We start from the raw sequence: 109,422 nt of genomic DNA, 5'->3' as shown, positions 1-109,422 counted from the left end.
CCCCAGCCCCAGGCCGCATCGTTGATCTCGTCCGGCCAGCGGACCCGTCCGAGCCGGGTACGCAGGTCGTCGACCGCCTCGTCGTTCACCGGGATTTGCCAAGGTTTCCTGGAAAGGGAAGTCGCCAATGTGATCTCACTCCATTCAATGCCGTAATGCCAGGCGGCGGACGGGCTGACGGCTGGTGCCGACACCGTACGGGTCCATGCGGTCCGATCAGTGTGGCTGCGGCGTTCGGTGCCGGGAAGTGGTCTCCGTGTCCCCATCCGCCGGTGGGCGGCTTCCCGGTGTCGAGGAGGGCGGGATGCTCTCGGGTGGCTGTTCGGAGGGCGGCTGGACGGGCGGTGTGGCGGCCGAGGGCTGCGGTGTGGCGGTCGTCGTCGGGGCGTCCGGGGACGCGGGCGTGGCCGAAGGGGTGGCGGTCGTACCGGGTGTCGGGGTGGTGTGGGTGCTGGTCGCCGATGGTGTGGTCGAGGCGGACGGTGATCGGGTGGCCGACGGGGTCGGGGTCGCCGGGTAGAGCTGCCGGTGTGTGGCGGGCTCGGTGCGCCGGGCCTTGGGGGCGTGCTGCCTGGCCGGCTCGGCCTGTCGGCCGGTCGTGCCGTTCCCCTGGTCGGCCACCGTCCGGCCGGCGAGGACCTGGTAGATCTGGATGCTGCCGAAGCTGCTCGTGAGCACCAGCGCCACGGCCGCCCCCACGCGCAGCCAGCCCATACGGGCGCGCGATGCGGCGGGCGGCTGCGTGGCGGGTGCCGCGTCCGCCGTCAGCGACGCGTCACCCGCCGGCAACGGATCCGCCGTCAGTGACGCGTCCGCCGGCGTGAAGTCGACAGGCGTGGAGTCGGCCGGCGTGGAGTCGGCCGGCGTGGAATCGGCCGGCGTGGAGTCGGCCGGGCGCCCGCGCCAGCTTGGCGCAGGGTCAGCCGGGCGCCCGCGCCAGGCCGTCGCAGGATCGGCCGGGCGCCCGCGCCGGCCCGGCGCAGGGTCGGCGGCACGCTCGCACCAGGCCGTCGCGGAGTCGGCCGGGCGTCTGCGCCGGCCGGTCGTGGTGTGCTGCTTGACCTTGTCGCCGGTACGCCGGAGGTAGTGGGTGTAGATGTCGGTGCCCACCGTGGTGGCCACGCTCATCACGGCCGCGCCGATCATCGTGCCAGCCACCCCGAGGTACGAGGCGGCTATCGCGGCGGTGAATGCGGCCAGGGCGCCGCCGACGATCTTCGCGACATTGAGCCGCGCACGGTGTGCCCTTCTGCGTTCTTCGGTGGTTGTGGTCGTGCTGCCGGTGGTGGTGGTCGGGGTCTGGTGCCTGCCGGTCATGCTTGCGCTGGCCAGCCTTCCTCATGATCGGGCGCGTGGGCGCCCCCAGGCATGTCGGTGATGCGCGCGCCAGTATCAGAGGTGATCCAGAATCGGGGCCGGACCGCGACTCCCGCACAGGGTGATGGATGGCGCGCCGCTCATGGCCGTGACGGCCACGCGGTAATTCCAGGGGCGCAGGTGAAAGCAGGGCCACGATGGCATATCGCGGCAATTGCCGTCAGCCTCGACGCGCCGTGCCTGCCTTCTCCTGGTCCAGACGTTGCCATCTCGGGAAATATCACCTCTATGAGGGACGGCGCTCGGCGAAGGCCGTGTCTCCGCCGAAGCGGGAGCGCAGGCGTACGTCGTAGTAGTCGGCGGCCTCCGCCAGCCAGTCGCAGGAGTTGGCCAGCTCGGCACTGGTCAGCGTCTGGGCGAGCAGCTCCGTGGCGGCGAACACGGTGCCGTCGCGCCAGAAGACGCGCAGGAAGCTGAGCCGCCCGTTCAGCTCGTTGAGCTCCGCCAGCAGCCCGTGCGACTGGTCGATCCCGCGCAGGAGGGGCGAGAACACGCGTACGACGGGTGGCGTGGCCTCCACGAGGCGGACGTAGACCACCGCCGTACCGGATCGGATGGCGACGGGCTCGGCGGAGATGTCGGCGGTGAGGGGTTGCCCATCGAGGTACCCGGAGATGAGCCGGTTGATCCTGGCCCGGAGGAGTGCGTGATTCGGCACGGTTCGACGCTACACCCGCCTCACCCGGGCGTGCCGGGCCGCCCGGGCGGCAGGAATCCCCGCCGCCGGGCCTCCTTGACCCACCGGTGCGCGGTGGTGATCGGGACGTCGCGGAGCTCGGCCAGCTCGGCCGCGGGACGTGCGGACACCTGGGCGAGCTCGTGATAGGTGTCGGCGATCTCCCGGTAGAAGTCGTCCGGACGGCCGCGCTTGCGGACCGGCGCCGGCCGGGGAACGGCGCGGTCGGGAGCGGTCATCTCCCAGCCCTCACCGTCGAGCGAGGGCAGCTCGGTCTGGCGGAGGCGGCTCACGGTCACCGGTGTGATCACGTCGTCGACGGCGGTGAGTTGCGCGTTGGCGGCGACCTCGATGCGCCCCACGGGGATCGACCGCAGCAGCCCGGCCGTCGGCGCGCCGTCGATGCGCAGCCCGGTGAGCACCAGGCGGCCACCGGCGGCCACGGCGATCTGGACGAGCACGGTGCTGGAAAGCGGTGGCTCCTGTCGCCACTCGTACCAGTCCTCCCCGACGGGGAAGAGCCGCCCACCTCGCATCCCGCAAGTGTAACGACGCGCTGGGAGCATCCAGATGTATTGCGCGCATCTAGACGTCTAAGTACGCTTATCTCGACCTAGGGTCCCGCCACGAAGGAGCGTCAATGATCGACATCGTCGAGCGGTACGACATCCCCGAGCAGCACTTCTGGCTGCGCGGCCCGCGATCGGGCGCGCCCGTCGAGTTCGACGCGCAAACCGGCATATGGAACGTCTACGGCTTCCCGGAACTGCAGGAGCTGCTCGGCGACCCGGCGACGTTCTCCTCCAACACCATGCGCGTCGTCCCCAAGAGCATGCTGGCGGAGATGGAGGACTTCTCGCTGGAGGGCTTCATCACCCAGATCGACCCGCCGGAGCACGGCAAGCTGCGCAAGCTGGTCACCAGCGCCTTCACCCGCAGGGTCGTCGCGGACCTGGAGCCGCGGATCGCCGCCGTCACCCACGAGCTGCTCGACGCGGCGCGCGACCGCGGCCGGTTCGAGCTGGTGACCGACCTGGCCTACCCGCTCCCCGTCATCGTCATCGCCGAGCTGCTGGGGGTCCCGGCGAGCGATCGTGCCCTGTTCAAGCGGTGGGCCGACGCGCTGTTCCAGCGCGACACCAAGATCTCGTTCAACGAGACCGCCGAGCGGCAGGACATCGACCTCCAGGCCACGCTGAAGCCGTGGAACGAGATGAGCGCCTACCTCGCCGGCCACGCCGCCGAGCGCCGGCGGCGGCCGCGCGCGGACCTGCTCACGAGGCTGGTCGAGGCCGAGGTGGACGGTGAACGCCTGCCCGCCGAGCAGGTGGTCAACTTCGCGATCGTGCTCCTGCTCGCCGGGCACGTGACCACCACCATGCTGCTCGGCAACACGGTGCTGTGCCTGGACGCCTTCCCCGCGCAGCAGGACGATCTGCGGGCCGACCGCGCCCGGATCCCGGCCGCGATCGAGGAATCGCTGCGGTTCCTCACCCCGTTCGCCGCCCTCGGCCGGGCCACCACCCGCGACGTCGATCTCGGCGGCGTGACGATCCCCGCCGACCGGGTGGTCATGGCCTGGCTCGGGGCGGCCAACAGGGATCCCCGCCAGTTCCCCGACCCAGACGTCTTCGACCCCACTCGCGACCCCAACCCGCATCTCGGCTTCGGCCGCGGCATCCACTTCTGCCTGGGCGCGCCCCTGGCCCGGCTGGAGGGACGGGTCGCGCTGAACATCCTGCTCGACCGGTTCGACCCGCTGCGCACCGATCCGGAGGACAAGGTGGAGTTCATCCCCACGCCGACCATGACCGGAGTCCGCCGCCTCCCGCTGGGCTGACCTCCGGGAGGTTGGCACTCGGGGCTATGGACAACGTGCCGCATACGTGATCTGACGGAGTAAGAGCGCCGACGATCAGGAACAGGAGCACCTGGAAATGAGCGATACGCCGCGACTTCACTCCGCCGGGACCACCCTGCTGGACCGCGCCCGCGAGCTGCGCCCGCTGATCGAGGGGGAGGCGGCCGAGGCCGAGAAGCTGGGCAGGCTCACCACCCCCGTCGTGGACGCCCTGCACGAGGCGGGACTTTTCGGCCTCTGGGTGCCCGAGGCGCTCGGCGGTGCCGAATCGTCCCCCAGGGAACTGCTCGCCGTCTTCGAACAGCTCTCGTACGCCGACCCCTCGACGGGCTGGGTGGTCATGGCCACCAACCTGGAGAACGGCACCGCCGGCGCGTACCTGGGTGACGAGGCCGTCGACCAGATGTTCAAGGGCCCCCGGATGCCGCTGATCGCGGGCCAGGGCACGCGGGCGGGCATCGCCGTACGCGAGAACGGCGGTTTCCGCCTGAGCGGGCAGTGGGGCTTCGCCTCGGGCATGTACCACTCCCAGTACGCCCACAGCCTGGGCGCCATCGAGGGCACCGACGAGGTACGGATCTTCATCACCCCTGTCGAGGACGTCAAGATGCTCGGCAACTGGGACGTCCTGGGCCTGCGGGCGACGGGCAGCATCGACTACTCGATCGACGGCGCCTTCGTACCGGAGCCGTACACGCACGTCTTCGACCTGGCCGAGCCGCTGCGCGGCGGCGCGATCTACCGGCTCGGCCTGCTCGACCAGGCGCTGATCTGCCACACCGGCTGGGCGCTCGGCGTCGGCCGGCGGCTGCTCGACGAGCTGGCCCGCTACGCGGCGGCGCGGACCGGGCGGCCGGGCCAGATCGCCGACACCGACGCCTTCCACGCCGACTTCGCCCGGGCCGAGGCGAAGTTCCGCGCGGCGAAGGCCCTGGTGCGCGAGACGTGGAAGGACACGGAACGCACCCTGGACTCGGGCGGGACGCTCGACGTACGCCAGGAGAGCATGATGCGGCTCACGCTCAACCACCTCACTGCGATGCTCGCCGAGGTGGCCAGGTTCGTGTACGCGTCGGGCGGCACCTCGGCGCTGCGCGACGGGCTGATCCAGCGGCTGTTCAGGGACGTGCACGCCGGCACCCAGCACATCCTGGCAGGACCGCAGATGCTCCAGGAGTGCGGCCGCGAGCTGGCCGGCCTGGCGCAGGGCCAGTCGTGGGCGATCACCACCCTGGAGGGTCCATGACCGATGAGTTCTCCGGGCGGCGGAGGTCCAATGTCCGACACGTGACCTCGGAGGAAGGTTGAACCCGCCATGACGACCGCCACCCACTTCCTGGAGCGTCCCGGCGTGCGGCTGCGCTACGAGGTACGCGGCTCGGGGCCGCTGCTGCTGCTGGTCGGCGCGCCGATGGCCGCGGCCCACTTCGTGCCGCTGGCCGAGGCGCTGGCGGCCGACCACACGGTCGTCACGCACGACCCCCGGGGCATCTCGGGCAGCGTCCTGGACGACCCCACGCAGGACTCCACCCCCGAGCTGCGCGCCGACGACGTCGCCGCCATCCTCGACGCGATGGGGGCGGAGTCCGCCGACCTGTTCGGCAGCAGCGGCGGCGCGGTGACGGGGCTGGCCCTGGTCGCGCGGCACCCCGGCCGGGTGCGTACGCTCGTCGCGCACGAGCCACCCTCGGTGGAGCTGCTGCCCGACGCCGCCGAGCAGCGGGCCGCGGTGGACGACATGATCGAGACCTTCCACCGAGCGGGGCTTGAGGCGGCCTTCGCGAAGTTCATGGGGAACGCGGGGTTCGGCGAGGGTGACGAGGGTGCTCCCGCCGGGCCGCCCGGAGAGCCGTCGGAGCAGGACCTGCTCGACGGCGCCCGGTTCTTCGCCCACGAGCTGCGCGGCACGACCCGCTTCGTGCCCGACATCGCCGCGCTGAAGGCCGGTCCAGCCCGGGTCGTCATCGGGGTCGGGGTGGAGTCGGGACAGCTGGTCACCCACCGGACCTCCGTGACGCTGGCCGAGCTGCTTGGCACGGTGCCGGCGGAGTTCCCCGGGGATCACGGCGGGTTCATGGGGCAGCCCGAGGAGTTCGCGGAGGTGCTGCGGAAGGTCCTCGCCGGCGGGTGAGCCCGAAGGTCGTCGGGCGACGCGAAGGCCGCCCGACGACGCCGCCCCAGTGCCGCCCCCGGGTGCCGCCTCAGTGCCGCCTCAGTGCCGCCTCAGTGCCACATCCTGGCGACCCGGGCCGCCGCGGCGCGGCCCTGGGCGTAGCCGGCCTCGGCGCTGGGCGTGCGGACCTCCGGCGCGAGCGGGTTGTCGCCGAACGCGCCCAGCGAGACCGCGTCCGGCTCGATCACCTCGACCGTGCCCTTCAGCCGCGTCCAGGACGGCTCCCCCAGCTCGGGCATGGGGGCCAGCACCAGCACGCGGTCGAACCCGGCCGCGAGGTCGGCGTTCGTGCTCGTACGCACCCCGCCGTCCATGTAGCGCGCCCCGTCGATGGTCACGCACGGCCACACGCCCGGGACCGCGCAGCTCGCCGCGACCGCGTCCACCAGCCCCACTCCCGAGCCGGGTCCGAACAGGCGTGGCTCGCCGGTGCGGGCGTCCACGGCCACGATCACCAGGTCCCGGGCGGGCCACTCGTGCACGGGCAGCCGGGCCTCGATCACCGCGCGCCGCCTGGCCTCGCTGACCGTGGACGCGGCCAGCGCCATCGCGCCGACCTCGCGCCGCTTCACGACGGGATCGAGCGGGCCCTCGTTGATCTGCAGGAGCATGGCCCACAGCTCGTCCATCGGCACCCCGCTGGGCAGCTCGGGAGTCTGCAGCGCGGGGTCGGCCTGCCGGGCCAGCAGGTCGGGCAGCGGCAGGCCGCTGGTGATCTGGGCGGCCACGGTGGAGCCCGCCGACGTGCCGATGATCCGGTCGGCGCCGGTGACGTCCACGCCACCGTCCGCGAGCGCGGCCAGCACGCCCGTCTCCCAGGCGATCCCGGCGACTCCCCCGCCGCCCAGCACCAGTGCCCGCACGCTCTCGCTCATCAGCCCTCCACGTCGCCGCGACCTCTGCTCTCACGATCCCACCGAGGACGGGCCGATGGTGCGTTGCCTGTGGGTCCCAAGTGACTTCCAAGAGATCGTTCCTAGATTTCTCGTCGCGAGTCCATGAGCGCCGCCGCACGGGCGGCCGGAAGGAATGACGAATGTCGAAGATCTTGATTGACGACCTGCCCTTCGAGGGTGCCGAACTTACGGACGCCGAGCTGGGCGCGGTGTCCGGCAGCGCCCGGAAGGAGTGGCAGGCCAGCGCCTGGACGCTCAACGACGTGCCCTACGAGTGGTGGCTGATCTAACGGGCGACCCGGCCGGGGTGAGCCGACAGGGCCCGCCCCGGCCTTTTTTTGGAGTGGGCAGTGATTCTGATCATGAGCGAGCGCGGCGACGGGGCCGCCGAGCGGGTGCTGGCCGCGCTGCGGCGGCGCGGCGCCCACCTGGTGGGCTCCGGCGACGCGGCGGGCCGGTGGCCCGTGTTGTGGTGGGACAACGGCGACTTCCCCGGGCGCAGCCGGATCACCGCCGCGTTCGCGGGGGGCGAGCGGCGGCTGCTGCTGGACACCGGCACCGAGCTGGTCGACCTGTCGCGGGTGACCGCGGTCTGGCGCAGCCGCCCCAGCGGGCCCCGCGCGGACGCGGTGGGCGACGCCACCCAGCGGGCGCACGCGGAGCTGCAGGCCGAGGTGCTGCTCGACGGCGTGTGGAGCCTGCTGGACGCCCGATGGCTGCCCGGGCGCCGCGCGGACGAGCTGCGCGCGCACAACAAGGTCTTCCACCTCGCGCGGGCGATCGAACTCGGCTTCACCGTGCCCGACACCACCTACACGAACGATCCCGAACGCCTGGCCACCGCCTTCGACGCGGCCGGGGGACGGCTGGTGGCCAAGCAGATCGCCGCCGAGCGGTTCGAGGTGGACGGGGCGCCGCACCGGGCGTACACGACCGTGATCAACCGCCGCCACCTCACCTCCCGGCACCGGCTCCGGCACGAGCCGGTCATCCTCCAGCCGTACGTGGACAAGGCCGTCGAGCTGCGGGTGATCGTCGTCGGGGAGCGGGTGCTCGCGGCGGAGATCGACGCCTCCGACTCTCCGTCGGCGCATGAGGACTGGCGGCACTACGACAACGACCGCGTCAGGTACGGGCCGCACCGGCTGCCCGCCGAGGTGGCCCGGCGCTGCGCCCGGCTGGTCGCCGCCGTCGGCCTCACCTACGCCGCCCTGGACCTCATCGTCACGCCCGGCGGCGAGTACGTGTTCCTGGAGCTGAACTCCAACGGCGCGTGGGGGTTCGTCGAACTCTGGGCCGGGCTGCCCGTCAGCGACGCGATAGCGGCCTGGCTCATGGACGGAGAAGAACGTTGACCCGATTCGCCGACGCCCTGGAGTCGGGAACCGAGCTGCTGCGCTCGCTGCCGCGCCGCCGCGCCGGCGTGCCCGACGCGCGCCGGGCCGCCGACGCGTACGCCCGGCGGTATCCGGACGTGCGGGCCCAGCTGATCGTGGATCTGCGGCCCGGCACCCAGGTCGTGGACTACGACCTGGTCCTTGAGCATCCCGGCGGCGGCACGGTGGCGCTGACGGCGCCGCCGGAGGACGGGGTGCCGTTCCTGGTCGACCACTCCACGCACTGGGCGGCCGGGCACCTGGTCAGCGTGGACGACGTGGACCTGTCGGTGTCCCAGGCGCTGACCATGCTGCGGTCGTTGTCGCGCGGGGGCGCCTCGCCGTACCAGGAGATCGTGGACCAGTGCCTGCTGGCCGCGGCGGTGGACGAGGAGGCGCCGGTGGACCCGGCGGATCTGCAGGCCACGGCGGACGAGTTCCGGCGGGGGCGGGGGTTGCACGACCGGGCCGCGACGCTGGCCTGGATGGCGGCGGCGGGCATGTCGGGGGAGCGGTTCGAGACGTACATCGCGGGGGTCGCCCGGCGGCGGCGGTTCCGGCTGGACAAGGAGGCGGAGCTGGCGGGCGCGCATCTGGCCGCCCATCGGGCGGACTTCGCCAGGGTGCGGGCGGTCTGGGCGACCGGGCCGGAGAAGGTGGACCTGGACGGGGAGCCCTCGTCGTACGGGGAGGCGGTGGTGACCGTCGGCACCCGGTGGGAGGGCGAGCTGCCCGAGGCGCTGCGCGGCGCACCGGTCGGCCGGGTGGTCGGGCCCGAGGAGTTGCCCGGGGGCGGGTTCCTGACCGGGCGCGTGCTGTCCAGGAGCCCGGCCGAGGCGGACGCGGAGACGCTGGCCGCCGCGGGGCGGGCGGCGTTCGCCGGCTGGCTGGCCGGACGCCGCGCCGCGGCCCGGGTCGAGTGGCACTGGTCATGACCGGGCGCAGGCGGATCTACCGGGAGGAGGCGCTGCGCGGGCGGGAGCGGGCGCGTACCGGGGCGCGGATGCCGCTGGTGATCAGCGGGCCGTCGTTCCTCGCGCTGTGGATCGCGGTGGCGATCGTGCTCGCGGCCGGGATCGCGGTGGTCGTGCCGGCGCTGGGGGCGCTGCGATGATGCGCCGCGTCCCGGTCCTGCTGCAGAACACCGACACCGAGTGCGGCGCGGCCTGCCTGGCCATGGTGCTGTGCCACCACGGCCACCGCACCACCCTGCACCAGGTCTCCGACCGGCTCCAGGTCGGCCGGGACGGGCTGACGGCGAAGGCCGTCGTGGACGGCGCCCGCGAGCACGGGCTCAAGGCGCGGGCCTTCTCCCTGGCGCCGGAGGACCTGGCGCGCGTGCCGCTGCCGGCGGTCGCGCACTGGGAGTTCGGCCACTTCCTGGTCGTCGAGCGCTGGTCGCCCGACCGGGTGGACGTCGTGGACCCGGCGCAGGGGCGGCGCCGGCTCACCGCCGAGGAGTTCGGCGCGGGCTTCACCGGCGTGCTGCTGGTGTTCGAGCCCGGTGAGGGGTTCCAGCGCGGGTCGTCGTCGATGGCGAGCGCGTGGCGGCGGGAGTTCGTCCGGACGTTGTTCCGGCGGCGCAGGGGGCTGCTGGCGCAGATCGTGGCCGCCTCGCTGCTGTTGCAGCTGCTCGGGCTGGCGCTGCCGCTGTTCTCCGGGCTGCTCGTGGACACGATCGTCCCGTCGCGCGGGGCCGAGGTGCTGTCGCTGCTGGGCATCGCGGTGCTGCTGGCGGGGGCGGCCCAGTTCGTGATCGGGTATCTGCGGGCGGCGCTGCTGGTCGCGGTGCGGGCCAGGGCCGACCAGGAGCTCACCGAGGGGGTGGTCGGTCATCTGGTGGCGCTGCCGTACCGGTATTTCACCCGGCGCGGCAAGGGCGACCTGATGACGCGGGCCGCCAGCGTGTCCCTGCTCGGCGACATCCTCACCGGGCAGGTCGTCGCGGCGCTGCTGGACGGGCCGCTCGCCGTGGGCTACCTCGTGCTGGTTTACCTCTGGGACCCCGTCTTCGGGCTGGCGCTGACCGGGGTGGCCGCGGTGCAGACGGTCCTGCTGCTGGGCACCACGCGCCGGATCGCCTCGCTCACCCAGCAGGAGCTGACCGCGCTGTCCGCCTCGCAGAGCAGCCTCATCCAGACGATCAGCGGGATCGAGACGCTGAAGGCGTCGGGGGCCGAGCGGCGGGCCGTGGAGCAGTGGTCGGCGCACTTCACCAGGCAGCTCAACGCCGACGTGCGGAGCGGGCTCACCAGGGGGCTGCTGGAGGCGGCGCTGTCGGCGATCCGGGTGATGGCGCCGCTCGGGCTGCTGTGGCTGGGCGCCTGGCGGGTGCTGGACGGGCAGCTCACGCTGGGCACGCTGATCGCGCTCAACGCCGTCGCGCTCGGCGCGCTGACCCCGCTGGGCTCGCTGATGACGGGACTGCAGAGCCTGCAGCAGGCGGGCGCGCACTTCGACCGCCTGTCGGACATCCTGGCCTCCGAACCGGAGCCGAGCGACGGCATCGAGGTGCTGCGGCTGCGCGGCGCGGTCGAGTTGCGCGACGTGAGCTTCCGCCACGACCCCCGGGGGCCGTGGACGGTGCGGAACGTCTCGGTCGCCATCCGGCCGGGGCAGAAGGTCGCGCTGGTGGGGGCGTCCGGCTCGGGCAAGAGCACGCTCGCCCGCCTGCTGCTCGCGCTGCACACCCCCGTCGAGGGCGAGATCAGGTACGACGGCGTCCCGGCTGCCGAGCTGAACCTGCGTACGCTGCGCCGCCAGTTCGGCGTGGTCACCCAGGACCCCTCGCTGTTCAACGGCTCGATCAGGGACAACATCGCGCTGAACGACCCCGGCGCCTCCCTGGACCGGGTGGTCTTCGCGGCCCGGCTGGCGGCCCTGCACGAGGAGATCATGGCGATGCCCATGGGGTACGAGACGATGCTCACCGACGGCGGCGGCCTGTCCGGCGGCCAGCGGCAGCGCCTCGCCCTGGCCCGCGCGGTGCTGTCGCGGCCCAAGGTCCTGCTGCTGGACGAGGCCACCAGCAACCTCGACAGCGCCACCGAGGCGGTCATCGAGGCCAACCTCGGCGCGCTCGTGCAGACCAGGATCGTGATCGCCCACCGGCTGAGCACGGTCAGGGACGCCGACCTGATCCTGGTGGTGGACTCGGGCCGGATCGTGCAGCGCGGCACCCATGACGAGCTGATGGCCGGAGGCGGCGCGTACGCCGAGCTCGTCGCCGCCCAGACCGTGCTCAGAGCGGGCTGATCAGAGGCCGAGCCGCACGGTGACCGTCACCGAGGCGCCCTCCAGACCGGCCGTCCGCCCGAACCTGAGCGTGCCGCCGGCCAGGAGGGCGTCGCCGTCCAGCACCTCCGCCACCGGCCGGGCCCAGGTCACGGCCAGCTCGTCGAGGTCGCACCGGGGGTCGGCGACGGTCAGCGTGGCGGTCCCGCCGGGCCGCTCGCGGACCAGGACCGCGCACGGGGCGGAGGCGGTCAGGTCGCCGGCCGTCCCCGCGGTCCAGAAGCAGGCCGCCGTGAGTCCCAGCGCGGGCACGTGGACGGCCTGCAGGCGTGCGGTGTTGGCCAGCACCCGCACCCGGCCGGGATCGGCGGCGCGGGCCCGCGTCTCCTCGCGGCTCGCGCCGGGCAGCAGGACGTAGGAGTAGCCCGCCGAGCGCGGATCGACCCCGTGCTCCAGCCAGAGCGTCACGTAGTCGCGGGTCACCCCGCCGCCGGTCCGGCTCTCCCTGAGCGTGCGCAGGGCCTGCCCGCCGGGCACCAGGTAGCCGCCGTGGCCCTCGACGTGCGCCCAGCCCGCCCCCACGGTGAGCTCCGCCCCGGTCCTGCGGTTGTCCACGACCGTCTCGACGGCCGCGCCGTCCCCGCCGGTGATGCCCGCGCCCAGGCAGACCACCGCGTCGTCCAGGAAGAACCACGACTTGAACGCCTCCATCGTGCTCTCCAGGCCGCTCAGGTGCTGGCCGACGGCCGCGTACGTGCCGTCGGTCGCGCCGCCCACCCAGCGCCACGGCGTGCGGGTGTCGCCCCAGGCCGCGCCCGCCCCGTCGGGCAGCCGCCGGGTCGAGACCGTCGTGCCCGGCAGCCGGTAGGGGTCCACGGTCGGCCAGAAGGAGTCGGAGTAGTGGTCGCCGTGGCCCTCGGCCCACCAGTAGAGCATTCCCGAGCCGGTGTGCCAGCCGCGCAGGTTCTCGCCGTTGCCGTGCTCGTAGTGGCCGATCCGGTGCGAGGCCATGCTGAGCGCCGCGCACCAGCCCGGACCGCGGTGCACGGCCCTGGCGCTCATCGGCAGCAGCCGGTGCCCGAGCGGCTCGGCCGCCGCGGGCACGGCGTCGTCGTCCATGATCGCCGCCAGGCGGGTGTGGAAGGCGGGCCCCGCCTGCGCCGGCATCGACCGGTACGTGCCGCGCGCCGCCCACCCCTTGACCATGGCGTGCCAGCGCGCCCGCTGGACCGGCGGGGCGCTCTCCCCCAGCAGCAGCACCGCGGCGGCGATCTCCCGCCCGCGCTCGTGGTCGCCGAAGGGCCGCCGGCCGATCCCCCTGCCGCGTACGAGGTCCATGCAGGCCCCGTCGCGGACGAAGGGCGCGAACGACCGCTCGACCAGGTCGAAGACGCTCCGGTCCGCGATCTCCCACGGCGAACCGCGCAGCACCGCGTACAGCGTGGCCAGCCCCGACAGCAGCGTCACCCCGTAGGCCCCCTGGTAGGGCACGTAGGAGTGCTGGATGAACGACCCGTCCCGGTAGAAACCGTCGCCCTCGGAGACCGTCGGGAACACCGGCGACAGCGCCGACACCGCCAGCGCGGCCTTGCCGTGGTCGTCGTCGAGCATGGCCCGCAGCAGCGTCACCACGCACAGGTCCACGCGGTTGGCGGCGGTGCTGTTGCCGCCGTAGCGGCCGAGACGGTTCTCCGGCACGAAGTGGTCGACGGCCTCCGCCAGGGCCGCGCTCCGGCTCCCGCCGAGGTCCGTCAGCACGGCGGCGTCGAGCAGCGCCTTCGGCACGCCGATCTCCCAGTGCCACCAGTTGCCCGGCGCGCCGGCGCCGGCCGGGTAGACGTGCCGCCGGTAGTGGTCCACGCCCTCGGCGACGGCCTCGGCGAGACCCGCGTCGCCGGTCACCCCGGTCCCCTCCAGCGCGTATGCCTGTGCCATGGTGCGTAACCGCCGCGGCGTGGCCACGAACGACGGGAACGCCTGGTCGGGCCAGAGCGAGGCGGGCCGGGGCGCCATGGTGTCGCGGTAGCGGGCGGCGGCCCGGCCCAGCGCGAGGTGCGGCGCCGCCGCGGGGCCGGGCGCGGGCCCCGCCGTCACTTCCCGCCAGCGGCGGCGCAGCAGCACGAAGGTGTCGTCGGGCGTGTACGCCGCCCGCGCGGGGGCCAGCGCCCCGACGGTCCCGGCCGCGGCCACGCCGCCGAGCCGGAGGAACGATCGCCTGGATGGCCGGCGCACGCCTCGATTATCACGTACGCCCGTCACCCACGGCGCAGGCCCGTGAACCAGTCGAGCACCTGTGGCAGCGAGCGGGACGCCGAGGTCATGTGATCGACGTCGCCGACATCGGTGAGCGACGCCTTGACCCCGCTCACCCGCAGGTCGCGCAGGCAGAGTCGGGAGTTGGCGATCGCCACGTCCTTGTCGCCGCGCCCGGCGAACAGCCGTACCGGCACGCCGGCCCGCCAGCCCGCGCAGGTGGCGTCGTTGGCCTCCGTCGCCCGCAGCACCGCCCCGGACGGCTTGGCGATCCGCTCCAGGTACGCGGCGGTGACCAGGTCGCGCGGCGTGGCGGGCAGCCCGGCCGCGATCTGGTCGAAGCTGTGGTGGCCGTCGAACAACTTCTCCACCCCCGGGTCGCGGAACACCTCCGACGGAGAGTCGTAGAAGTGGTGCAGCCGGTTCATCGAGACCGTCCAGTAGGCCAGGTAGAACGTCGCGCTGTGCGGGTCGAGGCGGCCGGCGAGCAACGCGGGGAGCTCGGCCCTGCGCACGTGGTACGGCCCCGCGATCGGCGCCGCCGCCCGCAGCCGGTACTCCGGGTCGTCACGCAGCGACTTGCCCAGTGCCATGGCCGCGTGCCCGCCCTGGGAGAAGCCGGTGACCAGCACGTCGCCGCTCAGCGTCCGTCCCTGCCGCCGGGCCAGCTCCCCCGCGGCCCGCAGCAGGTCGGCGGAGGCCGACGCCTCGGTGGCCGCGTCCATGTACGGGTGGAAGCCGGGCCCCGTGCCCAGACCGAGGTAGTCGGGCGCCACCCCGGCGAACCCCGCGGCGGCGAACATCAGCGGCACCGCCCGCCCGTCCCCGTCCGCCACCGACCCGGCGCCCGCCTTGGTGGGCAGCGTGCCGTGCCCGTAGCTGACCGTCCACAGCCCCTTCCTGGACCTGGCGGGCAGCGCGACGACGCCGCTGGCCGTGGTCGGCGTCCCGTCCACCCCGATGGTGCGGTAGACGACGGCGTACAGGTCGGCGCCCTGCGGCCGGGCGGGCACGGGGAACTTCGCGCCGGTCAGGTAGGCGGTGACCTGCTCGGCCGATAACCGGGCCAGCAGGTTCGCCGAGACGATCGAGCCCCTGTCGTCGATCGTCACGGTGTGCGCGGCGGGAGCGCCGGTCGCCGCCAGCGCCGCCGGGGCGGTCGCGGTGGCCAGCACGAGCCCGGCGCAGGCCAGGGCGAGCAGCCGGGTCTTCATGGAAGTCTTCATGGCTCGAAACGCTACGAATTCCGGCGCTCGGCCCCCAGCCTGTGCTCCGCCCAACCGCCGGTAGTGCCTGCCCCACCGTCAGACGGGCAGCACGGCCCCCGCCCGCTTGATGGTCCTGATGATCGGCCCGGTCTCGATGTGCCGGATCGCGGGCAGCGCGCCCAGGCTGTCGGTCAGGTAGCGGTAGAGCTCCGCGTCGTCACGGCACACGATGCTGGCCGTCAGGTTGGTCGGCCCGGTCGTCGCGCCGGCGAACGCCACCTCCGGATGCCCGGCCAGCGCCCGCCCGGTCGCGTCGAGCTCGGCCGGCGGCACCGACATCCACAGCTGTGCCTCCACCCGGTAACCGAGCAGCGTGGGCAGCACGTCCATGTCGAAGAAGAGCGCGCCCGCGGAGCAGAGCTGCTCCATGCGCCGCTTGACCGTCGACTCCGACCAGCCCGTCACCGCCGCCAGGTCCGCGTAGCCGGTCCGGCCGTCCACCGAGAGCGCGTCCAGCAGCGCCTGGTCGCCGGAGCCGAGCACGACCCGCTCGCCCTCGCCCCGCCGCCGGTAGAGCCGCGCGCCCGCCAGGTGCGCCACCTGGTCCGGTGAGAGCGCGGCCAGGCCCGCCCAGCCGATCCGCCCGCCCACGAACAGGTGCAGGGTCCGGTGCGCCGACACCGACAGCACCCGGTTGGTCCGGGCCAGCTTGTGCAGCAGCAACGACTCGCGCTCCCGCGGCGTGCGCTGCAGCGTGCCGCAGGAGATCTCCGTGCCGCCGGACAGCAGGTGCACCCAGAACGTGTCGGGCCGCCTCCCGAGGGCCTCGGCGATCGCCGGCGCGGCGTCGGGGGTGCAGCGCAGCCTGATCGCCCACGACTCGTAGCCGAGCCGCCGCCCGTCCACGACGCCGACCACCCGCATCATGCCGCTGGAGCGCAGCCGCCGGTAGCGGCGGGCCACTCGCTGGTCGGACACCCCGAGCACCTCGCCGATACGGCTGAACGGGGCCCGCCCGTCCACCTGCAGCGCGTGCAGCAGTCCCCGATCCACCTCGTCCAGCTCGATGTTTTCCACCACCACAGGCTATGCCGTACGGAAATCCACCAGAATCCGGGCTTCGACTGGTGAATATCCGCCGTCAGGCCCGACCGTGGTCGCCATGACTCGAACGTACGCACCCGAGACCGGGACCGTCCCCTGGTCACCCCTGGTGGCCGCCTGCCTGGGCGCGTTCATGCTCCTCGTGGACGTGACCATCGTCATGGTCGCCCTGCCCGGCATCACCACCGACCTGGGCATGTCCTTCACCGGCGGGCAGTGGCTGCTGGACGGCTACGCGCTGGCCCTGGCCGCCCTGCTGCTGGCCGCCGGGTCGTTCGCCGACCACACGGGCCGGCGCAAGGTGTACCTGGCGGCGCTGGCGGTCTTCGCGCTGGCCTCGCTCGCCTGCGGCCTGGCGCCCAACGGCGGCCTGCTGCTGGCCGCCCGCGTGCTGCAGGGCGCCGCCGCCGCGGCCATGATGGCCACGACCCTCGCCCTCATCAGCGCCACCTACCACGGCAGGCAGCGCGGCATCGCGTTCGGCGTGTGGGGCGGCGTGAACGGGGCCGCCGCGGCCGTCGCTCCCGTGCTCGGCGGCCTGCTCACCGAGCACCTGCACTGGCGGGCCATCTTCCTGGTGAACCTGCCCCTCAGCCTGGTCGCCGCCTGGCTGACCCTGCGCGGTGTCGAGGAGTCGCGCCTGCCCGGCGGGGCCCGGCTCGACCGGGCCGGGATGGTCACGTTCACGGTGGCGGCGGGCGCGCTCACGTACGGGCTCATCGAGGCCGGCCAGCACGGCTGGGCGGCGGGTCAGACGCTGGTGCCGCTGGCCGTGGCGGCGGTGGCGCTCGCGGCCTTCCTCGTCGCGGAGACGCGCGGCGCGAACCCCATGCTGGACCTGAGGTTGTTCGCCGGGCGGTCGTTCAGCGGCATCATGGCGGGGGCCGCGCTGCTCATGCCGGCCGCGTTCGCCTGCCTGGCCTTCACCTCGATCTGGCTGCAGCAGGATCTGCGGCTCGGCCCCGTGATGGCCGGGCTGGCGCTGTCGCCGATGGCCGCCTCCTCCCTCGTGGTCTCCGTGGCCTCGGCCCGCCTGCTCCCCCGGCTGTCCCCGCGCGGCGCCGTCGGCGGCGGGCTGCTGCTGATCGGCGCGGGCGCGTTCCTGCAGGGCCTGCTCGGGGCGCACTCCGCCTGGACCGCGCTGGTGCCCGGCCTGGTCGTCACCGGCGTGGGCGTCGGCCTGGCCGTCCCGGCGCTCAGCTCGGCCGCCATGGCGTACGCGCCGCCCCAGCGCGCGGGCATGGCCGCGGGCACCGTCAACACGGTCAGGCAACTCGGGTACGCGCTCGGCATCGCCGGGCTCGGCATCCTGTACCAGGACGGCCCTGAGCAGGGCATGGCCGCGTACGCCGCGCTCAACGACGTCTACCGGGCCAGTGCGGTCACCGGGATCGTGGCGGGCCTGCTGGTCCTGGTGGCCGTCACCCCGAGGGGACGCCCGGCGGCGCCGCGCGCGTGACCTGGCGGGGCAGCTCGACCACCACGCCGTGGTGCCGGTCGGAGACGCCGACCACGCCGTCGCGGATGTCGAGCCAGGAGATGGAGGACAGCGGCGACAAACCTAGACGCCGGCTCTGATCGGCACCACGTTGCCGGGCGTGCCCTGGCGCGGCAGCGCGAACCACGTGGCCTTCCCGACCAGGTCGGGCTGGGTGACGTAGCGCTGGGGGTGGCAGCCGTAGAAGCCGTCGGAGAGCCTGGCTATGATGCGCAGCCCGCGCCCGTGCTCGGCCGCCAGGTCGGGAGGCGCCGGGGCGGGCAGCAGCGGGCTGCTGTCGACCACCACGCACATGATCTCTTTCGCGTCCACGTGAAGACCGAGTTCGTACGGGCTGTCACCGTACATGAGGGCATTGGTGATCAATTCGCTCACCATGAGGACGGCGTCGTCCACGAGTTCGGAAGAAAGGGCGAGTTCCGACAATTCCGCGCGAATGATGGCTCGTGCGTGACGGACTGTCCGTGCGTCCTCGCGCAGCGGCCACGCGTACTGCTTCCGGCTCCGGTGAGTCGATCGCAGCCTGCTCATGGCTTCTCTCTCCTGGGCTGAGGGGCAGCGAATGCGCATTTCGCTCAACAAGAGGACCTACCTATGGGTTGACGTACACCGCTGTCGAAACGTGTACGTACGGGAAGGCGTTTTGGGTCGATTTTTCGGCGAGAAATCATCATTCTTTTGCCAGCCGCTCGAAACGGCAGCACCGGGCCGGGTACGGACACCCGCATGAGCAGTCCTGACGAGAACGCACCCAAGACCGACTCCAAGCCCCGCCAAGACGCCGCCCGCAGACCGGCCGAGCGCGGCCCGCGGCCCGCACCGCCCAAGCCCGCCGGGCGCATGGCGCTGGAGCAGGCGCTGTCGGAGGCGGGCAAGGACCTCGAAGACCTCACCAGGGGGTCAACATGAAGCTGCACGACACGCGTCCCGTCGCCGACGCGCTGAACAGTCTCGACTTCCCGGCCGACAAGGAGAGCATCGTGGCGCACGCCCGCTCCCACGGGGCCGTCGAGGTCGCGGAGCGGGCCCTGCGGTCACTGCCGCTCGGCGACTACGCGAGCATGGCGGAGGTGCTGCGCTCGGTGCCCGTCGACCCGGCGCCGGACCGTACCGTGAACGAGCGCGTCCAGCAGCACCGCCGGCAGGGCCGCAGGGCGGGGCTGGCCGAGAGCATGCGCCCGTCCCGGCCCAAGCCCATAGACGAGGTGTGACCTCCTGGGCCGTCCGAGCGACGACGGCCTGGGAGGTCGGAAGAGCGGGCGGCCGGTCAGGGCCGCCCCCATCAGCGCCACCGGTTCAGGGCCGCCCCGTCAGGGCGGGCGGTGGGGCCGCCCCCATCAGCGCCGCCGGTCAGGAGCAGTCGATCATCAGCGCCGCCGGTCAGGGACGGCCGATGCCGGCGCCGATCTCCTCGATCAGCGCGTCCACCCTCCTGGCCAGCGCCACGTCCAGCGCCGTGACCGCCCCGACCGACACCGTGCGCACCAGGATGGCCAGCCCGTCGGCGGTGTCGTGGAGCTGCGGCTGCCGGCCGTAGGTGACCTTGAGCCGGTCGAGCGCGCGCCGGACCGCGCGCAGGTTCTCCCGCGGCAGCGCGATGACCCGGCGCAGCCCGGACCGGTCGCCGCTCCACATCGGCAGCGAGCGCAGCGCCGAGTCGATCTCGGACGAAGTCAGCGGGGCGCTGTGCCCCTTGGGGCCGGTGATGCCGCCACCGCTCTCGGGCGGCGCGAAGAGCCCTCGTACCTGCTCGGGGATGTGCAGCCGGGCCACGAGCTCGGGGTCCTGCTCGGCCAGCGCCGCGAGCACGGCCTGCGCCCTGATCCTGGCCTGCTCGGGCGGGCGGCGGCCGAGCAGGGCGGCCTGCCGGACGAAGCCCTCCTCCGTGCCGTCGTTGCCCGGGCGGTCCATGGGGAAGTCGTTGGTCAGCTCGGGCGGCAGCGCGTCGATGAGCTCACGCCGGTCCTCCTCGTCCAGCGTGCGGGCCAGCGTGGTCAGCGTGGCCTCGGCGGCCGCCCTGGCCGGTCCGGACCCCAGACCCGTCATGCGGCCGATCGAAGCCAGCAGCTCCTGGTATTCCATGGTGTCCCCCGATCCGGCGTTCAGGCTCCTCGTTCCCAGGTCAGGGCCCTCGACACCTGGACCCGCGGCTACAGCAGGGACCACACGACGGCCGGGGTCAGGGGCACGTCGGTGACCCTGCCGGCGGCCTCCGGGAGGGCGGCGGCGACCGCGTTGGCGATGGCCGCGGGCGGGCCGATCGTGCCGGACTCCCCGACGCCCTTCATGCCGCCCGGCGTGACCGGCGAGGGCGTCTCCATCAGCACGACCTCGATGTCGGGCACCTCCCGCGTGGTCGGCGGGTAGTAGTCGATGATCGGCTGGCCGTCGTCGGTGTAGACGATCTCCTCGGTCAGCGCCTCGCCGATCCCCTGGGCCACGCCGCCGCGGATCTGCCCCTCCACCACGGCCGGGTTGACCAGCACGCCGGAGTCGTTGACCACCCAGTAGCCCTCCACCTCGACGGCCCCGGTATCGGGATCGACGGCCACGGCCGCCGCGTGCGCCCCGTACGCGAACGTGTAGCCCGGCGGGTCGTAGCTCACCCGCTCCTCCAGGCCCGGGGCGACGCCCTCGGGCAGGTCCCAGCCGCGCCACGCGGACGTGGCCAGCTCCCGCAGCGTCACCGAGGCCCGCGGGTCGCCCTTCACCCGCACGGCCCCGTCGGCGATCTCCAGGTCGCCGGCCGCCGCCTCCAGCCGGTGCGCGGCGATGGCCAGCAGCTTGTCGCGCAGCCGCCCGGCGGCCCGGACGAGCGCCCCGCCGCCGAGCGGCAGCGAGCGGCTCGCGATCGACCCGACCGACGAGTACGGCGTCGCCGCCGTGTCGCCCAGCACCACCCGCACCCGCTCGATGGGCACCCCCACCCGGTCGGCCGCGAGCTGGGCCAGCGTCGTCTCGATGCCCTGCCCGATCGCGACCACCCCCGAGGACACGACCACCGACGCGTCCTGGTCCATGCGCAGGACCGCCGTCTCGTAGCCGCCCGCCGCCATGCCGATGGCCTTCATGTCCATCGAGGGCCCCATGCCGGTCGACTCGACGTGGCAGGCGTAGCCCACGCCGCGCCGGCGCCCGTCGTCCTTGGTGACCGGCCGCACCAGGTCGCGCAGGGTGAGCAGGGCACGGGGGTAGTCGCCGGAGTCGTACGTCTGGTACACCCGCGTCGTGTACGGCAGCTCGTCCGGCCGCAACATGTTGCGCAGCCGCAGCTCGACCCGGTCGATCCCGAGCCTGCGCGCCGCCTCGTCGATCAGCCGCTCCCTGGTCAGGGTGCCCTCCGGCTGGCCGAAGCCGCGGTAGGAGCCGGTCGGGGTGGTCGTGGTGACGACACCGCGCACGCGCACCGCGAAGCGGTCGAACCGGTAGGGACCCGGCAGCAGCGTGGCCGTGACCGCGAACGTCGAGCCGCCGGAGTTCGAGGGGTGGGCGCCGAGATCGCCGAGCACGTCCACGTACATCGCCACGAACCGCCCGTCGCCGTCCAGCGCCAGCCGCGCCCGGTGCACCGCCTGCCGCGCCGGCAGCGTGGCGACCAGCCGGTCGCCCGGCGACTCCGTCCAGCTCACCGGGCGGCCAGAGCGCATCGCGGCCAGGCAGACGAGCGCCTCGTCGGGGTAGACGTGCTCCTTGGCGCCGAACCCGCCGCCGGTGTCGCGGCTGATCACGCGTACCCGGTCGTGGGTGAGCCCGAGCGCGTCCGCCAGGTGCTCGCGCACGTGGTGCGGGGCCTGAGAGGAGATGTGCACGGTCAGCTCCTCGTCGGCGTAGGCCGCCACCACCCCGCGCGGCTCCAGCGGGTACGGCGAGACCCGGCCCGTCCTGAACGTCATCTCGACGACGTGCTCGGCCCCCTCCACGGCGGCCAGGCAGTCGTCGTCCCCCATCGTGTAGTCGGAGATCAGGTTGCTGCCCAGGTCGGGGTAGAGCAGGGGGGCGTCGCCGGCCAGCGCCCGCTCGGCGCCGACGGTCGCGGGCAGCTCGTCCAGCTCCAGGTCGAGCACGTCGGCGGCGTCCCTGGCGGCCTGCGGCGTGCGGGCGACGACGAGGACGAGCGGCTGGCCGACGTACCTGATCGCCTCGTCCAGCACCGGGTAGGAGGTGAGGCTCTGGCCGGGCATCACGTTGACGCACGGCAGGCGGAGGCCGGCGGCCTCAGCGGGGGTGATGACGTCGAGCACCCCGTCGACGGCCCAGGCCGCCTTGGCGTCGCAGCCGATCAGCCGGCCGTGCGCGATAGGGCTGCGTACGACGTACGCGTTGGCCATGTCCGGCAGCCGGACCCCTCCGACGTACCTGCCCTTACCGATCAGCAGTCTGGCGTCTTCCCGTCGCGGCGTCCGCGCGCCGACATACGCGTCTCCCATGGCCTGATTGTGAGCGCCACCTGCCGGGCGGTCTATACGATCCGCGAGAAGGAGCACGTCAGCGGGGGTACTGATGCAGACTTTCCTGCCATATCCGGACTTTGCGGCCACAGCTGCGGTCCTCGACCCGCTGCGGCTGGGCAAGCAGCGGGTCGAGACCCTGCAGATCCTGCGCGCCCTCACCGTCCCCGGGTACGGCTGGCGCCACCATCCCGTCGTCAAGATGTGGGCTGGTTACGAGGAGGCGCTCGTACGCTACGGCCTGGAGATGTGCGGCCACTGGTGCTCCCTGGGCCGGGCCGACACCTGCGCCGCCACGATGACGGCGGACCTGGCCGCGCACCGGGGCACGGCCGGCGTGCGCCCGCAGGCCGAGCTGGCGGCGGCCGGCGAGCTGCCGCCCTGGCTGGGCGACGAGAAGCTGCACCTCAGCCACCGCTCGGCGCTCCTGCGCAAGGACCCGGGCTTCTACCGGCCGATCTTCGGCGACGAGCCGGACGACCTGGACTACGTCTGGCCGCGCTCCGACCGCCTCCCCGGCTGACCGCTCCCACCGCCTCCCCGGCTGACCGCGCCGACCGGCTGACCGGCCGGCCGCTCTGACCGGCTGACCGGCTGACCGCTCACACCACCTCGAAGGCGGCCATCATGGCCATGTCCTCGTGTTCGAGGTTGTGGCAGTGCAGGACGTACCGGCCCCGGTAGTCGGTGAAGCGGGTGACGATCTCGACGGTCTGCGCGTCGCGCAGCTCGACGGTGTCCTTCCACTCGGGTGGCCCCTGCGGGCGCTCGCCGTTGACCGACAGCACCTGGAAGGCGTCGAGGTGCAGGTGCACCGGGTGCGCGACGTCGCTGGTCAGCCGCCAGACCTCGATGTCGCCGAGCTTGGGCCTGGCCTCCATCCGCTTGGCGTCGAACGGCCTGCCGTTGATCAGCCAGCCGGTCCCCCCGTGCATGCTGCCGCTGCTGAAATCGAAGTCCCGCGTCACCGTCGCCTTCGCCGGGTCGAGCGCCTCGACGGTGGACAGCCGCCCCGGCACGGCCGAGTCGTCGGCCTCGTCGCGGTCCACCGCGAACCGCATCACCCTGGCCTGCGCGCCCTCCCCCGCCAGGTTCCGCAGCTCGACCTGCTGGCCCACCTTGTACGCGGAGAAGTCCACGACCACGTCGGCCCGCTCGCCCGGCGCCAGCCTGAGCTGCCGCACGGTGCGCGGCGCGGCCAGCAGCCCGCCGTCGCTGCCGATCCGCACCATCGCCCCGCCGGTGGACAGCTCGTACGCCCGCGCGTTGGAGGCGTTGCACAGTCGCAGCCGGTAACGCGCCCTGGCCACCCGCAGCTCCGGCCACGGCGCCCCGTTGACCAGGATCACGTCGCCGAGCACGCCCCCCATGTACGCCTCCCGCACCCCCGGCCGCCCCTCCTGCGCCGGGTACACCATGGTGCCGTCGGCCGCGAACGACCGGTCGCAGATCAGCAGGGGCAGGTCGCGCTCCCCGGCGGGCAGCGGCAGCGCCGCCTCCTCCGCGTCGCCGATCAGGAACATCCCCGCCAGCCCCCGCCAGACCTGCGGGCCGGTGTAGTCCATGCGGTGGTCGTGGTACCAGAGCGTGGCCGCCCGCTGCTCCAGCGGGAACACGTATTCCCGGTAGGCTCCCGGCGCCACCAGGTCCGTGGGGTAGCCGTCGGACTCGGGCGGGGTGTGACCGCCGTGCAGGTGCAGGACGGTCGGCTCGCCGAGCTGGTTGATCAGCTTCACGACCGTGCGCCGCCCGCTGCGGGCCTGGATGGTGGGGCCGGGGAACGTGCCGCCGTACCCCCAGATCGGCGTCCGCAGCCCCGGCAGCAGCTCCGCCTCGGCCGCCCGCTCGGTCAGCTCGTAGAAGTCCACCCCGCCCGAGCTGCGGACGGGCTTGGCGACCTCGGGGACCGGCAGCGGCACCGCGTACGGCTTGGGCAGCGGCGCCGCGCTGGTCAGGAGCTGCGGCTGCGGGGTGCCGGCGATCAGCGAGCACCCCTGGGCCGCGGTCGCCGTCAGGGCGCCGAGCCCGAGCAGCCGTAGCATGTCGCGCCTGGTGGGGGTCATGCCGTTCCCGGCCGGGCCATGACCCGGAAGAGCTGGGCCACGCCGCCGCCGAACAGCAGCACCCCGAGAGGCAGGTGAACGGTCTTCACATGCATCTCGCCGAGGATCGCCGCCACCACCGTGAACAGCAGCAGCAGCGCGGCCGGCGCGATGAACCTGCCGGACCCGCGGCCCGGGCGCCAGACCAGGATGGCGGCCACCAGGTGGAGCACTCCGATGACGGCCAGGGCCATGCCCGAGGCGGCGTGCAGCGCGCGCCCGCCGGGCGTGGACAGGAGCATGCCCGCCGTCACGGCCTGGAACAGCAGGGCGACGACGTGCAGGACCACCACGGCCTTGAGCGTCTGTACGGTCCAGGACGTCGGTGCGGGCCGGGCGGCGAAGGTGTGTTGCGCGGTCATGATCGGTCTCCCAACGGTGCTTCGGTGCTTGCGGTAAGGCGGGGCTCCGCGTGCGTGGTGGCCGTGATGGCGCCGAACGCGCAGAGCCGTACGAGGTCCTCGTCCGGGCGGGTGCCAGGCCAGGCGGCCACGTCCTCGTCCGGGCGGGCGCCGCGCCAGGCGGCCACGTCGGCGTCCGTCACCCGGTACGGGGCGAGCGCGGCGAGCAGGGCGAGCCTGGCCCCTGCCCGGCCCCCGTCGGGCAGGGCGGCCAGCGGCCCGTCCAGCCAGGCGTTCCCCATCGGCGGATGCTCCCCGTCCCAGTCCGCCACCGTCTCCCGCACGAGAGCCCGCGCGGCGTCGGTGAGCAGCTCGCCGCCGGACTCCGCGACGGCCCGGAGGGCGGCGTAGGCGGTCCCGGCCGGAGCACCCGCGGCCCAGGCCGGCTCGGGCCCGGCGGGCAGGCCCGAGATCAGCGGCAGGCTCGCGCCCGGAGGCAGCCGCCTGCGCACCAAGCGGGCCATCGCCCGGCCGCCCACGCTCCTGACCAGGCGTGACTTCTGCAGGTTGGCGGGCAGCAGGTTCTCGGTGAGCAGCGCCGAGGCGATGCGGTTGATGAAGTGGAAGGCCAGCGCGGTGCCGACGTACTCGGGCGCGAGCTCGGCGGGGAACGGCGGCGCCCCGCCGCCCCGAGCCCAGGCCAGCAGCGCGGCGTGTACCGGGTCCTCCGGCGTGTCGCCCCGGGCGATGCTCTCCCCCAGCCGGTGCTCGCCGGTCGCGTGCAGCAGCGTCGTGTGCGCGGCCACGCAGTACGGGCACCGGTTCGCCATCGAGACGCCCAGCGCCACGACCTCCTTGCCGGTCCTGGGCGCCCGCCCGGCCAGCAGCGACTCGCGCAGCAGGGCCCACGTCGCGGCCAGCACCTCCTCCGCCGGCGACAGGGTGAGGAACACCGGCATGCGTGCCAGGCCGAAGTCGTTCGCGAGCTGCGCGTACACCCCGGCGATCCGGCCGGTCGCGGCCTGCGGCGCAACCGGGGTGACGTAACGGAAGGAGCCGGCCATCATCGGCCCCCGAGGTGGATCGTGTCCATAAGCGCACATCGTGCTGCCGGCACCCGCCGCCGGTCGTCGTGCGCGAGGCGTCTTCTGCCCTACCGCCCGGGGCGCAGGATCGGCGCGGGTACATCCCCGGGAGTAGTGCCGAAATCCGCCCGGGCGCCGAGGGACGTTTCCCCGTACAGGCTCTAATGTGCAGGAATGAGCTTTGTGCGCGGATGGCGCCCTCTCGCCACGGACGCGGCTCTGGCAGTCGTCGTGGGCGCCATGTTGTGGCTCACCGTGGTGGTCAACCCCAGCGCGGGGACCATCGACTTCGTCGCCGTCCTGATCGGCTCGGCCGCACTCGTCGGCTGGCGCCGGGCACCTCTCGTGCCGCTGGTGGTCAGCACGATCTGCATGCTCGTCTACTCGGCTCACGCGCAGCCGGGCCCGCCCGTCGCCTTCCCCGTGCTCGTGGCGGTGTTCGGCTCGGTGCGTACGGGCCGCAGGCTGCTGCCCACGCTGGCCGGCGTGGCCTTCCTGGGCACCACCCTGGCGGTGAACCTGGCCAAGACCCCCGGGGGCGACCCACAGACGATCGTGCAGAACACGACGCTGCTGCTGGGCTGGTTCCTGGCCGCCGCGGTGATGGGGACGGTGACCAGGCACCGGCAGGCGTACCTGGAGCAGGCCGAGCAGCGCGCGGCGGAGGCCGAGCGCACCCGGGAGGAGGTCGCCCGCCGCCGGGCGGGCGAGGAGCGGTTGCGCATCGCCAGGGAGCTGCATGACTCGCTCACCCACTGCATCTCGGTCATCAAGGTGCAGGCCGGGGTGGCCGTTCATCTGGCGCGCAAGCGCGGCGACGAGGTGCCGGCGTCGCTGCTGGCGATCCAGGAGGCCAGCGGGGACGCCATGCGCGAGCTGCGCGCCACACTGGAGGTGCTGCGCGACACCGACGACAGGGACGGCTCGGAGAGCGACCCCGGCCAGGAGGAGGGCGTGCCCGCGGCCAGCGGCCTCGACCGGCTCGACGACCTGGTGGACCGGGCCCGCTCGACCGGCCTGCCCGCCACGGTGACCATCTCCGGCCGGCGCCGGGAGCTGCCCGCCGAGGTGGACCGGGCCGCGTACCGGATCGTGCAGGAGGCGCTCACCAACGTCTCCAGGCACGCGGGCGGGGCCGCCGCCTCGGTGCGCATCGACTACGGCGGCGACGAGCTGGTCGTGCAGGTGGACGACGACGGCACGGCCAGCGCGGAGGCGCCGCCCGCGCCCGGCGTGGGCCTGCTGGGCATGCGCGAGCGCGTCACGGCCCTCGGCGGCCGGCTGCGGGCCGAGCCTCGCGCCGAGGGCGGCTTCACCGTACGCGCGGAGCTCCCGCTGCGGGTGCCCGCGGAGCTCACCATGGGGGACCCGACGTGATCCGCGTGCTGCTCGTGGACGACCAGGCGCTCATCCGCGGCGGCTTCCGCGCGCTGCTGGAGGCCGAGGACGACTTCGAGGTGGTGGCCGAGGCCGCGAACGGCGAGCAGGCCATCGCCCTGGCCCTGGAGCACCTGCCCGACGTGGCGCTCGTCGACGTGCAGATGCCCGTGATGGACGGCATCGAGGCGACCCGGCGGATCGCCGCCGACGAGCGGCTCAGCGACGTCCACGTGGTGATCCTCACCAACTACGGCCTCGACGAGTACGTCTTCGACGCCCTCCGGGCGGGCGCCGGCGGCTTCCTGGTCAAGGACACCGAGCCCGAGGACCTGCTGCAGGGCGTCAGGGTGGCGGCCCGCGGCGACGCCCTGCTGTCCCCCGCGATCACCCGCCGCCTGATCGGCGAGTACGTCGCCCGCCGCCCGGAGCCGGAGCCCGAGGGGCTGGACGTGCTCACCAACCGCGAGCGCGAGGTGACCGCGCTGGTCGCCCGCGGCCTGTCGAACGACGAGATCGCCGCGCACATGGTGATCAGCCCGACCACCGCCAAGACGCACGTCAGCAGGGCCATGACCAAGCTGCGCGCCCGCGACCGCGCCCAGCTCGTGGTCTTCGCCTACGAGTCCGGCCTGGTGACGCCACGAGCGGGTCGTTGACCGCACGGGCGGGTTGGTGAGGCCACGGGCGGGTCGGTGACTCCACGGGCGGGTCGGTGCCGCCCTTCCGCGGCATGCGTGGTGAAATGGGGCTCGGGGAGGCGATGTGGGCATCATTTCGCGGGGTTTTCAGGGGAAGCGCAGAGACGCGGGCGATCGGCTGCCGCCCGGCCAATACCTGGTCGAGGACTTCCCCGTGCTGTCGGCGGGGCCGACGCCACGGATCCCGCCGGACCGGTGGGAGTTCGCCATCGACACCGAGGCGGGGCAGACGCACCGGTGGTCGTGGGCGGAGTTCATGGCGCTGCCCAGCGAGACTCCCACGGTGGACATCCACTGCGTCACCAAGTGGACGAAGCTGGACACCACGTGGGAGGGCGTCTCCCTCGACGTGCTCTTCGAGGACGTCGAGACCGCCGCTGAATACGCGCTGGTCCACTCCTACGGCGGCTACACCACGAACCTGCCCCTGGAGGACCTCCTCGACGGCCAGGCGTGGATCGCGCACCGCTTCGACGGCGAGGAGCTGGAGCCCCGGCACGGCGGGCCGGCCCGGCTGATCGTCCCGCACCTGTACTTCTGGAAGTCGGCCAAGTGGGTGCGCGGCATCCGGCTGCTGAACGAGGACTGGCCCGGCTTCTGGGAGACCGCCGGATACAACAACTACGGCGACCCGTGGCGCGAGCAGCGCTACGAGGGCGACTAGGTGCGCCGCCTGGTCTGGCGGCCGGCCGAGCTGGTCGAGAGCGTGGCCGAAACCTCCAGCGCCCGCACGCTGCGCTTCCGGATGCCCGGCTGGCCGGGACATCTGGCGGGCCAGCACGTCGACGTGCGGCTGACGGCCGACGACGGCTACACGGCGCAGCGCAGCTACTCGCTGGCCGCGCCGGCCGACGGCGACCTGGTCGAGCTGACCGTGGAGACCGTGCCCGACGGTGAGGTGTCGCCGTACCTGACCGACGTGATGGAGGTCGGCGACCAGATCGAGATCCGCGGGCCCGTGGGCGGCTGGTTCGTCTGGCGTACGGAGAGCAAGGCGCCGGTGCTCCTGGTCGGCGGCGGGTCGGGGATCGTGCCGCTGATGGCCATGATCAGGGCGCGCCGGCTGGCGGGCAGCCGCGTGCCGTTCCGCCTGATCTACTCCCTGCGCGACCCCGAGCGCCGCTACTACGCCGAGGAGCTGCGCCGCCCGGACCCGGGGCTCGACCTCACCTACCTCTACACCAGGTCGGCGCCGGACGGGCTGTCCCGCCCGGCCGGCCGCATCATGCTGGACGACCTGGCCGAGGGCGGCTGGCCGGCCTCGTTCGAGCCCGACTGCTACGTCTGCGGGCCCACGGCCTTCGTGGAGGCGGCGGCCGACCTGCTGCTCGCGCTCGGGCACGCCCCCGAGCGCATCCGAACCGAACGTTTCGGTCCCACCGGAGGCTGACATGACCGCAGAACACCTGGACGGCAACGTGCTGGCGGGCCCGCTGGGCGAGATCTTCGCGGTGGACGTGACCTCCGCGACCGGCCGCTGCGCGAGCTGCGGCCTGACCGGCCCGGTCGCCTCGCTCCGCGTGTACGGCCCCGACCCCGGCCTGGTGGCCCGCTGCCCCGGCTGCGAGGAGGTCGTCCTCAGGCTGGTACGCGCCCCCGGCACGGCCTGGCTCGACCTGCGCGGCACGGTGTCCCTGCGGATGAACGTCCCCGACTGAGTCGACCGGCTGAGCCGACCGGCTGGGTTGACCGGATGGGTTGACCGGATGGGTTGACCGGATGGGTTGACCGAGTGAGCTGACTGGGGACGCGGGATCGTGCCCGACCGAGTACGATCGGGCACGTTCAACGGCCGAGATCTGTACGGCGAGGCTCTTGGCCATGGGCGGCGGCCCTCGGCCCCGTCCCTGTTGGAGTCACGTGAGCAGCGGGCTTGTCGACGCGCCGCCTTCCGAGCCCGGCGCGCCCCGGCGGCGTCGCCGTCCCTGGCTGCGCTGGGCGATCGCGGTCACGGTGGCCGTGGTCCTCCTGGTCGTCGGCGCGGCGGTGGGCGTCTTCGCCCGGCTGACCGGCAACATCAAGCACGACGACGTCACCGCCGAGGATCTCGGCGCCACCCGCCCGCCCAAGGTCGCCGGCACCGCCATGAACGTCCTGGTCGTCGGCTCCGACCAGCGCGACGGCAAGAACGCCAGATACGGCCGGGTCGCGGGCGAGCGCACCGACACGATCATGCTGGTCCACGTGTCGTCCAAGCGCGACAACGCGATGGTCGTCAGCTTCCCGCGCGACTCGCTCGTCCAGCTCCCGGCCTGCCGCGCCACCGGGGCCTTCCCGGGGCAGCGGGCGCACCTCGGCATGATCAACGAGTCGTTCAACTCCGGCGGCATCGGCTGCACCTGGAAGACGATCGAGTCGCTCACCCACGTCCACATCGACCACTTCGTGAAGGTGGACTTCACCGGCTTCAAGGGCATCGTGAACGCCGTCGGCGGCGTCGAGGTCTGCCTGCCCGAGCCGGTCAACGACAAGAAGGCCCTGCTGCACCTGCCGGCCGGCCGGCAGACGCTCGACGGCGAGCAGGCGCTCGGCTACGTACGCGCCCGCTACAGCCTCGGCGACGGCTCCGACATCGGGCGCATCCAGCGGCAGCAGATGTTCATCGCCTCGATGGTCAAGAAGGTGATGAGCGGCGAGACGCTCACCGACCCCGCCAAGCTCTGGGGCATCCTCGACGCGGGCACCAAGGCCGTCACCACCGACCGCGGGCTGACCTTCGGCGTCATGAAGGACCTGGCGACCAGCCTTCAGGGGATCGATGCCGGCAAGATCCGCTTCATCACCACGCCGTGGCACTACTCCCTCACCCAGCCCGGCCGGGTGGAGTGGGTGCAGCCGCAGGCGGGCCGGCTCTTCCAGATCGTGGCAAAGGACCAGAGCGTCGAGGGCGTCAAGGGCGGCCAGGCCAAGGTGGGCCGCTCGAAGATCCAGGTCGAGCTGCGCAACGGCACCTGGCGCACGGGGCTGGGCACCCAGGTGGCCGCCTTCCTGGAGCAGCGCGGCTATCACATCTCCAAGATCGGCGACACGGCCCGCAAGCCGCAGGCGAAGACCACGATCCTCTACGGCCCGAACGGCGAGACCCGCGTGCCGACGCTCTCCGGCGACCTCCTGAAGGCCGCTCCCAGGCAGGTGGCGGCCGCCCGTACCAACCGGCTGGTGCTGGTCGTCGGGGACGACTGGCAGGGCCTCAAGCCCCTGCGCGCCGACGACACGGAGGCGATCAAGGGCTTCGACGCCACCCACGACACCTGCGCGACCTGACGGTCAGAGGGCCTCGGACAGGCCGCCCCCGTCGATGGCGGTGAACCCGGCGTCCTCGATCAGCGGCACCACGGCCTTCTTGGCCCCGTCGTCGTCGCCCCAGTAGGGCATGTCGGCCCGCGGACCGCCCCGCTGCCCGGCGGTGCCGAGCTCCAGCAGTTCGTTGGGGTATTTGGTGTTGAACGTACGCACGAGGCGCACGTCGGTGCCGAGCACGTGCTGCTGGTACTGCGGGCTGGTCAGCCCGCCGGGCACGGCCACCACCACGGCCGCGCCGTCCCGCTCGCCGATCGGGTTGCTCGGGTCGACGACGATCTTGCCCGCGAGCGCGTCGCCGAGCTCCTCCACCACGGCCGGGAACGCCTCCCACCCGACCGCCAGGACGACGACCTCACCGAACCGGATGGCCTCGAGCGGCGAGCCGCCCCGGGCCTGGCCGTCGGCGGCTCCCGCGGCGGCCGCCACCCGGGCGGGCTCGGCGTCGCTGAAGAACACGTCGTGGCCCGCCACCGCGAGCAGGCGGCCGAGCGGCGAGCCCAGCCTTCCGGAACCCACGATTCCTATGCGCATGTCTCGATCTCCTCGTCATCCGGGGATCTGCCCAGACCCGCCGGTGACATTCCTCACAGGAGAGACCTTTGCCCCGCGCCTCCCATCAGGTGATGGGAACGCCCGGCGGGGCTGCCTGCCGACGACGGCCAGGGCGCCGGCTCAGGTGACGAGAGCGCCCAGCGCGCCGAGGGCGTCGACGACCTGGCGGGAGTCCGGCGTGGCGGCCGGGTCGAGGAGCCACTGCAGCATCAGCCCGTCCGAGATCGCCACCAGCACCGACACCATCACCTCGGGCGCCATCGGCAGCTCGACCCCGAGCTCCGCCGCCGCCCGCCGCATCATGTCGGCGCCCGCCACGCGGCTGCGCGTGTAGGCGTCGGCCAGCTTCTCCCGCAGCACGGGCGCGCGCAGCGCCGCCGGGTAGCCCTCGACGCAGAGCACGAGCAGCGGCCGCAGCTCCTCGAACGCGTCGACCAGCTCGGCCATCGCGCGTTCGAGCATCTCCCTGGGGCTGCCCAGCTCGGCGCCGAAGACCGACTTCTCCACCCGCTCGGTCCACTGCTCGAAGACCGTGGCGATGGCCTCGTTGAGCAGCGCGTCCTTGCCGCCGAAGTGGTAGCCGATGGAGGCCAGGTTGGTGCCGGAGGCGGCCACCAGGTCTCGGGCGGTCGTGTGGGCATAGCCCTTCTCCTGCAGGCAGCTCACCGCTCCCGCCAGCAGCCGTTCGCGGTATCCACCGGCGTCTGTTCGTGCCACGGGATCCATGCTACAGATGTATACGAGCGTCTATGACGTACGTACATCTATAAGAGGAGACGACGATGATCCCTCCGGGACCGAGGCTGCCCGCGGTCGTGCAGACCGCGTGGTTCATGGCCGACGCGCCGCGGGCGTTCGAGCGCTACCACCGCAGGTTCGGGCCGATCTTCACCGTCCGCTACTCCGGCTTCCCGCCGGAGGTCTACGTGACCACAGGCGAGCTCGCCGAGCAGGTCTACCGGACCGACCAGGGCGGCGGCCGCGCGGGCGAGGCGCGGCGGGACTTCCTGGAGCACATGGTGGGCGCGCATTCGGTGCTCACGCTGGACGGCGACCCGTGGTGGCGGCACCGCAAGACGCTGAACCCGCCGCTACGCGCCAAGCAGGTCGCCGGCTACCACGACGACATCGCCGCGATCGCGGCGGAGAAGATCGGGACCTGGCCGCTGGGCAGGCCGTTCGCCCTGCGCGACCGCATGCAGGAGATCACGCTGGAGATCATCATCCGGCTGATCTTCGGCATCAGGGACGCCGGCCGCATCGGCCGCCTGCGCGCGCTGCTGCCCGAGCTGATCGAGACCGGCGGCTCCATGCAGTCGACCATGCTGCCCGAGCGGCTGCGCGGGCCCGTGGGCCGGGTGCCGTTCCTGTCGTACGGCCGGTTCCTGCGGCTGCGCGCCGAGGTGGACTCGATCCTGTTCGACGAGATCCGCCGCCGCCGTGCCGCACCCGGCGGGACCGACGTGCTCGGCCGGCTGCTGGAGACCGAGCTGGACGACCAGGAGATCCGCGACGAGCTGATCACCATGCTCATCGCCGGGCACGAGACAACCGCGACCGGCCTGGCCTGGGCCTTCGAGCGGCTCCTGCGCATGCCCGAGATCCTGCGGCGGCTGCCGGACGACGAGCCCTACCTCGACGCCGTGGTCAAGGAGGTGCTACGGGTGCGGCCCGTCGTCTACGAAGCGCCGAGGCTGCTCGACGCCCCGCTGCGGCTGGGTGACTACGAGATCCCGGCCGGATGGTACGCCGGACCGTACATCCCGCTCGTGCACCGTGATCCCGCCGCCTTCCCCACGCCCGGACAGTTCCGTCCTGAACGCTTCCTGGAAGGGCACCAGAGCAGGGCCTGGATGCCCTTCGGCGGCGGGCGGCGCTTCTGCGTCGGAGCGCAACTGGCGCTCCTGGAGATGCGCGTCATCATCCGCGAGGTGCTGAACCGCCTGGAGCTCACGGCGCCCGATCAGGCACCAGAGGCCAGGCGGCTGAAAAACGTCACCCTGGCACCCGCGAAGCTGACCCGAGTCATCGCCCGCGCTCGGACTCCTGCTCGGACGGCGTAGGCGGGTAGCGGTCCTCGCGTCGCGTGTCCGCGCCCAACTCCTCGCGAAGCCGGTCGTAGTCGATGTTGTGGTTGGTGTACTTCAGCTGGCGAGCGACCTTCGTCTGCTTCGCCTTGGCTCTTCCTCGGCCCATGGCTACTCCCTAGTCCCCGCTGTCCATGCTATCCAACAACGTTACGACTTGAAGAATTATGCAACTGCGCTGGATTAGTCTGGGCTATATGCACGTGGAGGTCCACCAGGCCAAGGCCGACTTCTTCCGAACGCTCGGCCACCCCGCTCGCATCCGAGTGTTGGAGCTACTCCAGGAAGGGCCGCTTCCCGTCAGGGACCTGCTGGCCCAGATCGACATCGAGGCCTCGAGCCTCTCCCAGCAGCTCGCAGTCCTGCGCAGAGCAGGAATCGTGAGCGCCATCCGCGAGGGCAGCACCGTGGTCTACACGCTGGCCACGCCCGAACTGGCCGATCTGCTCGGCGCCGCCCGGCGCATCCTCACCGACATGCTGGCAGATCAGGGGGAACTGCTCGCGGAGTTGCGGGCCGAGGTCACCTAGCCGGCGTCCCGGTGTCAGGGGTCTCCCTGGCACCTCTGGGCGAACGGCTTCCGGAGGGCTGCCGGCGTGTCCCCGTCCGTGCCCGGGCGCGGACGGGGGGCCGGAAGCCGGATCCGTTAGGCTCTCCGCCATGGTCTCCGAGCTGTTCGATCCCAAGGCGTGGCAGGCGGTCGAGGGATTCGACTTCACCGACATCACCTACCACCGGGCTGTCGACCAGGGCACCGTACGCATCGCCTTCGACCGCCCGGAGGTCCGCAACGCCTTCCGCCCGCAGACGGTGGACGAGCTCTACCGCGCGCTCGACCACGCCCGGCAGACCACCGACGTCGGCTGTGTGCTGCTGACCGGCAACGGGCCCTCGCCCAAGGACGGCGGCTGGGCCTTCTGCTCCGGCGGCGACCAGCGCATCAGGGGCAAGGACGGCTACCAGTACGCCGACGGCACGCCCTCGACCGGCCGCCTGCACATCCTGGAGGTGCAGCGCCTGATCCGCTTCATGCCCAAGGTCGTGATCTGCGTGGTCCCCGGCTGGGCCGCGGGCGGCGGGCACAGCCTGCACGTGGTGGCCGACCTCACCCTGGCCAGCGCGGAGCATGCCCGCTTCAAGCAGACCGACGCCGACGTGGCCAGCTTCGACGGCGGCTTCGGGTCGGCCTATCTGGCCCGGCAGGTCGGGCAGAAGTTCGCCCGCGAGATCTTCTTCCTCGGTGACACCTACACCGCGGCCGACGCCCACCGCATGGGCATGGTCAACGCCGTGGTGCCGCACGAGGAGCTGGAGCAGACGGCCCTGGAGTGGGCGCGCAAGATCAACGGCAAGTCGCCGACGGCGCAGCGGATGCTCAAGTTCGCCTTCAACGCCGTCGACGACGGGCTGGTGGGGCAGCAGGTGTTCGCGGGCGAGGCGACGCGGCTGGCGTACATGACGGAGGAGGCCGCCGAGGGGCGCGACTCCTTCCTGGAGAAGCGCGAGCCCGACTGGTCGCCGTTCCCCTGGCACTACTGATCCCGCCGGCGCCGCGCCCCTTTCCCGGGTCAGGCGCAGGCCTTGCCGATCGGGGTGGCTACCGTGCGGTGGCGGAGGTAGCGGTCGATGGCGTGGGGTGCCTCGTGGTTCTGGACCTCGACCTGGCTGAGCGGCGTGCCCCAAGGCGGATCCAGCGGGTGGCCGAGCGCGACGATGTCGTTCACGTCGTACGTGGTCAGCCATGGCACGCCCGGGTGCTTGGTCCCCTTGGCCAGCAGGTTGCGCTGGACCGTGGGCAGCCCGAGCGGCGAGCCGGCCGTCACCCAGAGCGCCACCCGCTGCCGCAGCTCCTCCTCCACCAGCAGGTCGCGCGCCACCACCGTGCCCAGGCTGTGCGAGACCAGGACGACGGGGCCCGAGGCGGGCAGGGAGCGGCGTACCTCGGCCAGGACCGGCTGCCGGCCGTGGCTGAGGTACACGGCGACGTCCTGCAGGAAGATCTTGATGATCTCCTTGTCCACGCTGGTGCGCTGGGAGACCCACGCGAGCATGCGGCGGGCCAGCGCCCACGTCAGGACGTCCTCGATGCCCAGCGCCGCCGGCGGCGCCCCCGAGGTCATGGCCAGGTCCGCGATGAGGCTGCGTTCGAGCTCCCCGACCTCCTGCGGCAGGAAGGGGTGGAACGGCATCTCCTCGGTATCGCCCTCCGGCAGGCTCTCCAGGACGTCGGCGCGCCTGGCGGCCTCGGCGGTGACCCGGTGCAGGACGTTGCCGTAGTAGGGCAGCACGGCCCGCGTGGCCAGCGCGGCGGTGCCGAGCCCGGCGCACAGGGCGGCGCGCCACTCCTCCAGCAGCACCAGGGGGTCCCTGCCCTCCTGGCCCCGCCCGTGGATGAACACGATCGTCGTCATGGCCATCCCCTCCATCCATGATGGCTGCAGCGTAGGCACGGGGTTTCCGGGCGCGCCTCAGGGTGCGTATAGGGGGAAGCCCTAGACCCGCGGCCCTTGGCAGACTGGGGGCATGAGGATCAAGGTTCCGGAGGCGCTGGCCGCGTCCCACCTCAAGTACGACGAGGACGCCGGGCCGGCCTGGACCGCCGGGCTGCCGGCGCTGGCCGAGCGCTATCTCGACGAGTGGGACCTGCGGCTGGACGGCGAGCCCGCCCATGGGATCGTGGCCCTCGTCCTGCCCGTCGTACGCGCCGACGGCACCAGGGCCGCGCTCAAGCTCCAGCCCGTCACCGGCGAGACCGCCGACGAGGCCGTGGCCCTGCGCGCCTGGGCGGGCGACGGCTGCGTGCGGCTGCTCGACGCGGACCCGGAAACCGGCACCCTGCTGCTCGAGCGCCTCGATGCCGGCCGGTCCCTGGCGGCCGTGCCCGACGTCATGGAGGCCCTGGAGACCGTGGCCGGCCTGCTGCGCCGGCTGGTCGCCCACCCCGCGCCCGAGGGCGTGCGCCGGCTGGGCGACATCGCGCGGGACATGCTGGACGACGTCGGCGAGGCCCTCGCCGTGCTGCCGCGGGAGCGGGACCGGCACTGGCTGCGGTGGTGCGCCTCAGCGGTCGCCGAGCTCGTCGCCGAACCCGGCGACCGGCTGCTGCACTGGGACCTGCACTACGACAACGTGCTGGCCGCCGACCGGGAGCCGTGGCTGGCCATCGACCCCAAGCCGCTGGCCGGCGACCCCGGCTTCGACCTGATGCCCGTCCTGTGGAACCGGTGGGACGAGGTGGTCGCGACCGGCGACGTGCCGCGCGCGGTGCTGCGGCGCTTCGACTTCATGGTGGACGGGCTCGGCCTGGACCGGCGGCGGGCAGCGGGCTGGACGCTCGGCCGGGCGTTGCAGAACTGCCTGTGGGACGCGCAGGACGGCGACCGCGAGCTGAGCGAGATCCAGCTCGCGATCGCCGAGGCGGTGAGCGTCAGATGGTGATGACGATCTTGCCCTGGCCGTGGCCGGTCTCGATCTCCCGGTGCGCGTCCGCGGCCTCCTCCAGCCGGTACGCCCGGCGCACCGGGAAGGTGAACGCCCCCTCGGCGTACAGCCGGGCGTAGCGCCCGAGCCGCTCCGCGGAACGGTCGCCCTGGACCAGCCGCACGCCCAGCTCGGCCGCCTTGGCATGCTCGACCAGCGTGACGATGCGCCCCCGGTCCCGGACCAGCTCGATCGAGACCTCCAGCGCGTGCCCGCCGGCCCCGTCCAGCGCCGCGTCGATCCCGGAGGGCGCCAGCGCGCGCACCCGGTCGGCCAGCCCCTCCCCGTAGACGACCGGGATGGCGCCCAGGGCGCGCAGGTAGTCGTGGTTGGCCTCGCGGGCGGTGCCGATCACGGTGGCTCCGCGCCTCCTGGCGATCTGCACGGCCGCCGTGCCCACCGACCCGGCCGCGCCGTGCACGAGCAGCGTCTCACCCTCGGCCAGGCCCATCCGGTCGATGGCCAGCTCGGCCGTCTGCACGCCCGCGGTCAGCCCGCCGGCCACCTCCCACGGCACCTCCGCGGGCTTGGCCGCCACGTTGGCCGCCGGCACGACGGTGTACTCGGCGTAGGCGTTCAGCGCGGTGAACCCGAGCACCTCGTCCCCCACCGACACCCCGGAAACGCCCGTGCCCACCTGGTCCACCACGCCGGCGAACTCGTTACCGGGAACGCGCGGGTAACCCGGGTCCTCGATGTACGGCGGCAGCCACCCCGCCCGTACGGCCGCGTCGAAGGGTTGCACACCGGCCGCCCGCACACGCACCCGGACCTGCCCGGGGCCCGCCTGGGGCGCGGGCAGCTCCATCACCTTCAGCACCTCGGGACCGCCGGGTTCGGCGAACGCCGCCGCTCTCATCACTTCGCTCATGGAGCCGAGCCTGCTACCTCAAGCACAGTTGAGGTCAAGTCGCAGACCGTTTGGGGAACTTTCCCCTTTAGCTGCGCTTTATCTGTATATAGTCCGACAGGACATCACAGGGGGACGGGTACACCGAGGCGGGATGACCGACTTCTTAGACATCGCACTGAGCTTTCCGACAGTCATTTTCACTTTCCTTCTCGTGGTGGTCGCCGGCTATTGGCTGGCCGTCATCACCGGCCTGTTCGAGCTGGATGACGACGCCGCGTGGCTGGGACTCGGGGGAGTCCCGGCGGGGGTCGCGCTGTCGCTGCTCGTCGCGCTGGCCTGGCTGCTGTGCCTCATCGGCGGCGTGGTGGCGAGCGGCGGCCTGCTGGTCGCCGTCCCCTTCGCCGCACTGGGCCTGGCCTGGCTCGCCACGAGGGCGCTGATGCCACCGCTGAGCAGGCTGTTCCCCGAAGGAGACCGCCGCTCGCGCGGCGACTTCGTGGGCCAGATGTGCGTGATCCGCACGGGCACGGCCACCCCGGACTTCGGCCAGGCCGAGGTCACCGCCGCCGACGGCTCGTCCGCGGTCGTGCAGGTGCGCACGACCGGCCAGGACCGCCTGGCACGCGGCGACAACGCACTCATCTTCGAATACGACAAAGACGGCGAATTCTTCTGGGTCATGCCGTACGAAAGTGAGCACTGATGGACGTCATCTCCACCGGCTTCGGCGTATTCCTCGCCGTCATCCTGGTCATCGTGATTGGCCTGCTCCTCGTCATCGGCCGCCTTTTCCGGAAGGTGGAGCAGGGCAAGGCGCTCATCGTGTCGAAGGTCAACAAGGTCGACGTGACATTCACCGGTGCCGTGGTCCTGCCCGTCGTCCACAAGGCCGAGATCATGGACATCTCGGTCAAGACCATCGAGATCGAGCGGACCGGCCGCGAGGGTCTGATCTGCCGGGACAACATCAGGGCCGACATCAAGATCACGTTTTTCGTCCGCGTGAACAAGACCGCCGAGGACGTCATCAAGGTCGCCCAGGCCATCGGCACCGCGCGGGCCAGTGACGAGACGACGCTGCAGGAGCTGTTCAACGCCAAGTTCTCCGAGGCGCTCAAGACCGCCGGCAAGCACCTCGACTTCGTCGACCTCTACACCAAGCGCGACGAGTTCCGCGACGAGATCGTCCGGCTGATCGGCACCGACCTCAACGGCTACAGCCTCGAGGACGCCGCCATCGACTACCTGGAGCAGACCGCGCTGGCCCAGCTCGACAAGAGCAACATCCTCGACGCGCAGGGCATCCGCAAGATCACCGAGCTGACGGCGATCGAGCACGTGCGCACGAACGAGTTCCGGCGCAACGAGGAGAAGGAGATCACCCGCCAGAACGTGGACGCCCGCGAGGCCATCCTCGAGCTGGAGCGCCGCCAGGCCGACGCCGAGCTCAAGCAGCGGCGCGAGATCGAGACCGTCAAGGCCCGCGAGGAGGCCGAGGTCGCCCGCGTGCAGGCCGAGGAGCGGCTGCGCGCCCAGGCCGCGCACATGAAGACCGACGAGCAGCTCGGCGTGCAGAACGAGAACCGGGCCCGCGAGATCGCCGTCGCCGAGAAGAACCGCGAGCGCGTCATCGCCATCGAGACCGAGCGCATCGAGAAGGACCGCCTGCTGGAGGTCATCGCCCGCGAGCGGGAGACCGAGCTGTCGCGGATCGCCAAGGACAAGGAGGTCGAGACCGAGAAGCGCTCGATCGCCGAGGTCATCCGGGAGCGCATCGCGGTCGACAAGACCGTGGCCGAGCAGGAGGAGTCCATCAAGCGGCTGCGCGTGGTCGAGGAGGCCGAGCGCACCCGCCAGCAGGTGATCATCGCCGCCGAGGCCGAGGCCCAGGAGAACCTGGTCAAGGACATCAAGGCGGCCGAGGCCGCCGAGGCCGCCTCGAAGTTCCGGGCCCGCGAGGAGCTCGTGCTGGCCGAGGCCCGGCAGCAGGCCGCCGAGCTGGAGGCGCGGGCCAAGATCCGGCTCGCCGAGGGCGTGCAGGCCGAGACGGCCGCGAGCGGGCTGGCGCAGGTCCAGGTCAGGGAGCGGGACGCCGACGCCATCGAGAAGGTGGGCCGCGCCGAGGCGCTGGTGCTGAAGGAGCGGCTGGCCGCCGAGGCGGACGGCGCCCGGGCCATGGCGCTGGTCGAGGGCGACCGGCTCAAGGCGCAGGCCGAGGGCCAGCAGGCGATGGCGCTGGCCGGGGCCGCGGCGGTGGGCGAGAAGCTCAAGGCCGAGGCCGAGGGTCTCACCCAGAAGGCGGCCGCCATGGCGGCGCTGGACGACGCCAGCAGGGGGCACGAGGAGTACCGCCTGCGCCTGGAGGCCGACAAGGAGATCCGCCTCAAGCACATCGACGTCACGCGGCAGGTGGCCGAGTCGCAGGCGAGCGTGCTGGCCGCTGGCCTGGCCAAGGCCAACATCGACATCGTCGGCGGCGACACGATGTTCTTCGACAAGGTGGTCGGCTCGATCACCGCGGGCAAGGTGGTCGACGGCTTCGTGGACCACTCGGCGGTCGCGGGGGCCATCGTCTCGCCGTACCTCAACGGGAGCGCCAGCCTGGCGGCCGACCTCGCCGGCGTGATCGGCGGCGTGAGCACCGAGGACCTCAAGAACGTGACCGTGTCCGCGCTGCTCATGCGGCTCATCCAGGACGGCGGCCCGCAGTCGCCGGCGCTCGGTGAGCTGCTGGAGACGGCCCGCCGGCTGGGCGTGGCCGACTCGCCGGTGGCGGCGCTGGCCGGCGCCAAGTGAGCGCTGTGACGTCTCAGCTGGAGGGCGCCCTGGAGGTGGGGCTGGAGGCGGGGACGTACGAGGTCCTCAGGAACCGCCTCCAGGCCCAGGCCAAGGCCCTCGCGGCGGCGGCCGAGGCGCTCAACGGGGAGCGGCTGAAGGTCTTCGGCGGGGCGGAGCTGCGCCTGCTGGGCACCGAGCGGATCCGTACGGAGAACAACTGCGTCCCCAGGGACATCGTCTCCCTGGGCGACGTGATGTTGTTCGGTTACAACGTCTTCATCGGGCTCAAGCCGGAGACGACGGTGGCGGACGTGTTCGCGGTGCACCGGTTCTCCCGGGACGGCGACGCCTTCAGGTTCGACGCCGACAGGCTGGAGACGCTGGACGACCCGGCGTTCAGGAAGGACTTCGCCGAGCTGTACCGCTATTACAAGGAGACCCGGCTCCAGCAGCTCAGGCGGGTCGAGGGCAAGCTGCTGGCCGTCTTCCGGACGGGCCCGGCGGACACGCGGGTGCTGCGCTGGACGGTCAGCAACGGCGGGGTCCCGAAATATCAGGACAACCGGGGGGAGCGGGACCACACCTTCCCCCCGTCCCACGACTTCGAGTGGACGCCCACCACCCGCGACGACCACATCCTCGGCCGCCACCCGCACATCTCCATCGGCGGCGAGGTGTTCGTCGAGACCGTCGGCGGCGACCTCACCATCAAGGTCGAGGACAACACGGAGACCGGGGCCGGCATCTACTCGGAGCCGGTGGCCGAGCCGCTGCAGAGCCTCGCGGACGCCGACGTCGAGTACGCCCGCGTGGGGCCGCTCATCCTCATGCGGATCAGGCCGTACAAGGAGACGGACCGGCGGCACCTGGTCTTCAACACGCGCACCAAGGCCGTCGTCCGGCTCGACGGGCTCGGCCAGGCGTGCCAGCGCCTGCCCGAGGACCAGGGGCTGATCTTCCCCGGCGGCTACTACCTGGCCACGGGGGTCAGCAAGACGTTCGACACGGACGTGTCGGACCTGGAGTTCGAGCGGGTGGTCCGCTCCCCCAACGGCGAGGACGTCCTGTACGTCTTCCACGCCAGGGGCGACGGGCGCTCGTTGCTGCTGCCGTACAACGTGATCAGGAAGGAGGTGGCCACCCCCATCGTCTGCCACGGGTACTCGCTGTTCGACGACGGCACGATGGTGGTCTTCCGGGCCACCTCCGAGGAGCCGACCCGGGTGCACCCGATGCAGGTGTGGCAGACGCCGTACGTGTCGGACACCTACGCCGCCGCCCAGCCCACCGGGACCGGCCCCCTGGAACGCATCGGCAACGCGGAGCTCGTCCGCGGCATCTCCGACAGCCTGTCGGTGGCGCGGATGGTCGAGGAGATGGCGCCGTCCGCCGGGACCTTCGAGGGCCTGATCGCCGCCTGCACGCGGACGTTCGACTCCTACCACTGGCTCGGCGAGCACGGCCTGCGCGGGCCGCTCGCCGACGTGCGCGCCACCGCCGAGCAGGTCCTCGACGAGTACGAGAACGTCGAGCAGCTCACCCGCCAGGCCGCCCGGACTCTGGCCACGGCCGAGGAGGAGACCACCCAGCTCGTACGGAGGTCGAAGGCCGACGACCCGGCCACCGCCGACGCCTGGGTCACCCTGCTGGCCACGCTGCGCCGCGCCCAGGGGCACCTGGTGACGCTGCGCGAGGTCCGCTACATCGACCTGACCGCCCTGGACGCGCTGTCCGCCACGGTGACGGAGGAGGTGGCCTCGGCCGGGAGGCGGGCCGTCACGTTCCTGTCCGGGGAGGAGGCGTTCACCGGCTACCACGCGGCCGTCGACGGGCTCGCCGCCGACGCGGCCGCGATCGGCACGGTGGCCGAGGCCGCGCCCGTCGCCGACCGGCTGGCGGAGCAGGCCGAGGGGCTGGAGGTGGTCACGGAGGTCGTCGGGTCGCTGGACATCGCCGACGCCACCGTACGCACCTCGATCCTGGGCCGGATCGCCGAGGTGCTCGGCGGCGTGAACCGGGCCAGGGCCGTGCTGGACGGGCGCAGGCGCGAGCTGCTCGGCACGGAGGGCCGGGCCGCGTTCGCCGCCGAGTTCGCCCTGCTGGGCCAGGCCGTCACGGGCGCGCTGGCGATGGCCGACGCGCCGGAGAAGTGCGACGAGCAGCTCGGCCGCCTGATGCTCCAGATCGAGAACCTGGAGACCCGCTTCGGCGAGTTCGACGACTTCGCGACGCAGCTCGCGGCCAAGCGGGACGACGTCTACGAGGCGTTCTCGGCCCGCAAGCAGACGCAGCTCGACGAGCTGGCCCGGCGCGCCGACCGCGTCTTCGCCTCGGCGGAGCGCATCCTGGGCAGCATCACCCGCCGGCTCGCCGCGCTGGCCTCGCTCGACGACGTCAACACCTACTTCGCGACCGACCCGATGGTGGCCAAGGTCCGCTCGGCGGCCGGGGAGCTGCGCGGGCTCGGCGACGCCGTACGGGCGGAGGAGCTGGACGGACGGGTCAAGTCGGCCCACCAGGAGGCCGGGCGCGCCCTGCGGGACCGCCAGGACCTGTTCTCCGACGGCGGCGAGATCCTGCGCCTGGGCCACCACCGCTTCGCCGTCAACACCCAGCCGATCGACCTGACACTGGTGCCGCACGACGGCGCGATGTCGTTCGCGATCACCGGGACGGACTACCGCTCCCCCGTGCCCGACTCGTTCGCCGACACCCGGCCGTTCTGGGACCAGCTGCTGGTCTCGGAGTCCGCGGAGGTCTACCGGGCCGAATACCTGGCCGCCTCGCTGCTCGACTCGGTCACCGCCGGGGCGCCGCTGGAGGAGCTGGTCCGCCGGGCCGCCGAGGAGCGCTACGACGAGGGATACGAGCGTGGGGTCCACGACCACGACGCCACGGCCATCCTGGACACGCTGGTGCGGTTGCGGGAGGGCGCGGGGCTGCTGCGCTATCCGGCGGAGGTCCGGGCGTCCGCGCAGCTCTACTGGGCGTTCGGGGTGGAGGAGGTTTCACGTAAAACATTCGTCACCAGGGCCGTGTCGCTGGTCCGGGCCCGTACGGTCTTCGGCATCACGCCCGCCCTGGGCTCGCTGGCCGACGAGCTGGAGACCTCGATCGCGCGGTTCCTGGCCGGCCTGGGCCTGCCGCCGGTCAGCCTCGCCGGCGAGTACCTCGTCGAGGAGCTGGCCGCCACGCCCGCCGGTTTCGTCACCGCCAAGGCGGCCCGCGACCTCCTCGACGGCTTCCGCCACGCGCTCGGCCCCGCCAAGGTGCGGGAGTTCGAGGAGGACCTCAGCGCCCTCCCCCTCCCCGAGCGCCTCCAGCTCGCCCGGGCCTGGATGACCGCCTACCACCAGGGGCCCGAGGCCGCCGAGGCCGTCGCCGTACTGCTGTGCGACCTGCCCCGCCACGAGTCCAGCGCCACCATCACCGAGACCGTGGACGGCCTGCTGGGCACCCACCCCCGGGTCAAGGACCGCAAGCTGGAGATCCGCCTGGACGAGCTCCTCACCAGGACCCGCCGGTTCGGCCAGGAGCAGGTCCCGGCCTACCGGGCCTACCAGCGGCGCAGGACCGAGCTGGTCGAGGCCGAGCGCCGCCGCCTGCGCCTGGACGAGTACCGGCCCAAGGTCATGAGCGCCTTCGTCCGCAACCGCCTGCTGGACGAGGTGTACCTGCCGCTGATCGGCGACAACCTGGCCAAGCAGCTCGGCGCGGCGGGGGCGGGCAAGCGCACCGACCAGATGGGCCTGCTCCTGCTCATCTCCCCGCCCGGCTACGGCAAGACGACCTTGATGGAGTACGTGGCCAGCCGGCTCGGCCTGGTCTTCGTCAAGGTGAACGGCCCGGCCCTGAGCCACGAGGTCACCTCGCTGGACCCGGCGGACGCCCCGGACGCCACGGCCAGGCAGGAGGTGGAGAAGATCTCGTTCGCGCTGGAGACGGGCAACAACACCCTGCTCTACCTGGACGACATCCAGCACACCTCGCCGGAGCTGCTGCAGAAGTTCATCTCCCTGTGCGACGCCCAGCGCCGCATCGAGGGTGTGTGGAACGGCCGGACGCGGACGTACGACCTGCGGGGCAAGCGGTTCGCGGTGTGCATGGCGGGCAACCCGTACACCGAGTCGGGGCAGCGCTTCCGCATCCCCGACATGCTGGCCAACCGAGCCGACGTGTGGAACCTGGGCGACGTGCTCTCGGGGAGGGACGAGCTGTTCGCGCTGAGCTACGTGGACAACGCGCTCACCTCCAACCCGGTGCTCGCACCCCTGTCGGGACGCGACCGGGGTGACGTGGAGCTGCTCGTCCGCCTGGCGAAGGGCGACACGACGGTCCGGCCGGACCAGCTCCAGCACCCCTACAGCAAGCCGGAGCTGGACCAGATCCTCAGCGTGCTGGCCAAGCTCGTCCGGGTCCAGGAGGTCGTGCTGGCCAACAACCAGGCGTACATCGCCTCGGCCGCCCAGTCGGACGCCGCCCGTACGGAGCCCCCGTACCGGCTGCAGGGCTCCTACCGGAACATGAACAAGCTGGCCGAGCGCATCGTCCCCGCCATGAACGACGCCGAGCTGGAAGCGGTGATCGACGACCACTACCTGGGCGAGGCCCAGACGCTGACCACCGACGCCGAGGCCAACCTGCTCAAGCTGGCGGAGCTGCGCGGCCGCCTGGACCCCGCCCGGGCGGCCCGCTGGGCGGCGGTCAAGGCGGCCTACCTCAAGGCCAAGGCCCTGGGCGGTGCCGAGGACGACCCGGTGGTCCGGGCGGTGGGCGCGATCGGCCTGCTGGCCGACCGCGTCGGCGAGGTCGGCACCGCCATCAAGGAGTCGGGCCACTAGACGCGGCCCTGGTCGCGGTCGAGGCGTCCGCGACCAGGGTCGTCACACTGCCGCGACCCCGCTCACCATCGCCGCGCCCGCGACTCCGCACTCGCCGCGCCCGTCACATCGTCGCCGTGCCGGCCCTCAGCTCCAGGTGGGAGCCGGTGAAGCCGGCGCGCAGGCGGCGGTCGTGCGTGACGATCACCAGCGCGCCCCCGTAGGAGCCCAGCGCCTCCTCCAGCTGCTCGACGAGCACCGGCGACAGGTGGTTGGTCGGCTCGTCGAGCAGCAGCAGGTCCACCGGCTCGCTGACCAGGCGGGCCAGCTCGATCCGGCGGCGTTGCCCGTACGACAGCTCGCCCAGGCGCAACCCCAGGTCCGAGGGCCGGAACAGCCCCAGCGCCAGCAGCGCGTCCGCATGGTCGTCGAGGGAGCCCGGCCGCCCGTGCGCGTAGGCCCGCAGCACGGTACGGTCCGGCGGCCCCGCCTGCTCGTCCTGCCGCAGGTGCCCGACCCGGCCCGCCCGCCGCACGGTGCCCGCGTCCGGCCGCAGCTCACCGGCCAGCACGCGCATGAGCGTGGTCTTCCCGGCCCCGTTCGGCCCGGTGACCAGCAGCCGCTCGCCGGCCCGTACCGTGAGGGTCTCCAGGCACAGGCGCCCCGCCACCCGCACCCCGTCGAGCACAACCGCCGCACCGTCCGAGACGCCGCCCCTGATGTCGGCGGCGAAGCGCAGCGGCTCGGGCGGCGGCGACACCGGGGCGTCGGTGAGCGAACGCACCCGCTGCTGCGACTGCCGGACGCGTCCGGCCGCCCCGTGCGTACGCGAGCGCGCCCGCCAGGCCCCGGTCCCCATCCCCGCCTTGACCATCTTGCGCGGCACGGCCGCCAGCCGGGCGGCGTTGGCGGAGACCAGCCCCGAATGCCGGCCGAGCTCCTGCTTCCACTCCTCGTACGCCCGCAGCCGCGCCGCCCGCTCGGCCGCCTTGGCCGTGAGGTATCCGGCGTACCCGTCGCCGTAGCGCCGCACCTGGCCCTCGGCGACCTCCAGGATCGTGGCGGTCACCCGCTCCAGGAACACCCGGTCGTGCGTGATGGCCACCACGGTGCCCCGGTGGGAGCGCAGGTGCCGTTCGAGCCAGGCCACGGCCTGGTCGTCCAGGTCGTTGGTCGGCTCGTCGAGCAGCAGCAGCTCGGGGTCGGCGGCCAGGGTCGCGGCCAGGGCGAGCCGGGAGCGCTCGCCGCCGGACAGCGTGGCCACCGGGCGGGCCCGGTCGAGCCCCGGCAGCCCGAGCCCGTGCAGCGCGGCGTCCACCCGGGCGTCGGCCTCGTACCCGCCGCGCGCCTCGAACTCGGCCACCAGCCCCGCGTAGACCTCCGCGTCCCGCGGGGTGTCGAGCGCGCGCTCGGCGGCCCGCATCCGGCTCTCCAGGTCGCGCAGCTCGGCCAGGGCCACGTCGATGGCGTCGGCCACCGTCGCGTGCGGCGGCAGCTCCGGAGACTGCGGCAGGTAGCCGACGCCGCCGGGCGCGACGACGGTGAGCTCGCCGTTGTCCGGCCGCTCGGCGCCCGCCATGAGCTTGAGCAGCGTGGACTTGCCCGACCCGTTGTCCCCGATCACCCCGATCCGCTCGCCGGGTCTGACGGTGAAGGACACGCGGTCCAGGACGACGCGGGTGTCGTAACGCTTGGTGATCTCGGCGAATGCCAGTTGGGCAGCAGTACGCATAAAGGGCCCACCTCCTCTTCTCGGCGCGGAATTGACCAGAGCGAGGCGGCGCAGGCGGAGCAGTCAGCTCAACGCGTGCGCGCCTCGGGCGCGAGAATCACAGGGAACCCATATCGGCGGAGACGTTATCCCTTGATCAGACGGGATGTCCAGCCCTTTATCGCTCGGCCAGCTCCCGGGTGGCCGCCCGCTGCAGCGCCGTGGACCGCCGCAGCCAGTCGAGGATCACCTCCAGCTCGTCGTCGGTGTAGCGCTCGTACAGCCGGGACAGGCCGGCCGCGAACGGCTCCAGCAGCTCCGCGAACCCGGCCACCCGCTCGTAGTTGATCTCGACGATGACCCGCCGCCGATCCCTGGTGTCACGCAGCCGCCGCACCAGCCACTTGGCCTCCAGCCGGTCGATCAGCCCGCTGACGGTGGCCGGGGCCAGCCCGGTGTGCTGCGCGATCTCCCCCGCCGTCAGCGGCCCGTGGCGCCGCAGCAGATCGAGCGCCTTCTCCTCGGTCGGCCCCAGACCGAGCCGCTCGCCCATGGCCCCGTGGTACGCGACGGCGGCGTCGCCGTGGTCCCGCCCCGCACCGACGAGCGCCTCCAGCAGATCCTTTCGCCTCTCCGAAATATCCCTCAACCTCCACAGATATATTTCGTTCGCCCGAACGAAACATTAGTGGCTTTTGACGGGATAGGCGCGGATCTACGCCAGGAGAGCCCGTGACACCGACTCGTGGCTCGCGGGCAGCAGCGGCAGGCGTACGTCCGGGGTCGGGATCAGGCCCCGGGCGTGCAGCACGCCCTTGATCACGGTCGGGTTGGGCTCGGCGAACAGCGCCGCCGAGAGCCGGGCCAGCCGGTTCCCGAGCGCCCTGGCCCGGGCGACGTCCCCGGCCTGCCAGGCGTCCGCCAGGTCGGCGAAGCTCCTGGTCTCCAGGTGCGCGGAGGCGAGGATGCCGCCCGCCGCGCCCAGGGCGAGCAGCGGCGAGACGCAGACGTCGTCCCCGCCCAGCACCGCGAACCCCTCGGGCAGGTCCCCGAGCAGGTCGATCGCGTCCTGGTCGATCCCGCCCGCCGCGTACTTCACCCCCGCGATCATCGGATGCGCGCCGACCCGGCGCAGCGTGGCCGCGCTGACGGCCTGCCCGGTCCGGTAGGGGATGTGGTAGACGACCAGCGGCACCGGCGTCTCCTCGGCCAGCGCCTCGAAGTGCGCGACGACCCCGCGCTCACCGGGCCGCAGGAAGTACGGCACCATCACCAGCGCCGCCCCCACCCCCGGCGGCAGCTCCCGCAGGGCCCGCGCCGTCGAGCGCGTGTCGTTGCCCGTCACCCCCACCGTCAGCAGCGCCTGCCGCTCGGCACAGACGCGGGCGCACACCTCGATCACGCGCGCCCTCTCCGCGGGGTCGAGCGCGGCCACCTCGCCGGTGGTGCCCAGCGCCACCAGGCCGGCGGCGCCCTGGTCGAGCACGTGATGGCCGAGCTTCTCGATCGTGTCCACGGCCACCGCGCCCGACGACTCGAACGGGGTGACCAGCGGTACGTGGATTCCTCTCATCATGCTTCGAGCCTGGACTGCCGGAACCCGTTAGGTCCAGCGCTAGTTTCTTCGTCCGAGATTAAGCTGAGCTTATGCTCGATCCGCGCAAGCTCCACCTGCTCCGCGAACTCGCCAGGCGCGGCACCATCGCCGCGGTGGCCGAGGCGGTCACGTTCACGCCGTCGGCCGTCTCCCAGCAGCTCAGCGCGCTGGAGCGGGAGGCCGGGGTGCCGCTGCTGGAACGCACCGGCCGCACGGTGGCGCTGACGCCCGCCGGGCAGCTCCTCGTGGAGCACGCGCAGGCCGTGCTCGAACAGCTCGAACGCGCCTCGGCCGCCCTCGCCGCCGCGCGCGGCGGACCCTCGGGGCCGCTGCGGATCGGCGCCTTCCCCACGGCCGCCCGCGTGCTCCTGCCGCCCGCCCTCGCCGGCCTGACCGGCGCGCACCCGGGGCTGCGGCCGATGGTGTCCGAGATCGACCCGGCCGACGTCTCGGCCGCGCTGGGGGCAGGGGAGCTGGACGTGGCGCTCGTCCACGAGTACGACTTCGTCCCGCCCGTCACCGACGCCTCGGTCGAGACCGAGCCGCTGTTCAGCGAGCCGATCTACCTGACCGACCGCCCCTCCGTCGCCGCCGCCCGCGACGACGCGTGGATCACGAACAAGCCCGGCACCCTCTGCCACACCATGGCCGTCAGGGCCTGCCAGGCGGCCGGGTTCGAGCCGCTCGTCCGGCACCACATCGACGACTTCGACACCGTGCTGGCCTTCGCCGCGGCCGGTCAGGGCGTCGCGCTCGTGCCCCACCTGGCGGCCACCAGCCCGCCGGGAGGCGTACGGCTCACCCGCCTGCCGCTGAGCCGCCGCACGCTGGCCGCGTTCCGGAAGGGGAACGGCGAGCACCCGGCGATCAGGGCCGCCGTCGCCGCCTTCCGCACGGCCGTCCCCCACCTCCCCCTCTGACCAGCCACGCCCGCCTCCAGCTCCCCTCTGACCAGCCCCTCCCTGATCAGCCGCGACCGTCCACGCCCCCGTGATCGCCCGTGAGCGCGCCGCCCTCCCCGCCGAACACCCGCGAGCACCCCCGTCACCGGCCTCCCGCTCCGAACAGCCCTCTGACCAGATCCGCGAAGCTCGCCGCGAGCCGCTCGTGCTCCCCAGCCCGCAACTGGCTCGCGATCGGCTCCATGTGCAGGGTGCCGAGCAGCATGTGAGCGATCTGCCCGGCATCCACGTCCGGCCGCCCTTCGGCGATCAGCCCGGTCACGTGCCGATGCCAGGAGACGTAGATCGGATTGGCCTCCCTGGGCTGCTCGGCGGCCCCCTTCCTGGTCACCATGGCGTGCTCGTGCGCCGCCATGAGGTTGCCGTTGCGCGCCGCCAGCGCGGCCACCGCGGCGAAGAACGCGACCAGCCGCTCCCCCGGCTCCGCCCCCGGCCCGAGCGGCGGCGACCCCTCGGCGACGGCCACCTCCAGCTCGCGGGCCCGCTCGGCCATGAGCTCCCGCATGAGCCCCGTACGGCTGCCGAACCGGTGGAAGACCGTCCCCTTCCCCACGCCGGCGGCGGCCGCGACCCGCTCGACGGAGACCTGCTCGGGCGGGTGCCGCCGCAGCAGCTCCTCGGCCGCCCGCAGGATCGCCTGCCTGTTGCGCGCGGCGTCGGCCCGCTCTCGACGTTCCATCCGGTCATTCTTTCCCATGGACAAACTTGACCAGTGGTCCATATATTAACTGGACCACTGGTTCGGTTATCTGGAGGAAGAATGCGCGCGATCGTCCTGACGGCCAAGGGCGGGCCGGAGCGGCTGGAGCCCGCCGACCTGCCGCGCCCGCGGCCGGGAGAGGGCCAGGTCCTCATCCGCGCCCAGGCCGTCGGCGTCAGCTACGCCGAGACCCAGATCCGCGCGGGCACGCTGCCGTTCCCGCTGCCGCTGCCCGCCGTGCTCGGCGCGGAGGCGGTGGGCGAGGTCGTCGAGGCGGGCGCGGGGGTGGACGGGAAGCTGCTCGGCAGCACGCTGGTCGGGGTCACGGGCGGGCTGGGCGCGTACGCGGAGTACGTGGTGCTCCCCGCCGCCATGGCCTGCCCGGTGCCGGACGGCGTGACCCCGGCCGAGGCGCTGGCCGTGGCCGCCCCCGGCGCCATCGCCCTCGCCCTGCTCCACCGGGCCAGGCTGGAAGGCGGGGAAACGGTGCTGGTGGAGGCCGGCACCAGCGCGGTCGGCGGCCACCTGGTACGCCACGCCAAGGAGTTCGGGGCCGGCCACGTGATCGCCACCGCCGGATCGCCCGCCAAGCGGGACCGGGCCGTCGAGCTGGGCGCCGACACCGTGCTCGACCACGGGACGCCCGATTGGCCCTCCGGCCTGCCGGACGTGGACGTGGCCTTCGAGTCCATCGGCGGCGCGTCGGCCGGGCAGGTGCTCGGCCGCCTCACCCCGGGCACCGGCCGCCTGCTCTACTACGGCCTGCTGAGCGGGGAGCCGGCCGCGTTCACCGCCGCCGACCTCATGGAGCGCGGCGTGACGGCCATCGGCTGCAGCGGTCCCGGCTGGGCCGGGCAGGTCTTCGGCACGCACTACCCGGAGATGCTGGCCCGGCTGGCGGCGGGCCGGAGCGGCGCGTCCATCGCCCGTACGCTGCCCCTGGAGGAGGCCGCCGAGGCCCACCGCCTCCTGGAGAGCCGCACGCTGACGGGCCGCGTCCTGCTCGTCCCCTGACGCCGGGGCCGCCCGAGCAAGCAAGCACGGGACCGCCGGGCGGCCGGCCGCTACCGGTCGAGCACGGCGTCGAGCACGGCCTGCGCGCTGACCTGGCCGGAGTCGTACTCCCCGGCCGTCACCGCCACCACCAGCCCCTCCTCCGGCGCCACGAGCAACCGCTGCCCGCCGTTCCCGATGGCCTCGGCCCACCGGCGCTCACCGGTGCCGAGATACCACTGGTAGCCGTACTCGAACCCGTCGTCGATCACGACCCGGGGCCGCAGCACCTCCCGGAGCCAGTCGCCCGGCACGATGTCCCGGCCGCCGTCGAGCACGAGCTGCCCGATGGCGGCCAGGTCGACCGGCCGCAGCCGCAGCCCGGACGCGGCCCGCGTCGCGCCGTCGTCCCCCCTGGACCAGGCGTACGCGCTGATCCCCAGCGGCCGGAAGAGCCGGTCCGCCGCGTACTCGTCCAACGGCCGCCCGGCGCCCCGCGTGATGATCTCCCCGATCAGCGCGGAGGCGCCGCCGCTGTAGTTCCACCGCTTGCCCGCCTCCTCGACGACGGGCCGCTCCAGCACGTACCGGTGCCGGTCGGGAGCCAGCTCCATCGCGATCTCGCCGTTGGCCGGATCCGTGTAGGGCAGGTCCTCCCGCCACTCCAGCCCGAGCGTCATGGTCAGGGCGTGCTCGACGGTGAGGTGCGCCCGCCCGGGATCAGCCACCAGATCGGGATATTCCGGGAACTGCCGCACCAGCGACTCCCCCGGCGCCGGCACCAGCCCCTCGCGCAACGCGATGCCGTACACCAGCGCCACCACGCTCTTGGACACCGACCTCAGGTCGTGCAGCGTGTCCCGGTCGAACACCACCTGCCCGAGCGCGTCACCCAGGTGGTAGTCGGCCCCCGCGCCGTACCGCTCGATCACCACCTCCCCGCCCCGCATCACCACGAGCCCGTGCAGGTTGGGCGCCTTCCCCGCACGCAGGACCTCGTCCACCCGCTCCGACATTCCCACGATGTACCTCCCGAAATCGGCACATCCTGGCATACAGCCTCACACGGTGTCAGGGACAAGCTCTCAAGGCGTCCGCTTCCTGCCGCCGAGCTCCGCCAGCGCGCGTTCCCAAGGGTAGGGCTCCGAGCCGCCGGCGCCGAGCACCACCCGTACGCCGTCCGCGCGCAGGTCCTCGACGCTGCGCCGGTACGGCGTGCGGGCGGCCAGCGCGCTGTTCACGAACGGCAGCACGACCACCGGGATGCCCAGCCCCGGCGCCTCGGCCAGCACGCCCAGCGCGTAGGTGTCGGCGATGCCCTGGGCGAACTTGTTGATCGTGTTGTACGTGGCCGGCGCCACGACGATGGCGTCGGCCCGGGGCGGCTTCGGCTCGTACGGCTTGCGGTAGCGGCTGCGCACCGGCCGCCCGGTCTGCCGCTCCAGCGCGGCCACGTCGATGAAGTCCAAGGCGGACGGGGTCGCCACGATCTGCACGATCCAGCCCTCCTCCTGCGCCAGGCCGACGAGCCGCCCGACGTCGGCCGCCGCCCCGGCGGCGCAGACGACGAGATAGAGCACCTCACCCGATGATTCGGTCACGCGACGCACTCCCATGAAGTCGGGTTCACTGGCTCCAAGGATCCCCGCCGCCGGTTCCCCGGTTCCACGGACCCCCGCCGCCGAATCCTTTCCGGCGGTCGCCGCCTCTCATACACGTGTGCCGGCGACAGCGCCGGGACGGGAGACTGGAGATTGTCATGCTCATCGCCGGAATCGCGGTCGCGGTCCTACTTGTCTGCGCGTGCAGCGTCGTCCTGCTGCGCAGGAGAGGCCGCTCGCGTGGCTGACCGGACCTGGCCCGCCGAGCGGCTGATCGTGGCGGCGCAGCGCGGCGACGCCGAGTCGATCTCGGCGCTGGTGTCCGGGTCGCACCCGCACGTACGGCGCTTCGCCCGCTCGCTGTGCGCCACGCCCGAGGACGCGGAGGACGCGGCGCAGGAGGCGCTGATCATCCTCTACCGGAAGATCGGCACGTTGCGGGCCACCGGTGCGCTGGCGTCGTGGATGTTCCGCATCGTCCGCAACGAGTGCCTGCGCCGCGCCCGGCTGACGGTGCGGCGGCCGGAGCTCGTCGAGGACACCCGCGCGATCTCGGCCGAGGACGAGGTCATGCGGCGGCTGGAGGCCGATCGGGTGGCCGCGGCCATCGCCGCCCTGCCCGCCGACCAGCGGCAGGTGCTGATCATGCGAGACGTCCAGGGCCTCAGCGGCCGGCTGGTGGCCGGCGCGCTGGGTCTCAGCGTCTCCGCGATGAAGTCGCGGCTGCACCGCGCCCGCGCGACCGTCCACCGGACCCTGGAGAGCACTCCCCGAGGAGGCGCGGATGACTGACGACCGCGGTTTCGCCAGCGCGTCGCTGCCCCGGCATCTGCTCCGGGGCGCGGCCGGCTTCGGCGCGCTGATCGGCTCGGTGGCGCTGCTGCCGGCGCTCGGCCCGGTGAGCCTGATGCTCGTACCGGCCGGCCTGCTGGCCCTGCGCGGCTGCCCGACCTGCTGGGCGATCGGGCTGGTGCAGACGATCTCGCGGGGCCGGCTGCGGCGGCGATGCGTGGACGGCCGGTGCGAGCTCACCCGGGCACCCGGATCCCGGACGGGCTGAGGGATGCTCCTCGGCAGCGCAGGGCTGAGAGGCTCCTCAGGGTCTCTCAGGTGCGGCACAGCGGCCGGCGAGCATGCTGGAGGACATGGATCAACTGTTGCGCAGCCCCGCCATCGCCGCGGGGCTGACCAAGGTCGAGGCCAGGATCCGGCGGCTGAGCGGCTCCTCCGCGCTGCCCGGCATCAACGTCGGCGCCGGGCGCATCGTCGCGGCGGGCGGCAAGCGCTTGCGGCCCGCCCTGACCCTCGCCGCCTCCCTCGCGCTCGGCAAGGCCCCCGACCGCCGCGTGATCACGGCCGCCGCCTGCGTGGAGCTCATCCACGCCGGGTCGCTCGTGCACGACGACCTGATGGACCGGGCCACCGAGCGCCGCGGCACCAGCACGCTCAACGCCGAGCTGGGCGACGGCAGGGCGCTGGTCATCGGGGACTTCATGCTGGCCAGGGCCGGGCTGGCGGCGATCACGAGCGTGTCCAGGCCGGTGGCCGAGGTGCTCGCGGCCACCATGGTCGAGCTGGCCGAGGGGCAGTATCTGGAGACGGCCGGCCTGTTCGACCCGGCCCGTACGCGGGAGAGCGCCCTGAGGTCCATCACCGGCAAGACCGCCGCCCTCTTCAGGGCCGGATGCCTGGTGGCGGCGGTCTGCGCGCACGCCACGGCAGAGGACCGGGCGCGCATGGCGGCGTACGGCGAGAAGTTCGGGCTGATCTTCCAGGTGCTCGACGACCTGCTGGACCTGACCGCGTCCACCGCGCAGCTCGGCAAGCCGGCCGGGAACGACCTGCGGCAGGGCGTCTACAGCCTGCCCGTGCTGCTCTCGGGGGCCGACCTGACCGGGCTGCTCGGCCGCGACATGAGCGACGAGCAGGTGGCCGAGGCGCTGCGCAGGCTGCGGGCCGGCCGGATGACGACTGAGACGATCAGCTACTGCCGGGGCCTGGCCTCCGACGCGCTGGCCGCCCTGCCGGTGATCCACGACGAGGAGATGGCGGCCCTCCTGTACGGCCTCCCGTCCGCGTACATCGACCGGGTTGAGCGCATGACCGCCTTAACCGCAGTGAGTTGAGATTTGTTGGAACAATTGGTAATAATCACCGGCAAATCCCAGAAAGAGTGCTCATACTGGAGGTACTCACACCAGGAGCACGCTCATGCGAAAGACACCCCCTCGCATGGCCAGGGAGGACGACCTGGCGCCGAGCCAGTTCCTCCAGCTAGCCGCAGTGGACTTCACCGGCATCTACGCGGTCCACCTCGCCGCCAAGGAAGAGCGCCTGAAGATGACCAGGCTCGCGCTGAGCCTGCTGTCCGGCCCCTTCCTCGCGGCCATCGCCCTGGCCAGCGCCAAGGTCGTCGACCCGCAGAGCCTGACCCGCTGGCAGGACGTGCCGTGGTACCTGTTCGCCCTGGTCACCGCGTTCGGCCTGCTCAGCGTCCTGCCGTTCCTGCGCCTCATCGAGGCGGTCAACGCGCACGCCAGGACGGCCCGGGCGATCAACAACTTCCGCCTGCTGTACGCCACCAAACTCAGGGACGACCTCGACTGGAGCCCGAACCTCCCGATCGACCCGCGCTTCCCCGAGACGTACGCGCCCCTCGCGTGGCCGGGCATCAACGTCATGATGCTCGCGACGGTCAACTCGACCTACCTGACCGTCGGCGTCACCGGCCTCAGCGGCCAGGAGCCCAACCTGCTCCTGCTCATGACCGGCATCCTGCTCGTGGCGCTGGTCCACTACGCCGTCTACTACATCCGCTGCAACGTGACCAGACGGCGCCGGCTTCCCCGCAACCCGTACCGATTCCCGTATTTGGAGAGCTGAATGCCCGGCCCGGCACTTTGGGCGTCGTGTGGGGAGGCGTGGATCTGGTTGATGCGCCATGTCTGGTCGGCGGGCACCCTCGCCGACGACGACCGCGGTCCCGTCATCGAGGGGCCGTCCGTGCTGTTCGAGATCGCGCGCGTCAGCGGCGACGACCCGATCATCGCGCGGTACGGCGACGCGGACCGGCTGGCGCTGTACCGCAGGAAGTTCACCGAGGACGTGGTGGTGCCGCCGTTCAAGTACAGCTACGGGGCCAGGATCGGGGGGCAGCTCAGGTGGGCGGCCGACCTGCTGCGGGTCAAGCCGTACAGCAAGAGCGCGTGGATCTCGCTGACCGTCCCCGGCGAGCCGTACGACGCGGTGCCCTGCCTGATCGGGGTGGCCTTCCGGATCAGGGAGGGCACGCTCGTCATGACCGCGACCTTCCGCTCCCAGAACGCCTTCACCAGCTACCTCAACTACCTGCCGCTCTCGGAGGTGCACGCGGCGATGGCCGCGAAGCTGGGGACGGAGCGCGGCCCGATGCGGGTGTTCGTCGACGTCCCGCACCTCTACCTGGCCGACAGCACCCACGTGCTGAAGGTCATGCGGCCCTCGCTGCCCCGGCTGTCGTGAGCGGCGCCGCGATGTCCTCCAGCCCCCTGCGCTCGGCCTTGACCCCGAGGAGCAGCTCGACCAGGCCACCGGCGATCATCACCAGGGCCCCGATCGTGAACGCCAGCGCCGTGTCCCCCGGCACCCCGGTCTCGACCAGCGAGGCGAAGACGAGCGGCCCCGCGATGCCGCCGGCGGCCGTCCCGATCGCGAAGAAGAACGCGATGGCCATGGCCCTGGTCTCCATGGGGAAGATCTCGCTGACGGTCAGGTACGCCGAGCTCGCCCCCGCCGAGGCCACGAACAACACCGCCGACCAGCACGCGGTCAGCGTCACCGCGTTGAGCGCGCCCTCGTTGAACAGCCAGGCCGTGCCCAGCAGGAGCAGCCCCGACCCGATGTACGTGGCCGAGATCATCGGGATCCGGCCCACGGTGTCGAAGAGGTGGCCGAGCAGCAGCGGACCGAGGAAGTTCCCGACCGCGATGACCGCGAAGTAGTAGCCCGTGTTCGTGTCGATCTTGAAGAACGTGGACAGGATCTGGGCGTAGCCGAACGTGATCGCGTTGTAGAGGAACGCCTGCCCGATGAACAGCGACAACCCGAGCACCGTCCGCTTGGGATAGAGCGCGACCATCGTGTGCGCGATCCGGCCGAAGCCGATCGACTTGCGCTGGTGCACGGTCATCGTCTGCTTCGGCTCCGGCAGGTCGTCCCTGCCGATCTCGTGCTCGATGTCGTCGACGATCCGCTCGGCCTCCTCGCCCCGGCCGTGGATGAACAGCCAGCGCGGGCTCTCCGGCACGTGACGGCGGACGAGCAGGATGGCCAGCCCCAGCACCACGCCCAGCCCGAACGCGACCCGCCAGCCGATGTTGACCGGCAGGTCGTTCAGCAGCGGCACGGTCAGCAGCGCACCGCCCGCGGCGCCGAGCCAGTAGCTGCCGTTGATGATGATGTCGATGCGCCCCCGGTGGCGGCTCGGGATGAGCTCGTCGATGGCCGAGTTGATGGCCGCGTACTCGCCGCCGATCCCGAACCCGGTCACGAACCTGAACAGGAAGAACCACCACGCGCTGAAGGAGAACGCGGTCAGCAGCGTCGCCGCCAGGTAGACGACCAGCGTGATGATGAACAGCTTCTTGCGGCCGTACCGGTCGGTCAGCCAGCCGAAGAACAGCGCCCCCGCGCAGGCGCCCGCCACGTAGAGCGCGGCGGCCAGGCCCGCGACCTGGGCCTGGGTGATGTCCACGCCGCTGCCCGGCTTGGCCAGCTGCGCGGACAGGTTGCCGACGATGGTGACCTCGAGCCCGTCGAGGATCCAGACCGTGCCGAGACCGATGACGATCATCCAGTGCCAGCGGGACCACGGCAGCCGATCCAGCCGGGCGGGCACCTTCGTACTGATGGTGCCGGTTTCCACGTCGCTCATAGGATCACCCCGATACCCGGCGAGAGATCGGCAAACGTTACGGGGCGGCAGGCTTCCTGGCCTCCAGGATGCCGGTGGCGGACCAGGGACCGCCGTACCAGAACCGCCAGCCCGCGTCCCGCCGCCGCACGTCGATCACGCCGAGCTCGCGCAGCGTGTCCTCGTACGCGGACGTGTGCCGGAAGTCGGCGATCAGCATCAGCCCGCCGGGCCGCAGCACGCGGTGCGCCTCGCGCACGGCCCGCTCGCGCCCCTCCGCGCCGGGGATGCCGTGGATGGCCTGGCTCGACACGACCACGTCGAACGCGTCGTCGCCGAAGGGCAGCTCGCGCATGTCGCCGGTGACCAGCTCCACCCGCTCGGACACGCCTTCCGCCTCGGCGTTCGCCCTGGTCACCGGCTCCTCGTTGCCCGACCTGTCCCGGGAGCGCCACAGGTCGACGCCGGTCACCCGCCCGTGCTCCAGCCGCTCGGCCGCCAGCAGCAGCACCGCTCCCCGGCCGCAGCCGAGGTCGAGCAGCCGCTCGTCGCCGCTCAGCCGGCGCAGCTCCTCGGCCCAGACGGCGAACCTGCCGCGCCGCGTCGTGTAGACGTGGCTGGCCGCGCTGGCCAGCGTGTAGAGCCCGCCGAAGAGGAAGGCGAGGCCCGCGGCGAGGACGTCGAGCACGAACGAGACCGCCGCCAGGCCCAGCAGCACGATCGCTCCGAAGAGCAGACCGGCCAGGGCCCATGGCGTGTCGAACCCGTAACTACCGTGTCGCTTGCTCACATTCACGTTATATCTCAAGGTGGTCTTGACGGGGATTTGACCGAACCATTCCCTTCGTACCGCCTCTCACGCACAACGCATTACTAGGGTGACTTGGATGGGCAGGCGCAACACGCCCATCAGGCATACGTAATGGGGGTTTGACCAGGCATGACGGGAGACGAGCGACGATTCGGCCTCGGCGCGGGCATCGCACTGACCCTGGCCTCGACCGTGTTGTGGGGAGTCGCGCACCTGGCCGCCGAGCGCCGCAAGACCGGCCTGGCGCTCATGGTGGCCTATGTGCTGATGCTGGCCGCGGTGCTGACCGTGTTCACCGCCTTCAGCGCCAACCTGCTGTCCCTGGCCGTCCAGCCCAGCTGGCTCATCGTGCTCACCGTCGCGCTGGTGGTGATCGCGCTGGCCTGGACCGGCGTGATCATCTGGTCCTTCCTCCTCGTCCGCCCCCCGCGTTCCGACACCGTCGGCCGCTTCCTGTCCACCACCCTGGCCGTCGCCCTCTGCGCGCTCATCCTGGCCCCCACGGCGTACGCCACCAGGCTCGCGTACCTGTCGCGCGACGTCGTGCACACCCTGTTCGCCGGCAACAGCGGCACCGCGCCCATCATGGCCCAGGACCCCTGGAGCGGTGCCGACCGGGTGAACTTCCTGCTCCTCGGCGGCGACTCCGCACCCGGCCGGCCCGGCGTGCGCACCGACAGCATGACCGTGGCCAGCGTGGACGTCGAGACCGGCGCCACCGTCCTGTTCGGCCTGCCGCGCAACCTCCAGCAGGTCCAGCTGCCCGCCGGCCCGGCCAGGGACGCCTTCCCCTGGGGCTTCACCGGCAGCGGCCCCGACACCCCGGGCCTGCTCAACGAGGTCTTCCAGTATGCCGAGGACCACCCGGAGCTGGTGCCCGGCGTGCACAAGGGCAAACGCGGCTCGACCCTGCTCAAGCAGACGATCAGCGACATCCTCGGCATCCCGGTGGACTACTACGCCATGGTCGACATGAAGGGCTTCGCGGAGATCGTCGACGCCATGGGCGGCGTACGGATCACCATCAAGGAGCCCATCGTGTACGGCAAGCACCGCGAGGGCCTCCTCCCCGCGGGCACCCGCAAGCTGACCGGCGAGGACGCCCTCTGGTACGGCCGCTCCCGCACCGACAGCGACGACTACGTCCGCATGGGACGCCAGAAGTGCCTGCTCAACGCGGTCGCCAAGCAGGCCGACCCGATGACCGTGCTCAACAGCTTCGAGCGCCTGGCCGCCGCCACGAAGCGGGCCATCTCCACGGACCTGCCCCAGGACCTCCTGCCGGCCGTCGTGGACCTGTCGCAGAAGGTGAAGGACGCCAAGATGCGCAGCCTCAGCTTCGTGCCGCCGCTGATCAGCACCTCCGACCCCGACTGGTACCTCATCCGCCGCAAGGTCCGCGAGGCCCTGGACGAGGACTCCGCCTCGACGAAGACCGCCGCCGCGCACGCCCCGTCCGCGACCGAGAGCACCGACACCCCGGTCAGCCTCGACTCCACCTGCGGATGACCCCCACCGCGACAGTTCGCGGCCTCTTGCTGCCGATTTCCCTCCCCGGCACACCCGCTGTGGCATGATGGTGATCGTCCAACGGAAACGATTTTCATCCTCACCTGGAGTAGGCAGTGAGAGTGGCGTTCGTCGGAAAGGGCGGCAGCGGCAAGACCACCATGTCGGCCCTGTTCGCCAGGCACGTGGCCGGCCAGGGCGGCCCGGTGGTCGCCATCGACGCCGACATCAACCAGCACCTGGCTCTCGTGCTCGGCCTCGACCGGCAGCCGGAGCCCCTCGGAGCCCACCTGACCGAGATCAAGGACCGCCTGCGCGGCACCAACCCCCGCATCATCTCCGCCGAGACCATGGTCAAGACGACCCCGCCCGGCCGCGGCTCCACGCTGCTGAGCTTCCAGGACCTGGCCGCCGACCCCTACGCCGTGACCACCCCCGACGGCCTGCGCCTGCTGGCCACGGGCCCGTTCAGCGAGGACGACCTCGGCGTGGCCTGCTACCACTCGAAGGTCGGCGCGGTGGAGCTGCTGCTCAACCACCTGATCGACGGCGCGGGCGAATACGTCGTGGTCGACATGACCGCGGGCGCCGACTCCTTCGCCTCCGGCCTGTTCACCCGCTTCGACCTGACCTTCCTCGTCGCCGAGCCGACCAGGCAGGGCGTGAGCGTCTACCGGCAATACCGCGAGTACGCCGCCAAGTACGACGTCGCCCTCGCCGTGATCGGCAACAAGGTGCACGGCCAGTCCGACGTCGACTTCCTGCGCGAGCACGTCGGCGACGACCTGCTCACCTGGATGGAGCACTCGGCCGTCGTCCGCGCCATGGAGCAGGGCCGTCATTTCACGCTGGACGACCTGGAGCCGGTCAACGCCGACGCGCTCACGGTGCTCCGCAAGACCCTCGACGAGCAGGTCAAGGACTGGGCCCGCTTCGGCCGCCAGACCGTGGAGTTCCACCTGCGCAACGCGCGGGCGTGGGCCAACGAGCGGACCGGCGCCGACCTGGCCGAGCAGGTGGACCCCGGCTTCGTCTATGGCCCCTGATCACATGAGTGTCCCCGCCGGGACTCTGGAGCGTTTCCCTTTTGCGACCTAGCGTCAGATTTGACCCCCCTTCGAGAGGAGACAGCATGTCGCTGACCGTTCCGAACGATCTGCTCGACCAGGCAAAAGCCGGTGACGTGGACGACGCGGCGTTCCTCGCCTGCGTCCGCGACTCGCTTCCCTACGCGTGGTCGCTGATCAGCGAGCTGGTCAAGCAGCGTGAGCACACCGGGGCCGAGTTCGCCGACAACCACGTGCCGCCGCCGTCCGAGGAGGCCCGCGGCCAGCTCCTGAGGTGCCTGGCGAGCGACTCGATGCGTGGCGCGCTCGAGCGCCACTATGGAGTGCGCCTGGCCTTCCAGAACTGCCACCGGGTGGCCGTCTTCGACCCGACGGCGACGAAGGCCCTGGCCGACTTCGTCACCCCGAGGGCCCAGCTCCTCAACCAGAGCCCGGAGCTGGTGGACTGCTGACCCCACGTCCGGCGGGCCGGGGCACCGGCCCGCCGGTCACCTCGCCAGCAGCGGCAGCACCTCGGCCCCGAACCGCCGGATGTTCTCCAGCGTCCGCCGGTGCTCCCCCAGCCCCTCGACCATCAGGATGAAGTGCTCGATCCCGGTGGCCTCCGACGTACGCAGCAGCGTCTCCGCGCAGTGCCCGGCCGAGCCCACCGGATGGATCCGGGTCAGCAGATCCACATATCCCGGAACGTCCCGCGACGCCCGCGGCCGCCCGTCCACCGGCACGTAGCCGGCCAGCCCCGGCCCGAGCCACCCCGGCATCGAGGCCTTCAGCTCCCGCACCGCCCGCGCCGTCGAGTCCGCCACGTGGCCGACCGCCGCCGCGACGTGCCCCTTCGCCGTGCCACCGCGCGCGGCGTAGCCGGCGACCAGGTCCGCCTTCTCGGCGTCCCCGACGTGCATCCCGAGCAACATCGGCAGCCCGCGCCCGGCCGCCAGCCCCACGGTGGCCTCCGAGGTGCACGCCACCACGGGCCGCAGCCGGGCGGGCGGCACCATCGCGACCTCCCTGAACCGGAAGAACTCCCCGTCGGCCGCCACCGGCCCGCCGGACAGCGCGCCGAGCAGCACGTCGAGCGACTCCCCGAAGCCCCGCTCGAACCGCTCGACCCCGGTCCCGAACACCTCCAGGTCCACCCACGGCCCGCCCCGGCCCACGCCCAGCGTGAACCGCCCGCCGGACAGGTGGTGCAGCATGGCCGCCTGTTCGGCCAGGGCCACGGGGTGGTGGGTGGACAACACGCTCACGGCCGTGCCCAGCCCGATCCGGGAGGTCCGGCCGACGGCGACCGCGGCCAGCGTCGTGGCGGACGGGCACACGCCGTACGACATGAAGTGGTGCTCGGCGATCCACGCGTCGTCGAACCCGGCCTCCTCGGCCGCCACGATCAGTTCGACCGAATCGGCGAGCACCCGCCCCGGCTCCTGCCCGGGAAACAGCGCCGCGATGATGAAGACCCCGATGCGCACCCGTCGATGATGGCCGATGACCTGGGCGTCCCGGGTCCGTTCAGCCGAAGAGGCTTGCCTGCCCCTCGCCCACGAGCGGATCACGGTGTTGTTTGAGATGCCGCCACTGTGGCAGGTCATCCAGATATGACCACGAGAGCCGATGGTGAGCTGTGGGGCCCAGGCGGGCGAGCGCCTCCTGGTGCGAGGGCGAGGGATAGCCGGCGTTCTCCGCGAAGCCGTACTCCTCGCAGCCGATCGTCGCCATGTACGCATCACGCCGCACCTTGGCCAGGACGGACGCCGCGGCGACCGAGATGCTCGCCGCGTCTCCCTTGACCTCCAGGCGCACCGGCCAGGGGGCACCGATGTAGTCATGCTTGCCGTCCAGGATCACCGCGTCCGGCCGGACCGGCAGCGACTCCAGCGCCCGGCGCGCGGCCCTGCGCAGGGCCTCCGTCATGCCCAGCGAGTCGATCTCCTGGTGCGTGGCCTCGCCGAAGCCGACACCCGCCGCCCACGTGGACAGCTCCGCGGCCAGCGGCGCGCGCTTGACCTCGGAGACCTGCTTGGAGTCGGTCAGCCCCGGCGGCGGCTCGGACAGATCGGTGACCACCGCACACACCGTGACCGGCCCGGCCCACGCGCCGCGGCCCACCTCGTCGACGCCCGCGACCGTGCGGACGCTGGGCTGGGAGAGCAGGAGGTGCTCGATGTCGTACGTCGGCGCCATAGGCGCAGACGTTATCGCGTCGGCGGGCCAGCACGTGCCCGCCGGACGACCATCCCATCACGTCACTCGCCGAACGACCGCCCCACCACGTTGCCCGCCGACCGCACCGGCTCGTCCTCGCCCGGCTCATCGAGCAGGTCGTCCGGCCTGCCGTCCCGCGACGGCTCCGCCGGGCTCACCGGCTCCAGGTCGGCCGCGATGTAGCGGGCGGCCACGTGGATGGCGCGCAGCGTCACGGACACCGACGGCCGGTGCACGCTGGATCCGCGCGCCACGGCGTGTACCTCGCGCCCCACCGGGTTGCCGGGGAACTGCCTGACGGCCAGCCCCCGCACCCCGGCGGCCAGTGCCAGCGCGGGGACGGCGGCTATGCCGATGCCCTTGGCGACCAGCGACAGGATGGTCCCCAGCCCCTCGAACTCCCACGGAGTCGGCCGGGTGCCACCCACGTCCACCAGCAGGCGGTCCACCGCCAGCCGGGAGGGCTCGCCGTCGGGTGTGGCCATCCACGGCTCGTCCCGCAGCTCCCGCAGGTCCAGAGGCACCTCGGGATCGGCCAGGCGGTGCTTGCGCGGCACCACCAGCACGAGGGGATCGCTGAGCAGGGGGAAGACGCGCAGGCTCTCGCTGTCGCGCACCCGCCCGTACCAGTCGTCCACGAGCGCGATGTCCACCTCGCCCGACTGCACCTCGCGCATGCCCCGCCCCGACCTGCTCTGCCCCAGGCGGAGCGTCAGCTCGGTGTGGCGGCGCAGCGAGCGCGCGAGCGCCGGCGCGAACGCCACCGCCGCCGTCGGGAAGGCGGTCACCACGACCCGTCCTGAAGGGGTGCCGGCGTGCGCCGACAGGTCGGACTCGGCCTCCTCCACCATCGACAGGATGCGCTCGGCGTGCATGACGAGCCGGCGCCCCGCGTCGGTCAGCTCGGCGCTGCGCGCCGTCCGGTCGATCAGGGCCGTTCCGGTCTCGCGTTCGAGCGCGACCAGTTGTTGCGAGACGGCCGAGGGACTGTACCCGAGCGACTCCGCGGTCGCCGCGATACTTCCCTTTCTGGCGAACTCGCAGATCAGGACCAAACGCCGCAATTCGAGCATCGGAATTCCTTATGCCTACCCACAAAAAGCCTCGCTTGTGCTGATGCCTTCATCCAACCACCCTGGGAACGTGACAAACATGACCGTAACCCTGTCCGCCACCTTGGCGGCCAACGAGGACATCGAACGAAGACGACGCGCCGGGGAACGTGTGCTGCACCTGGCCTTCGGCGAGGCCGGTCTGCCCGTCCACCCGGCGCTGCGCGACAAGCTGGCCGCCGCGTCAGAGCGCAACGGCTACGGGCCGGTCGCGGGGGCGTCCGGGCTGCGGGCCGCGGCGGCGGGCTACTGGACACGACGGGGGCTCGCCACCGACCCCGAGCTGGTCGTCTGCGGACCGGGCAGCAAGTCACTGCTGTACGGCCTGCTCCTGGCGATCGGCGGGGACATCGTCCTGCCCATGCCCAGCTGGGTCAGCTACGCCGCGCAGGCCGATCTGGTCGGCTCGCGTCCTATCCTGGTGCCCGCACCGCCAGGAGAGGGCGGAGTGCCCGACCCCGATCGCGTCGCCGCCGAAGTACGCCGTGCCAGGGCGCACGGCAGGACGGTCACCTCGGTGCTGGTCACCCTGCCCGACAACCCGACGGGACGGCTGGCCACGCCGGCGACCGTCGCCCGCCTGGTGGAGGTCGCCCGCGAGCTCGACCTGACGATCATCTCCGACGAGATCTACCGTGATCTCCTCCACGACCCGGCCCTGCCGTACACCTCTCCGGCCGACCTCGCGCCCGAGCGCACGATCATCACCACCGGGCTGAGCAAGAGCCTGGCGCTGGGCGGCTGGCGGATCGGCGTGGCCAGGCTGCCCGCCAACGGGCACGCGCTGCGCAGGCGCCTGCTCGCGGTGGCCAGCGAGATCTGGTCGGCGCCCGCGGCGCCCGTCCAGGAGGCCGCGGCCTACGCCTTCGGCGATCCCGCCGAGCTGACCGACCGCATCGTGCGCAGCCGCCGGCTGCACGGCGTGGTGGCGCGGGCCGTACACGAGAGGTTCGCGGAGATCGGGGCCCGCGTGCCCGTCCCGCAGGGCGGCTTCTACCTCTATCCCGACCTGAGCCACCTGAGGCTCGGCGGCTCCGCCGAGATCACCAAGATCCTGCTGGAGGAGCACGGCATCGGAGTCCTGCCCGGACACGCCTTCGGCGACGACCCCTCGGCCGCCAGGGTGCGGGTCGCGGTGAGCCTGCTCTACGGCGACACCGCCGAGGAGCGGCTGGCCGCTCTGAGCAGCCCGGATCCCCTCCAGCTCCCGTGGATCGCGGCCAATCTCGACCAGCTCTCGATGGGCCTGAAAGAACTGTCATTGGTCCGGCACGGCGCGGTGCGCGAACGGCATCCCGCGCTCGTCCCGGCGCCATGTCACGGTTAGGCGAATTTCTTCCCAAGAGCGGGTTTACCATCCCCCAAAAGGGGCCTTCGACCTGCGGAAACACCACGGCCGCGAATCGGTCGGGAAGATGGGCCCAACTGCCTGGTTACGTGCACGCCACGCACCCCCCATCATGTGCTCATGCCCGCTCTTGTCACCCTGTCCGGGCGCCTCGTGCGCCTGGAACCTCTCAGCCTCGCGGCGGTCGATGACCTGGTCGCCGCAGCGGATGAAGACCGTTCCACTTACGGCTTCACTCGCGTCCCGCATGGCCGGGACGAGGTTGTCTCCTACGTGGAGGCCGCCATGGCTGAGCAGGCGGAGGGCCGCACATTGCCCTTCGCCATCCGGTGGCTGCACACCGACCGCGTGGTCGGTGCCACCCGTCTCATGCACCTGGAGTATTGGCAGGGCCCCATGCCCTGGCCTCCGGGTACACGCGGCGCGGTGGGCGACATTCCGTCCGTGGCCGACATCGGTTACACCTGGCTGGGCGCCAGCGCCCAGGGCACAGGTGTCAACCGGGAGAGCAAGTTCCTCATGCTCTCGCTCGCCTTCGAGACCTGGAACGTCCACCGCATCACCCTCAAGGCAGACGTACGCAACACCAGATCCCGGGCCGCCATCGAGGCCCTCGGCGCACACTTCGACGGGGTGCGGCGAGCGGACAGCCGAGGCGCCGACAACACGGTCCGAGATACCGCCTTCTACTCGATCCTGAACTCCGAATGGCCGCTCGTACGCGAGCGTCTGACCATGCGGCTGGGATTGGTCGAGGCAGCCTGAGAACCCGTCCACCACGGCCCCGCCCGAATTCACCGGGCGGGGCCGGTATTTTTTCCTGCCTCGATTCGCTCTACATGACACACGCCCCCGCGATGTGTGTCACGCCTGGCGACACGCCCAGCATCCAAGGGCGGACTCAACACCTGATCAAAGGCGGATCAACGGCTCGGTTAACGATCAGTCTGCATCTAGGTGACGAGCGACGATGGATCTATCATTTGGTAACAAATCATTCCATTGGCTTGGAGACAGACGGCATGGCTGGTCAGAGCGTTGAGGGCGGGCTGCGGTTCGCCGTGCTCGGTCCTGTCCGCGCGTGGCGCGATGGCCAGGAGCTCGACCTGGGCACCCCGCTGCAGCGTTCCATTCTCGGCATGCTGCTCCTTCGGGAAGGCCACGCGGTCACCCCCAACGAGATGATCGACGCGGTCTGGGGAGAGGACGCGCCGCCGCGGGCCCTGGGCGCGCTGCGCACGTACGTCTCCAGGCTCCGCACCGTGCTGGAGCCCGACCGGCCCGCGCGCTCCCGCCCCGAGCTGCTCACCTCCATCGGCAGGGGCTACGCGCTGCGGCTGCCGGACGACGCGCTCGACCTGACCCGCTTCGAACGCGGCATCCACCAGGCCGAGGCCGCGCGCAAGGCCGGCAGGCTCGCCGACGCCGCCCGGGCCCTGCGGGCCGCGCTGGCGCTGTTCGAGGGCGAGCCGCTGGCCGGCACCGTCGGCCCCTACTCCGAGCACCAGCGCGACCGGCTGATCGAGCGGCGCATCAGCGTCATCGAGACGCTCATGGACGTGGACCTGGAGCTCGGCAACCACGCCAGGATCGTCTCCGAGCTGATCGCGCTGACGGCCGACCACCCGCTGCGCGAGCGGCTGCGCGCCCAGCTCATGCTGGCCTACTACCGCTGCGGCCGGCAGGGTGACGCGCTCAACGTCTTCACCGAGACCCGCGAGGCGCTCGTCGACGAGCTGGGCATTGAGCCCGGGCCCGAGCTGACCGCCCTGCACCAGCGCATCCTGGCCGCCGACCCCACGCTGGCCGCCCCCGCGCAGGCCGACACGGAAGCACCCCAGGAGGACGAGCCCGCGGCGGCCGAGGAGCAGCCGCCGGCGCTGGAGCTGCCGCGCCCCGCGCAGCTCCCGGCCGCCGTCACCGACTTCACCGGCCGCAAGGAGATCGCGGTACGCCTGCGCACGCTGCTGTCGGGCCACTCGTCCGCCCAGCCGCGGTCGGCCCCCGAGGGCGTGCCGGTGGCGGCCATCTCCGGCATCGGCGGCGTCGGCAAGACCGCGCTGGCCGTGCACGTGGCCCATCTGGTCGACGACGTCTTCCCCGACGGCCAGCTCTACGCCGACCTGCGCGGCTACACCGACGAGGCGACCGCGCCCGAGTCGGCGCTCGGCGGCTTCCTGCGCGCGCTCGGCATCCCGCCGGACGTCATCCCCGACGGGCTCGCGGAACGTTCCGCCCTCTACCGCTCCATCCTCGCCGAACGCCGCATCCTCGTCCTGCTGGACAACGCCCGGGACGCCGAGCAGGTCAGCCCGCTGCTGCCCGGCTCCCCCGGCTGCGCGGCCATCGTCACCAGCCGCGGCAAGCTGGCCGACCTGCCCTCGGCCCGGCTCATCGACCTGGACGTGATGGAGCCGGGCGAGGCGCTGCAGCTGTTCGCCGCGGTGGCCGGGGCCGAGCGGGTCTCGGCCGAGCACGGGGCCGCCATGGACGTGGTGGCCGCGTGCGGGTTCCTGCCGCTGGCCGTGCGGATCGTGGCCGCCAGGCTGGCCGCGCGGCCCTCCTGGACCGTGGCCTCGCTGGTGCCCCGGCTGGCCGACGAGCAGCGCCGCCTCGACGAGCTGCGCGTGGGCAACCTGGCCGTGGAGGCCACGTTCGCGCTCGGGTACGGGCAGCTCACCTCCCTCCAGGCTCGCGCCTTCCGGCTGCTCTCCCTGCCCAACGGCCCCGACATCTCCTCCGGCGCCGCGGCCGCCGTGCTGTCGATGAGCGCGTTCGAGGCCGAGGAGGTGCTGGAGTCCCTCGTGGACGCCAGCCTCCTGGAGGCCCCCGCGCCCGGCCGCTACCGCTTCCACGACCTGCTCAAGCTGTTCGCCCGGCGCGCGCTGGAGAAGGGCGAGCGCCCCCAGGCCCGTACGATGGCGCTGCGTCGCCTGCTCGGCTTCTACCTGGCCTCCGCCCAGTCGGCGCACACGCTGGCCTACGAGGGCAGCATGATCCCCGCCAACCTCGTGGTGGTCGGCAGCGGGCGCGTCTTCACCTCCGCCGACGAGGCCGTGGCCTGGCTGATCTCCGAGGGCGACTCGCTGTTCGCGACCATCAACCAGGCCGCCGTGGCGGCGCGTACCGCGGAGCAGCTGCTGCCCGCCGCCGACCTGCTGGTCGCGATGGAGCCGCTGCTGGAGTCGGGCACGCACACGCGCGAGTTCGACCACGGCACCCGCGCCGTGCTGGCGTCGGCGCAGGAGATCGGCGACCAGGCCGGCGAGCTGCGGGCCCGCTACGTGCTGGGCCGGGTGCTGTTCGCGGGCAACCGGCTCAAGGAGGCCGAGGCGCAGTTCAGGATCGTGCACGAGCTGTCCCGGGCCCGCGAGGAGAAGATCGTCACCGGCGAGGTGCTGAACGCCCTGGCCGTCGTCGTCGGCAGGCAGCGCCGCCACACCGAGGCGCTGTCCCTGTTCGACGCGGCGATGCGCTTCTACCGCGAGAACGGCGTGCCGGCCGGCGAGGCGCTGGTCCTCAGCTACTCGGCCCGCGACCACCTGGGGCTGAGCCGGCCCGAGGACGCGATCGCGGCGGCGGAGAAGGGCCTGGCCATCTTCACCGAGATCGGCAGCGGCGCCGGCACCGCCCGGGCCCGCTATCACCTGGGCATCGTGCTGTCCCGCGTCGGCCGCCTCACCGAGGCCGTCCACCACCACGCCGAGTGCCTGGCCTTCTTCCGGGCCGGCAAGCAGCGGGTCTGGGAGCAGCGGGTGTGCTCCAGGCTGGCCGAGACGTTCATCGCCGCCGAGCGCTATCCCGACGCCGTACGCCACGCCGAGGAGGCCCTGACGGTCTCCCGCGAGATCGGCCACCCCTACGGGGAGGCGCTCTCGCTCACCGTACTCGGCAAGGCGCTGCGCGGACTCGGCAGCACGACGAGGAGCCTCGACTGCCTACGCCGGGCCTTCGAGATCTTCTCCCGGCTCGGAGCCCCCGAGGCCGGTGATCTCAAGGTCCTGCTCGACAGCATCCCCGCCGCCGAACCCGTCGGTGACGCCGCCGGGTCCGTCGTCGAGTCCTGAGTACAGCTCGTCGTCCAGACGTGTCATCCACACATGGTTGATCAAGGCTGTCCTTACGGAGTCACGAGATCTTCGTGATCGATGGAGGTTCAGCCCGGCCGGTCATCCTCGCCACCACGCGTCGCTAGGGGGCCCGGTTATCCGGATGCTCCGCGTAGTGGCTAGCCGCCTCACTAAGACGACCGGCCGGACCTGACACGGCCCTCGAACCCCCCAGGTCCGTGTCCTGGCCCAAAGCCTCCACCCTCGGTGTCAACGTCCGATCAACACCGAATCAAAGGAGGAAGTAACCCTCGGCTATGAGGGGTCTGACCGAGTCGGAATTGGCGATCTCGCCGTCGCCGACCAGCTCGGCGATCACGTTGAGCAGCGGCCCGAGCGCCAGCTCGCCGTCGCACACGCCGGCCAGCGCGGCCTCGACCGTGCCGACCTCGCGGCTGCGGCGCAGCCCCTGGGTCTGGCGCAGGACGATGCGGATGGGGTCCTCCGCGCCCGGCAGGCTGATGCGCTCGTCGAGCAGCCCGTCGGCGGTACGCAGCAGCGCGGCGTCCAGCCCCTCGGTCCGGTGCGCGGCGGCGATGGCGTCGATGACGGAGTCGACGTAGTCGCCGACCGGGAGCGAGACCTGGTGCGCCAGGTGCTCCACGCGGACGACCGGGTCGAGCGTGCCGGAGTTGCGCATGGTGATCCAGCCGAACCCGACGCCCTCGACCCTGCGCTCGTCGAACCAGGCCAGCCACCGGTCGTAGTGCTCGGCGTAGCTCCTGGTGCCCTGCTCGGCCGCGTCCTTGAGCCACAGCTCGACGTATTCGGCCGGGTCCTGCACGTCACGCTGGACCACCCACGCGTCGCAGCCGGTCTCGCGCAGCCAGCCGCCCACGCGGTCGTGCCAGTCCTCCCCCTCGACGTGCAGCCAGTTGGCCAGGAAGTGGGCCTGGCCGCCGGGGTTGAGATGGCGGGGCGTCCGGCGTACGAGGTCGCGGCAGAAGTCGTCACCTTCGAGGCCCGACTCGCGATAGGTCAGCTTCCCCGCCCGCGCCGGCGCGACGACGAACGGCGGGTTGCTCACGACCAGGTCGAACAGCTCGTCCTCGACCGGCTCGAACATCGAACCCACACGCGCGTCCACCCCCTCGACGCCGGACAGCTCCCAGCTCAGCGCGGCCAGCTCCAGGGCCCGGGGGTTGAGGTCGGTGGCCACGACGTGCTCGGCCCGGCCGTCCAGGTGGAGCACCTGAACCCCGCAGCCGGTGCCCAGGTCGAGCGCGCGCTCAACCGGGCGGCGGCTGACGAGCTGGGCCAGGTTGGCCGAGGCGCCGCCGGCCCCCACCACGTGGTCGGGCCGCAGCGCGGGGTCGCCGGGGCGTACTTTGCGGTCGGAGACGAGGTAGCCGCCGGTCTCCCAGGGCTGGAGGTGCACGGTCGCACCGACCTGGTCACCGTCGGCCTTGACCAGCCCGGACTCGAGCACCTCCGGCGCGACGGCCTTGGCGGGGACGGGGACGCCGAGCCACCACAGCCTGATCAGCGTCGCCAGCGGGTCACCGTCCGCGGTGGCGCGAAGGGCCGGCACCAGCTCCTCGCGGGCCAGGGCCGAGGCGGCCATGCTGCCCAGGCGCTCGCGTACGCCGTCGATCGTGTATCCGGTCTCGAGGAGGTGATGGCGCAGTCGTTCCACGAGGCCATCCTTTCACCGCGGGCTCCCTCGCATGATCTGATACCGACAGTGCTCATACTGTTACTTAAGTACCCAAGCATTCTGCAAGCGGCGGACAAGTGCCCAGCGGTATCTCTATGGGTGCCACCACATCTTTATGGGTGCCACCACGTCATCCCGAGGAGCGGACCGTCATGCTGATCCCTTGCTTGGCTTGCGAGTCCCGCTTCGGCCCCGACGAATACTTCAACGCCTGCTCCGACTACAACCGCGGCCTGGACCTGGTCTCGTGGACCTGCCCGCGCTGCGGCAACCGTGACGACCTGCGCGTGTTGCCGGGCGAGCTCGGGTTCGGATATCCGCATCGGGGCAGGTTCGACGTGCACGACCGCGTACGCGTGCCCGGCCTGCGCAGGCAGCGTGGCGACCTGCGGCTGGACATCTCGCTCGACCGGGCGAGCTGGCGGGTGCCGACCCGGATCCGCCAGCCCGCCTGACCCGCGTCACGCCGTGATCGGCGCGTACGCGTGGGCCGGCTCCTCCCCGCGCAGCAGCCGCGCGATGTCCTCCACCAGCGTCTCCGCCAGCTCCTCCAGGCTCTCCCCGGTGGCCTCGCCCAGCCGGGGCGTGAGCACCACGTTCGGCAGCCGGGTCAGGGGATGGGCCCGGTCTAGCCACTCGCCTTCGAAGTGGTCGAGCCCGGCGCCGCCCACCCGGCCCCAGCGCAGCGCGTCGACCAGCGCTCTCAGGTCGTGCAGCGCGCCGCGCGAGGTGTTGAGGTAGATCGATCCCGGGCGCATCGCGCCGAACTCGGTGTAGCCGAAGAACCCCCGCGTCTCCTCGGTCAGCGGCACGTGCAGCGAGACCACGTCGGCCTCCTCCAGCAGCGCCGGCAGCGTGTGGGTGGCCTCGGCCACGAACGGGTCGCAGACGATCACCCGCATGCCCAGCCCCTCGCACCGCCAGCGCAGGGCCCTGCCCACGCGGCCGAGGCCCACGATGCCGAACGTCCTGCCGGTCAGCCGGCGGCCGCGGTGGCGCTGCGCGGGAGGCACCCTCCCGTGGTAGACGCGCCCCCTGCGCACCTCTCGATCGGCGCTGACGATGTTCCTGCTCACCGCGAACAGCAGCGCGAGCGTCAGCTCGGCCACCGCCTCCGGGTCGCGGTCGGCCGCGTGCAGGACGGGCACCCCGCGCTCGGCCGCCAGTGCCAGATCCACGTTCGCAGGCGGCCCCATGGTGGCCACGACGTCCAGGTGCAGCCCGAGCACCGACGTGCGCACCTGGTCGCCGTCGGTGATAAGCACGGTCGCGCCGGTCTCGATGACCAGGTCGGCCAGCTGCTCGTCGGTGAAGCCGAGGTTCGGTCGTGCGGGAACCTCGGTCAGGTCGGCGACCTCGCCCAGTCGGGCGAGCGCGCTCTCCGGCAAGGTGGGCAGTACCAGCGCCCGAGGTCGTCTCACATTTGGACAATAACACCACAGACGGTGCTCAGATCATTGCTCCCCGCGCAGGTCAGGCCCGCTCACTCTGCGCTCATTCGGAGCGCTGGCGGAGGCTCTGCCAGGCCGCCTCGCCCAGTCCCTTGATCTCCTCGTCCGTGGGCGTGTGCGCGCCGGCGAACCACAGCCGGCACATCTCCTGCGCCGGCCCCAGCCACAGCACGTAGCACATGGTCGCGTGGACCGGCTGGAGCAGGCCGTTCTTCATGTGCGGCCGCCACCAGTCGGAGACCTTGCGGAAGAACGCGCGCCGGGCCTCGGCCACCTCGGCGCCGCCGGGCTCCTGCTTGCGCGGTGGCCGCTCGCTGATCAGCAGCCTGGCCCGCTCGGGGTGCTCGCCCGCCCACCGCATGTGGAAGGCGACGACGGCCTCGATGCCGTCGCGGGCCTCCTGGTGGCTGACCAGCTCGGCGAGGAAGGCGCTTTGGTACGCGTCGAGGATCTCGGAGTACAGCACGCCGAAGACGTGCTCCTTGCTGGCGAAGTGGTGGTAGAAGCTGCCGACGCTGACGCCGCTTTCTTCACGCAGGCTGGCCAGGGTGGTGGCCGAGACCCCGTCCTGGCTGAAACGGCGGAGGGCGCCCTCGATGATCCGGGTCCGGCCGTCGCGTCCGTTCTTGACACTCTTCACACTGTCAATGGTGTGCTACCAGAACCTTGTTCCGCAAATAGGCCAGCCTGATCGATCATAGCGGTCACTTCCACCGATCCGGAACTGACCTTCATCCGGGCGTGCGGCCAGACCCGCCTGATGAGCCGGAGCACGCGCCGGTTCTCGCCCAGGACGTCCATCCCCACGGACCTGGCTCCGCGCACGAAGGCCCTGAGCAGCAGCGTGTCGATCAGCTTGGGACCCAGACCGCGCCCCTGCCACTCGTCGGTCACGACCACGGCGATCTCCACGTCGGTGCAGCCGCCCCTGAAGCTCATGGCGTGACCGACGATCTCACCCCCGTCCGTGGTGGCGACGATCGCGTCGCGGCGCTCGTCCACCGCCAGCAGCACGCGGACGAGCGCGGGCGCGGGGGCGCTGACGCCGGTGAAGAACCTCAGCGTCTGCGTGTGCAGCGACAGCCCGGAGAGGAAGCGCCTGATCCGCTCCTCGTCGTCCGGGCGGGCCGGGCGGATCTGAGTTCCTTGCATAGACCCAGCGTGCCTGTCACTGCTGAGTCTGTCAACTGAACTCAGGTATAATGCGAAAATGAACGAGCCGTCCCGCATGGGTTTCCGGGTGGACAACTGCTCGATCGAGCGCACCCTGGACATCGTCGGGGAGAAGTGGACCTTCCTGGTGCTGCGCGAGGCGTTCGGCGGCGTCCGGCGGTTCGCCGACATGCAGGCGATCACCGGTGCACCCCGGCAGGTGCTCAGCGCGCGCCTGGCCCGGCTGGTCGACGAGGGGCTGCTGCGCAAGGTGCCCTACCGCGAGCCGGGGCAGCGGCAGCGCGACGAATACCGGCTCACTGAGAAGGGCCGCGACCTCTATCCCCTGCTCGTCGCCCTCATGCACTGGGGCGACCGATATCTGGCCGAGGAGGGGCCGCCCGTGCTGCTCACCCACCGCGACTGCGGCGCACCCATCGAGCTGCGCTTCCGCTGCGCGGCGGGCCACGAGGTGAGCGGGCCGCGCGAGGTGACGCCGCTCCCCGGGCCCGGCGCCGACCTCAAGAGCGCCTGAACGGGGCGCGTGGGGGAGCACCGCTGCCGGTCCTTAACCTTAGAGGCGTGTACCGGTTCCTGCTGACGCCCCGATGGCTCGCGCTCCACGTGGTGGTGCTGCTGGTCATCCCCGCCTTCGTGTTCCTCGGGCGATGGCAGTTCGGGCGGTTCGAGGAGCGGTCGGCCAACAGCGAGCGGGTGACCGCCAACATCGAGGCCGCGCCCGTGCCCCTGGAGCGGCTGGCCGCCCCCGGGCGGCAGGTCCGGGAGGACGACCGGTTCAGGAAGGTCACCGTCGCCGGCACGTACGACCAGACTCACGCCCTCCTCGTACGCCGCCGCCCCCAGGACGGCCGCAACGGCTACTACGTCCTGACCCCTCTGGTCACCGGCGGCGGCACCGCCGTGATCGTGAACCGGGGCTGGGTCCCCGCCGCCGCCACCGCCGACGCCGCGCCCGAGGTGCCCGCTCCGCTCGCCGGGCAGGTAACTGTAACGGGGCGGCTACGCCTCAGCGAGACCGAGGAATCCAGCGGGATCCAGGAGCGGTCCGGGCTGCCGGCCGGCCAGGTGCTGCTGATCAACGCCGACAAGATCGGGAAGGGCCTGCCGTACCGGCTCGTGGGCGGCTACGTCGAGCTGACCGAGCAGCAGCCCAAGCCCGCCGCGGCCCCCGCGCCGGTGCCCGAGCCCGACGTCGGTGCAGGGGGCGGGCTCAACCTGGCGTACGGCGTCCAGTGGTGGTTGTTCATCGGGATCGCGATCGGCGGGTGGATCCTGCTGATCCGGCGCGAGGTGGCCGAGCGCAGGTCTCGGGAGACTTCAGAGGCGCCCGTGGCCTCGGATGCGAAGACCGCCGCCAATTAATGTGTTGAGGGTGATCCGCCACATTGAGTTCACGAATCTCTGCAACTTCCGCGACGTAGGTGGATATGCCGCCAAGGACGGGCGCACCGTCAGGTGGCAGCGGCTCTACCGGGCCGACTCCCTCGGCTGGCTGGCCGGAGACGACCTGACGGCCTTCCGGGCGCTGCGCGTGCGCAACGTCATCGACCTGCGTCACCCGTTCGAGGTCGAGCGGGCCGGACGGGTCCCCGAGAGCGAGGGGCAGCGCTACCAGAACCTGCCGATCGAGGGCCGCCGCTGGGAAACCGCCGCCTACAGCGAGGAGCTCGGCGTCGCCCGCTACCTCGCCGACCGCTACCTGGAGGTGACCGAGGACGGCGTCGCGAACCTCAGGACCGCCCTGGAGACGATCGCCCTCGCCGACAACGCCCCCGTGGTCATCCACTGCGCCGCGGGCAAGGACCGTACCGGGGTGCTGGCCGCGCTGGTGCTGTCGCTGGCGGGCGTGGGCGAGGACGACATCGTGGCGGACTACGCGCTGACCGGCCTGGCCACCGAGCGCTTCGTCGCCGACTGGAGCAGGAGGCATCCGGGCGCGCCCCTGTGGCCGGGCTTCGGCCTCGCGCCCGCCGAGACGATGCGGCTCTTCCTCGCCGACCTCACGTCCCGGCACGGCTCCGTCGAGGCGTACGTCACCCAGGTGCTCCAGCTTTCCCCCGCCGCGATCGACGAACTTCGCCGGCATTTGCTGACTGAATCGATCTCAGAGGGGTAGTGGCCGACCGGGCCCGCCCCTGCGCGAGCGGGCCTGTCAGTCCCGGGATCGCCAGCCATCCCCCTCCCGGCGGTCCCGGGTCAGAAAGTCTCGGATACCCAACGGATACGTCGCAGCTTGTTCGACGTTATCCCGTCGTCGTACGGTTACGTGCGTGACTACGCCGCTGCTCCCCGACCCTGACCCCAGGCGGCGCGACTATGTGATCATCTCAGCCGACGATCACCTGATCGAGCCTCCCGACCTGTTCGAGGACCGCTTGCCGGAGAAATACGCGGAGGTCGCGCCCAAGGTCGTGGAGACGGAGGCGGGTCACCAGGTGTGGCGCTACGGCGGCGCCACCTACCCGTGCGCCGGCATCGACGTGGGCGCGGGGCTGCCGCGCGAGCAATGGACGCTCGAGCCCGTCCGGTTCGAGCAGATGCGCCCCGGCTGCCACGACATCGAGGCCCGCATCCAGGACATGGACGTGGCGGGCATCTGGGCCGCGCTCTGCTTCCCCGGCATGCTGGCCGGGCAGTCGGGCATGCCGTTCGCCAGGACCCGCGACCAGGAGCTGGGCCTGGCCCTGGTGAAGGCGTGGAACGACTGGCACATCGACGTCTGGGCGGGCACCTACCCCGAGCGGATCATCGGCCTGCAACTGCCGTGGCTGCCCGATCCCGACGTGGCCGCCAAGGAGATCCGGGCCAACGCGGCCAGGGGCTTCAAGGCCGTCGTCTTCCCCGAGTTCCCCACCCGGCTGCGGCTGCCCTCGATCCACACCGGCCACTGGGACCCGTTCTTCGCCGCCTGCGAGGAGACCGGCACCGTCGTCTGCCTGCACACCGGCGACTCCTCCTGGTCGCCCGTGCCCTCTCCCGACACGCCCATCGAGGCCATCACCACGCTGATGCCGACCAGCGCCATGTTCGCCTGCGCCGACTGGCTCTGGTCCGGGGTGCCGCTGCGCTTCCCCTCGCTGCGCATCCTCATCGTCGAGGGCGGCGTGGGCTGGCTGCCGATGCTGGCCGAGCGCGCCGACTACGCCCTCGACCACCCCGTCGCCGGAGAGGCGTCGTGGGAGGGCGGGCTCAAGCCCAGCGAGGTGCTGCGCCGCAACTTCTTCTTCGGCACGCTCGACGACCACGCCCTGTCAGGGGTGCGGCTCGCCGTCGGCCTCGACCACGTCCTGCAGGAGAGCGGCTACCCGCACTCGGACTCGACGTGGCCCGACACCCAGAAGTCGGTGGCGCGCAACCTCGGAACGCTCCCGCCCGCCGACATCGCCCGGGTCGCCTACGGCAACGCGGCGCGCCTGTTCGGCCACCCGCTGCCCTCGCGGGCGTGGTTGCGGATGGAGGAGATCTAACTTTCTTCGAGGCGGGCCTGGATGACGTGGCGCTCGTGCTGCACATAGCGCCCGCTCTCACCGAGCAGCGAGGCCAGGAGCCACAGGAACACGCCGAAGTCGTCGGCCACGCCGATCAGCATGAGGAAGTCGGGCACGACGTCGATCGGTGAGATGAGGTAGACCACGCCGAGGCCGAGCAGGGCGAGCTTGCTCCTGCCCATGCCCGCGTACTGCCCGCGCATGACCGCGCCGATCATCCGCGGGATCGCCCGGACCCTGGTCATCAGTTTGGGCGACCCGGGCCGGGTCACCTCGCGGTAGGTCCGCCATGCCGCCGCCGCCCGTGTTGCCTTCGCCATCATGTGATCCCCCTACCCCCGGCTTTTCACGACATAACGCGTCACCGGGGGTACGAGTTCCCTTCCGTCAGGGCAGGGCCGCGTGCTCGAAGGGCCTGACCTGCTCGATCTGTGCCGCCACCCGTACCAACAGGTCCTCGCGCCCGGGCGCGGCCACGAGCTGGATGCCCACCGGCAGGCCCGCCGCGTTCCTGTGCAGCGGGAGCGACACGGCGGGCTGCCCGCTCGCGTTGACCGGCGAGGTGTAGGCCACGGCGTGCGCGGTCCGCCCCAGGGCGATGCTGAGGTCCCCCGGCGGGATCCAGCCCAGCGGGAACGGCGCCACGCCCAGCGACGGGACCAACAGCAGGTCGTGTCCCGCCGCCCACCAGGCGGTCATGCGGCGCCGGAAGCCGTCCACCCACTGCGTGGCCAGGATGTGGTCGGCCGCGCTGTGCTCGCGCGCCGCGCTCACCATGGCGGCGTTGCGCGGCTCCAGCTCCTCCAGCTGTACGGGCTTGCCGCGCAGCTCGCCCAGCCCGGCGACCTGCGCGGCCAGGTTGTTGGCCACGATGGCGCCGAAGTGGCGGGGGAAGTGGGGATCGCCCAGCGCCTCGGGACCGCCGGGGGCGACGTCGTGGCCGAGCGACTCCAGCAGCGCGGCGGCGCCGGTCACGGCCTCGGTCACCTCGGGCACCTCCGGCACGTCGCCCCTGGGATGCGCGGCGAGGAACCCGATCCGCAGCCTGCCGGGATCCCGGCCCACCTCGCCGGCGAGGCTCCCGGGGAGGGCCGGGGCGTCGTACGGGTCGCCGGGGTACCGGCCGGAGACGAGGTCGAGCGCCGCCGCCGTGTCCCGCATGGTCCTGGTGACGAACCCGGGGCAGGAGAAGCCGCTCCACCCCTCCCCCATGGCCGGTCCCAGGCTCACGCGCCCGCGCGACGGCTTGAGCCCCACCAGGCCGCACAGGGACGCCGGGATGCGGATCGACCCGCCGCCGTCACTGGCCGTGGCCAGCGCGACCATCCCGGCCGCCACCGCCGCCGCGGAGCCGCCGCTCGACCCGCCCGCCGAGTACGCCGGGTCGTACGGGTTCCTGGTGGGCCCGAACGCCACCGGCTCCGTGGTGATCGTGCTGCCGAACTCGGGGGTGTTCGTGCGCCCGAGCAGGACGAAGCCGGCCTCGCGCAGCCGCAGGACGCCGTAGGAGTCCTCGGCGTCGTCCAGGCCGTCACGCACGTTCGAGCCCGCGCTGTACGGCTCCCCCGCCTCCCGCCAGCCCAGGTCCTTGAGCAGGATCGGCACTCCACGGAACGGCGCGTCCGCCGGGATGGCGTCGATCTCGGCCAGCGCCCGCTCGAAGCGGCGGTGGATGACGGCGTTCAGCTCGCCGTCGGCCGCCTCGATGCGCGCGATCGCGGCCTCGGTCAGCTCCCGCGCCGACACCTGGCCGTCCCTGACCGCCCGCGCCTGGCCGACGGCGTCCAGTCCCAGCAACTCGTCCATGCCTACCCTTCCGGAGCCAGATCCCGAACTGCCTGGTCGATGGAGACGTCGCCGCCCGGGATGGGGGCGAGGACGGGGGTGTCGAGGCCGTTGGCGACGTACTCCTGGATCCTCGCCCGGCAGGTGGCGGCGTCGCCGTGCACGATCAGGGCGTCCACCACCTCGTCGGGGATGGCCTTGAGCGCGGCCTGCCGGTCGCCGGCCGCCCACGCCTCGTGCATCGGGCGCAGCACCTCGCCGCGGCCCAGCCAGTCGTGGAAGGCCGCGTACACCGGGACGGTCAGGTAGCTCGCCAGCATCCACCTGGCCATCTCGCGTACGCGGTCGGTGTCCTCGCTGACGCAGACGAACAGGCGGGCGATCAGCTCGGTGTCCGGCCCGATCTCCGCCCGCACCTTCCGCACGTCCTGGGGCGAGAGCCAGTTCGTGATGGCGCCGTCGGCCTCCTCGGCGGCCAGGCGCAACATCCTGGGGCGCAGCGCGGCCAGCACGATCTTCGGCGGCACCTTCGGCGCCCGCTCCAGCTTGAAGCCCTTGACCTCGAACGTCTCGTACTTCTCCGAGACCTTCTCCCCCGCCAGCGCCTTGCGCAGGAAGCGCAGCGTGTCGCGGGTCCGCGCGTACGGCTTGCCGAACGTGCCCGCGTTCCACCGCTCGACGATGGCCGGCGAGGAGGCCCCGATGCCCAGCACGAACCGCTCCGGCGCCAGGTCGGCCAGCGTGGCCGCGGACATGGCCAGCAGCCCCGGGCCCCGGGTCGAGACGGGCACGATGGCGCTGCCCAGCCTGACCCCCGGAGCCCGCTGCGCGGCCAGGGCCAGCGGCACGAACCCATCGACCCCGTTGACCTCCGCCGACCACACGTCGGTGTACCCGAGCGCGGGCAGCTCGGCGATCAGGTCCAGCGAGTTCGCCAGTGAGCGGTCGTAAAAGGGGATCGTCATGCCCCAGTTCTGCGTCATGACGAACAACGTACCAACCGCTCGGTATGTAGCTCTAGGCTCGCAGCTCGTGCACCGCCGCGATGAAGTCCTTCGTGATGCCCCGCAGGCCGGGCAGGTGTGACAGCCCCACCAGCCGGTCCACCAGCGGCACCGTCACGTCGATCAGCCGGTAGGTCCGCTCGCACCCCGGCGACGTGTCGTGCACCCAGAACAGCACCATGCCCATGGACAGCAGCCACAGCAGCTCGGGCAGCTCCTCGCGCAGCTCGGCGTTCATCCGGTCGCGCGATCCCTCCACGACCTGGCGGTAGATGGCGATGGACGCCTCCCGCGCGGGCGAGGACTGCTTGCTGAAGGGGCTCAGCGGGTTGGTCGGCTCGGCGGCGTGCTTGAAGAACTTGACGGCGAACTCGTGGTACGGCTCCGAGACGCGTACCCACTCGCGCAGCACCCCGCTCAGCCTGGCCGCGAACGAGCTCTCCGTGGCCAGGAACGCCCGGCAGGCCGCCTCGTGCTCGGCCTGGGCGCGGTCGTAGTACGCCTGGATCAACGCCTCTTTGCCCTCGAAGTAGTAGTAGGCGTTGCCCACGGAAACCCCCGCCTCGGCGGCGATGGCCCGCATGGTGGTCGCGTCGAAGCCGCGCTCCCGGAACAGTCGCAAGGCCGTCTCGACGATGACCTCTCGGGTGCTCTCCGATCCTCGGTTTCGGGCTTCGGACACGTTCGTCACTTTACGTCGTGCAACGGGGTTAGGTCATGGAGCCGCACGGTGATCACCGCCACAAGGCAAAGTTGCACTCGCGGCATGAGTTATCTCCTGTGAAAGGTGGGATTGTCGTTTCAGGCGGAAGGGCTATTTCCGCGAAAAGGCATCGACATGTGGATACGTGGAACAGTGCGCCTCCTGGTAGTCGCGCTCCTCGGCATTGAGATCACCATAATCGCGCTGGCCTCGGCCGCCTCCGCCGCCACCCACCCCGAAGGGTCGCCGGCTCAGGGCAGCCTGTACGAGGCCGGGCCCTACGGCTGGGAGGACGCCCCGGCGCAGTGGACGCGGGCAGCCATGGACGCGGCCCTCTCCGACGCGTACGAGGTGGAACCGGACATGGCCTACGAACGGCTCATGGCGGCCGGCAGGGAACTCGAGCAGATCAGCGACTGGCCGGCGCTCGACACCCGGTGGCCGCTGGAGCAGGTGGAGCGGGCGCGCGAGGCGCGCGACCGGGCCTCCACCGCAGCCGAGTCCGCCACCCGGTCCGCCACCCGGTCCGCCTCGGAGGCGCAGGAGGATCTGGCCTGGGCCCAGAAGCCCAAGGCGCGGCGAGAGGCCACGAAGGCGGCGAAGAGCCCCGTACGCACCGGAGTGGCCAAGATGCCCCGGGCGCGGGCGCACGCCGCTCACAGGCGCGCTCAGGTCGATCTGACGCGGGTCCTGCCCAGGAAGGCCGCCATGCAGGTGTCCCACGCGACCGCCACCGGGTGGCTGAAGAGCGCGGGGCTGCGGACGAAGTCGACCGGGAACTGTGTCAGCAAGCACATGCACCACTGCACGTCGCTCGACTCGGTGCGGACCGGGACGATCGCCAAGGCCATCGCGCTGAAGCAGCGCAGCGGCTGCCCGATCATGGTCACCGGCGGCACGGAGCGGGGCCACGCCCCCGGCCACTTCAGCCACGGGAACGGCTACAAGCTCGACATCTCCCACAACGCCTGCATCGACCGGCACATCACCAAGAACCATGACAAGGCGGGGATCCGCAGCGACGGGGCCCGGCTGTACAAGTCAGGCTCGGGCACGACGTTCGCCGACGAGGGCGACCACTGGGACATCCTCTTCCGGTGACAGGGCCCCGGCGACACGCCCCGGACATGGGTGTGACGCCGCACGAGACGCACGGCGTCACCCTGATGATCAGAACTTCGGTCAGAACTCGGCAGCGACCAGCTCGGCGATCTCCGCCGCGTTGAGCGCCGCCCCCTTGCGCAGGTTGTCACCGCACACGAACAGGTCGAGCGTGTTGGGGAAGTCCATCGCCTGGCGGATGCGGCCCACGTAGGTCGGGTCGTTGCCCACCACGTCGAGAGGCGTCGGGTAGACCCCGTTGGCCGGGTCGTCCATGAGGACCACCGTCGGCGCCGCCTCCAGGACACGGTGCGCGTCGGCGACCGTGATCTCGCGCTCGAACCGCGCGTGCACGGCCAGCGAGTGCGTCGTGACCACCGGCACGCGGACGCAGGTCGCGGAGACCTTCAGGTCGGGGATGCCGAGGATCTTCCGGGACTCGTTGCGGAGCTTGATCTCCTCCGAGGCCCAGCCGCCGTCCTTCAGCGAGCCCGCCCACGGCACCACGTTGAACGCGATGGGCGCGGGGAACGGCGACTCCTCCGGCAGCTTGTTCGCCAGCACCTTGCGTACGTCACCGGCGGCCTGCCCGATCGTACGGTCACCGGCCAGCGCCTCGACCTCGTCGTAGAGCCGCGCGGAACCGGCCACGCCCGCGCCGGACACCGCCTGGTAGGAGGCGACGACCAGCTCCGTGAGCGTGAACTCGGCGTGCAGCGCCCCCATGGCCGCCATCATCGACAGCGTCGTGCAGTTGGGGGTCGAGATGATGTTGCGCGGCCTGTCGCGCGCGTCGAGCGGGTTGACCTCGGGCACGACCAGCGGCACGTCGGGCTCCATGCGGAACGTGCCCGACTTGTCGATGACGATCGCGCCACGCTCGGCCGCGATCGGCACCCACACGGCCGACACCTCGTCCGGCACGTCGAAGATGGCCACGTCGACGCCGTCGAACACCTCGGGCGCGAGGGCCTGCACCACGACGTCCTCGCCGCGTACCTGGAGCACCTTGCCCGCCGAGCGCGGGGAGGCGACGAGACGGATCTCGCCCCAGATGTCCTCGCGCGTCGACACGATGTCGCGCATGACGGTGCCCACCGCACCGGTCGCCCCGATCAGGGCCAGACTCGGCCTCTTGCTCATCGTCCTGAACCTCCGTACACCACGGCTTCGACCTGGTCGGCGTCGAGATCGAAGGCACGGTGGGCGGCCGCCACGGCCGCGTCGACACCGTCCTGCTCGACGATCACAGAGATGCGGATCTCCGAGGTGGAGATCATCTCGATGTTGACCCCCGCGTCGGCGAGGGCCGCGAAGAACGTCGCGGTGACGCCCGGGTGCGAGCGCATGCCCGCGCCGATCAGCGACACCTTCCCGATCTGGTCGTCGAACAGCAGCGACTCGAAACCGATCTGGGGCTGGATCTTCTTCAGCGACGTCAGCGCCGTCTGGCTGTCGGCCGTGGGCAGCGTGAACGAGATGTCCGTGCGCCCGGTGGCCGCGGCCGAGACGTTCTGCACGATCATGTCAATGTTGATCTCGGCGTCGGCCAGCGTTTTGAAGATCGAGGCAGCCTCGCCGACCTTGTCGGGGACCCCGACAACGGTGATCTTGGCCTCGCTCCGGTCGTGTGCGACGCCGGAGATGATCGGCTGCTCCATCTCGGTTCCTTCGGTGTAAGGGTCGGAGACGACCCACGTGCCTTCCTTGGTGCTGAAAGAGCTGCGTACGTGAATCGGCAGGCTGAAACGGCGAGCATATTCGACGCACCGCAGATGCAGGATCTTCGCGCCGCAGGCCGCCATCTCCATCATCTCGTCATACGAGATCCTGGGGATCTGGCGCGCCGCGGGCACGATGCGCGGGTCGGCGGTGAAGATGCCGTCGACGTCGGTGTAGATCTCGCACACATCGGCGCTGAGCGCCGCCGCCAGCGCGACTGCGGTGGTGTCGGAGCCGCCGCGGCCGAGCGTGGTGATGTCCTTGGTGTCCTGCGAGACGCCCTGGAAACCGGCCACGATCGCGATGTGGCCCTGGTCGATCGCCTCCTGGATGCGGCTGGGCGTCACGTCGATGATGCGCGCCTTGCCGTGCGTGGAGTCGGTGATCACACCTGCCTGCGAGCCGGTGAACGAGCGGGCCTCGTGACCGAGGTTGGCGATCGCCATCGCCAGGAGTGCCATCGAGATGCGCTCGCCGGAGGTCAGCAGCATGTCGAGCTCGCGGCCCGGAGGCAGCGGCGACACCTGCTCGGCCAGGTCGAGCAGCTCGTCCGTCGTGTCGCCCATCGCGGAGACGATCACGACCACGTCGTTGCCGGCTTTTTTCGTCGCGACGATCCGCTGCGCGACCCGCTTGATGCAGGACGCGTCGGCGACGGACGAACCACCGTACTTTTGCACAACGAGCGCCACGAGAGTCTCCCGGTCTGGACTGTGAGCTGCCAGTCTACTGGGGGCCTCTCATGGGCCTGATGGTTCGTACCACTATGTGGATGATCAGACCGTGGTGGTTTCCTCCGCCACGTCGAGGCGCGAATGCGCCGCCAGGGCCTGCAGCGCGCGCATCGCGGCGCCCGCGTGGTTGCCCCAGGTGTTGAAGTAGGAGTATTGCCACCACCACAGCGCCTCGTGCGGGCGGCCGGCGTGATAGTGGCGCAGCCCGTGGATGAGGTCGGCGGCGACGGCGGTCAGGTCGTCGGACAGCCGGTAGGGGGTGACGCCCGTGTCCTTGTACGGGTCGAACACCTCGGCGTAGTCGTCGACGGCCTCCAGCCGCTCGGCCAGCGCCGTGCGGACCCCGTCGATGTCGGGATCCTCGCTCATCGGCGGCTCGTAGTTGCCGGCGAGAATGACGTCCCGGTTCGCGCCCAGCTTGGCCCCGGCCAAGCTCACCTGGGCGACCTCCACCAGCAGGATCGACCAGATGGCGTCGCCACCCTCGCCGCCCGCCACCCTGGTCAGGCCGTCCACGTAGTTCTGCGCGTGCCCGGAGATCTCTTCCGCCAGCGCGCTCCACTGGTCAGACATCCAGCAGCCTCCGTCCTTCGAACGCGCGGCCCAAGGTCACCTCGTCGGCGTATTCGAGGTCACCGCCCACAGGCAGACCGCTGGCCAGTCGTGTCACTTTGATGCCCATCGGCTTGACCAGACGGGCGAGGTAGGTTGCCGTGGCCTCGCCCTCGAGATTGGGGTCGGTGGCGAGGATGAGCTCGGTGACGCGGCCGTCGGCCAGGCGTGTCATGAGCTCTCGGATGCGCAGGTCGTCGGGGCCGACGCCGTCGATCGGGCTGATCGCGCCGCCGAGCACGTGATAGGTGCCGCGGAACTCGCGCGTCTTCTCGATCGCGACGACGTCCTTGGACTCCTCGACCACGCAGATGACGTGCGTGTCGCGGCGGGAGTCGCGGCAGATGCGGCACTCCTCCTCGGCCGCCACGTTGCCGCAGACCCGGCAGAACCGGACCTTCTCCTTGACCTCCAGCAACGCGTGCGCCAGCCGCTTGACGTCGGCTGGATCGGCCGCCAGCAGGTGGAACGCGATCCGCTGCGCGCTCTTGGGACCGACGCCGGGCAGCAGGCCCAGCTCGTCGATCAGATTCTGGACGACCCCTTCGTACATGCCTAGAACCCTGGCAACTGTCCGAGGCCGCCGCCACCCAGACCCTGGGCCAGCGGGCCGAGTTTCTCCTGCTGCAGGTCGGCCGCCGCGCGCACGGCGTCGCGGACGGCCGCGATCACCAGGTCGGCGATCGTGTCGGCGGTGTCCTGCGCGTCGCCGGCGTCGATCACGCTCGGGTCGATCTTGAGCTCGAGCAGCTCGCCCGAGCCGTTGACGACGGCCGTGACCAGGCCGCCGCCTGATGAGCCCTCGATCTGCGCGTCGTTGAGCTCCTGCTGGGCGCTCACAAGCTGCTGCTGCATGAGCTGGGCCTGCTCCAGCAGCTGCTGCAGGTTGACATCCCCTGGGTTCACCGTCGTGCGCTCCTCGTGGCTCCGCGTTCTTGACTGCCACGAGCCTACGGTGTTTGGGCGGCGTCATGTACTGGGGGGCGTCCCCATGTTTCGCGCCCCGACCCTCGCGCGGGACGGTTGTCCCGCTCACGTGTGCCGCCTGGGGCGGGCGTTTCCTGTTCGACGCCCGTTGTCCTGGCCTGGCATCCGTGTCCGGCACCGGCGTGTTTTGGCCGGGTCTCGGCCCCCCTCCAGCGTCCGAGACCCGGCCAATCACGTCGGCGGAGCGGCCGCACCACGCCGACGCGTTGAACAGGGACGCTAGTCAGCGGAACGTTGCACACACGTTGCGTTCATTCAATCACCCTCTGCAATCCCCCTGAACGGGTTGCGCTATCGAGCGGTAGGACGGATGCTCTAGTTGACTACTTGGAGTGACCGATGAGTTACGCCCATCTCGACGCGTACTCCCGCCTTCTACGCGGAGCGCACGAAGCCGCCGCGACGGGCCGGCCCTGGCCAGAGTCGCCCCGCCGGCTGATCAAGGCGTCCTGGCTCCGTTCGCTGGATGCCGGTATCGACCCTGAAGGCAAGAGTGCCCCACTCGTCTACGACCCATCACGCATCAGGGACATACGTCAGGCACATCCGTTGCAGCCCCTGTTGCCCCTGCTCGCCGGCACTCTGTCCGGTCTGGCCGAGGAGACCGGACATGTCATGATCGTCACAGACCGTGACGGCCGGGTGTTGTGGCGCGAGGGTAATCGCACAATCATGCGGCGCGCCGACCAGATCGGTCTGGCCGACGGACACCAGTGGGGCGAGCACAACGTCGGAACCAACGGCATAGGCACCGCCCTGGCCACCGGCCGGCCCGTGCACGTCTACTCGGAGGAGCACCTGATGCGCATCCTGCACATCTGGTCGTGCAGCGCCGCCCCGATCACCGACCCCGACTCCGGCCGGGTCATCGGCTGCGTCGACGTCAGCGGCACCGCCCGCTCCCTGCACCCCGCCACGGTCGCCCTGGTCGCCACGACGGCCAAGCTCGCCGAGAAGCAGCTCGCGCTGTGCATGCACGAACGCGACGAGCGCCTGCGCCGCCGATACGAGTCCCTGCGCGGCCACCCCGGCGTCCTGCTGTCGTCCACGGGCCGCGTCATCTCCGGCGACCCGGCCGGCGACCTGGGCGGGCGCGTGCACCTCGGCGAGCGGGCGGGGCAGTTCGCCGGCCAGCGCATGATCCTCAGGGACGGGAGCGTCGCCCTGCTGGAGCCCTTCTCCGACGGCTTCCTCCTGCGCCCCTCGTCGGCCGCCGCGCCGCCGGTCCTGGCGCTGTCGTTCCTCGGCGAGGGCACCCCCTCGGCCGCGTTCGGAGAGGGCGACCGGTCGCTGTCGCTGCGGCACGCGGAGATCCTCACCCTCCTGGCCCTGCACCCGCACGGCCTGACGGCCGAGCAGCTCTCCTTCCACCTGTACGGGGACGCCGGCAACCCGGTGACCATCAGGGCGGAGATCCACCGGCTGCGGGCGCAGCTCGGGGAGGCGATCGCGGCCAAGCCGTACCGCCTGACGTGCCCGGTGGAGGCCGACTTCCTGTCCCTCACCCGGCTGCTGTCGGCGAACGACCCCACGTCGCTGGCGCGGGCGTACCCGGGGCCGCTGCTGCCGCGCTCGGAGTCGCCGGAGATCCGGCGGGAACGGGACGAGCTCGAGGCCCAGGTGCGTGCTTGCCTGTTGCGGCAGGGGTCGCCGGACGATCTGTGGACGTACGCGCAGACGAGCGGCGGGCGGGACGACTACGAGGTCCTGGAGCGCCTGGCCGCCCTCCCACCGACCGACCCCCGCTCAGCCGCCGCCCGCTCCCGCCTCCTCTCCTGACCTCTGGCCAGGAGGGCGGCGGCCCGCCCCGCCCTTACGGCCGCGCACCCCTTGGGGGCCTACGGCTGCCCTTCTCGATGTGCCGGACTCCCACGATCCGCGCCGCCTTGGGGGCCGCCGGCTGCCCAGCGCGACCTGCCCGACACCCATGATCGGCGCTCCCTTGGGCGCCTCCGGCTGCCCGGCGCGACCTGCCCCAATCCCACGGCCCGCGCTGCCTTGGCGGCCTCCGGCTGCCCGACGGGATTGCCCGGCGGCCCAACGCGGCGGCCTGACGAGACTGCCCGGCGACCGACGCGGCTGCCCGCGGCCCAACGCAACTGCCCGGCTGCCCGACTCCCGCTCGCACGGCTCCCAACGGCTCCCAACGGTCGCAAGGCTCGCACGGCGGTGGGTGCCTCCACTGCCCAGCGTGACCCGGACGGACTTCCACGCCTGGGCGCGGAGGGGTGGGTCAGGTGTGGTCGATCTCGCCGATCACCTGGGCGCCGAGCTCCCGCTCCAGCAGGGCCATGCCCGAGATGGCGTCCACATCCGCGTCCGCGTCGTTGAGCGGGTCCACGTCGTCGGACTCGGGACCCTTGTTACGGCCCGGGACCGTCTCCGGCCACGCGGCAGCGCCACCGCGGGCAGCCGGGACCCCACCGCGGGCAGCCGGGACCCCACCGCGGGCGGCCGGGACACGCGGGCCCGCCTGGGCGGCCGCCTTCGCCGCCGATCTGGCGGCGGCCAGGCCCGCGCCCGGGACACCCCCGCCCCCGGAGGCGCCGACCGAAGCACCCGCCGGAGTGCCCGCCGGAGTGCCCGCCGGCGCAGCCGCCGGGGCGCTGACCGTGTGCTGGGCGGCGGTGACGGTACGCGTGGGATCCGGGCTGGGCGGGGAGCCGGGGCTGATGTCGTCAGGGGCGTCGGGCCAGGACTCGTCCGTGGTCTGACGCCCCGGAGAGGCGGCAGCCGGAGGCTGGTCGGGATCCTGACCGCCCTGGTCCTCGTTGGCCGCCCCATGCGACGCCGTACGTCCCTGGGAGCCTTGAGACCCCGGCGTGCTCTGCGAACCTGACATGCCCTGAGCGGCCTGCGCGGCTCCGGGCGCTCCCTGGGCACCGGCCGGTCCCTGACCTTGCGGAGCCTGGTTGTGGGTCGGAGGCCGGGCGGGCCCACGGGAGGACTGCGGGGCGGGCGAGCCGCCCACGACCGCCTCCACCCGCCAGGTGCCGCCGAGCACGTCGCCCAGCGCACCGGCCACCACGGCGTCCTTGCCGCCACCCGTGAAGTTCTTCATCGCGCCGACCTGGGTGAAGCCGAGCGTGACCAGGTTGCCTTCCACGCCCACCACCTGGGCGTTGGTGCTCACGTTGGCCCAGACGACGATGCTGCGCTGCTTGAGCGAGGCCAGCACGGCGGCCCACTGGCTCTGCACGGCGCCCGCTCCACCCGCCGCGGGAGCGCCCCCCGACGCCGGGGCGAACCCTCCGCTCGGGGCAGCGGCCTGCGGAGCCTGCTGGTGGGCACTGCCATCGGCCACGTGTTCCCCGCCGCCGGGCGAGGACGCTGCCGGAGCACCGGGACGAGCGGCCTCGGGCCAGTCGTCCCCGCCCTTGCCCGCAGCCGCCGGTGCAGCATGGGACGGCGCGACCGAGGCGGAAGCACCCACCACGTCACCGCCCGGCGCCGCTCCCGTACCGTGATGACCGCCCGCCTGGCCGGAGCCATGAACGCCGCCCTGGCCCCCGCCCTGACCCCCGGCCTGCGCACCCGCGGAAGCGGCACCCGGGCGCGGGATGGTCACCGCGCCGGAACCTGCGGGCGGTGTCCCGGCGGAGGAGGCTCGGGCGGCCATCTGGGCGACGGCGCCGCCGCGTTCGAGGCGCTCCAGGCGGGCCAGCAGCGCGTCCTCGCCCTGCGAGGCCCCCGGGAGCAGGACGCGCGCGCACATCAGCTCGAGCAGCAGGCGCGGCGAGGTGGCGCCGCGCATCTCGGTGAGGCCGGCGTTGAAGATCTCGGCGGCGCGCGTGAGCTCGGCGGGCCCCATCGAGGCCGCCTGCTGGACGAGGCGCTCCAGCTCGTCGGCGGGACGGTCGAGCAGGCCGCTGGAGGCCGCCTCGGGGACGTTCGCCAGGATCACCAGGTCGCGGAAGCGTTCGAGCAGGTCGGAGGCGAAGCGGCGGGGGTCGTGGCCGCCCTCGATCACCCGGTTGACCGTGTGGAAGACCTGGCCGCCGTCACGGGCGGCGAACGCTGCGACGACCTCGTCGAGCAGGTCCCCGTCGGTGTAGCCGAGCAGGGAGACGGCCTTGGCGTAGGTGATGCCGTCGTCCTCCGCCCCGGCGAGGAGCTGGTCGAGGATGGACAGCGAGTCACGGGCGGAGCCGGCGCCGGCGCGTACGACCAGGGGCAGCGCGTTCGGCTCGAAGGGCACGTTCTCGGAGGTGAGGATCTCCTCCAGCAGCGCCCGGAGCGTCGCGGGCGGCATCAGCCGGAACGGGTAGTGGTGCGTGCGCGACTTGATGGTGCCGATGACCTTTTCCGGCTCCGTCGTCGCGAAGATGAACTTCAGGTGCGGCGGGGGCTCCTCGACGAGCTTGAGCAGCGCGTTGAAACCCTCGCGGGTCACCATGTGCGCCTCGTCGATGATGTAGATCTTGTAGCGCGCGGAGACGGGGGCGAAGAAGGCCCGCTCGCGCAGGTCGCGCGCGTCGTCCACACCGCCGTGCGAGGCGGCGTCGATCTCGATGACGTCGAGGTGGCCGGGACCGGTGGGGGCCAGCGCGACGCACGACTCGCACTCGCCGCACGGGTCGGGCGTGGGGCCCTGCTCACAGTTGAGAGAACGCGCCAGAATGCGGGCGCTGGAGGTCTTGCCACATCCGCGGGGGCCGCTGAACAGGTAGGCGTGGTTGATACGGCGCGTCCGCAACGCCTGCCGCAGCGGGTCAGTGACATGTTCCTGACCCTTGACCTCGGCGAAGGTCCCGGGTCGGTACTTGCGGTAAAGCGCAAGGCTCATACGACCATCCCGCCTGCGAGGGGGCTCTCAACGAAGAGACCCCCCGCACACCCGCCAGAGCCCGCTTATCCTTGCTGCCTTCCGGCCCTGGGGAGGTTCACAGGATGACGCCGCGCGAGGGGTCCCTGGACAGTCTAGCCGGACGCCGCAGTGCTCGTGTCACCCTCGGGAACCTCGCGAAAAACATGGTCTGCGGACCCTCTGAAGTCAGGTAAGCTCGTCGACGGAGGATTCGCCTAGTGGCCGAGGGCGCACGCTTGGAAAGCGTGTAAAGGGCAACCTTTCGGGGGTTCAAATCCCCCATCCTCCGCCAGCTCAGAGGGGTTGTGCCGTGATCAGCGGCACAACCCCTCTTGCTTTGGGTCTCAGCCGGCCTTCTCAAGACCTCTTTCCGACGGAATCCGGCAGACCGTGGCAAGGCAAGTCGGGGTCTCACCTGGGAGGCGCGGAGGCCTTGAGCAGGAGGCGGATCTCGTCCCTGTCGTAGGGCTCGATTTCGGTGTCCGTGAGCACCGGGGCCTTCGCCGGCGTCGCCACGTCAGGCATTCAGCGATCTTTGCACGGCGGCGTCCACCAGCTCGTGGATCTCCTGCTCGGTGAAGATGTCGGGCAGTGTCAGCCGCTCCACGATGAGCCAGTTCAGAGCGAGGTAGAGGAGAACCACCGAGGTCGAGTCGCCGGGCAGACCTGAGGCGGCGTGGTGGCCGAGGTTGGCGTCGATGTCCTCTCGGATGCGCTTGGTCAGCACGGCGCGCAGCTCGGGGCGCCGAGTGGACTCAAGCCGGAGCTCGAGCAGGGCCAGGTAGCCGGAGTTGAAGGCGGAGACCCGATCCACCAGTTCGTGCATGAGCTCGGCATAGCGAGTCTGGTCCTGCACGCCCTCCCGGCTGCGGGCGATCGTGGCCTCGTCGGGCAGCAACCGCTCGTAGATACGTCCGCCGACCTGGGTGAACAGGTCGTCGCGGTTGGCGAAGTAGTTGGAGGCCGTGCCCGGGGGCACGGCCGCCTCCGCATCGACGGCCCGGAAAGTCAGCCCACGCGCTCCTTCCCTGGCCAACACCTCGATGGCCGCGTCGATCAGCGCCTGCCGCCGCTCGGGATTTCTCCGCACTTGACACCACTCCATCTGTAGTACTACGTTCTTACCACTCCACTCAGAGTACTACATCGGGAGTTGATCGATATGCGAAAGCTCGTCTACTACGTCGGCGTCTCGCTTGACGGCTACATCGCGGGCCCCAACGCCGAGTTCGACTTCTACCCCCTGTCGGACCAGATGGCCGCCTGGATCAACGACCGCTACCCCGAGACGCTCCCCACCCACGTCCGCAAGCTTGTCGGCCTCGAGGGCGTGCCCAACAAGGTCTTCGACACGCTGGTGATGGGACGCGGCACCTACGAGCCGGCCCTGGACGTCCCCACCACCAGCCCGTACTCCCATCTGCGCCAGTACGTCGTGTCCAGCACGCTGACGATCGACGACCCCACGGTGCAGGTGGAGACCGGCGACCCGATCGAGCTCATCCGGCGGCTGAAGGCCGAGGACACCGGTATGGACATCTACCTCTGCGGCGGCGGCAGACTCGCCGCCTCCCTGCTCCCGGAGATCGACGAGATCATCCTCAAGAGCTACCCCGTGGTGGCGGGGACGGGCATCCCCATGTTCTCCGGACAGTTCCGCCCCACCCTGTTCACCCCCACCCGGCGCGAGTCCTTCGACAACGGCGCCCAGGTCACCTGGCTCACCAGGGCTTAGAACCGCAGGAGGAAGCATGCACATCAAACTTCCGGCCTTGACCGACCAGGCCAGGACCAACCGCCAGACCCGATCCCCGCACCGGGTCGAACACCCGGCGCGCGACCTCAAGCCCACGGGCCGGACCAATCCCTCCCGCCGCCCCACCGCCGCCCCTCGCCGCAGCGGGTACTGAGCGAGTCGCCGCTCCGTCCACCACAACGACAAAGCTCCCGTCCGCTCGATCGATCGGACGGGAGCGCGACGGAAGGTCCGTTCGAGATCCTTCGAGAGGAAGCTCCGAGCTTCTCGGACAGCTTCTCGGACAGCTTCTGGCCGCGGTCCGCCGGCCGAACCGCCGGCGCCAGCCGGCAGAGATCGCCGCCGTCCGTCTTCCTCTGCATCGACGCGATGCTCGTCAGCTACGCTGACGGGCCGTGGGTACGGATTGGGCGCCCGCGGCCGTACGCGATGTCGCGCGGAGGGACCCCGGCGAGCTCGTACGGCTGGCACGCGCCCACGCACGCCTGGCCCACGCACTCGGTCACACACTCCGCACGGACCCTCCTGAAGAGACGAGCTCGCCGGAAGAGATCGACCACGAAACGATCCTCGCGCGGTGGCGGGACATCGACGAGCGGCTGCGCTCGCTGCTGGTCCTCGATATGGACAACCCCCGCCGTGTCTCCGTCGTCGGCGCCAACCCCCTCTTCCCGCCCGAGTGGCGGCAGGCGGCCTGGGCGACGTTCCTCCCCGACGAGCTGGCAGAGTGGTCGGTCAGATGGCGACACTGGTACGCCGAGACGACTGCCGGCGGGTTCCGCCACTACCGCGACCGGCTGCGCACATGGGACACGAGCCACCTGCTCGCCGAAACCCAGGCTCATCTCCTCGCCACGGCTCGGGCCACCGTGGACCGCACGAACGCCTGGACCCGCGAACCCGCCTTCATCGAGGCCCGCCGTCGCGTGTTCGCTCTGCCGCCCGCACCCGTCGTGCCCGCCCCCGGCCCGCCGCCGCGCGCGGTGGAGGACGACAGGCCGACGCCCGGACAGCAGGAGCACCACGAGGCGGTGACGAGGCACGGCGTGCTGCTGGATCAGGCCGCGCGCGAGTTCAGCCGTACGGTGCCGGGCGCTTTCAAACGCAACCCGCAGCCGTCGCCGGCCCTGGAGGAACCCCCGCGAGACACATGGGTGGAGGAGTTCTTCGACTGGCTGGACCCGGTCGTACGAGCCGGTCACGGCCTGTACCTCTGGCTCTGAGCGTCCTCACTGCCCCAGGGGCCGAACGGCTGTCCCTCCTGTCCCTGAACGATGACGGCTCCCTGAACGATGACGGCTCCCTGAATGATGACGGCGACGTCGACCGCTGGAGCCGGCCCGCCATGACGTGCCGGGAGGGTCAGAGCATGTTCCTGATCGGCTGGGGTGTTTCCGGCACGGGCCGGGCGAGGATTTCGGCGGCCTCCCCTGGCGTGAGCAGGCGGGCGTCGCGCAGGAGGCGGATGGACTCCTCCCACTGTTGCCGTGCTTCGCCGTGCCGTCCGAGGTCGTGCAGCGTGGTGCCGAACCACCACCGGGACACGGCTTCCTTCAGGCGGTATCCCGACTCGCGGAGCAACCGCACGGCGGTCGTGTAGCTGTCCACCGCCTCGGTCAGCCGGCCGGCATGGCGGTAGGCGTCGCCCAGCGATCCCTGTGCGATGCCCGCATCGGCGAGCGGGCCCGCCTTCGGCCCCAGCCCCACCAACTGGCGTGCCTCCGCGATCGCCTCGTCGAAGCGTCCCTGGCGGTAGTGGACATGCACCCGGTTGTTGCGGATCGTGGCCGTGGCCCCGGGGCGTTCGGCGTCGTCGTTCAGCTCCAACGCGGACTCCAAGTAGCCGAGTGCCTCGTCGAGACGGCCCGCGATCGTGTTGATGACACCGAGGTTGTTGAGCACACCGGCCTTCCGCCGAGGCAGGCCGGCACGGTCCCAGTCGGTGAGAGCCGTCTTCAGATGCGCGATCGCCGCGTCATAGCGGCCCTGGTCCCGGTGGACCCAACCGAGGAAGCTGCGGAGCTGGGCCTTGTCCTCCCATGCCGCGATGCGGTCGGCCACCTCGATGGCGCGCGCGTAGATGTCGGCCAGTTGCGTGTGCCAGCCCTGGTAGCAGAAGGGCCAGTGGAGTCCGATGGCCAGGCCGATGGCGGTCACCGGGTCGGGGCCGTCCAGCGCCTGATGCGCGGCGGCGAGCAGGTTCTCCCGCTCGTCCTGGACCCAGCGTTCCGCCTCCGCCAGATCCTTGAAGGTGCTGTCGGGCAACTCGACGGGGCATCGCAGTACGGGATCGCTGTTGATCGTGGTGCTCGCCATCCACAGGGTGGTCAGGTAGTGGTGCAGCGCCCGGCGTACGGCGGTGGTGCGTTCCTCCTCTGGCAGGTCCTGGTTTGCGCGTTCGCGGGCGTACAGGCCGACCAGGTCGTGGAACTGGTAGCGGTCGGGTCCGGCGGCCTCGAGGAGGCGGGCGTCCTGGAGGCGTTCCAGGGCGGCTTCGGCGCGGTGGAGGGGCCAGCCGGTCAGGGCGGCGGTGGCGGCGGGGGTGTGGGTGGGCAGGCCGAGCAGGCCGAGCAGGGGCAGGACGTGGGCGGCGTCACGGCCGGCGGGTTCTTCCCGGAGGTGGTGGTGGCTGACCGCGATGCTGGCGCGGACGGCCAGGTCGGCGTACTCCAGCACGTCCAGGCGGCGGGTGGCGTCGGCCAGCCGCGCTTCCAGGTCGGACAGGGTCCAGTCGGGGCGGGCGGCCAGCCGGGCGCCGGCGATCCGCAGGGCGAGGGGGAAGCCGCCGCACAGGCGGACGATCCGCTCGGCCGCCTCCGGTTCGGCGCGTACCCGGTCGGGTCCGGCCAGGCGGGACAGCAACGCGGCGGCGTCGGCGGCGTTCAGGTTGCCCAGGTGGAGGTGGCGGGCGTTGTCCAGGGTGGCCAGCGGGTTCCGGCAGGTGATCAGGACCCGGCAGCCGGGTCCCGCGGGGATGAGCGGGCGGATCTGGCGGACGTCGCGGGCGTTGTCCAGGATGACCAGCAGGTTGCAGGTCGCGGTCAGCGAACGGTAGCGGGCGGCGGCCTCGCCCGGGTCGGCGGGCACGGCGGCCCCGTCCAGGCCGAGGGAGCGCAGCAGGTGGCGCAGGGCTTCGGCCGGGGTCAGCGGGTCGAGTCCGGGGGTGGCGCCGTGCAGGTTGACGTAGATGACGCCGTCGGAGAACCGGGTGGCCATGGCGTGCGCGACATGGACGGCCAGCGCGGATTTGCCGATGCCGCCGGGTCCGTCGATCACGGTGACGGCAGGTCCGTGGGCGGGTCCGTCGGGGCCGAGTGCGTTGCGCAGGCTGTGGATCTCGGTGGCGCGGGCGGTGAAGGCGTGGGTGTCGGCGGGCAGTTCGGCAGGGATGTACGGTCCGCCGACCGCGACCTGCTGGGCCGGGCTGGTCAGGTCCAGGACGGGGTCCTTGACCAGCACGGCCTGGTGCAGTCGGCGGAGTTCGGCGCCGGGTTCGACGCCGAGCTCGGAGACCATGATCCGGCGGGTTTGCTGGTAGACGGCCAGCGCTTCGGACGGGCGGCCGGCCCGGTGCAGGGCGAGCATGAGCTGGGCGGCCGGGCGCTCGCGCAGCGGGTGGGCCCGCACGTGGGCGGCCAGGTCGGCGGCCACCGCGTGGTGGTCGCCGGCGGCCAGGCGCAGATCGGCGTGGTCCTCCAGGACGGTGCGGTGTTCCTCTTCCAGCCGGGTGGCCTCGATGCGCGCCCACGGGGCGGTCAGTCCGGCCAGCGGCTCGCCTCGCCACAGCTGCAGGGCTGTGCGGAACAGGGCGTCGGCGGCCTCCCTGGCCCCCTGCGCCTGGGCGGTGCGGGCGCGTTTGACCAGGCGGGTGAACAGGTGGGCGTCGACGTGGTCGGGTTCGAGCGCGAGCCGGTAGCCACCGGGCACGGTCTGGATGATCTCTTCGGTGGTGTGCGGTCCGAGGGTTTCCCGGATCTTGGAGACCACGATGTGGAGCTGTTTGGTCGCGGTCGCCGTGGAGCCGTCTCCCCAGATGTCGGTGAGGATCCGCTCGGCGTGTACGGCCTGCCCTGTGTCCAGGGCGAGTCTGGCCAGCACACCGATTCGTCGATGCCCGGCGAGCCGGACCGGCTCGTCACCGGCCAGTACCTGCCACGGGCCGAGGAATCTGATCTCCAGCGTCACTAGGAGCGCTGCCCTCCTTCAAGGAAGTCGGCATTGAAATGGATGATCGAACTATTTGTGATGTTTTTCGGTAAAACGCCGCCTTCGTCCGGGCTTCCGGCGTTTTGCTTCACATGTGCATGTCTAGACGTGCGGGCTTACAGGTGCCTTACAGGTGACTCGCCGGCCACACGGGCGGGATCGGACCTCCAGGTGAAGGCGATCTGCAAGTCGTTCATCCGCCGCAGGAATGCCGCGCTCATCGGGGAGGCGAAGCTTGTCGGGTGTTCACCTGACACCGTCATATTCCTGCCGTACATAGGCTCGTACCCCAGCCTGATAGGGAGGATTGTGTCGCGATCTATGGGTCCAATACGATCACGCCTCCATCTTCGTATCGCCCGGGAGGTCTCGTGACACACGTCAGACTGCTCAAGAAGCTCGCCGTCGTGGCCGCAGCCGGCCTGATCGCGCTCGGCCTCGGCGCCGCGACGGCCTCTTCCGCCTCCGCCGCGGAGAAGATCTCCAGAACCAACCCCTCCGGCGAGATCTCCTCCGGCCTTCAGTGGTGACTCCACGGTGCCGCCGGTCTCCGACGCCGGCCAACCCGCCGTGACTACAGACCCGCTCGTTCATACGAAGCGGAGGGAACTGGTCGGATCCTCGTCGCCCCTGGAGCCCCGCCGGGGGCCCGTCCCCGTCACGACGGCCGGCCGGACGAGCCCCCGCTCCATCGGGAGCTTGACCCCCGGGACAGGGACCCGGGGTGTACCCACCGGGTGCGGCGCATGCCACGCGCGTCCACGCCCCTGGAACAGCGTGTGAACATACCGGCGACATGCCGGTTCATATCGCTACACTTCGACCTTCGTTGACGGAACGGGGGGCGCCCCTCATGGGTCTGGAGATCAGGTTTCTCGGTCCGTGGGAGATCGCCGGTGACGCCGGGCCGGTCATGATCGCCGGGCATCGGCGGATCGGGGTGCTGGCCAGGCTCGCGCTCGACACCGGGCAGGCCGTGCACGCCGACCGGCTCCTCTCCGACGTGTGGGGGCAGAGCCCGGCGGTCACCGCGGCCAAGCAGCTCCACATCGTGATCTCCAAGCTGCGCGAGACGCTCGTCCCGCACGGAGGTGCGGAGATCATCCAGACCGTGCCCGGCGGCTATCGGCTCGCCCTCGATCGTGACCGCATTGACGCCCACCTGTTCGACCGCCTGGCCAGACGGGCTCGCACCGCCCGCGCGCAGGGGGCGACGGCCGCCGCCGACGCGTCGTTCCGCCAGGCGCTGGGCCTGTGGCGCGGCCCCGCGCTCGCCGGGGTGACCGCCCTCTGGGCCAGGGTCGAGGCGACCCGGCTGGAGGAGGAACGGCTGGCCGTCTTCGAGGACCACCTCGACCTGCGCCTGGCCGCCGGAGACCACCACGCAGCGGCCGCCGAGCTGGCCGCGCACGTCGAGTCCCACCCGCTGCGCGAGCGGTCCGCGGCCCAGCTCATGCTCGCCCTCTACCGATCCTCGCGGATATCGGAAGCGCTGGCCGTCTACCAGCGCACCCGCCGGATCATGGTCGAGGAGCTCGGCCTCGAGCCCGGTGCGGAGCTGCGCCGCCTCCATCAGGCCGTGCTCGTCAAGGATCCCGTGCTGGACCTGCGTACCCCGAAGCAGGAGATCTCGGTGGGTGAGCCGATCGTTCCCGCCGAGCTTCCCGCCGACACCCTGGTGTTCACCGCCCGAGCCCTCGAGGTGGAGCGGCTGCGTGCCGCGCTCGGCACGGACGGCGGACCCCCTGTCACCGTGATCGACGGTCCCGGCGGGATCGGCAAGTCCGCGCTGGCCGTCCACGTCGCCCACGCCGTCGCCGGCCGCTTCACCGACGGCGTCGTCTACGTCAACCTGCACGGATCCACTGCCGGGCGGGCCCCGCTGACGCCCATCGAAGCGCTGCGCCACCTGCTTCGCTCGCTGGGTCTCGACGGCACCGCCGTGCCCGCGGATCCCGACGAGGCGGCAGCCCGCTACCGGTCACTCACCGCGACGTGCAACCTGCTGGTGATCCTCGACAATGCGCGCGACGTGCGCCAGGTCCGCCCGATCATCCCCGCGGGTCACGGCTGCCGGGTCATCGTCACCAGCCGCGAGCCGCTCACCAGCCTCGACAACGCACGGCACCTGCACCTCGGCGCGCTCGCCGACGCCGACGCCGACGCGCTGCTCAGCCGTGTCGCCGGGCTCGACCGGGTGCGGGCCGAGCCGGAGGCGGCCGAGGAGATCGTACGGCTCTGCGGTGGTTTCCCCCTCGCCCTGCGCATCGTCGGCGCCCGGCTGGCCGCCCGCCCCGACGGCACCCTGGCCGACCTCGCGGCACGGCTCGCCGACGCCACCCGCCGGCTGGACACACTGGAGTACGGCGACCAGGCCGTGCGCGCCGGCATCGCGGTCAGCCACCAGCACCTGCACGACGAGCCCACCGGCGGGGACGCGGCCCGCCTGCTCACCCTGCTCGGCCTGCTCGACCTGCCCACGCACACGCCCGTCGCCACGGCGGCCCTCACCGGCTGGCCGGAACACCGCGCCGAGGCCGCCCTGGAACACCTGCTGGACGCCCGCCTGCTCGAACCCGCCGGCCCTCACCGGTACCAGTTCCACGACCTGGTCGGCCTCTACGCCCGGGAGCGGGCACACGAGGACCTCGCCGAAGAGGAGCGCGCCGCCGCGATCCGCCGCGCGCTCCATCACTACCTGGCCGCCCTCTATATGGCGACCCCGATCCTCAACCGCGACACCGTGCCGCGGCCACCCATCGAGGTGCCCGATGCCACCTTCAAAGACGCGGCAGAGGTGGGACGGTGGGTCGAGGCCGAGCGGGAGAACCTGCTCGCGGCCGCGCAACAGGCGTTGGCGGGCGCCGACCCGGCAACTGCCGTCGGCCTGGTCATCGGCCTCCACTGGCCCTTCTGCTACCAGGGCTGGCACACGCAGCTGGCCGACATCTACGCGCGCGCCATCGAGGTGGCCGACCGCATCGCGGCATGGGAGGACAAGGCCCAGCTCCGCGCCTTCCTCACCTGGGCCCATCGCGACCAGGGCCGCTACGAGGCCGCGACCAGGCAAGGGGAGCTCGCTCTCGCGGACTGGGATCGCGCGGGCCTGCCCCGAAGGAAGGTGGCGGTGCTCAACCACCTCGGTGTCATCCACACGATCGAGGGCCGTCTCGACCACGCGCTCCCCTACCTCGAAGCTGCCTTGACGCTCAACGCTGACGCCGGGCGCCCGGGGGCCACGGCCGCACTCCTTACCAACCGGGCTCACGTCTATTACCGGCAGGGACGCTTCGACGAGGCGATCGAAGAAGCACGCGAGGCGATGGAGTTGTGGTCACAGGGGGGCAACCACGTCGGTGTGGGTACGGCACACGACTCACTGGGCGACATCTACCGCCACGCCGGCCGTCTGGTCGAGGCGGTGGAGAGCTACACGACGGCCGTGCGGCTGCTCCAGGAGTCGGGATACCGTCTCGGAGAGGCCGTGTCACGTTGGTGGCTCGGCACCGCCCTGCACGACCTCGGACGGCACGGCGAAGCGCGCAAGCAGTGGGAAGAATCCGTCCGCCTCCTGCGCGAAGCACGGCTCCTCACCCCGGGCGAGGCGGCGGCCCTCCTTTCCCCGCCGGTCCCCGACACCCCCGAGCCCGTCAGGAACCATCTCTGATCCACGCATCGCGTCGCGCCGTACCGAGTGGACGTCGTGGCCTACGGCGTCGGGCCTATGGGACTGACCTGAGCTGGCACTCCGCTCATCGTCGTCGTGGACGCAGGGGACGGGCTCGGCGCGGGTGGCGGGGGCGAGCGCTTCGGAAAGCCCGCCGCCATGTCATGCCACTTCGGCTTTTCGGCCTATCGCGTACATGACCATGCGGGGCGACCCTATGCTCGGCGCGTCAATCGCTGCCTCTGAATCGGGAGGCTCGCAATGTCCGAGCCTTACAGCGTCGAGGCGATGCCCCAGTCCGTGTCCGTGGCCAGGACCTGCATGTGGGTCCAGGCCGTCTTGGGGCTGGTGGGCCTGTTCCTGCTGTTCATACTGCTGGGGAGCGCCCCGGTGGGCGCCGTGGGCGGGGCCTTGCTGGCCGCGCTCGCCGTCCCGCTGGCGACGATCCTGCTGATCGGGTACCTGGCGATGCGGATGCCGTCCCGGCGTGGCTGGGTACGCACTTTCGGGCTGGTCGTCGAGTTCCTGCTCGTCCTGCTGGGCGTGTGGCAGCTCACCGACGGTGCCAGCTTCGGCAACGTGCTCGGCGTGGTGCTGGCCGGGGTCGTGTTCGCGCAGTTGTGCAGGTCTTCGTCCGCGATGTGGTTCGACCGGTGAACCGGTGGACGGTCCCCGGGAGTTCCCCGGGGCCGTCCGTTCAGGCGCTGACCAGGGCCTTGGAGCGGTCGGTCGCCATGTTGACGGCGAAGATGCCGAGGATCGTGCCGGTGACGTAGCGCTGCACGCGCATCCAGATCGGCCGGCGGGCCAGGAAGGCGGCCAGGCCGGCCGCCGTGAGCACGAACATGGCGTTGACCAGGGTGCCGACGGCGATCTGGACCGAGCCGAGCGCGAGGCTCTGCAGCAGCACGTCGCCCATCGCCGGGTCGATGAACTGCGGGAGCAGCGACAGGTACATGATCGCGATCTTCGGGTTCAGCAGACAGGTCAGCAGGCCCATCGAGAACAGCTTGCCGGGACCCTCCACAGGGAGCTCGCGCGGCTGGAAGGCGGACATGCCGCCGGGCTTGATCGTGTTCCAGGCCATCCAGAGCAGGTACGCGGCGCCGGCCAGCTTGAGAGCCGTGTACGCGGCCGGCACGTACGCGAAGACCGCTGTCAGCCCGAGACAGGTCGCGGTGAGATAGACGGTGAAGCCGAGGAAGACGCCCGCCAGCGAGATCAGCCCGGAGCGGCGTCCCTGCGTGATCGAACGTGAGACCAGATAGATCATGTTCGGCCCGGGCGTGAGAACCATGCCCAGCGAAACCAGTGCAACCCCGATCAATCCAGCCGTCATATCGGCAGATTATCTGACAAATCCGAAAAAATCATGTGCCAACCGATTGCGGTGCGTATTCGATCCGCTACGGGGGAGAACTGCGTCGGGGGGACACATGCAGTTCGACGACGACAAGCCACTCGACCCGTCGCAGGTCGAGGACGTGCGAGCCTCCGGTCCGCGCCCGGGCGGCGGCGGTGGCGGCGGCTTCGGCGGGATGCCGGGCGGCTGCATGCTGCCCATCGGCGGCCGGGGCGGCGGCTGCCTGCTGCTGGTCCTGGCCGTGGGGGCGATGTTCGTGTTCGGGATCGTGCCCACACCCTTCACCGGCGACGAGGGCGGCCAGCAGGGCGGGCGGCAGCCGAGCGCCCCTCCCCCGCTCTCCCCCGGCGGCAACCTCGCCGAACGCTGCAAGACCGGCGCCGACGCCGACCAGTCGGAGGACTGCCGCGTCGTCGGCACGGTGAACAGCATCCAGTCCTACTGGCGGCAGGCGTTCGAGGAGCGCGGGCGCAAGACGTACACGCCGGCCAAGACCGTGCTGTTCACCCGGGCCGTCAACACCAGCTGCGGCGCGGCCGACTCGGCGGTGGGCCCGTTCTACTGCCCGGCCGATCGCAAGGTCTACCTGGACCTGACGTTCTTCGACACGCTCCAGCGCGACTTCGGGGCCGAGGGCGGGCCGTTCGCGCAGGCGTACGTGATCGCCCACGAGTACGGCCACCACGTCCAGAACCTGCTCGGCACCATGAACCGGGTCGGCCGCGACAACCGCCCCGGCGCCGACAGCCCCTCGGTCCGCCTCGAGCTCCAGGCCGACTGCTACGCCGGGGTCTGGGCGCAGAACGCGGTCAAGACCGGGTTCTACCAGGAGCCGTTCTCCCAGACCGACATCGACCAGGCGCTCAGCGCGGCCGCGGCGGTCGGCGACGACAGCATCCAGCGGCGCTCGCAGGGCCGCGTCACCCCCGACGCCTTCACGCACGGCACCTCCCAGCAGCGGGAGAAGTGGTTCAGCGTCGGCTACGACAGCGGCGATCCCCTGAAGTGCGACACGTTCTCCGGAGGGATCTAGCCGGCGGTCCCGTCTCCTTTGGGAAATTCGGGGAAGTTGTCCGGCGGGCAGCGCCCAGAAGGGACGTCAGCATGGACTTCAGGGACCAGGTCGATCTCGACCCCTCGCAGGTGGAGGACGCCGGAGGCAGCGGCGGTGGTGGCGGCGGCTTCTCCGGCCTCCCCGGCGGGATGATCATCGGTGGCGGCGGGATCGTCAGCCTGATCGCGCTCGTGCTGGTGTTCGTCCTGAACAACGTGGGCGGCGGCGGCGAGCCCGCCCAGCGGCAGCCCCCGTCCAACCTCTCCGAGCAGTGCCAGACGGGCAAGGACGCCGACCAGTCCGAGAAGTGCCGGGTGGTGGGCGTGGTGAACAGCATCCAGGACTACTGGAAGCAGGAAATTTCCGAATATCGGGTGGCCAAGACCGTCCTGTACTCGGGCCGCTTACGTACCGGCTGCGGCTCCGCCAGCTCGGCCGCCGGCCCGTTCTACTGCCCCGGCGACCAGCGCGTGTACCTCGACCTGAGCTTCTTCGACCAGCTCCACACCGAGTTCGGCGCCAAGGGCGGCCCCTTCGCCCAGGCGTACGTGATCGCCCACGAGTACGGCCACCACGTCCAGAACCTGCTCGGCACCCTCGACCAGGGCAGCTCCGTCCCCATCGAGCTCCAGGCCGACTGCTACGCGGGAGTCTGGGCGCAGAACGCGACCAGGACCGGCTTCTACGACAAGCCCTTCACCCGGGCGGAAATCTCCGAGGCCCTGGACGCCGCGGCGGCGGTGGGCGACGACAGAATCCAGGAACGCACCACCGGCAGAATCGATCCTGAATCGTTCACCCACGGGAGCTCCGAGCAACGCGTCAACGCCTTCCAGCGCGGTTACGAAAAGGGTTCGCCCGCCGACTGCGATCTCGGTGAACTGCGCTGACCGGCGCCGGACAGCGCGAGGAATCGGATTCTCTCCTAAAATCAGGGGGGTGATCTTCAAGCTTGTCGGCGACGGACGCCCTTATCCCGAACACGGTCTGACGCACCGAGAGTGGGCGCAGATCCCTCCACGGCAGGTCCGGCTCGACTCGTTGATCACCACGAAGGCCATGCTGGACCTGCACTCGCTGCTCGCCGCCGACTCCACCTTCTACGGGGACCTTTTCCCGCACGTGGTGCAGTGGCAGGGCGAGCTCTATCTGGAGGACGGCCTGCACCGCGCGTTGCGGGCCGCACTGCACCAACGATCGATCCTGCACGCCAGGGTCCTGGAGCTGCCCAACTGAGAAAGGAAAAAGGGGGAGCCGGCGCATCACGGCTCCCCCTTTTTCTTATGCCGGGGACGGTTTTCAACATCGTTCCGGAGAATGCCCGGCGAATACGGTTACGGTTGTCAGCCCGCACCCCGGGCATGCGAAAGGGCCCCCGAGATCTCGGAGGCCCTTCGGCGGATGGCGGTGGTGGTGGGATTTGAACCCACGGATGAGTTGCCCCATCACACGCTTTCGAGGCGTGCGCCCTCGGCCACTAGGCGACACCACCGCGCACGAGCTTACCGGATCCTGCGAGTGGCGAAGAACCGCTTTAGTACGTCGCCGCACTCCTCGGCGAGCACACCCATGACGACCTCGGGCCGATGGTTGAGCCGGCGATCGCGTACGACGTCCCACAGCGACCCCACGGCCCCGCCCTTCTCGTCCGTGGCGCCGTACACGATCCGCTCCACCCTGGCCAGCACGGCGGCCCCGGCGCACATCGTGCAGGGCTCCAGCGTCACCACGAGCGTGCAGCCGCTCAGCCGCCACTGCCCGCTCAGCGCGGCGGCCCGCCGCAGGGCGAGCACCTCGGCGTGGGCGGTCGGGTCGGCCGCCGACTCGCGGTCGTTGCCCGCCGCGGACAGCACCTCGCCGAGCGGGTCGAGCACGACCGCGCCGACGGGGATCTCGCCCCTGGCGCCGGCCGTGACGGCCTCGGCCAGGGCCAGGCGCATGGCGTCCTCGGGGGTCACCGCGAGCCCCGGGAGGCGGGATGCGTCACCGCAGCCGGTCGAGCTCGTCGGCGAACGACAGCCGCTCGGCGATCACCGACAGGATGTCGGCGGGCAGGCCCTCTTCCATGCTGAGCTCCAGCAGCTCCTCGGAGCTCACACCCAGGTCGCTGAGCAGCTCGAAGTCGCCGGCCGGGCGCACGCCGAGTCCGTTGCCCTCCTTGTCGGGGGCCACGCCGGCGAACTCGGCGAACAGCTCGCCGAGGCTGTCGGCCAGGACCGCGTGCACGTCGGAGAGGAACACCCTCGGCTCGTCCTCGCCCCGGTATCGGGCGATGGCGAACCATTCGTCCTCGACCTCGACGCACAACAGGGCCAGCTCGTCGCCGGTGAGCCCCAGCGCCTCGGTGACCGCGTCACCGAAGTCGTCGACGATCTCGGCGCCCCCGAGATCGACCTCGGCACCGCTCCAGCCGTCGGAGGTCCTGACAAAAGCCGCAGAGAAGGTGTTGGACGCCATGTCCGCGCTCCAGGGGGGTCAGCCGAAGACCGATTCGATGGCACGCTCGAACGGCTCGGAGAAGCCGAGCCGCGCGGCGATGCTGGACAACACATCTTCGGGCAGCAGATCAATGTCGCCGGAGAGGATGCCCAGCTCCATCTCGTCCAACCCGAGATCAGCGAAGATCGACAGATCGCCCGCCGGTAGCACGGTCTCCTCGTCCTGGAGGATCTCGTCGAGCTCCTCCTCGTCCGGCACGGGCACGTCGAGGTAGTGGAGGACCTGGCGCGCCAGCGGGAAGTCCCACGAGGCGGCGATGTCGGACAGGAACACGTCCACCCGGTCGCCCAGCACCCGCAGCGCCACGAAGAACTCGTCGCCGACCGCGATCAGCCCGATCGTGCCGCTCTCGCTCGGCTGCTGTTTCAGGGCATGGATGAGCCCCTGCAGGTCTGATGTGAGCGTGACCGGCAGGAGCTCGGCCTGCCAGCATTCGTCCTCGCGATAAACCACGATGGCGAAGTCGAGAGCGTCTTCGTCTGTCATCGCCATCCCCACCCGACCTCTGACACGACAGATATCACCAGCACCCAATCGTTCCAGAACCGGCCACTGGGCGTGTGCCTCTCGGGCCAAATTGTGATCAAAACCAGAGATGTGAGATCACGGTGACCGTGTGTCACGTTCCACCGGCACCCGCCGCGACCTACCCCGCCGCCTGCGTTCGCCGCAGGTGGCGGCGGCTGCGGCAGCGTACGCCAGGAGATAGCGTGGTGTCCCATGGAGACCCTCGTCGTCGATCATCCGCTCGTGGCCCACAAGCTCACCACGCTGCGCGATGTCCGCACCGACTCGCCGACCTTCCGCAGGCTCGCCGACGAGCTGGTGACGCTGCTCGCGTACGAGGCGACGCGCGACGTGCGGGTCACCGAGGTCACCGTCGAGACGCCGGTCTCCCCGGCCCGCGGCATCCGCCTGGCCAAGCCCGTGCCGCTGGTCGTGCCCATCCTGCGGGCGGGGCTCGGCATGCTCGACGGCATGATGCGGCTGCTGCCGACGGCCGAGGTCGGGTTCCTCGGCATGATCCGCAACGAGTCCACGCTCCAGGCCGAGACGTACGCCACGCGGCTGCCCGACGACCTGTCGGGCCGGCAGTGCTACGTGGTGGACCCGATGCTGGCCACCGGCGGCACGCTGGCGGCGGCCGTGCAGTTCCTCTTCGAGCGGGGCGCCGTCGACGTCACGGCCCTGTGCCTGCTGGCCGCGCCCGAGGGGCTGGCCCACATGGACAAGGTGTTCGCCAACTCCGGCAAGCCGATCCGCGTGGTCACCGCGGCGCTCGACGAGCGGCTCAACGAGAGCGGCTACATCGTGCCGGGCCTCGGCGACGCGGGCGACCGGCTCTACGGCGTGGTCTGAAAAGTACCGTTCCCGTCACGCGTAGTCATCACTTCGTTACATACTGTGGTTGGGTGGGTACGAAGAGATGGAAGGCAACTTCCGCATGCGCGTGGGGGAGCACGATGAGCGATCACACCGAGGCGGATCCGACTCCGTACGCGGACGTGGAGACGGTGCTGTGCGACGAATTCGCCGGTGTCCACTCCGCGACCACCGTAACGCGCTGCGTGGAGGCGGCGCACTACGGCGCGCTGGAGGTCACCGGCTACGCCCATCCGAGCCTTGTTGAGCGCATCGCGCGCAAGCACCTTCACGTGCTGGCTCTGGTGGCCAGCGAACGCGGCTAAGCAAGATCAGAACTAACCGGCCAAGTTACCTTTACCCCGGCATCGAGGTGGGTAATGTATACGGCGGGTGGAGTGGGTAAGTGGCACGGAGGCGACGGTGCAGGTCAAAAAGGTCCTCACATACGGTGGTATCGCATTTGTTGCGTACTACCTGTTCGCGCGACCAACTGATGCCGCAGACGCGGTGAGAGGGGCGTTCGACACGGTGTTCAACGCGGCCGACTCGCTGGCTCAATTTGTGAACAGCCTCTCATGAGACTTGTGACCCACGGGGACTCAGCTCCATCGTCGGTCAACCGCTACCTCCTCCCCCACGAGCAACAGGTCATCATGGTGCGGCGGCATCCCGCGATTCTGCTGCGCCCCGTCGCCGAGGTGCTCGGCGGCCTGATCATCGCCGGACTGCTCAGCAGGTTCTTCGGCGGCGGCGAGGCCGGCGGCACGGCGCTCGTCGTCGTGTGGTGGCTGTGGCTCCTGCTTCTGATCCGTTTTGTATGGAAAGTCGCGGAGTGGTCGGTCGATTACTTTGTGGTGACTTCGAAGCGTATGTTGCTGACCACGGGGCTCATCACGCGCAAGGTCGCGATGATGCCCTTGGGCAAGGTCACCGACATGAGCTTCCAAAGATCGCTGCTCGGGCGCATGCTCGGTTACGGCGAGTTCATCCTCGAGTCGGCCGGTCAGGATCAGGCTCTGTCAACGGTCGAGTACATTCCGTATCCGGAGACCTTGTACCTCGAGGTCTGCCAGATGCTTTTCCCAGGCAAGGACGACAGCGACGATTAATCTCCGCGTGGCAAATTCTTCACGCGGGGATACCAGATTCGGCTACTTCATGCAATCATTGCGTGTTGTTGACCCTTCCCCGCCTTGAGAGATGAGATGCCGAGTCAGGGAACCATCGGTGACCGCGTCCGAGGACTGCGGCTGAACAGGCGGATGTCTCAGGCCCAGCTGGCCGGACCCGACCTGTCTGACAGTTATGTCTCGCTCATTGAGTCGGGTAAGCGCACGCCGACTCCTGTGGTGGCCCGGCTGCTGGCCGAGCGGCTGGGATGCACGACCGAGTTCCTCCTTCACGGGATCGAGCCTCGGCAGCGCATCGACACCGAGCTCGGGCTGCGGCACGCCGAGCTCGAGCTGCAGCACGGCGACCCGGCCGTCGCCGCCGACCGCTTCACGGAGATCGTGAAGGCGGCCGACGAGGAGAACGCCATGCTGACCGCGCAGGCGCGGTTCGGCCGGGCGCGCTCGCTGGAGGCCCAGGGCCGGTTGGGTCAGGCGGTGGAGGCGTTCGAGCGCCTGCGCCGCGAGGCGGCCGCCCACCCCGAGCGGCTGGCCGACCTGCCGCTCACCATCGCGCTGAGCCGCTGCTACCAGCGGGCCGGCGACCGCCTGCGGGCCCGCGACCTGGCCGCCGCCGCGCTGTCGCAGGCCGAGCGGCTGTCCATCACGCAGGGCGAGCTCGCCACCGACCTGGCCGCCGTGCTGGTCGAGGCGCGCAGCGAGCAGGAGACCGACTCCCCCGAGCTGACCTACGCCAAGCGGGTGCTGGACGCCACTGGCGTACCTGAAGTTGTGGACCGTTCCGGAGAGATCCGGGCGCTGTGGCACGCGAGCGCCGCGGCGGCGGCGGGCGAGGACTCGGCCCTGGCCGTGCGCCTGGCCGACGACGCGATCATGGCGGGCCGGGAGACCCGGCTGGCGCTGCAGCTGGCACGCGCCGCCATGCACTGGTCCAGGTTGTCCACGGCGCCGATCGGCGAGGC

110 protein-coding genes, 2 tRNA genes and 1 other RNA gene (2 of these 113 only partly in view) are annotated in these 109,422 nt (G+C 71.7%); 60 read left to right on the top strand and 53 right to left on the bottom strand.

Going from position 1 to position 109,422, the window contains the following annotated elements; translation table 11 throughout:
- The 4 genes from ACBJ59_RS14030 to ACBJ59_RS14015 all read right to left on the bottom strand — a co-directional run.
- A protein-coding gene (locus ACBJ59_RS14030; RefSeq protein WP_375110587.1) for an epoxide hydrolase family protein crosses the window boundary here: on the bottom strand, positions 1–266 show its 5' end (the start). It extends 1,039 nt beyond the left edge of the window; the window shows 266 of its 1,305 coding nt (coding positions 1–266); the start codon lies at positions 264–266; its stop codon lies off the left edge, out of view.
- Entirely contained in the window at positions 217–1,317 is a 1,101-nt protein-coding gene (locus ACBJ59_RS14025; protein ID WP_375110586.1) for a hypothetical protein, read from the bottom strand. Before ACBJ59_RS14025 ends, ACBJ59_RS14030 begins: the two co-directional genes overlap by 50 nt.
- A 286-nt stretch (positions 1,318–1,603) precedes the next feature.
- Positions 1,604–2,035 (bottom strand): YbjN domain-containing protein, encoded by a 432-nt coding sequence (locus tag ACBJ59_RS14020; RefSeq protein WP_375110585.1) that lies wholly within the window; start codon positions 2,033–2,035, stop codon positions 1,604–1,606.
- 20 nt (positions 2,036–2,055) lie between these two features.
- Positions 2,056–2,589 carry a hypothetical protein gene (locus ACBJ59_RS14015; protein ID WP_375110584.1) on the bottom strand — a complete coding sequence of 178 codons (534 nt, stop codon included), beginning with the start codon at positions 2,587–2,589 and terminating at the stop codon, positions 2,056–2,058.
- 104 nt (positions 2,590–2,693) lie between these two features.
- On the opposite strand from ACBJ59_RS14015, the gene ACBJ59_RS14010 reads away from it, so the two are divergent.
- From ACBJ59_RS14010 to ACBJ59_RS14000, 3 genes are all read left to right on the top strand, one after another.
- Complete coding sequence (locus ACBJ59_RS14010; RefSeq protein WP_375110583.1) at positions 2,694–3,893, top strand: cytochrome P450; 1,200 nt, start codon at positions 2,694–2,696, stop codon at positions 3,891–3,893.
- 97 nt (positions 3,894–3,990) lie between these two features.
- Positions 3,991–5,160, top strand: a complete 1,170-nt coding sequence (locus ACBJ59_RS14005; protein ID WP_375110582.1) for an acyl-CoA dehydrogenase family protein — start codon at positions 3,991–3,993, stop codon at positions 5,158–5,160.
- A gap of 69 nt (positions 5,161–5,229) precedes the next feature.
- Positions 5,230–6,045 (top strand): alpha/beta hydrolase, encoded by an 816-nt coding sequence (locus tag ACBJ59_RS14000; RefSeq protein WP_375110581.1) that lies wholly within the window; start codon positions 5,230–5,232, stop codon positions 6,043–6,045.
- 92 nt (positions 6,046–6,137) lie between these two features.
- Here the strand turns inward: ACBJ59_RS14000 and ACBJ59_RS13995 are convergent, their stop codons facing one another.
- The gene (locus ACBJ59_RS13995) at positions 6,138–6,962 is read right to left on the bottom strand and encodes a patatin-like phospholipase family protein (RefSeq protein WP_375110580.1); all 825 of its coding nucleotides are present in this window, start codon (positions 6,960–6,962) and stop codon (positions 6,138–6,140) included.
- Between the two features lie 161 nt (positions 6,963–7,123).
- Here ACBJ59_RS13995 and ACBJ59_RS13990 point away from each other — a divergent pair, with 161 nt between their 5' ends.
- From ACBJ59_RS13990 to ACBJ59_RS13970, 5 genes are read left to right on the top strand one after another with little or no spacing between them, the layout of a single operon-like run.
- Positions 7,124–7,273, top strand: a complete 150-nt coding sequence (locus ACBJ59_RS13990; RefSeq protein WP_375110579.1) for a putative ATP-grasp target RiPP — start codon at positions 7,124–7,126, stop codon at positions 7,271–7,273.
- A gap of 60 nt (positions 7,274–7,333) precedes the next feature.
- Positions 7,334–8,338, top strand: a complete 1,005-nt coding sequence (locus ACBJ59_RS13985; protein WP_375110578.1) for a hypothetical protein — start codon at positions 7,334–7,336, stop codon at positions 8,336–8,338.
- Positions 8,335–9,294 carry a TIGR04500 family putative peptide maturation system protein gene (locus tag ACBJ59_RS13980; protein ID WP_375110576.1) on the top strand — a complete coding sequence of 320 codons (960 nt, stop codon included), beginning with the start codon at positions 8,335–8,337 and terminating at the stop codon, positions 9,292–9,294. The genes ACBJ59_RS13985 and ACBJ59_RS13980 overlap by 4 nt, the downstream gene beginning before the upstream one ends.
- On the top strand, positions 9,291–9,473 hold the full coding sequence (locus tag ACBJ59_RS13975) for a hypothetical protein (RefSeq protein ID WP_375110575.1): 183 nt from the start codon (positions 9,291–9,293) through the stop codon (positions 9,471–9,473). The genes ACBJ59_RS13980 and ACBJ59_RS13975 overlap by 4 nt, the downstream gene beginning before the upstream one ends.
- Entirely contained in the window at positions 9,470–11,614 is a 2,145-nt protein-coding gene (locus ACBJ59_RS13970) for a peptidase domain-containing ABC transporter (RefSeq protein WP_375110574.1), read from the top strand. Before ACBJ59_RS13975 ends, ACBJ59_RS13970 begins: the two co-directional genes overlap by 4 nt.
- Here ACBJ59_RS13970 and ACBJ59_RS13965 read toward each other — a convergent pair whose 3' ends face one another.
- The 3 genes from ACBJ59_RS13965 to ACBJ59_RS13955 form a co-directional block, all read right to left on the bottom strand.
- On the bottom strand, positions 11,615–13,825 hold the full coding sequence (locus ACBJ59_RS13965) for a polysaccharide lyase 8 family protein (protein ID WP_375110573.1): 2,211 nt from the start codon (positions 13,823–13,825) through the stop codon (positions 11,615–11,617).
- A 23-nt stretch (positions 13,826–13,848) separates the two neighbouring features.
- The gene (locus ACBJ59_RS13960; RefSeq protein WP_375110572.1) at positions 13,849–15,072 is read right to left on the bottom strand and encodes a hypothetical protein; all 1,224 of its coding nucleotides are present in this window, start codon (positions 15,070–15,072) and stop codon (positions 13,849–13,851) included.
- A gap of 78 nt (positions 15,073–15,150) precedes the next feature.
- Positions 15,151–16,131: an Lrp/AsnC family transcriptional regulator gene (locus ACBJ59_RS13955; RefSeq protein WP_375110571.1), complete on the bottom strand. Its 981-nt coding sequence runs from the start codon at positions 16,129–16,131 to the stop codon at positions 15,151–15,153.
- 85 nt (positions 16,132–16,216) lie between these two features.
- Here ACBJ59_RS13955 and ACBJ59_RS13950 point away from each other — a divergent pair, with 85 nt between their 5' ends.
- Positions 16,217–17,617: an MFS transporter gene (locus tag ACBJ59_RS13950; RefSeq protein ID WP_375110570.1), complete on the top strand. Its 1,401-nt coding sequence runs from the start codon at positions 16,217–16,219 to the stop codon at positions 17,615–17,617.
- Here ACBJ59_RS13950 and ACBJ59_RS13945 read toward each other — a convergent pair.
- Positions 17,580–17,717 (bottom strand): hypothetical protein, encoded by a 138-nt coding sequence (locus ACBJ59_RS13945; protein ID WP_375110569.1) that lies wholly within the window; start codon positions 17,715–17,717, stop codon positions 17,580–17,582. The genes ACBJ59_RS13950 and ACBJ59_RS13945 overlap by 38 nt on opposite strands.
- Positions 17,718–17,719: 2 nt before the next feature.
- Positions 17,720–18,187 (bottom strand): ATP-binding protein, encoded by a 468-nt coding sequence (locus ACBJ59_RS13940; RefSeq protein ID WP_375110568.1) that lies wholly within the window; start codon positions 18,185–18,187, stop codon positions 17,720–17,722.
- Positions 18,188–18,382: 195 nt separating this feature from the next.
- Here ACBJ59_RS13940 and ACBJ59_RS13935 point away from each other — a divergent pair, with 195 nt between their 5' ends.
- Complete coding sequence (locus tag ACBJ59_RS13935) at positions 18,383–18,565, top strand: hypothetical protein (protein ID WP_375110567.1); 183 nt, start codon at positions 18,383–18,385, stop codon at positions 18,563–18,565.
- A complete protein-coding gene (locus ACBJ59_RS13930; protein WP_375110565.1) occupies positions 18,562–18,867 on the top strand; it encodes a DUF2795 domain-containing protein in 306 nt (101 codons plus the stop codon). The genes ACBJ59_RS13935 and ACBJ59_RS13930 overlap by 4 nt, the downstream gene beginning before the upstream one ends.
- Positions 18,868–19,036: 169 nt before the next feature.
- Here ACBJ59_RS13930 and ACBJ59_RS13925 read toward each other — a convergent pair whose 3' ends face one another.
- Both ACBJ59_RS13925 and ACBJ59_RS13920 read right to left on the bottom strand, forming a co-directional pair.
- Positions 19,037–19,738 (bottom strand): DUF2267 domain-containing protein, encoded by a 702-nt coding sequence (locus ACBJ59_RS13925; protein ID WP_375110564.1) that lies wholly within the window; start codon positions 19,736–19,738, stop codon positions 19,037–19,039.
- Positions 19,739–19,806: 68 nt separating this feature from the next.
- Entirely contained in the window at positions 19,807–22,083 is a 2,277-nt protein-coding gene (locus ACBJ59_RS13920) for a xanthine dehydrogenase family protein molybdopterin-binding subunit (protein ID WP_375110563.1), read from the bottom strand.
- Positions 22,084–22,156: 73 nt separating this feature from the next.
- On the opposite strand from ACBJ59_RS13920, the gene ACBJ59_RS13915 reads away from it, so the two are divergent.
- Positions 22,157–22,627: an MSMEG_6728 family protein gene (locus tag ACBJ59_RS13915; protein WP_375110562.1), complete on the top strand. Its 471-nt coding sequence runs from the start codon at positions 22,157–22,159 to the stop codon at positions 22,625–22,627.
- Positions 22,628–22,706: 79 nt separating this feature from the next.
- On the opposite strand, the gene ACBJ59_RS13910 is transcribed toward ACBJ59_RS13915, so the two are convergent.
- Genes ACBJ59_RS13910 through ACBJ59_RS13900 form a run of 3 tightly spaced genes read right to left on the bottom strand, consistent with a single transcriptional unit; the run spans position 22,707 to position 25,614 of the window.
- A complete protein-coding gene (locus tag ACBJ59_RS13910) occupies positions 22,707–24,167 on the bottom strand; it encodes a multicopper oxidase family protein (RefSeq protein ID WP_375110561.1) in 1,461 nt (486 codons plus the stop codon).
- A complete protein-coding gene (locus ACBJ59_RS13905) occupies positions 24,164–24,568 on the bottom strand; it encodes a hypothetical protein (RefSeq protein WP_375110560.1) in 405 nt (134 codons plus the stop codon). The genes ACBJ59_RS13910 and ACBJ59_RS13905 overlap by 4 nt, the downstream gene beginning before the upstream one ends.
- Entirely contained in the window at positions 24,565–25,614 is a 1,050-nt protein-coding gene (locus ACBJ59_RS13900; protein WP_375110559.1) for a carboxymuconolactone decarboxylase family protein, read from the bottom strand. Before ACBJ59_RS13900 ends, ACBJ59_RS13905 begins: the two co-directional genes overlap by 4 nt.
- Positions 25,615–25,806: 192 nt before the next feature.
- Between ACBJ59_RS13900 and ACBJ59_RS13895 the strand changes: the two genes are divergently transcribed.
- The 6 genes from ACBJ59_RS13895 (at position 25,807) to ACBJ59_RS13870 (ending at position 30,974) form a co-directional block, all read left to right on the top strand.
- Positions 25,807–27,009 (top strand): sensor histidine kinase, encoded by a 1,203-nt coding sequence (locus ACBJ59_RS13895; RefSeq protein WP_375110558.1) that lies wholly within the window; start codon positions 25,807–25,809, stop codon positions 27,007–27,009.
- Positions 27,006–27,668, top strand: coding sequence for a response regulator (locus tag ACBJ59_RS13890; protein WP_375110557.1), 663 nt, complete (start codon positions 27,006–27,008; stop codon positions 27,666–27,668). Before ACBJ59_RS13895 ends, ACBJ59_RS13890 begins: the two co-directional genes overlap by 4 nt.
- Before the next feature lie 106 nt (positions 27,669–27,774).
- Complete coding sequence (locus tag ACBJ59_RS13885; protein ID WP_375110556.1) at positions 27,775–28,374, top strand: sulfite oxidase-like oxidoreductase; 600 nt, start codon at positions 27,775–27,777, stop codon at positions 28,372–28,374.
- Complete coding sequence (locus ACBJ59_RS13880) at positions 28,375–29,100, top strand: ferredoxin reductase (RefSeq protein ID WP_375110555.1); 726 nt, start codon at positions 28,375–28,377, stop codon at positions 29,098–29,100.
- Between the two features lies 1 nt (position 29,101).
- The gene (locus ACBJ59_RS13875; RefSeq protein ID WP_375110554.1) at positions 29,102–29,368 is read left to right on the top strand and encodes a DUF6510 family protein; all 267 of its coding nucleotides are present in this window, start codon (positions 29,102–29,104) and stop codon (positions 29,366–29,368) included.
- A gap of 202 nt (positions 29,369–29,570) precedes the next feature.
- The gene (locus ACBJ59_RS13870) at positions 29,571–30,974 is read left to right on the top strand and encodes an LCP family protein (RefSeq protein ID WP_375110553.1); all 1,404 of its coding nucleotides are present in this window, start codon (positions 29,571–29,573) and stop codon (positions 30,972–30,974) included.
- Positions 30,975–30,977: 3 nt separating this feature from the next.
- Here the strand turns inward: ACBJ59_RS13870 and ACBJ59_RS13865 are convergent, their stop codons facing one another.
- Both ACBJ59_RS13865 and ACBJ59_RS13860 read right to left on the bottom strand, forming a co-directional pair.
- Positions 30,978–31,544 carry an NAD(P)-binding domain-containing protein gene (locus tag ACBJ59_RS13865; RefSeq protein WP_364111822.1) on the bottom strand — a complete coding sequence of 189 codons (567 nt, stop codon included), beginning with the start codon at positions 31,542–31,544 and terminating at the stop codon, positions 30,978–30,980.
- 141 nt (positions 31,545–31,685) lie between these two features.
- Positions 31,686–32,282 carry a TetR/AcrR family transcriptional regulator gene (locus ACBJ59_RS13860; protein WP_375110552.1) on the bottom strand — a complete coding sequence of 199 codons (597 nt, stop codon included), beginning with the start codon at positions 32,280–32,282 and terminating at the stop codon, positions 31,686–31,688.
- A gap of 65 nt (positions 32,283–32,347) precedes the next feature.
- On the opposite strand from ACBJ59_RS13860, the gene ACBJ59_RS13855 reads away from it, so the two are divergent.
- Positions 32,348–33,628 carry a cytochrome P450 gene (locus ACBJ59_RS13855; protein WP_375110550.1) on the top strand — a complete coding sequence of 427 codons (1,281 nt, stop codon included), beginning with the start codon at positions 32,348–32,350 and terminating at the stop codon, positions 33,626–33,628.
- Here the strand turns inward: ACBJ59_RS13855 and ACBJ59_RS13850 are convergent.
- On the bottom strand, positions 33,591–33,761 hold the full coding sequence (locus tag ACBJ59_RS13850; protein ID WP_375110548.1) for a DUF3073 domain-containing protein: 171 nt from the start codon (positions 33,759–33,761) through the stop codon (positions 33,591–33,593). The genes ACBJ59_RS13855 and ACBJ59_RS13850 overlap by 38 nt on opposite strands.
- Before the next feature lie 88 nt (positions 33,762–33,849).
- On the opposite strand from ACBJ59_RS13850, the gene ACBJ59_RS13845 reads away from it, so the two are divergent.
- Together ACBJ59_RS13845 and ACBJ59_RS13840 are read left to right on the top strand one after the other, a co-directional pair.
- The gene (locus ACBJ59_RS13845) at positions 33,850–34,182 is read left to right on the top strand and encodes a helix-turn-helix transcriptional regulator (protein WP_090938046.1); all 333 of its coding nucleotides are present in this window, start codon (positions 33,850–33,852) and stop codon (positions 34,180–34,182) included.
- Positions 34,183–34,312: 130 nt separating this feature from the next.
- Positions 34,313–35,191, top strand: a complete 879-nt coding sequence (locus ACBJ59_RS13840; RefSeq protein WP_375110547.1) for a 1,4-dihydroxy-2-naphthoyl-CoA synthase — start codon at positions 34,313–34,315, stop codon at positions 35,189–35,191.
- 29 nt (positions 35,192–35,220) lie between these two features.
- Here the strand turns inward: ACBJ59_RS13840 and ACBJ59_RS13835 are convergent, their stop codons facing one another.
- Entirely contained in the window at positions 35,221–36,063 is an 843-nt protein-coding gene (locus tag ACBJ59_RS13835; RefSeq protein ID WP_375110546.1) for a hypothetical protein, read from the bottom strand.
- Between the two features lie 112 nt (positions 36,064–36,175).
- Between ACBJ59_RS13835 and ACBJ59_RS13830 the strand changes: the two genes are divergently transcribed.
- Entirely contained in the window at positions 36,176–37,090 is a 915-nt protein-coding gene (locus ACBJ59_RS13830) for an aminoglycoside phosphotransferase family protein (protein WP_375110545.1), read from the top strand.
- On the opposite strand, the gene ACBJ59_RS13825 is transcribed toward ACBJ59_RS13830, so the two are convergent.
- Positions 37,080–37,991, bottom strand: coding sequence for an NADP-dependent oxidoreductase (locus ACBJ59_RS13825; RefSeq protein WP_375110937.1), 912 nt, complete (start codon positions 37,989–37,991; stop codon positions 37,080–37,082). The two genes, ACBJ59_RS13830 and ACBJ59_RS13825, sit on opposite strands and share 11 nt — an antisense overlap.
- Positions 37,992–38,199: 208 nt before the next feature.
- On the opposite strand from ACBJ59_RS13825, the gene ACBJ59_RS13820 reads away from it, so the two are divergent.
- Genes ACBJ59_RS13820 through ACBJ59_RS13810 form a run of 3 tightly spaced genes read left to right on the top strand, consistent with a single transcriptional unit; the run spans position 38,200 to position 45,604 of the window.
- Positions 38,200–38,688, top strand: coding sequence for a hypothetical protein (locus tag ACBJ59_RS13820; protein WP_375110543.1), 489 nt, complete (start codon positions 38,200–38,202; stop codon positions 38,686–38,688).
- Positions 38,688–40,781, top strand: a complete 2,094-nt coding sequence (locus ACBJ59_RS13815) for a flotillin family protein (RefSeq protein ID WP_375110541.1) — start codon at positions 38,688–38,690, stop codon at positions 40,779–40,781. The genes ACBJ59_RS13820 and ACBJ59_RS13815 overlap by 1 nt, the downstream gene beginning before the upstream one ends.
- Before the next feature lie 5 nt (positions 40,782–40,786).
- Entirely contained in the window at positions 40,787–45,604 is a 4,818-nt protein-coding gene (locus ACBJ59_RS13810) for a DNA repair ATPase (protein WP_375110540.1), read from the top strand.
- 103 nt (positions 45,605–45,707) lie between these two features.
- Here the strand turns inward: ACBJ59_RS13810 and ACBJ59_RS13805 are convergent, their stop codons facing one another.
- The 3 genes from ACBJ59_RS13805 to ACBJ59_RS13795 form a co-directional block, all read right to left on the bottom strand.
- Positions 45,708–47,315: a TlrC/CarA/OleB/SrmB family ABC-F type ribosomal protection protein gene (locus tag ACBJ59_RS13805; protein WP_375110539.1), complete on the bottom strand. Its 1,608-nt coding sequence runs from the start codon at positions 47,313–47,315 to the stop codon at positions 45,708–45,710.
- 157 nt (positions 47,316–47,472) lie between these two features.
- Complete coding sequence (locus tag ACBJ59_RS13800) at positions 47,473–47,943, bottom strand: MarR family winged helix-turn-helix transcriptional regulator (protein WP_375110538.1); 471 nt, start codon at positions 47,941–47,943, stop codon at positions 47,473–47,475.
- A 66-nt stretch (positions 47,944–48,009) separates the two neighbouring features.
- Positions 48,010–48,870, bottom strand: a complete 861-nt coding sequence (locus ACBJ59_RS13795; RefSeq protein WP_375110537.1) for a 4-hydroxy-tetrahydrodipicolinate synthase family protein — start codon at positions 48,868–48,870, stop codon at positions 48,010–48,012.
- Positions 48,871–48,941: 71 nt separating this feature from the next.
- Here ACBJ59_RS13795 and ACBJ59_RS13790 point away from each other — a divergent pair, with 71 nt between their 5' ends.
- Entirely contained in the window at positions 48,942–49,811 is an 870-nt protein-coding gene (locus ACBJ59_RS13790; RefSeq protein WP_375110536.1) for a LysR family transcriptional regulator, read from the top strand.
- A 124-nt stretch (positions 49,812–49,935) separates the two neighbouring features.
- On the opposite strand, the gene ACBJ59_RS13785 is transcribed toward ACBJ59_RS13790, so the two are convergent.
- Positions 49,936–50,532 carry a TetR/AcrR family transcriptional regulator gene (locus tag ACBJ59_RS13785; RefSeq protein ID WP_375110535.1) on the bottom strand — a complete coding sequence of 199 codons (597 nt, stop codon included), beginning with the start codon at positions 50,530–50,532 and terminating at the stop codon, positions 49,936–49,938.
- 81 nt (positions 50,533–50,613) lie between these two features.
- On the opposite strand from ACBJ59_RS13785, the gene ACBJ59_RS13780 reads away from it, so the two are divergent.
- Complete coding sequence (locus ACBJ59_RS13780) at positions 50,614–51,567, top strand: zinc-binding alcohol dehydrogenase family protein (RefSeq protein ID WP_375110534.1); 954 nt, start codon at positions 50,614–50,616, stop codon at positions 51,565–51,567.
- Between the two features lie 50 nt (positions 51,568–51,617).
- On the opposite strand, the gene ACBJ59_RS13775 is transcribed toward ACBJ59_RS13780, so the two are convergent.
- Positions 51,618–52,562, bottom strand: a complete 945-nt coding sequence (locus tag ACBJ59_RS13775; protein WP_375110936.1) for a serine hydrolase domain-containing protein — start codon at positions 52,560–52,562, stop codon at positions 51,618–51,620.
- 69 nt (positions 52,563–52,631) lie between these two features.
- The gene (locus ACBJ59_RS13770) at positions 52,632–53,147 is read right to left on the bottom strand and encodes a flavoprotein (protein WP_375110533.1); all 516 of its coding nucleotides are present in this window, start codon (positions 53,145–53,147) and stop codon (positions 52,632–52,634) included.
- Between the two features lie 240 nt (positions 53,148–53,387).
- Between ACBJ59_RS13770 and ACBJ59_RS13765 the strand changes: the two genes are divergently transcribed.
- The 5 genes from ACBJ59_RS13765 to ACBJ59_RS13745 all read left to right on the top strand — a co-directional run bounded on the left by ACBJ59_RS13765 (position 53,388) and on the right by ACBJ59_RS13745 (position 56,648).
- Entirely contained in the window at positions 53,388–53,939 is a 552-nt protein-coding gene (locus ACBJ59_RS13765) for an RNA polymerase sigma factor (RefSeq protein WP_375110532.1), read from the top strand.
- Positions 53,932–54,207 (top strand): hypothetical protein, encoded by a 276-nt coding sequence (locus ACBJ59_RS13760; RefSeq protein WP_375110531.1) that lies wholly within the window; start codon positions 53,932–53,934, stop codon positions 54,205–54,207. The genes ACBJ59_RS13765 and ACBJ59_RS13760 overlap by 8 nt, the downstream gene beginning before the upstream one ends.
- Positions 54,208–54,292: 85 nt before the next feature.
- Positions 54,293–55,273: a polyprenyl synthetase family protein gene (locus tag ACBJ59_RS13755; RefSeq protein WP_375110530.1), complete on the top strand. Its 981-nt coding sequence runs from the start codon at positions 54,293–54,295 to the stop codon at positions 55,271–55,273.
- A gap of 85 nt (positions 55,274–55,358) precedes the next feature.
- Positions 55,359–56,030: a hypothetical protein gene (locus ACBJ59_RS13750; protein WP_364111782.1), complete on the top strand. Its 672-nt coding sequence runs from the start codon at positions 55,359–55,361 to the stop codon at positions 56,028–56,030.
- A gap of 51 nt (positions 56,031–56,081) precedes the next feature.
- On the top strand, positions 56,082–56,648 hold the full coding sequence (locus tag ACBJ59_RS13745) for a hypothetical protein (RefSeq protein WP_364111780.1): 567 nt from the start codon (positions 56,082–56,084) through the stop codon (positions 56,646–56,648).
- On the opposite strand, the gene ACBJ59_RS13740 is transcribed toward ACBJ59_RS13745, so the two are convergent.
- On the bottom strand, positions 56,617–58,059 hold the full coding sequence (locus ACBJ59_RS13740; RefSeq protein WP_375110529.1) for an MFS transporter: 1,443 nt from the start codon (positions 58,057–58,059) through the stop codon (positions 56,617–56,619). The two genes, ACBJ59_RS13745 and ACBJ59_RS13740, sit on opposite strands and share 32 nt — an antisense overlap.
- Positions 58,060–58,096: 37 nt before the next feature.
- Positions 58,097–58,828 (bottom strand): class I SAM-dependent methyltransferase, encoded by a 732-nt coding sequence (locus ACBJ59_RS13735; RefSeq protein WP_375110528.1) that lies wholly within the window; start codon positions 58,826–58,828, stop codon positions 58,097–58,099.
- 150 nt (positions 58,829–58,978) lie between these two features.
- On the opposite strand from ACBJ59_RS13735, the gene ACBJ59_RS13730 reads away from it, so the two are divergent.
- From ACBJ59_RS13730 to ACBJ59_RS13720, 3 genes are all read left to right on the top strand, one after another.
- Positions 58,979–60,358: an LCP family protein gene (locus ACBJ59_RS13730; RefSeq protein ID WP_375110527.1), complete on the top strand. Its 1,380-nt coding sequence runs from the start codon at positions 58,979–58,981 to the stop codon at positions 60,356–60,358.
- 116 nt (positions 60,359–60,474) lie between these two features.
- Complete coding sequence (locus tag ACBJ59_RS13725) at positions 60,475–61,404, top strand: ATP-binding protein (protein ID WP_375110525.1); 930 nt, start codon at positions 60,475–60,477, stop codon at positions 61,402–61,404.
- A gap of 86 nt (positions 61,405–61,490) precedes the next feature.
- Positions 61,491–61,877, top strand: coding sequence for an SCO5389 family protein (locus tag ACBJ59_RS13720; protein ID WP_375110524.1), 387 nt, complete (start codon positions 61,491–61,493; stop codon positions 61,875–61,877).
- 36 nt (positions 61,878–61,913) lie between these two features.
- On the opposite strand, the gene ACBJ59_RS13715 is transcribed toward ACBJ59_RS13720, so the two are convergent.
- The 3 genes from ACBJ59_RS13715 to ACBJ59_RS13705 form a co-directional block, all read right to left on the bottom strand.
- Entirely contained in the window at positions 61,914–62,894 is a 981-nt protein-coding gene (locus ACBJ59_RS13715) for an LLM class flavin-dependent oxidoreductase (protein ID WP_375110523.1), read from the bottom strand.
- A 40-nt stretch (positions 62,895–62,934) separates the two neighbouring features.
- Complete coding sequence (locus ACBJ59_RS13710; protein WP_375110522.1) at positions 62,935–63,606, bottom strand: ribonuclease HII; 672 nt, start codon at positions 63,604–63,606, stop codon at positions 62,935–62,937.
- 62 nt (positions 63,607–63,668) lie between these two features.
- A complete protein-coding gene (locus ACBJ59_RS13705; protein WP_375110520.1) occupies positions 63,669–64,700 on the bottom strand; it encodes a LysR family transcriptional regulator in 1,032 nt (343 codons plus the stop codon).
- 79 nt (positions 64,701–64,779) lie between these two features.
- Here ACBJ59_RS13705 and ACBJ59_RS13700 point away from each other — a divergent pair, with 79 nt between their 5' ends.
- The 3 genes from ACBJ59_RS13700 (at position 64,780) to ACBJ59_RS13690 (ending at position 70,154) form a co-directional block, all read left to right on the top strand.
- Positions 64,780–66,066 carry a pyridoxal phosphate-dependent aminotransferase gene (locus ACBJ59_RS13700; protein ID WP_375110518.1) on the top strand — a complete coding sequence of 429 codons (1,287 nt, stop codon included), beginning with the start codon at positions 64,780–64,782 and terminating at the stop codon, positions 66,064–66,066.
- Between the two features lie 141 nt (positions 66,067–66,207).
- Positions 66,208–66,852 (top strand): GNAT family N-acetyltransferase, encoded by a 645-nt coding sequence (locus ACBJ59_RS13695; RefSeq protein ID WP_375110517.1) that lies wholly within the window; start codon positions 66,208–66,210, stop codon positions 66,850–66,852.
- A 257-nt stretch (positions 66,853–67,109) separates the two neighbouring features.
- Positions 67,110–70,154 (top strand): BTAD domain-containing putative transcriptional regulator, encoded by a 3,045-nt coding sequence (locus ACBJ59_RS13690; protein ID WP_375110516.1) that lies wholly within the window; start codon positions 67,110–67,112, stop codon positions 70,152–70,154.
- A 274-nt stretch (positions 70,155–70,428) separates the two neighbouring features.
- Here ACBJ59_RS13690 and ACBJ59_RS13685 read toward each other — a convergent pair whose 3' ends face one another.
- Entirely contained in the window at positions 70,429–71,832 is a 1,404-nt protein-coding gene (locus ACBJ59_RS13685) for a methyltransferase (protein ID WP_375110515.1), read from the bottom strand.
- Between the two features lie 173 nt (positions 71,833–72,005).
- On the opposite strand from ACBJ59_RS13685, the gene ACBJ59_RS13680 reads away from it, so the two are divergent.
- Positions 72,006–72,308 carry a hypothetical protein gene (locus ACBJ59_RS13680; RefSeq protein WP_364111754.1) on the top strand — a complete coding sequence of 101 codons (303 nt, stop codon included), beginning with the start codon at positions 72,006–72,008 and terminating at the stop codon, positions 72,306–72,308.
- 6 nt (positions 72,309–72,314) lie between these two features.
- Here the strand turns inward: ACBJ59_RS13680 and ACBJ59_RS13675 are convergent, their stop codons facing one another.
- The 3 genes from ACBJ59_RS13675 to ACBJ59_RS13665 form a co-directional block, all read right to left on the bottom strand.
- Positions 72,315–73,274 (bottom strand): NAD(P)-dependent oxidoreductase, encoded by a 960-nt coding sequence (locus ACBJ59_RS13675; protein WP_375110514.1) that lies wholly within the window; start codon positions 73,272–73,274, stop codon positions 72,315–72,317.
- Positions 73,275–73,347: 73 nt separating this feature from the next.
- Positions 73,348–73,944: a TetR/AcrR family transcriptional regulator gene (locus ACBJ59_RS13670; protein WP_375110513.1), complete on the bottom strand. Its 597-nt coding sequence runs from the start codon at positions 73,942–73,944 to the stop codon at positions 73,348–73,350.
- On the bottom strand, positions 73,941–74,456 hold the full coding sequence (locus ACBJ59_RS13665; RefSeq protein WP_375110512.1) for a GNAT family N-acetyltransferase: 516 nt from the start codon (positions 74,454–74,456) through the stop codon (positions 73,941–73,943). The genes ACBJ59_RS13670 and ACBJ59_RS13665 overlap by 4 nt, the downstream gene beginning before the upstream one ends.
- 58 nt (positions 74,457–74,514) lie before the next feature.
- Between ACBJ59_RS13665 and ACBJ59_RS13660 the strand changes: the two genes are divergently transcribed.
- From ACBJ59_RS13660 to ACBJ59_RS13645, 4 genes are all read left to right on the top strand, one after another.
- Positions 74,515–74,991 (top strand): winged helix-turn-helix transcriptional regulator, encoded by a 477-nt coding sequence (locus ACBJ59_RS13660; RefSeq protein WP_375110511.1) that lies wholly within the window; start codon positions 74,515–74,517, stop codon positions 74,989–74,991.
- Positions 74,992–75,038: 47 nt separating this feature from the next.
- Positions 75,039–75,839 (top strand): SURF1 family protein, encoded by an 801-nt coding sequence (locus ACBJ59_RS13655; RefSeq protein WP_375110510.1) that lies wholly within the window; start codon positions 75,039–75,041, stop codon positions 75,837–75,839.
- A 10-nt stretch (positions 75,840–75,849) separates the two neighbouring features.
- Complete coding sequence (locus tag ACBJ59_RS13650) at positions 75,850–76,593, top strand: tyrosine-protein phosphatase (RefSeq protein WP_375110509.1); 744 nt, start codon at positions 75,850–75,852, stop codon at positions 76,591–76,593.
- Positions 76,594–76,747: 154 nt separating this feature from the next.
- Positions 76,748–77,944 (top strand): amidohydrolase family protein, encoded by a 1,197-nt coding sequence (locus tag ACBJ59_RS13645; RefSeq protein ID WP_375110508.1) that lies wholly within the window; start codon positions 76,748–76,750, stop codon positions 77,942–77,944.
- On the opposite strand, the gene ACBJ59_RS13640 is transcribed toward ACBJ59_RS13645, so the two are convergent.
- From ACBJ59_RS13640 to ACBJ59_RS13625, 4 genes are all read right to left on the bottom strand, one after another.
- The gene (locus ACBJ59_RS13640) at positions 77,941–78,288 is read right to left on the bottom strand and encodes a YkvA family protein (RefSeq protein WP_375110507.1); all 348 of its coding nucleotides are present in this window, start codon (positions 78,286–78,288) and stop codon (positions 77,941–77,943) included. The two genes, ACBJ59_RS13645 and ACBJ59_RS13640, sit on opposite strands and share 4 nt — an antisense overlap.
- Before the next feature lie 64 nt (positions 78,289–78,352).
- A complete protein-coding gene (locus ACBJ59_RS13635; RefSeq protein WP_375110506.1) occupies positions 78,353–79,771 on the bottom strand; it encodes an amidase in 1,419 nt (472 codons plus the stop codon).
- Positions 79,772–79,773: 2 nt separating this feature from the next.
- Positions 79,774–80,733 (bottom strand): LLM class F420-dependent oxidoreductase, encoded by a 960-nt coding sequence (locus ACBJ59_RS13630; protein WP_375110504.1) that lies wholly within the window; start codon positions 80,731–80,733, stop codon positions 79,774–79,776.
- Between the two features lie 34 nt (positions 80,734–80,767).
- Complete coding sequence (locus ACBJ59_RS13625; RefSeq protein ID WP_375110503.1) at positions 80,768–81,436, bottom strand: TetR family transcriptional regulator; 669 nt, start codon at positions 81,434–81,436, stop codon at positions 80,768–80,770.
- Positions 81,437–81,610: 174 nt separating this feature from the next.
- Between ACBJ59_RS13625 and ACBJ59_RS13620 the strand changes: the two genes are divergently transcribed.
- Entirely contained in the window at positions 81,611–82,558 is a 948-nt protein-coding gene (locus ACBJ59_RS13620; RefSeq protein WP_375110502.1) for a hypothetical protein, read from the top strand.
- 81 nt (positions 82,559–82,639) lie between these two features.
- Here the strand turns inward: ACBJ59_RS13620 and ACBJ59_RS13615 are convergent, their stop codons facing one another.
- The 5 genes from ACBJ59_RS13615 to ACBJ59_RS13595 all read right to left on the bottom strand — a co-directional run bounded on the left by ACBJ59_RS13615 (position 82,640) and on the right by ACBJ59_RS13595 (position 86,532).
- Positions 82,640–83,701: an aspartate-semialdehyde dehydrogenase gene (locus ACBJ59_RS13615; RefSeq protein ID WP_375110501.1), complete on the bottom strand. Its 1,062-nt coding sequence runs from the start codon at positions 83,699–83,701 to the stop codon at positions 82,640–82,642.
- Complete coding sequence (locus ACBJ59_RS13610; protein ID WP_375110500.1) at positions 83,698–84,972, bottom strand: aspartate kinase; 1,275 nt, start codon at positions 84,970–84,972, stop codon at positions 83,698–83,700. The genes ACBJ59_RS13615 and ACBJ59_RS13610 overlap by 4 nt, the downstream gene beginning before the upstream one ends.
- Before the next feature lie 84 nt (positions 84,973–85,056).
- The gene (locus tag ACBJ59_RS13605; protein WP_364111724.1) at positions 85,057–85,587 is read right to left on the bottom strand and encodes a DUF5063 domain-containing protein; all 531 of its coding nucleotides are present in this window, start codon (positions 85,585–85,587) and stop codon (positions 85,057–85,059) included.
- On the bottom strand, positions 85,580–86,179 hold the full coding sequence (gene recR / locus ACBJ59_RS13600) for a recombination mediator RecR (protein WP_364111722.1): 600 nt from the start codon (positions 86,177–86,179) through the stop codon (positions 85,580–85,582). Before recR ends, ACBJ59_RS13605 begins: the two co-directional genes overlap by 8 nt.
- Before the next feature lie 2 nt (positions 86,180–86,181).
- Positions 86,182–86,532 (bottom strand): YbaB/EbfC family nucleoid-associated protein, encoded by a 351-nt coding sequence (locus ACBJ59_RS13595; protein WP_139629532.1) that lies wholly within the window; start codon positions 86,530–86,532, stop codon positions 86,182–86,184.
- Positions 86,533–86,952: 420 nt separating this feature from the next.
- Between ACBJ59_RS13595 and ACBJ59_RS13590 the strand changes: the two genes are divergently transcribed.
- Complete coding sequence (locus tag ACBJ59_RS13590) at positions 86,953–88,392, top strand: GAF domain-containing protein (protein ID WP_375110499.1); 1,440 nt, start codon at positions 86,953–86,955, stop codon at positions 88,390–88,392.
- Between the two features lie 454 nt (positions 88,393–88,846).
- Here ACBJ59_RS13590 and ACBJ59_RS13585 read toward each other — a convergent pair whose 3' ends face one another.
- Both ACBJ59_RS13585 and ffs read right to left on the bottom strand, forming a co-directional pair.
- Positions 88,847–91,399 carry a DNA polymerase III subunit gamma and tau gene (locus tag ACBJ59_RS13585; RefSeq protein ID WP_375110498.1) on the bottom strand — a complete coding sequence of 851 codons (2,553 nt, stop codon included), beginning with the start codon at positions 91,397–91,399 and terminating at the stop codon, positions 88,847–88,849.
- A gap of 31 nt (positions 91,400–91,430) precedes the next feature.
- Positions 91,431–91,526: signal recognition particle sRNA small type (ffs, locus tag ACBJ59_RS13580), an RNA gene on the bottom strand.
- A gap of 98 nt (positions 91,527–91,624) precedes the next feature.
- Between ffs and ACBJ59_RS13575 the strand changes: the two genes are divergently transcribed.
- Positions 91,625–91,712, top strand: a tRNA-Ser gene (locus tag ACBJ59_RS13575).
- Between the two features lie 225 nt (positions 91,713–91,937).
- On the opposite strand, the gene ACBJ59_RS13570 is transcribed toward ACBJ59_RS13575, so the two are convergent.
- Entirely contained in the window at positions 91,938–92,510 is a 573-nt protein-coding gene (locus tag ACBJ59_RS13570; RefSeq protein ID WP_375110497.1) for a TetR/AcrR family transcriptional regulator, read from the bottom strand.
- A 72-nt stretch (positions 92,511–92,582) separates the two neighbouring features.
- Here ACBJ59_RS13570 and ACBJ59_RS13565 point away from each other — a divergent pair, with 72 nt between their 5' ends.
- The 3 genes from ACBJ59_RS13565 to ACBJ59_RS13555 all read left to right on the top strand — a co-directional run bounded on the left by ACBJ59_RS13565 (position 92,583) and on the right by ACBJ59_RS13555 (position 94,399).
- Complete coding sequence (locus tag ACBJ59_RS13565; protein ID WP_375110496.1) at positions 92,583–93,155, top strand: dihydrofolate reductase family protein; 573 nt, start codon at positions 92,583–92,585, stop codon at positions 93,153–93,155.
- A gap of 16 nt (positions 93,156–93,171) precedes the next feature.
- Entirely contained in the window at positions 93,172–93,330 is a 159-nt protein-coding gene (locus ACBJ59_RS13560; RefSeq protein WP_375110495.1) for a hypothetical protein, read from the top strand.
- Positions 93,331–93,571: 241 nt separating this feature from the next.
- Positions 93,572–94,399, top strand: coding sequence for a hypothetical protein (locus ACBJ59_RS13555; RefSeq protein WP_375110494.1), 828 nt, complete (start codon positions 93,572–93,574; stop codon positions 94,397–94,399).
- 139 nt (positions 94,400–94,538) lie between these two features.
- Here ACBJ59_RS13555 and ACBJ59_RS13550 read toward each other — a convergent pair whose 3' ends face one another.
- Positions 94,539–97,361, bottom strand: coding sequence for a BTAD domain-containing putative transcriptional regulator (locus ACBJ59_RS13550; protein WP_375110493.1), 2,823 nt, complete (start codon positions 97,359–97,361; stop codon positions 94,539–94,541).
- Between the two features lie 392 nt (positions 97,362–97,753).
- On the opposite strand from ACBJ59_RS13550, the gene ACBJ59_RS13545 reads away from it, so the two are divergent.
- From ACBJ59_RS13545 to ACBJ59_RS13535, 3 genes are all read left to right on the top strand, one after another.
- Positions 97,754–97,912 carry a hypothetical protein gene (locus tag ACBJ59_RS13545; RefSeq protein ID WP_375110491.1) on the top strand — a complete coding sequence of 53 codons (159 nt, stop codon included), beginning with the start codon at positions 97,754–97,756 and terminating at the stop codon, positions 97,910–97,912.
- A 299-nt stretch (positions 97,913–98,211) separates the two neighbouring features.
- On the top strand, positions 98,212–101,049 hold the full coding sequence (locus ACBJ59_RS13540; protein ID WP_375110490.1) for a BTAD domain-containing putative transcriptional regulator: 2,838 nt from the start codon (positions 98,212–98,214) through the stop codon (positions 101,047–101,049).
- A gap of 261 nt (positions 101,050–101,310) precedes the next feature.
- Positions 101,311–101,706: a hypothetical protein gene (locus tag ACBJ59_RS13535; protein WP_375110489.1), complete on the top strand. Its 396-nt coding sequence runs from the start codon at positions 101,311–101,313 to the stop codon at positions 101,704–101,706.
- Between the two features lie 40 nt (positions 101,707–101,746).
- Here the strand turns inward: ACBJ59_RS13535 and ACBJ59_RS13530 are convergent, their stop codons facing one another.
- Positions 101,747–102,388, bottom strand: a complete 642-nt coding sequence (locus ACBJ59_RS13530; RefSeq protein WP_375110488.1) for a LysE family translocator — start codon at positions 102,386–102,388, stop codon at positions 101,747–101,749.
- Positions 102,389–102,485: 97 nt separating this feature from the next.
- Here ACBJ59_RS13530 and ACBJ59_RS13525 point away from each other — a divergent pair, with 97 nt between their 5' ends.
- The 3 genes from ACBJ59_RS13525 (at position 102,486) to ACBJ59_RS13515 (ending at position 104,702) form a co-directional block, all read left to right on the top strand.
- The gene (locus tag ACBJ59_RS13525) at positions 102,486–103,445 is read left to right on the top strand and encodes a neutral zinc metallopeptidase (RefSeq protein ID WP_375110486.1); all 960 of its coding nucleotides are present in this window, start codon (positions 102,486–102,488) and stop codon (positions 103,443–103,445) included.
- A gap of 71 nt (positions 103,446–103,516) precedes the next feature.
- Positions 103,517–104,356, top strand: a complete 840-nt coding sequence (locus tag ACBJ59_RS13520) for a neutral zinc metallopeptidase (protein WP_375110485.1) — start codon at positions 103,517–103,519, stop codon at positions 104,354–104,356.
- 49 nt (positions 104,357–104,405) lie between these two features.
- Complete coding sequence (locus ACBJ59_RS13515) at positions 104,406–104,702, top strand: type II toxin-antitoxin system VapB family antitoxin (RefSeq protein WP_195897211.1); 297 nt, start codon at positions 104,406–104,408, stop codon at positions 104,700–104,702.
- Positions 104,703–104,868: 166 nt separating this feature from the next.
- Here the strand turns inward: ACBJ59_RS13515 and ACBJ59_RS13510 are convergent.
- The 4 genes from ACBJ59_RS13510 to ACBJ59_RS13495 all read right to left on the bottom strand — a co-directional run bounded on the left by ACBJ59_RS13510 (position 104,869) and on the right by ACBJ59_RS13495 (position 106,457).
- Positions 104,869–104,958: transfer RNA gene (locus tag ACBJ59_RS13510), tRNA-Ser, on the bottom strand.
- 10 nt (positions 104,959–104,968) lie between these two features.
- On the bottom strand, positions 104,969–105,406 hold the full coding sequence (locus ACBJ59_RS13505; protein WP_375110935.1) for a nucleoside deaminase: 438 nt from the start codon (positions 105,404–105,406) through the stop codon (positions 104,969–104,971).
- A 43-nt stretch (positions 105,407–105,449) separates the two neighbouring features.
- Positions 105,450–105,923, bottom strand: coding sequence for a tRNA adenosine deaminase-associated protein (locus ACBJ59_RS13500; RefSeq protein ID WP_364111692.1), 474 nt, complete (start codon positions 105,921–105,923; stop codon positions 105,450–105,452).
- 18 nt (positions 105,924–105,941) lie between these two features.
- Positions 105,942–106,457, bottom strand: a complete 516-nt coding sequence (locus tag ACBJ59_RS13495) for a tRNA adenosine deaminase-associated protein (RefSeq protein WP_375110484.1) — start codon at positions 106,455–106,457, stop codon at positions 105,942–105,944.
- A gap of 228 nt (positions 106,458–106,685) precedes the next feature.
- Here ACBJ59_RS13495 and upp point away from each other — a divergent pair, with 228 nt between their 5' ends.
- The 5 genes from upp to ACBJ59_RS13470 form a co-directional block, all read left to right on the top strand.
- Positions 106,686–107,324: a uracil phosphoribosyltransferase gene (gene upp / locus ACBJ59_RS13490; RefSeq protein ID WP_364111688.1), complete on the top strand. Its 639-nt coding sequence runs from the start codon at positions 106,686–106,688 to the stop codon at positions 107,322–107,324.
- A 104-nt stretch (positions 107,325–107,428) separates the two neighbouring features.
- The gene (locus ACBJ59_RS13485) at positions 107,429–107,653 is read left to right on the top strand and encodes a hypothetical protein (protein WP_043615032.1); all 225 of its coding nucleotides are present in this window, start codon (positions 107,429–107,431) and stop codon (positions 107,651–107,653) included.
- Positions 107,654–107,750: 97 nt separating this feature from the next.
- Complete coding sequence (locus ACBJ59_RS13480) at positions 107,751–107,909, top strand: hypothetical protein (RefSeq protein ID WP_364111685.1); 159 nt, start codon at positions 107,751–107,753, stop codon at positions 107,907–107,909.
- Entirely contained in the window at positions 107,906–108,439 is a 534-nt protein-coding gene (locus ACBJ59_RS13475; protein WP_360652319.1) for a PH domain-containing protein, read from the top strand. The genes ACBJ59_RS13480 and ACBJ59_RS13475 overlap by 4 nt, the downstream gene beginning before the upstream one ends.
- A 96-nt stretch (positions 108,440–108,535) precedes the next feature.
- A protein-coding gene (locus tag ACBJ59_RS13470) for a helix-turn-helix domain-containing protein (RefSeq protein WP_375110483.1) crosses the window boundary here: on the top strand, positions 108,536–109,422 show its 5' portion. Its footprint extends 457 nt past the window's final position; 887 of the gene's 1,344 nt are visible here — the first part of the coding sequence; it begins with the start codon at positions 108,536–108,538; the stop codon falls past the right edge of the window.

Origin of the sequence: Nonomuraea sp. MTCD27 (assembly GCF_041950495.1) — a bacterium.
In the GTDB taxonomy this organism is placed as follows: domain Bacteria; phylum Actinomycetota; class Actinomycetes; order Streptosporangiales; family Streptosporangiaceae; genus Nonomuraea.
Note: the sequence above shows the minus strand (reverse complement) of the source record. Positions and strands in the feature narration are given on the sequence as shown.

What these genes read in the sequence shown, in the direction of transcription:
- ACBJ59_RS13995 (WP_375110580.1), bottom strand. Translation starts at nt 6,962, where the DNA reads ATGAGCGAGAGCGTGCGGGCACTGGTGCTGGGCGGCGGGGGAGTCGCC.
- ACBJ59_RS13680 (WP_364111754.1), top strand. Translation starts at nt 72,006, where the DNA reads ATGCTGATCCCTTGCTTGGCTTGCGAGTCCCGCTTCGGCCCCGACGAA.
- ACBJ59_RS13875 (WP_375110554.1), top strand. Translation starts at nt 29,102, where the DNA reads ATGACCGCAGAACACCTGGACGGCAACGTGCTGGCGGGCCCGCTGGGC.
- ACBJ59_RS13560 (WP_375110495.1), top strand. Translation starts at nt 93,172, where the DNA reads ATGCACATCAAACTTCCGGCCTTGACCGACCAGGCCAGGACCAACCGC.
- ACBJ59_RS13695 (WP_375110517.1), top strand. Translation starts at nt 66,208, where the DNA reads ATGCCCGCTCTTGTCACCCTGTCCGGGCGCCTCGTGCGCCTGGAACCT.
- ACBJ59_RS13730 (WP_375110527.1), top strand. Translation starts at nt 58,979, where the DNA reads ATGACGGGAGACGAGCGACGATTCGGCCTCGGCGCGGGCATCGCACTG.
- ACBJ59_RS13665 (WP_375110512.1), bottom strand. Translation starts at nt 74,456, where the DNA reads ATGCAAGGAACTCAGATCCGCCCGGCCCGCCCGGACGACGAGGAGCGG.
- ACBJ59_RS13585 (WP_375110498.1), bottom strand. Translation starts at nt 91,399, where the DNA reads ATGAGCCTTGCGCTTTACCGCAAGTACCGACCCGGGACCTTCGCCGAG.
- ACBJ59_RS14005 (WP_375110582.1), top strand. Translation starts at nt 3,991, where the DNA reads ATGAGCGATACGCCGCGACTTCACTCCGCCGGGACCACCCTGCTGGAC.
- ACBJ59_RS13840 (WP_375110547.1), top strand. Translation starts at nt 34,313, where the DNA reads ATGGTCTCCGAGCTGTTCGATCCCAAGGCGTGGCAGGCGGTCGAGGGA.
- ACBJ59_RS13755 (WP_375110530.1), top strand. Translation starts at nt 54,293, where the DNA reads ATGGATCAACTGTTGCGCAGCCCCGCCATCGCCGCGGGGCTGACCAAG.
- ACBJ59_RS14000 (WP_375110581.1), top strand. Translation starts at nt 5,230, where the DNA reads ATGACGACCGCCACCCACTTCCTGGAGCGTCCCGGCGTGCGGCTGCGC.
- upp (WP_364111688.1), top strand. Translation starts at nt 106,686, where the DNA reads ATGGAGACCCTCGTCGTCGATCATCCGCTCGTGGCCCACAAGCTCACC.
- ACBJ59_RS13710 (WP_375110522.1), bottom strand. Translation starts at nt 63,606, where the DNA reads ATGGCGCCGACGTACGACATCGAGCACCTCCTGCTCTCCCAGCCCAGC.
- ACBJ59_RS14015 (WP_375110584.1), bottom strand. Translation starts at nt 2,589, where the DNA reads ATGCGAGGTGGGCGGCTCTTCCCCGTCGGGGAGGACTGGTACGAGTGG.
- ACBJ59_RS13565 (WP_375110496.1), top strand. Translation starts at nt 92,583, where the DNA reads ATGCGAAAGCTCGTCTACTACGTCGGCGTCTCGCTTGACGGCTACATC.
- ACBJ59_RS13790 (WP_375110536.1), top strand. Translation starts at nt 48,942, where the DNA reads ATGCTCGATCCGCGCAAGCTCCACCTGCTCCGCGAACTCGCCAGGCGC.
- ACBJ59_RS13865 (WP_364111822.1), bottom strand. Translation starts at nt 31,544, where the DNA reads ATGCGCATAGGAATCGTGGGTTCCGGAAGGCTGGGCTCGCCGCTCGGC.
- ACBJ59_RS13660 (WP_375110511.1), top strand. Translation starts at nt 74,515, where the DNA reads ATGAACGAGCCGTCCCGCATGGGTTTCCGGGTGGACAACTGCTCGATC.
- ACBJ59_RS13925 (WP_375110564.1), bottom strand. Translation starts at nt 19,738, where the DNA reads ATGGAATACCAGGAGCTGCTGGCTTCGATCGGCCGCATGACGGGTCTG.
- ACBJ59_RS13745 (WP_364111780.1), top strand. Translation starts at nt 56,082, where the DNA reads ATGCGCCATGTCTGGTCGGCGGGCACCCTCGCCGACGACGACCGCGGT.
- ACBJ59_RS13740 (WP_375110529.1), bottom strand. Translation starts at nt 58,059, where the DNA reads ATGAGCGACGTGGAAACCGGCACCATCAGTACGAAGGTGCCCGCCCGG.
- ACBJ59_RS13535 (WP_375110489.1), top strand. Translation starts at nt 101,311, where the DNA reads ATGTCCGAGCCTTACAGCGTCGAGGCGATGCCCCAGTCCGTGTCCGTG.
- ACBJ59_RS13825 (WP_375110937.1), bottom strand. Translation starts at nt 37,991, where the DNA reads ATGAGAGCGGCGGCGTTCGCCGAACCCGGCGGTCCCGAGGTGCTGAAG.
- ACBJ59_RS13795 (WP_375110537.1), bottom strand. Translation starts at nt 48,870, where the DNA reads ATGATGAGAGGAATCCACGTACCGCTGGTCACCCCGTTCGAGTCGTCG.
- ACBJ59_RS13845 (WP_090938046.1), top strand. Translation starts at nt 33,850, where the DNA reads ATGCACGTGGAGGTCCACCAGGCCAAGGCCGACTTCTTCCGAACGCTC.
- ACBJ59_RS13830 (WP_375110545.1), top strand. Translation starts at nt 36,176, where the DNA reads ATGAGGATCAAGGTTCCGGAGGCGCTGGCCGCGTCCCACCTCAAGTAC.
- ACBJ59_RS14010 (WP_375110583.1), top strand. Translation starts at nt 2,694, where the DNA reads ATGATCGACATCGTCGAGCGGTACGACATCCCCGAGCAGCACTTCTGG.
- ACBJ59_RS13920 (WP_375110563.1), bottom strand. Translation starts at nt 22,083, where the DNA reads ATGGGAGACGCGTATGTCGGCGCGCGGACGCCGCGACGGGAAGACGCC.
- ACBJ59_RS13935 (WP_375110567.1), top strand. Translation starts at nt 18,383, where the DNA reads ATGAGCAGTCCTGACGAGAACGCACCCAAGACCGACTCCAAGCCCCGC.
- ACBJ59_RS13775 (WP_375110936.1), bottom strand. Translation starts at nt 52,562, where the DNA reads ATGTCGGAGCGGGTGGACGAGGTCCTGCGTGCGGGGAAGGCGCCCAAC.
- ACBJ59_RS13975 (WP_375110575.1), top strand. Translation starts at nt 9,291, where the DNA reads ATGACCGGGCGCAGGCGGATCTACCGGGAGGAGGCGCTGCGCGGGCGG.
- ACBJ59_RS13805 (WP_375110539.1), bottom strand. Translation starts at nt 47,315, where the DNA reads ATGCGTACTGCTGCCCAACTGGCATTCGCCGAGATCACCAAGCGTTAC.
- ACBJ59_RS13780 (WP_375110534.1), top strand. Translation starts at nt 50,614, where the DNA reads ATGCGCGCGATCGTCCTGACGGCCAAGGGCGGGCCGGAGCGGCTGGAG.
- ACBJ59_RS13950 (WP_375110570.1), top strand. Translation starts at nt 16,217, where the DNA reads ATGACTCGAACGTACGCACCCGAGACCGGGACCGTCCCCTGGTCACCC.
- ACBJ59_RS13590 (WP_375110499.1), top strand. Translation starts at nt 86,953, where the DNA reads ATGAGTTACGCCCATCTCGACGCGTACTCCCGCCTTCTACGCGGAGCG.
- ACBJ59_RS13640 (WP_375110507.1), bottom strand. Translation starts at nt 78,288, where the DNA reads ATGATGGCGAAGGCAACACGGGCGGCGGCGGCATGGCGGACCTACCGC.
- ACBJ59_RS13940 (WP_375110568.1), bottom strand. Translation starts at nt 18,187, where the DNA reads ATGAGCAGGCTGCGATCGACTCACCGGAGCCGGAAGCAGTACGCGTGG.
- ACBJ59_RS13815 (WP_375110541.1), top strand. Translation starts at nt 38,688, where the DNA reads ATGGACGTCATCTCCACCGGCTTCGGCGTATTCCTCGCCGTCATCCTG.
- ACBJ59_RS13530 (WP_375110488.1), bottom strand. Translation starts at nt 102,388, where the DNA reads ATGACGGCTGGATTGATCGGGGTTGCACTGGTTTCGCTGGGCATGGTT.
- ACBJ59_RS13700 (WP_375110518.1), top strand. Translation starts at nt 64,780, where the DNA reads ATGACCGTAACCCTGTCCGCCACCTTGGCGGCCAACGAGGACATCGAA.
- ACBJ59_RS13960 (WP_375110572.1), bottom strand. Translation starts at nt 15,072, where the DNA reads ATGAAGACTTCCATGAAGACCCGGCTGCTCGCCCTGGCCTGCGCCGGG.
- ACBJ59_RS13520 (WP_375110485.1), top strand. Translation starts at nt 103,517, where the DNA reads ATGGACTTCAGGGACCAGGTCGATCTCGACCCCTCGCAGGTGGAGGAC.
- ACBJ59_RS13850 (WP_375110548.1), bottom strand. Translation starts at nt 33,761, where the DNA reads ATGGGCCGAGGAAGAGCCAAGGCGAAGCAGACGAAGGTCGCTCGCCAG.
- ACBJ59_RS13505 (WP_375110935.1), bottom strand. Translation starts at nt 105,406, where the DNA reads ATGCGCCTGGCCCTGGCCGAGGCCGTCACGGCCGGCGCCAGGGGCGAG.
- ACBJ59_RS13475 (WP_360652319.1), top strand. Translation starts at nt 107,906, where the DNA reads ATGAGACTTGTGACCCACGGGGACTCAGCTCCATCGTCGGTCAACCGC.
- recR (WP_364111722.1), bottom strand. Translation starts at nt 86,179, where the DNA reads ATGTACGAAGGGGTCGTCCAGAATCTGATCGACGAGCTGGGCCTGCTG.
- ACBJ59_RS13720 (WP_375110524.1), top strand. Translation starts at nt 61,491, where the DNA reads ATGTCGCTGACCGTTCCGAACGATCTGCTCGACCAGGCAAAAGCCGGT.
- ACBJ59_RS14025 (WP_375110586.1), bottom strand. Translation starts at nt 1,317, where the DNA reads ATGACCGGCAGGCACCAGACCCCGACCACCACCACCGGCAGCACGACC.
- ACBJ59_RS13785 (WP_375110535.1), bottom strand. Translation starts at nt 50,532, where the DNA reads ATGGAACGTCGAGAGCGGGCCGACGCCGCGCGCAACAGGCAGGCGATC.
- ACBJ59_RS13990 (WP_375110579.1), top strand. Translation starts at nt 7,124, where the DNA reads ATGTCGAAGATCTTGATTGACGACCTGCCCTTCGAGGGTGCCGAACTT.
- ACBJ59_RS13615 (WP_375110501.1), bottom strand. Translation starts at nt 83,701, where the DNA reads ATGAGCAAGAGGCCGAGTCTGGCCCTGATCGGGGCGACCGGTGCGGTG.
- ACBJ59_RS13500 (WP_364111692.1), bottom strand. Translation starts at nt 105,923, where the DNA reads ATGGCGTCCAACACCTTCTCTGCGGCTTTTGTCAGGACCTCCGACGGC.
- ACBJ59_RS13930 (WP_375110565.1), top strand. Translation starts at nt 18,562, where the DNA reads ATGAAGCTGCACGACACGCGTCCCGTCGCCGACGCGCTGAACAGTCTC.
- ACBJ59_RS13900 (WP_375110559.1), bottom strand. Translation starts at nt 25,614, where the DNA reads ATGATGGCCGGCTCCTTCCGTTACGTCACCCCGGTTGCGCCGCAGGCC.
- ACBJ59_RS13605 (WP_364111724.1), bottom strand. Translation starts at nt 85,587, where the DNA reads ATGTCTGACCAGTGGAGCGCGCTGGCGGAAGAGATCTCCGGGCACGCG.
- ACBJ59_RS13630 (WP_375110504.1), bottom strand. Translation starts at nt 80,733, where the DNA reads ATGACGCAGAACTGGGGCATGACGATCCCCTTTTACGACCGCTCACTG.
- ACBJ59_RS13690 (WP_375110516.1), top strand. Translation starts at nt 67,110, where the DNA reads ATGGCTGGTCAGAGCGTTGAGGGCGGGCTGCGGTTCGCCGTGCTCGGT.
- ACBJ59_RS13835 (WP_375110546.1), bottom strand. Translation starts at nt 36,063, where the DNA reads ATGACGACGATCGTGTTCATCCACGGGCGGGGCCAGGAGGGCAGGGAC.
- ACBJ59_RS13915 (WP_375110562.1), top strand. Translation starts at nt 22,157, where the DNA reads ATGCAGACTTTCCTGCCATATCCGGACTTTGCGGCCACAGCTGCGGTC.
- ACBJ59_RS13895 (WP_375110558.1), top strand. Translation starts at nt 25,807, where the DNA reads ATGAGCTTTGTGCGCGGATGGCGCCCTCTCGCCACGGACGCGGCTCTG.
- ACBJ59_RS13525 (WP_375110486.1), top strand. Translation starts at nt 102,486, where the DNA reads ATGCAGTTCGACGACGACAAGCCACTCGACCCGTCGCAGGTCGAGGAC.
- ACBJ59_RS13485 (WP_043615032.1), top strand. Translation starts at nt 107,429, where the DNA reads ATGAGCGATCACACCGAGGCGGATCCGACTCCGTACGCGGACGTGGAG.
- ACBJ59_RS13855 (WP_375110550.1), top strand. Translation starts at nt 32,348, where the DNA reads ATGATCCCTCCGGGACCGAGGCTGCCCGCGGTCGTGCAGACCGCGTGG.
- ACBJ59_RS13750 (WP_364111782.1), top strand. Translation starts at nt 55,359, where the DNA reads ATGCGAAAGACACCCCCTCGCATGGCCAGGGAGGACGACCTGGCGCCG.
- ACBJ59_RS13910 (WP_375110561.1), bottom strand. Translation starts at nt 24,167, where the DNA reads ATGACCCCCACCAGGCGCGACATGCTACGGCTGCTCGGGCTCGGCGCC.
- ACBJ59_RS13905 (WP_375110560.1), bottom strand. Translation starts at nt 24,568, where the DNA reads ATGACCGCGCAACACACCTTCGCCGCCCGGCCCGCACCGACGTCCTGG.
- ACBJ59_RS13495 (WP_375110484.1), bottom strand. Translation starts at nt 106,457, where the DNA reads ATGGCGATGACAGACGAAGACGCTCTCGACTTCGCCATCGTGGTTTAT.
- ACBJ59_RS13635 (WP_375110506.1), bottom strand. Translation starts at nt 79,771, where the DNA reads ATGGACGAGTTGCTGGGACTGGACGCCGTCGGCCAGGCGCGGGCGGTC.
- ACBJ59_RS13705 (WP_375110520.1), bottom strand. Translation starts at nt 64,700, where the DNA reads ATGCTCGAATTGCGGCGTTTGGTCCTGATCTGCGAGTTCGCCAGAAAG.
- ACBJ59_RS13970 (WP_375110574.1), top strand. Translation starts at nt 9,470, where the DNA reads ATGATGCGCCGCGTCCCGGTCCTGCTGCAGAACACCGACACCGAGTGC.
- ACBJ59_RS13760 (WP_375110531.1), top strand. Translation starts at nt 53,932, where the DNA reads ATGACTGACGACCGCGGTTTCGCCAGCGCGTCGCTGCCCCGGCATCTG.